This window comes from Zoogloea sp., assembly GCF_023150065.1.
Classification (GTDB): Bacteria; Pseudomonadota; Gammaproteobacteria; order Burkholderiales; family Rhodocyclaceae; genus Zoogloea.
This window is the reverse complement of the sequence record NZ_JAKLLN010000008.1, coordinates 1-110,463: the sequence shown is the minus strand read 5'-3', so window position 1 is coordinate 110,463 and position 110,463 is coordinate 1. Positions and strand designations below refer to the sequence as shown.

The 110,463-nt window shown below is 67.8% G+C and carries 107 protein-coding genes and 1 pseudogene; 51 read left to right on the top strand and 57 right to left on the bottom strand.

The window, feature by feature from the left end:
* Positions 1–53: 53 nt before the first annotated feature.
* From L6Q67_RS11790 to tkt, 3 genes are all read right to left on the bottom strand, one after another.
* Positions 54–1,238: a phosphoglycerate kinase gene (locus tag L6Q67_RS11790; protein WP_296569498.1), complete on the bottom strand. Its 1,185-nt coding sequence runs from the start codon at positions 1,236–1,238 to the stop codon at positions 54–56.
* Between the two features lie 67 nt (positions 1,239–1,305).
* The gene (gap, locus tag L6Q67_RS11785; RefSeq protein ID WP_296569497.1) at positions 1,306–2,334 is read right to left on the bottom strand and encodes a type I glyceraldehyde-3-phosphate dehydrogenase; all 1,029 of its coding nucleotides are present in this window, start codon (positions 2,332–2,334) and stop codon (positions 1,306–1,308) included.
* Between the two features lie 99 nt (positions 2,335–2,433).
* The gene (gene tkt, locus L6Q67_RS11780; protein WP_296569495.1) at positions 2,434–4,464 is read right to left on the bottom strand and encodes a transketolase; all 2,031 of its coding nucleotides are present in this window, start codon (positions 4,462–4,464) and stop codon (positions 2,434–2,436) included.
* 253 nt (positions 4,465–4,717) lie between these two features.
* On the opposite strand from tkt, the gene L6Q67_RS11775 reads away from it, so the two are divergent.
* Entirely contained in the window at positions 4,718–6,031 is a 1,314-nt protein-coding gene (locus L6Q67_RS11775; RefSeq protein ID WP_296569493.1) for a hypothetical protein, read from the top strand.
* Positions 6,031–7,830 (top strand): hypothetical protein, encoded by a 1,800-nt coding sequence (locus L6Q67_RS11770; RefSeq protein ID WP_296569492.1) that lies wholly within the window; start codon positions 6,031–6,033, stop codon positions 7,828–7,830. The genes L6Q67_RS11775 and L6Q67_RS11770 overlap by 1 nt, the downstream gene beginning before the upstream one ends.
* Positions 7,831–7,852: 22 nt before the next feature.
* Here L6Q67_RS11770 and L6Q67_RS11765 read toward each other — a convergent pair whose 3' ends face one another.
* Both L6Q67_RS11765 and L6Q67_RS11760 read right to left on the bottom strand, forming a co-directional pair.
* Positions 7,853–8,728: a phosphoribulokinase gene (locus tag L6Q67_RS11765; RefSeq protein ID WP_296569491.1), complete on the bottom strand. Its 876-nt coding sequence runs from the start codon at positions 8,726–8,728 to the stop codon at positions 7,853–7,855.
* Between the two features lie 135 nt (positions 8,729–8,863).
* A complete protein-coding gene (locus tag L6Q67_RS11760; RefSeq protein WP_296569489.1) occupies positions 8,864–9,694 on the bottom strand; it encodes an inositol monophosphatase in 831 nt (276 codons plus the stop codon).
* Positions 9,695–9,813: 119 nt separating this feature from the next.
* Between L6Q67_RS11760 and L6Q67_RS11755 the strand changes: the two genes are divergently transcribed.
* The 5 genes from L6Q67_RS11755 to L6Q67_RS11735 all read left to right on the top strand — a co-directional run bounded on the left by L6Q67_RS11755 (position 9,814) and on the right by L6Q67_RS11735 (position 15,433).
* Positions 9,814–10,554 carry a 16S rRNA (uracil(1498)-N(3))-methyltransferase gene (locus L6Q67_RS11755; protein ID WP_296569566.1) on the top strand — a complete coding sequence of 247 codons (741 nt, stop codon included), beginning with the start codon at positions 9,814–9,816 and terminating at the stop codon, positions 10,552–10,554.
* Positions 10,547–12,034 carry a polyphosphate:AMP phosphotransferase gene (pap, locus tag L6Q67_RS11750; RefSeq protein WP_296569488.1) on the top strand — a complete coding sequence of 496 codons (1,488 nt, stop codon included), beginning with the start codon at positions 10,547–10,549 and terminating at the stop codon, positions 12,032–12,034. Before L6Q67_RS11755 ends, pap begins: the two co-directional genes overlap by 8 nt.
* 57 nt (positions 12,035–12,091) lie before the next feature.
* Positions 12,092–13,444, top strand: a complete 1,353-nt coding sequence (gene argA, locus L6Q67_RS11745; protein ID WP_296569485.1) for an amino-acid N-acetyltransferase — start codon at positions 12,092–12,094, stop codon at positions 13,442–13,444.
* On the top strand, positions 13,441–15,084 hold the full coding sequence (locus L6Q67_RS11740; RefSeq protein ID WP_296569483.1) for a GGDEF domain-containing protein: 1,644 nt from the start codon (positions 13,441–13,443) through the stop codon (positions 15,082–15,084). The genes argA and L6Q67_RS11740 overlap by 4 nt, the downstream gene beginning before the upstream one ends.
* A 76-nt stretch (positions 15,085–15,160) precedes the next feature.
* Positions 15,161–15,433 (top strand): oxidative damage protection protein, encoded by a 273-nt coding sequence (locus tag L6Q67_RS11735; protein WP_296569482.1) that lies wholly within the window; start codon positions 15,161–15,163, stop codon positions 15,431–15,433.
* Here the strand turns inward: L6Q67_RS11735 and L6Q67_RS11730 are convergent.
* The 18 genes from L6Q67_RS11730 to L6Q67_RS11645 form a co-directional block, all read right to left on the bottom strand.
* Positions 15,412–15,780, bottom strand: coding sequence for an EscU/YscU/HrcU family type III secretion system export apparatus switch protein (locus L6Q67_RS11730; protein WP_296569479.1), 369 nt, complete (start codon positions 15,778–15,780; stop codon positions 15,412–15,414). The two genes, L6Q67_RS11735 and L6Q67_RS11730, sit on opposite strands and share 22 nt — an antisense overlap.
* The gene (locus L6Q67_RS11725) at positions 15,767–16,858 is read right to left on the bottom strand and encodes a flagellar hook-length control protein FliK (RefSeq protein WP_296569477.1); all 1,092 of its coding nucleotides are present in this window, start codon (positions 16,856–16,858) and stop codon (positions 15,767–15,769) included. The genes L6Q67_RS11730 and L6Q67_RS11725 overlap by 14 nt, the downstream gene beginning before the upstream one ends.
* 23 nt (positions 16,859–16,881) lie before the next feature.
* On the bottom strand, positions 16,882–17,226 hold the full coding sequence (locus tag L6Q67_RS11720) for a flagellar protein FliT (RefSeq protein WP_296569475.1): 345 nt from the start codon (positions 17,224–17,226) through the stop codon (positions 16,882–16,884).
* Positions 17,227–17,245: 19 nt separating this feature from the next.
* Positions 17,246–17,659, bottom strand: coding sequence for a flagellar export chaperone FliS (fliS, locus tag L6Q67_RS11715; RefSeq protein ID WP_296569473.1), 414 nt, complete (start codon positions 17,657–17,659; stop codon positions 17,246–17,248).
* An 18-nt stretch (positions 17,660–17,677) separates the two neighbouring features.
* Positions 17,678–19,063: a flagellar filament capping protein FliD gene (gene fliD / locus L6Q67_RS11710; protein ID WP_296569471.1), complete on the bottom strand. Its 1,386-nt coding sequence runs from the start codon at positions 19,061–19,063 to the stop codon at positions 17,678–17,680.
* Between the two features lie 252 nt (positions 19,064–19,315).
* Entirely contained in the window at positions 19,316–19,705 is a 390-nt protein-coding gene (locus L6Q67_RS11705; protein ID WP_296569469.1) for a flagellar protein FlaG, read from the bottom strand.
* Between the two features lie 77 nt (positions 19,706–19,782).
* Positions 19,783–20,607 (bottom strand): flagellin, encoded by an 825-nt coding sequence (locus L6Q67_RS11700; protein WP_296569467.1) that lies wholly within the window; start codon positions 20,605–20,607, stop codon positions 19,783–19,785.
* A gap of 288 nt (positions 20,608–20,895) precedes the next feature.
* A complete protein-coding gene (locus L6Q67_RS11695) occupies positions 20,896–24,528 on the bottom strand; it encodes a glycosyltransferase (RefSeq protein WP_296569465.1) in 3,633 nt (1,210 codons plus the stop codon).
* Positions 24,525–25,607, bottom strand: a complete 1,083-nt coding sequence (locus L6Q67_RS11690) for an NAD(P)-dependent oxidoreductase (protein WP_296569462.1) — start codon at positions 25,605–25,607, stop codon at positions 24,525–24,527. The genes L6Q67_RS11695 and L6Q67_RS11690 overlap by 4 nt, the downstream gene beginning before the upstream one ends.
* A 20-nt stretch (positions 25,608–25,627) precedes the next feature.
* Positions 25,628–26,719, bottom strand: coding sequence for an N-acetylneuraminate synthase family protein (locus L6Q67_RS11685; protein ID WP_296569460.1), 1,092 nt, complete (start codon positions 26,717–26,719; stop codon positions 25,628–25,630).
* An 11-nt stretch (positions 26,720–26,730) separates the two neighbouring features.
* The gene (locus tag L6Q67_RS11680) at positions 26,731–27,831 is read right to left on the bottom strand and encodes an FkbM family methyltransferase (protein WP_296569459.1); all 1,101 of its coding nucleotides are present in this window, start codon (positions 27,829–27,831) and stop codon (positions 26,731–26,733) included.
* Entirely contained in the window at positions 27,828–29,627 is a 1,800-nt protein-coding gene (locus tag L6Q67_RS11675) for a thiamine pyrophosphate-binding protein (RefSeq protein WP_296569457.1), read from the bottom strand. The genes L6Q67_RS11680 and L6Q67_RS11675 overlap by 4 nt, the downstream gene beginning before the upstream one ends.
* On the bottom strand, positions 29,624–30,823 hold the full coding sequence (locus tag L6Q67_RS11670; RefSeq protein WP_296569455.1) for a class I SAM-dependent methyltransferase: 1,200 nt from the start codon (positions 30,821–30,823) through the stop codon (positions 29,624–29,626). Before L6Q67_RS11670 ends, L6Q67_RS11675 begins: the two co-directional genes overlap by 4 nt.
* A 12-nt stretch (positions 30,824–30,835) precedes the next feature.
* Complete coding sequence (gene rfbH, locus L6Q67_RS11665) at positions 30,836–32,200, bottom strand: lipopolysaccharide biosynthesis protein RfbH (RefSeq protein ID WP_296569453.1); 1,365 nt, start codon at positions 32,198–32,200, stop codon at positions 30,836–30,838.
* The gene (rfbG, locus tag L6Q67_RS11660) at positions 32,197–33,264 is read right to left on the bottom strand and encodes a CDP-glucose 4,6-dehydratase (protein WP_296569451.1); all 1,068 of its coding nucleotides are present in this window, start codon (positions 33,262–33,264) and stop codon (positions 32,197–32,199) included. The genes rfbH and rfbG overlap by 4 nt, the downstream gene beginning before the upstream one ends.
* Positions 33,249–34,019, bottom strand: a complete 771-nt coding sequence (gene rfbF, locus L6Q67_RS11655) for a glucose-1-phosphate cytidylyltransferase (RefSeq protein WP_296569449.1) — start codon at positions 34,017–34,019, stop codon at positions 33,249–33,251. Before rfbF ends, rfbG begins: the two co-directional genes overlap by 16 nt.
* Before the next feature lie 102 nt (positions 34,020–34,121).
* The gene (locus L6Q67_RS11650) at positions 34,122–34,706 is read right to left on the bottom strand and encodes a hypothetical protein (RefSeq protein ID WP_296569447.1); all 585 of its coding nucleotides are present in this window, start codon (positions 34,704–34,706) and stop codon (positions 34,122–34,124) included.
* A 70-nt stretch (positions 34,707–34,776) separates the two neighbouring features.
* A complete protein-coding gene (locus L6Q67_RS11645; protein ID WP_296569445.1) occupies positions 34,777–35,433 on the bottom strand; it encodes an HAD family hydrolase in 657 nt (218 codons plus the stop codon).
* Between the two features lie 82 nt (positions 35,434–35,515).
* On the opposite strand from L6Q67_RS11645, the gene tcdA reads away from it, so the two are divergent.
* Positions 35,516–36,313, top strand: a complete 798-nt coding sequence (gene tcdA / locus L6Q67_RS11640) for a tRNA cyclic N6-threonylcarbamoyladenosine(37) synthase TcdA (RefSeq protein ID WP_296569564.1) — start codon at positions 35,516–35,518, stop codon at positions 36,311–36,313.
* On the opposite strand, the gene L6Q67_RS11635 is transcribed toward tcdA, so the two are convergent.
* Entirely contained in the window at positions 36,288–37,142 is an 855-nt protein-coding gene (locus L6Q67_RS11635; RefSeq protein ID WP_296569443.1) for a M23 family metallopeptidase, read from the bottom strand. The genes tcdA and L6Q67_RS11635 overlap by 26 nt on opposite strands.
* A gap of 174 nt (positions 37,143–37,316) precedes the next feature.
* Between L6Q67_RS11635 and L6Q67_RS11630 the strand changes: the two genes are divergently transcribed.
* The 8 genes from L6Q67_RS11630 (at position 37,317) to L6Q67_RS11595 (ending at position 49,153) form a co-directional block, all read left to right on the top strand.
* A complete protein-coding gene (locus L6Q67_RS11630; RefSeq protein WP_296569441.1) occupies positions 37,317–37,682 on the top strand; it encodes a CbiX/SirB N-terminal domain-containing protein in 366 nt (121 codons plus the stop codon).
* Between the two features lie 198 nt (positions 37,683–37,880).
* Positions 37,881–38,549, top strand: coding sequence for an ATP-binding protein (locus L6Q67_RS11625; protein WP_296569439.1), 669 nt, complete (start codon positions 37,881–37,883; stop codon positions 38,547–38,549).
* A 54-nt stretch (positions 38,550–38,603) separates the two neighbouring features.
* On the top strand, positions 38,604–39,665 hold the full coding sequence (locus L6Q67_RS11620) for an efflux RND transporter periplasmic adaptor subunit (protein WP_296569437.1): 1,062 nt from the start codon (positions 38,604–38,606) through the stop codon (positions 39,663–39,665).
* Positions 39,666–39,668: 3 nt separating this feature from the next.
* On the top strand, positions 39,669–42,929 hold the full coding sequence (locus L6Q67_RS11615) for an efflux RND transporter permease subunit (protein WP_296569435.1): 3,261 nt from the start codon (positions 39,669–39,671) through the stop codon (positions 42,927–42,929).
* Positions 42,926–43,150 carry a DUF2892 domain-containing protein gene (locus L6Q67_RS11610; protein ID WP_296569433.1) on the top strand — a complete coding sequence of 75 codons (225 nt, stop codon included), beginning with the start codon at positions 42,926–42,928 and terminating at the stop codon, positions 43,148–43,150. Before L6Q67_RS11615 ends, L6Q67_RS11610 begins: the two co-directional genes overlap by 4 nt.
* Before the next feature lie 87 nt (positions 43,151–43,237).
* The gene (locus tag L6Q67_RS11605; RefSeq protein WP_296569431.1) at positions 43,238–46,627 is read left to right on the top strand and encodes a PAS domain-containing protein; all 3,390 of its coding nucleotides are present in this window, start codon (positions 43,238–43,240) and stop codon (positions 46,625–46,627) included.
* Positions 46,628–47,533, top strand: coding sequence for a response regulator (locus L6Q67_RS11600; protein WP_296569429.1), 906 nt, complete (start codon positions 46,628–46,630; stop codon positions 47,531–47,533).
* Between the two features lie 69 nt (positions 47,534–47,602).
* On the top strand, positions 47,603–49,153 hold the full coding sequence (locus L6Q67_RS11595; protein WP_296569427.1) for a SpoIIE family protein phosphatase: 1,551 nt from the start codon (positions 47,603–47,605) through the stop codon (positions 49,151–49,153).
* On the opposite strand, the gene L6Q67_RS11590 is transcribed toward L6Q67_RS11595, so the two are convergent.
* Positions 49,150–50,571, bottom strand: coding sequence for a sensor histidine kinase (locus tag L6Q67_RS11590; RefSeq protein ID WP_296569426.1), 1,422 nt, complete (start codon positions 50,569–50,571; stop codon positions 49,150–49,152). The two genes, L6Q67_RS11595 and L6Q67_RS11590, sit on opposite strands and share 4 nt — an antisense overlap.
* Entirely contained in the window at positions 50,568–51,245 is a 678-nt protein-coding gene (locus L6Q67_RS11585; RefSeq protein WP_296569424.1) for a response regulator, read from the bottom strand. Before L6Q67_RS11585 ends, L6Q67_RS11590 begins: the two co-directional genes overlap by 4 nt.
* Positions 51,246–51,405: 160 nt before the next feature.
* On the opposite strand from L6Q67_RS11585, the gene L6Q67_RS11580 reads away from it, so the two are divergent.
* The 9 genes from L6Q67_RS11580 (at position 51,406) to L6Q67_RS11540 (ending at position 61,963) form a co-directional block, all read left to right on the top strand.
* Positions 51,406–52,788, top strand: coding sequence for a porin (locus tag L6Q67_RS11580; RefSeq protein WP_296569423.1), 1,383 nt, complete (start codon positions 51,406–51,408; stop codon positions 52,786–52,788).
* Positions 52,789–52,858: 70 nt separating this feature from the next.
* Complete coding sequence (locus L6Q67_RS11575; protein WP_296569421.1) at positions 52,859–53,959, top strand: ABC transporter substrate-binding protein; 1,101 nt, start codon at positions 52,859–52,861, stop codon at positions 53,957–53,959.
* Between the two features lie 92 nt (positions 53,960–54,051).
* Positions 54,052–55,722, top strand: coding sequence for an iron ABC transporter permease (locus tag L6Q67_RS11570; RefSeq protein ID WP_296569419.1), 1,671 nt, complete (start codon positions 54,052–54,054; stop codon positions 55,720–55,722).
* Positions 55,715–56,782: an ABC transporter ATP-binding protein gene (locus tag L6Q67_RS11565; RefSeq protein WP_296569418.1), complete on the top strand. Its 1,068-nt coding sequence runs from the start codon at positions 55,715–55,717 to the stop codon at positions 56,780–56,782. The genes L6Q67_RS11570 and L6Q67_RS11565 overlap by 8 nt, the downstream gene beginning before the upstream one ends.
* A gap of 8 nt (positions 56,783–56,790) precedes the next feature.
* Positions 56,791–57,849, top strand: coding sequence for an AbrB family transcriptional regulator (locus tag L6Q67_RS11560; RefSeq protein WP_296569416.1), 1,059 nt, complete (start codon positions 56,791–56,793; stop codon positions 57,847–57,849).
* 63 nt (positions 57,850–57,912) lie between these two features.
* On the top strand, positions 57,913–58,488 hold the full coding sequence (locus L6Q67_RS11555) for an ANTAR domain-containing response regulator (protein ID WP_296569414.1): 576 nt from the start codon (positions 57,913–57,915) through the stop codon (positions 58,486–58,488).
* Between the two features lie 388 nt (positions 58,489–58,876).
* Positions 58,877–60,133 carry an ABC transporter substrate-binding protein gene (locus L6Q67_RS11550; RefSeq protein WP_367171639.1) on the top strand — a complete coding sequence of 419 codons (1,257 nt, stop codon included), beginning with the start codon at positions 58,877–58,879 and terminating at the stop codon, positions 60,131–60,133.
* Between the two features lie 86 nt (positions 60,134–60,219).
* Positions 60,220–61,149, top strand: a complete 930-nt coding sequence (gene ntrB / locus L6Q67_RS11545; RefSeq protein WP_296569412.1) for a nitrate ABC transporter permease — start codon at positions 60,220–60,222, stop codon at positions 61,147–61,149.
* Between the two features lie 22 nt (positions 61,150–61,171).
* The gene (locus tag L6Q67_RS11540; protein WP_296569410.1) at positions 61,172–61,963 is read left to right on the top strand and encodes an ABC transporter ATP-binding protein; all 792 of its coding nucleotides are present in this window, start codon (positions 61,172–61,174) and stop codon (positions 61,961–61,963) included.
* A gap of 72 nt (positions 61,964–62,035) precedes the next feature.
* On the opposite strand, the gene L6Q67_RS11535 is transcribed toward L6Q67_RS11540, so the two are convergent.
* The 3 genes from L6Q67_RS11535 to L6Q67_RS11525 form a co-directional block, all read right to left on the bottom strand.
* Positions 62,036–63,010, bottom strand: a complete 975-nt coding sequence (locus tag L6Q67_RS11535) for an SGNH/GDSL hydrolase family protein (protein ID WP_296569408.1) — start codon at positions 63,008–63,010, stop codon at positions 62,036–62,038.
* A 121-nt stretch (positions 63,011–63,131) separates the two neighbouring features.
* Positions 63,132–63,953, bottom strand: a complete 822-nt coding sequence (locus L6Q67_RS11530; protein ID WP_296569406.1) for an NADPH-dependent oxidoreductase — start codon at positions 63,951–63,953, stop codon at positions 63,132–63,134.
* Between the two features lie 91 nt (positions 63,954–64,044).
* Positions 64,045–64,599, bottom strand: coding sequence for a hypothetical protein (locus L6Q67_RS11525; protein WP_296569405.1), 555 nt, complete (start codon positions 64,597–64,599; stop codon positions 64,045–64,047).
* Between the two features lie 138 nt (positions 64,600–64,737).
* Between L6Q67_RS11525 and L6Q67_RS11520 the strand changes: the two genes are divergently transcribed.
* Positions 64,738–65,070, top strand: a complete 333-nt coding sequence (locus L6Q67_RS11520) for a hypothetical protein (RefSeq protein ID WP_296569403.1) — start codon at positions 64,738–64,740, stop codon at positions 65,068–65,070.
* Here L6Q67_RS11520 and L6Q67_RS11515 read toward each other — a convergent pair.
* Positions 65,055–65,840, bottom strand: coding sequence for a PEP-CTERM/exosortase system-associated acyltransferase (locus L6Q67_RS11515; RefSeq protein WP_296569402.1), 786 nt, complete (start codon positions 65,838–65,840; stop codon positions 65,055–65,057). The genes L6Q67_RS11520 and L6Q67_RS11515 overlap by 16 nt on opposite strands.
* A gap of 263 nt (positions 65,841–66,103) precedes the next feature.
* On the opposite strand from L6Q67_RS11515, the gene L6Q67_RS11510 reads away from it, so the two are divergent.
* The gene (locus tag L6Q67_RS11510; RefSeq protein ID WP_296569400.1) at positions 66,104–66,985 is read left to right on the top strand and encodes a ThiF family adenylyltransferase; all 882 of its coding nucleotides are present in this window, start codon (positions 66,104–66,106) and stop codon (positions 66,983–66,985) included.
* Positions 66,986–66,992: 7 nt separating this feature from the next.
* Entirely contained in the window at positions 66,993–67,970 is a 978-nt protein-coding gene (locus tag L6Q67_RS11505) for a cation diffusion facilitator family transporter (RefSeq protein ID WP_296569398.1), read from the top strand.
* A 7-nt stretch (positions 67,971–67,977) separates the two neighbouring features.
* Here L6Q67_RS11505 and L6Q67_RS11500 read toward each other — a convergent pair whose 3' ends face one another.
* A complete protein-coding gene (locus tag L6Q67_RS11500) occupies positions 67,978–68,430 on the bottom strand; it encodes a YaiI/YqxD family protein (RefSeq protein ID WP_296569396.1) in 453 nt (150 codons plus the stop codon).
* Positions 68,431–68,727: 297 nt separating this feature from the next.
* Between L6Q67_RS11500 and L6Q67_RS11495 the strand changes: the two genes are divergently transcribed.
* Genes L6Q67_RS11495 through L6Q67_RS11485 form a run of 3 tightly spaced genes read left to right on the top strand, consistent with a single transcriptional unit; the run spans position 68,728 to position 72,304 of the window.
* Positions 68,728–69,591: a fumarate reductase cytochrome b subunit gene (locus L6Q67_RS11495; RefSeq protein ID WP_296569394.1), complete on the top strand. Its 864-nt coding sequence runs from the start codon at positions 68,728–68,730 to the stop codon at positions 69,589–69,591.
* 2 nt (positions 69,592–69,593) lie between these two features.
* The gene (locus L6Q67_RS11490) at positions 69,594–71,573 is read left to right on the top strand and encodes a fumarate reductase flavoprotein subunit (protein ID WP_296569393.1); all 1,980 of its coding nucleotides are present in this window, start codon (positions 69,594–69,596) and stop codon (positions 71,571–71,573) included.
* The gene (locus tag L6Q67_RS11485; RefSeq protein WP_296569391.1) at positions 71,570–72,304 is read left to right on the top strand and encodes a fumarate reductase iron-sulfur subunit; all 735 of its coding nucleotides are present in this window, start codon (positions 71,570–71,572) and stop codon (positions 72,302–72,304) included. The genes L6Q67_RS11490 and L6Q67_RS11485 overlap by 4 nt, the downstream gene beginning before the upstream one ends.
* 21 nt (positions 72,305–72,325) lie before the next feature.
* On the opposite strand, the gene L6Q67_RS11480 is transcribed toward L6Q67_RS11485, so the two are convergent.
* From L6Q67_RS11480 to hisI, 8 genes and pseudogenes are all read right to left on the bottom strand, one after another.
* The gene (locus tag L6Q67_RS11480; protein WP_296569389.1) at positions 72,326–72,928 is read right to left on the bottom strand and encodes a DUF3299 domain-containing protein; all 603 of its coding nucleotides are present in this window, start codon (positions 72,926–72,928) and stop codon (positions 72,326–72,328) included.
* 2 nt (positions 72,929–72,930) lie between these two features.
* On the bottom strand, positions 72,931–74,220 hold the full coding sequence (locus L6Q67_RS11475; protein ID WP_296569387.1) for an FtsX-like permease family protein: 1,290 nt from the start codon (positions 74,218–74,220) through the stop codon (positions 72,931–72,933).
* Positions 74,217–74,879 (bottom strand): ABC transporter ATP-binding protein, encoded by a 663-nt coding sequence (locus L6Q67_RS11470; protein WP_296569384.1) that lies wholly within the window; start codon positions 74,877–74,879, stop codon positions 74,217–74,219. The genes L6Q67_RS11475 and L6Q67_RS11470 overlap by 4 nt, the downstream gene beginning before the upstream one ends.
* Before the next feature lie 5 nt (positions 74,880–74,884).
* Positions 74,885–75,538, bottom strand: coding sequence for a DUF1826 domain-containing protein (locus tag L6Q67_RS11465; protein ID WP_296569381.1), 654 nt, complete (start codon positions 75,536–75,538; stop codon positions 74,885–74,887).
* 17 nt (positions 75,539–75,555) lie between these two features.
* A complete protein-coding gene (locus L6Q67_RS11460) occupies positions 75,556–76,296 on the bottom strand; it encodes a ZIP family metal transporter (RefSeq protein WP_296569377.1) in 741 nt (246 codons plus the stop codon).
* 139 nt (positions 76,297–76,435) lie between these two features.
* Positions 76,436–76,567: pseudogene (locus tag L6Q67_RS11455) on the bottom strand (GTP-binding protein); the annotation flags it as partial.
* Positions 76,560–77,789, bottom strand: coding sequence for a zinc metallochaperone GTPase ZigA (gene zigA / locus L6Q67_RS11450; protein WP_296569374.1), 1,230 nt, complete (start codon positions 77,787–77,789; stop codon positions 76,560–76,562). The pseudogene L6Q67_RS11455 and the gene zigA, both read right to left, overlap by 8 nt.
* Positions 77,786–78,226, bottom strand: a complete 441-nt coding sequence (gene hisI / locus L6Q67_RS11445) for a phosphoribosyl-AMP cyclohydrolase (RefSeq protein ID WP_296569372.1) — start codon at positions 78,224–78,226, stop codon at positions 77,786–77,788. Before hisI ends, zigA begins: the two co-directional genes overlap by 4 nt.
* 67 nt (positions 78,227–78,293) lie before the next feature.
* Between hisI and L6Q67_RS11440 the strand changes: the two genes are divergently transcribed.
* Both L6Q67_RS11440 and L6Q67_RS11435 read left to right on the top strand, forming a co-directional pair.
* The gene (locus tag L6Q67_RS11440; protein ID WP_296569370.1) at positions 78,294–78,767 is read left to right on the top strand and encodes a transcriptional repressor; all 474 of its coding nucleotides are present in this window, start codon (positions 78,294–78,296) and stop codon (positions 78,765–78,767) included.
* Positions 78,768–78,820: 53 nt separating this feature from the next.
* Positions 78,821–79,687, top strand: coding sequence for a spermidine synthase-like protein (locus L6Q67_RS11435; protein WP_296569366.1), 867 nt, complete (start codon positions 78,821–78,823; stop codon positions 79,685–79,687).
* Positions 79,688–79,709: 22 nt separating this feature from the next.
* Here the strand turns inward: L6Q67_RS11435 and L6Q67_RS11430 are convergent, their stop codons facing one another.
* On the bottom strand, positions 79,710–81,590 hold the full coding sequence (locus L6Q67_RS11430; protein ID WP_296569363.1) for a diguanylate cyclase: 1,881 nt from the start codon (positions 81,588–81,590) through the stop codon (positions 79,710–79,712).
* Positions 81,591–81,839: 249 nt separating this feature from the next.
* Here L6Q67_RS11430 and gluQRS point away from each other — a divergent pair, with 249 nt between their 5' ends.
* Positions 81,840–82,769, top strand: coding sequence for a tRNA glutamyl-Q(34) synthetase GluQRS (gene gluQRS, locus L6Q67_RS11425; protein ID WP_296569361.1), 930 nt, complete (start codon positions 81,840–81,842; stop codon positions 82,767–82,769).
* On the opposite strand, the gene L6Q67_RS11420 is transcribed toward gluQRS, so the two are convergent.
* Positions 82,760–83,695 (bottom strand): MerR family transcriptional regulator, encoded by a 936-nt coding sequence (locus L6Q67_RS11420; RefSeq protein ID WP_296569359.1) that lies wholly within the window; start codon positions 83,693–83,695, stop codon positions 82,760–82,762. The two genes, gluQRS and L6Q67_RS11420, sit on opposite strands and share 10 nt — an antisense overlap.
* A gap of 84 nt (positions 83,696–83,779) precedes the next feature.
* Here L6Q67_RS11420 and L6Q67_RS11415 point away from each other — a divergent pair, with 84 nt between their 5' ends.
* The 12 genes from L6Q67_RS11415 to L6Q67_RS11360 all read left to right on the top strand — a co-directional run bounded on the left by L6Q67_RS11415 (position 83,780) and on the right by L6Q67_RS11360 (position 92,725).
* On the top strand, positions 83,780–83,989 hold the full coding sequence (locus L6Q67_RS11415) for a hypothetical protein (protein WP_296569356.1): 210 nt from the start codon (positions 83,780–83,782) through the stop codon (positions 83,987–83,989).
* 13 nt (positions 83,990–84,002) lie between these two features.
* A complete protein-coding gene (locus tag L6Q67_RS11410) occupies positions 84,003–84,566 on the top strand; it encodes a glutathione peroxidase (protein WP_296569355.1) in 564 nt (187 codons plus the stop codon).
* Positions 84,567–84,604: 38 nt separating this feature from the next.
* Positions 84,605–85,405: a GTP cyclohydrolase FolE2 gene (gene folE2 / locus L6Q67_RS11405; protein ID WP_296569352.1), complete on the top strand. Its 801-nt coding sequence runs from the start codon at positions 84,605–84,607 to the stop codon at positions 85,403–85,405.
* Positions 85,406–85,441: 36 nt separating this feature from the next.
* Positions 85,442–86,782 carry an FAD-dependent oxidoreductase gene (locus tag L6Q67_RS11400; RefSeq protein WP_296569348.1) on the top strand — a complete coding sequence of 447 codons (1,341 nt, stop codon included), beginning with the start codon at positions 85,442–85,444 and terminating at the stop codon, positions 86,780–86,782.
* Positions 86,782–87,555, top strand: coding sequence for a DUF1365 domain-containing protein (locus L6Q67_RS11395; protein WP_296569345.1), 774 nt, complete (start codon positions 86,782–86,784; stop codon positions 87,553–87,555). The genes L6Q67_RS11400 and L6Q67_RS11395 overlap by 1 nt, the downstream gene beginning before the upstream one ends.
* Complete coding sequence (locus L6Q67_RS11390; RefSeq protein WP_296569341.1) at positions 87,552–88,781, top strand: cyclopropane-fatty-acyl-phospholipid synthase family protein; 1,230 nt, start codon at positions 87,552–87,554, stop codon at positions 88,779–88,781. The genes L6Q67_RS11395 and L6Q67_RS11390 overlap by 4 nt, the downstream gene beginning before the upstream one ends.
* A complete protein-coding gene (locus L6Q67_RS11385; protein ID WP_296569340.1) occupies positions 88,765–89,295 on the top strand; it encodes a chalcone isomerase family protein in 531 nt (176 codons plus the stop codon). Before L6Q67_RS11390 ends, L6Q67_RS11385 begins: the two co-directional genes overlap by 17 nt.
* Positions 89,292–90,545: an MFS transporter gene (locus tag L6Q67_RS11380; RefSeq protein ID WP_296569337.1), complete on the top strand. Its 1,254-nt coding sequence runs from the start codon at positions 89,292–89,294 to the stop codon at positions 90,543–90,545. The genes L6Q67_RS11385 and L6Q67_RS11380 overlap by 4 nt, the downstream gene beginning before the upstream one ends.
* Complete coding sequence (locus L6Q67_RS11375) at positions 90,542–91,069, top strand: DUF3833 domain-containing protein (protein ID WP_296569334.1); 528 nt, start codon at positions 90,542–90,544, stop codon at positions 91,067–91,069. Before L6Q67_RS11380 ends, L6Q67_RS11375 begins: the two co-directional genes overlap by 4 nt.
* 2 nt (positions 91,070–91,071) lie before the next feature.
* On the top strand, positions 91,072–91,863 hold the full coding sequence (locus L6Q67_RS11370; RefSeq protein ID WP_296569331.1) for an SDR family oxidoreductase: 792 nt from the start codon (positions 91,072–91,074) through the stop codon (positions 91,861–91,863).
* Complete coding sequence (locus tag L6Q67_RS11365; protein WP_296569329.1) at positions 91,860–92,300, top strand: nuclear transport factor 2 family protein; 441 nt, start codon at positions 91,860–91,862, stop codon at positions 92,298–92,300. The genes L6Q67_RS11370 and L6Q67_RS11365 overlap by 4 nt, the downstream gene beginning before the upstream one ends.
* A 176-nt stretch (positions 92,301–92,476) precedes the next feature.
* The gene (locus L6Q67_RS11360) at positions 92,477–92,725 is read left to right on the top strand and encodes a hypothetical protein (protein ID WP_296569326.1); all 249 of its coding nucleotides are present in this window, start codon (positions 92,477–92,479) and stop codon (positions 92,723–92,725) included.
* A 35-nt stretch (positions 92,726–92,760) separates the two neighbouring features.
* Here the strand turns inward: L6Q67_RS11360 and L6Q67_RS11355 are convergent, their stop codons facing one another.
* The gene (locus L6Q67_RS11355; RefSeq protein ID WP_296569324.1) at positions 92,761–93,147 is read right to left on the bottom strand and encodes a hypothetical protein; all 387 of its coding nucleotides are present in this window, start codon (positions 93,145–93,147) and stop codon (positions 92,761–92,763) included.
* Between the two features lie 172 nt (positions 93,148–93,319).
* Here L6Q67_RS11355 and L6Q67_RS11350 point away from each other — a divergent pair, with 172 nt between their 5' ends.
* The 4 genes from L6Q67_RS11350 to L6Q67_RS11335 all read left to right on the top strand — a co-directional run bounded on the left by L6Q67_RS11350 (position 93,320) and on the right by L6Q67_RS11335 (position 98,313).
* A complete protein-coding gene (locus L6Q67_RS11350) occupies positions 93,320–94,774 on the top strand; it encodes a PLP-dependent aminotransferase family protein (protein ID WP_296569321.1) in 1,455 nt (484 codons plus the stop codon).
* A gap of 201 nt (positions 94,775–94,975) precedes the next feature.
* Positions 94,976–95,848: a DUF3365 domain-containing protein gene (locus tag L6Q67_RS11345; RefSeq protein ID WP_296569318.1), complete on the top strand. Its 873-nt coding sequence runs from the start codon at positions 94,976–94,978 to the stop codon at positions 95,846–95,848.
* 13 nt (positions 95,849–95,861) lie between these two features.
* Positions 95,862–97,850, top strand: coding sequence for a protein kinase (locus L6Q67_RS11340; protein WP_296569316.1), 1,989 nt, complete (start codon positions 95,862–95,864; stop codon positions 97,848–97,850).
* A gap of 55 nt (positions 97,851–97,905) precedes the next feature.
* On the top strand, positions 97,906–98,313 hold the full coding sequence (locus tag L6Q67_RS11335; RefSeq protein WP_296569311.1) for a PPC domain-containing DNA-binding protein: 408 nt from the start codon (positions 97,906–97,908) through the stop codon (positions 98,311–98,313).
* Positions 98,314–98,334: 21 nt separating this feature from the next.
* Here the strand turns inward: L6Q67_RS11335 and L6Q67_RS11330 are convergent, their stop codons facing one another.
* From L6Q67_RS11330 to L6Q67_RS11310, 5 genes are all read right to left on the bottom strand, one after another.
* A complete protein-coding gene (locus tag L6Q67_RS11330) occupies positions 98,335–98,766 on the bottom strand; it encodes a four-helix bundle copper-binding protein (protein ID WP_296569308.1) in 432 nt (143 codons plus the stop codon).
* Between the two features lie 20 nt (positions 98,767–98,786).
* Complete coding sequence (locus L6Q67_RS11325; protein WP_296569305.1) at positions 98,787–99,416, bottom strand: BON domain-containing protein; 630 nt, start codon at positions 99,414–99,416, stop codon at positions 98,787–98,789.
* The gene (locus L6Q67_RS11320) at positions 99,413–100,006 is read right to left on the bottom strand and encodes a phosphoheptose isomerase (RefSeq protein ID WP_296569302.1); all 594 of its coding nucleotides are present in this window, start codon (positions 100,004–100,006) and stop codon (positions 99,413–99,415) included. The genes L6Q67_RS11325 and L6Q67_RS11320 overlap by 4 nt, the downstream gene beginning before the upstream one ends.
* A 72-nt stretch (positions 100,007–100,078) precedes the next feature.
* The gene (locus L6Q67_RS11315; protein WP_296569299.1) at positions 100,079–100,447 is read right to left on the bottom strand and encodes an HIRAN domain-containing protein; all 369 of its coding nucleotides are present in this window, start codon (positions 100,445–100,447) and stop codon (positions 100,079–100,081) included.
* Positions 100,437–100,844 carry a YraN family protein gene (locus L6Q67_RS11310; RefSeq protein WP_296569560.1) on the bottom strand — a complete coding sequence of 136 codons (408 nt, stop codon included), beginning with the start codon at positions 100,842–100,844 and terminating at the stop codon, positions 100,437–100,439. Before L6Q67_RS11310 ends, L6Q67_RS11315 begins: the two co-directional genes overlap by 11 nt.
* Positions 100,845–100,957: 113 nt before the next feature.
* Between L6Q67_RS11310 and rsmI the strand changes: the two genes are divergently transcribed.
* Complete coding sequence (gene rsmI, locus L6Q67_RS11305) at positions 100,958–101,743, top strand: 16S rRNA (cytidine(1402)-2'-O)-methyltransferase (RefSeq protein WP_296569296.1); 786 nt, start codon at positions 100,958–100,960, stop codon at positions 101,741–101,743.
* A 43-nt stretch (positions 101,744–101,786) separates the two neighbouring features.
* Here the strand turns inward: rsmI and L6Q67_RS11300 are convergent, their stop codons facing one another.
* From L6Q67_RS11300 to L6Q67_RS11255, 10 genes are all read right to left on the bottom strand, one after another.
* Positions 101,787–102,245 carry a hypothetical protein gene (locus tag L6Q67_RS11300; protein WP_296569293.1) on the bottom strand — a complete coding sequence of 153 codons (459 nt, stop codon included), beginning with the start codon at positions 102,243–102,245 and terminating at the stop codon, positions 101,787–101,789.
* A 61-nt stretch (positions 102,246–102,306) separates the two neighbouring features.
* On the bottom strand, positions 102,307–103,098 hold the full coding sequence (locus L6Q67_RS11295; RefSeq protein WP_296569289.1) for an enhanced serine sensitivity protein SseB C-terminal domain-containing protein: 792 nt from the start codon (positions 103,096–103,098) through the stop codon (positions 102,307–102,309).
* Between the two features lie 22 nt (positions 103,099–103,120).
* Positions 103,121–103,588: a PH domain-containing protein gene (locus tag L6Q67_RS11290; RefSeq protein ID WP_296569286.1), complete on the bottom strand. Its 468-nt coding sequence runs from the start codon at positions 103,586–103,588 to the stop codon at positions 103,121–103,123.
* 87 nt (positions 103,589–103,675) lie between these two features.
* Positions 103,676–104,134, bottom strand: a complete 459-nt coding sequence (locus L6Q67_RS11285) for a GNAT family N-acetyltransferase (protein ID WP_296569283.1) — start codon at positions 104,132–104,134, stop codon at positions 103,676–103,678.
* Between the two features lie 16 nt (positions 104,135–104,150).
* The gene (locus L6Q67_RS11280) at positions 104,151–104,504 is read right to left on the bottom strand and encodes a hypothetical protein (RefSeq protein WP_296569279.1); all 354 of its coding nucleotides are present in this window, start codon (positions 104,502–104,504) and stop codon (positions 104,151–104,153) included.
* Between the two features lie 246 nt (positions 104,505–104,750).
* Complete coding sequence (locus L6Q67_RS11275) at positions 104,751–105,872, bottom strand: ABC transporter substrate-binding protein (RefSeq protein ID WP_296569277.1); 1,122 nt, start codon at positions 105,870–105,872, stop codon at positions 104,751–104,753.
* A gap of 139 nt (positions 105,873–106,011) precedes the next feature.
* A complete protein-coding gene (locus L6Q67_RS11270) occupies positions 106,012–107,349 on the bottom strand; it encodes a sigma-54 dependent transcriptional regulator (RefSeq protein WP_296569274.1) in 1,338 nt (445 codons plus the stop codon).
* Positions 107,346–109,298 carry an ATP-binding protein gene (locus L6Q67_RS11265; RefSeq protein WP_296569272.1) on the bottom strand — a complete coding sequence of 651 codons (1,953 nt, stop codon included), beginning with the start codon at positions 109,296–109,298 and terminating at the stop codon, positions 107,346–107,348. Before L6Q67_RS11265 ends, L6Q67_RS11270 begins: the two co-directional genes overlap by 4 nt.
* 58 nt (positions 109,299–109,356) lie before the next feature.
* On the bottom strand, positions 109,357–110,085 hold the full coding sequence (locus L6Q67_RS11260) for an amino acid ABC transporter ATP-binding protein (RefSeq protein WP_296569269.1): 729 nt from the start codon (positions 110,083–110,085) through the stop codon (positions 109,357–109,359).
* A gap of 9 nt (positions 110,086–110,094) precedes the next feature.
* Positions 110,095–110,463 (bottom strand): ABC transporter permease subunit (locus L6Q67_RS11255; protein ID WP_296569266.1); only part of this gene is annotated, 369 nt, incomplete at its 5' end.

Sequence of the window (110,463 nt, the reverse complement as noted above, 5' to 3'; positions counted from 1 at the left end):
TGGGAAAGGCGGCCCGGAGGCCGCCTTTCGACGAGCTGAAGATGCCGGATGGATCAGTCCTTGAAGCGCTCTTCCAGGGCGGCGATGGCCGGCAGGGTCTTGCCTTCGAGGAACTCCAGGAAGGCGCCGCCGCCAGTGGAGATGTAGCCCACGTCGTCGGCGATGTGGAACTTGGCGATGGCGGCCAGGGTGTCACCACCACCGGCAATCGAGAAGGCCTCGGAGTGGGCGATGGCGGAGGCCATCATCTTGGTGCCGCCGGCAAACTGGGGCAGCTCGAACACGCCCACCGGGCCGTTCCAGACGATGGTGCCGGCATTGGCGATGATCTCGCCCAGGCGGGCGGCGCTCTTCGGGCCGATGTCGAGGATGCGGTCGTGGACGGCCACGTCATCGACGGAGATCTTGTTGGCGCGGGCCAGGGCGGAGACTTCGTCGGCCACCACCACGTCGGTGGGCAGGGGCACTTCGGCGCCACGTTCCTTCATCATGTCCATGATGGCGTGGGCTTCCTTGACCAGGTCGGGCTCGGCCAGGGAGTCGCCGATACGCTTGCCGGAAGCCAGCAGGAAGGTGTTGGCGATGCCGCCGCCGACGATCAGCTGGTCTACCTTGTCGGCCAGGGACTTGAGTATGGTCAGCTTGGACGACACCTTGGAGCCACCGACGATGGCCACCAGCGGGCGCTTGGGGGCATGCAGGGCCTTGCCCAGGGCGTCGATCTCGCCGCCCATCAGGATGCCGGCGCAGGCCACGGGGGCGAAGCGGGCGATGCCGTGGGTGGTGGCTTCGGCCCGGTGGGCGGTGCCGAAGGCGTCATTCACATAGATGTCGCACAGGGCGGCCATCTTCTTGGCGAGTTCTTCGTTGTCCTTCTTCTCGCCCTTGTTGCAGCGGCAGTTTTCCAGCAGCACGACTTCACCGGGGGCGACTTCGAAACCACCCTCCACCCAGTTCTGGATCAGGCGCACAGGCTTGTGCAGCAGCTGGCCCAAGCGCACGGCGACCGGCGCAAGGCTGTCCTCGGCGTTCAGTTCGCCCTCGGTGGGGCGGCCCAGGTGGGAGGTGACCATGACCGCCGCGCCGCCTTCGAGGGCGAACTTGATGGACGGGATGGAGGCGCGGATGCGGGTGTCTTCGGTGATGTTGCCGGCGTCGTCCTGGGGGACGTTGAGGTCGGCACGGATGAAGACCTTCTTGCCCTTGACGTCGAGATCGATGAGTTTCTTGACTTGCATGATGATGTTCTTCGAGGCTCTGGAATGAAAAACGCCCCGCACGGGGCGGGGCGTCGAAACAGCGGTGTTACTTGGCGTTCACGAAGGCACGGGCCGCGTCGAGCATGCGGCAGGAGTAGCCCCACTCGTTGTCGTACCAGGCCAGCACCTTGACCAGCACGGAGCCGTCTTCGCCCTTGATGACGCGGGTCTGGGTGGCGTCGAAGGTGGAGGAGACGGTGGTGTGGTTGAAGTCGGAGGAGACCAGCGGCTCGGTGTTGACGGCCAGGATGCCCTTGAGCGGGCCGTTGGCGGCGGCGGTCATCAACTCGTTGATCTCTTCCTTGGTGGTGGCGCGATCAGCGGTGAAGGTCAGGTCCACCAGCGACACGTTGATGGTCGGCACGCGCAGGGCGAAGCCGTCCACCTTGCCGACCAGCTGGGGCAGCACCAGGCCGACGGCCTTGGCGGCGCCGGTCTTGGTGGGGATGATGTTGGCGGCGGCGGCGCGGGCGCGGCGCAGGTCCTTGTGGCGGACGTCCACGGTCACCTGGTCGTTGGTGTAGGCGTGGATGGTGGTCATCAGGCCCTGCTTGATGCCGACGCTGTCGGAGAGGATCTTGGCGACCGGGGCCAGGCAGTTGGTGGTGCAGGAGGCATTGGATACGACGGTCATGCCGGCCTTGAGGGCTTCTTCATTGACGCCCATGACGATGGTGGTGTCCACGTCGTCGCCGCCGGGGGCGGAGATGAGGACGCGCCTGGCGCCCTGGTCGAGCAGCGCCTGGGCCTTGGCCTTGGTGGTGTAGGCACCGGTGCACTCGAGCAGCACGTCAACGCCGTGGCTGCCCCAGTTGACGCCCTTCGGGTCCTTGGTGGAGTAGAAGGGGATCTTCTTGCCGTCGATGATGATGACGTTGTCGCCTTCGGTTTCCACGGAGGTGGCGAAGCGGCCATGGGTGGTGTCGTACTTCAGCAGGTGGGCGTTGGTGGCCAGATCGCCGGAGGCGTTGATGGCGACCACTTCAAACTCGTTCTGCAGACCCTGCTCGTAGATGGCGCGAAGCGTACAGCGACCGATACGACCGAAACCATTGATGGCGACCTTGATGCTCATCGATTCTTCTCCCTAGTTCAGATACACGAAACCAAAATCACGTTGCATTCGGCACCCCGCAGGGAGCCGACCCTGTTGTTGTGTCCGGTTGTCACCCGCTCAGGCGAGAACCTTCTTCACGGCTGCCACCACCGCGTCGGTGGTGATGCCGAAATACTTGAACAGCTCGCCCGCCGGGGCCGACTCGCCGAAGCGGTCGAGGCCGATCACGGCGCCCTCGAGGCCCACGTATTTGTACCAGCCGTCGGTGACGCCGGCTTCCACCGCCACACGGGGCAGGCCGGCCGGCAGTACGGTGCTGCGGTAGGCGGCGTCCTGGCGGTCGAAGACGTTGGTGCTGGGCATGGACACCACGCGCACCGCGACGCCTTCGTCGGCCAGCTGCTTCTGGGCCGCCACGGCCAGGGCGACTTCCGATCCGGTCGCGATGATAACGGCTTGCGGCGCGGCCGGCTGTGCAGCAGTACCGGCTTCGGCGAGGATGTAGCCGCCGCGACGGATATCAGCCACCTGTTGGGCGCTGCGGGCCTGGAAGGGCAGGTTCTGGCGGGAGAACGCGAGGGACGAGGGCCCTTCGCGACGCTCGATGGAGGCCGCCCAGGCCACGGCGGATTCGGTGGTGTCGCAGGGGCGCCACACGTCCATGTTGGGAATCAGGCGCAGGGAGGCAGTCTGCTCGACGGGCTGGTGGGTGGGGCCGTCCTCGCCCAGACCGATGGAGTCGTGGGTGAACACGAACAGCTGGCGCACCTTCATCAGCGCCGCCATGCGCAGGGCATTGCGGGCGTATTCGCTGAACATCAGGAAGGTGGCGGTGTAGGGCACCAGGCCGCCGTGCAGGGCGATGCCGTTGGCGATGGCCGCCATGCCGAACTCGCGCACGCCGTAATACACGTAGTTGCCACCGGTGGTCTTGCTGACGCCCTTGGCGCCGGACCACAGGGTCAGGTTGGAGCCGGCCAGGTCGGCGGAGCCGCCGAGGAGCTCGGGCAGCCTGGGCGCAAAGGCTTCGATGCTGTTCTGGCTGGCCTTGCGGGTGGCGATGGTCTCGGCCTTGTCGGTGACCTTGGCGAGCACGGCTTCCACGTGGGCAGACCAGTCGGCGGGCAGGTCGCCGGCCATGCGGCGCTTGAACTCGGCGGCGAGCTCGGGGAACTCGGCGGCGTAGGCGGCGAAGCGGCCATTCCAGTCGGTTTCAAGCGCGGCGCCCTTGGCCTTGGCGTCCCAGGCGGCGTAGACGTCGGCGGGGATCTCGAAGGGGGCGTGGGTCCAGCCGATGTAAGCGCGGGCGGCCTCGATCTCGGCGTTGCCCAGGGGCGCGCCGTGGACGTCGTGGCTGTCCTGCTTGTTGGGAGCGCCGGCGCCGATGATGGTCTTGCAGCAGATCAGCGAGGGCTTGCCGGTTTCGGCCTGTGCGGCCTTGAGGGCAGCCTCGATCTCGACCGGGTCGTGGCCCTGGACGTCACGGATGACGTGCCAGCCGTAGGCTTCGAAGCGCTTCGGGGTGTCGTCGGTGAACCAGCCATCCACGTGGCCGTCGATGGAGATGTTGTTGTCGTCGTAGAAGGCGATCAGCTTGCCCAGGCCCCAGGTGCCGGCCAGGGAACAGGCCTCGTGGGAGATGCCTTCCATCAGGCAGCCGTCGCCCAGGAACACGTAGGTGTGGTGATCGACGATGGCGTGGCCGGGGCGGTTGAAGTCGGCGGCGAGGATCTTCTCGGCCAGTGCCATGCCCACGGCGTTGGTGATGCCCTGGCCCAGGGGGCCGGTGGTGGTCTCGACGCCGGGGGTGTAGCCGACTTCGGGGTGGCCCGGGGTCTTGCTGTGCAGCTGGCGGAAGTTCTTGAGGTCGTCGATGGACAGATCGTAGCCGGTGAGGTGCAGCAGGCTGTAGATCAGCATCGAGCCGTGGCCGTTGGACTGGACGAAGCGGTCGCGGTCGGCCCACTGGGGGTTGGCCGGGTTGTGGCGCAGATGGCGCCGCCACAGCACCTCGGCGATTTCGGCCATGCCCATGGGGGCGCCGGGGTGACCGGAATTGGCCTTCTGGACGGCGTCCATGGCCAGCGCGCGAATCGCGCCAGTCAGGGAGTTGAAGACGGGCGGCTTGACGTTACGCGAAGAAGACATCGAAGAACCTTGGGCCGGGGGAACGGCGCGCAAAGACCGCAATTATCTTTGATTTACTGGCACTTGGGTAGCCTTGACGGGGGATTTGTGGGCGCGCGGGCGCTTGCGGTCAGGGCGCCAAAACTCCGGCATAATCGCGGCTCGTCCCGGTGATTACATTTTCTTACAGCACGCTGTGCCGACCCTCGTCCCTTCCCGACTGGCTGTCCTGCTTGCCCTGCTGGCGACCTTGTTCATCAGCGGATGCAGCACGATGAAATACACCGTCGACGATGGCCGCAAGGTGAACGAGACGCTGCTCGCCAACCTGCGCCTGATGGGCCACGGCGAGCGTGCCCTGCGTCCGGCCATCGTCCGCTCCGCGGCCCTGAAGGATCCGGGATGCAGCCGCCAGTGGGAGCTGCCCTTCAGCGTGGCCACGAGCTACGAGTGGCCCGTCGACGATCGGGTGGCCTGGGTGCGGGCGCTGCAGGTGGATGAGCGCCTCACCGTGATCGCCGCCACCCCGGACAGCGGTCTGCAACTGGGCGACAAGCTCGTGGAGCTGAAGGGTTACCGCAAGGACGACACCAACAAGATGCTCCTGGAGCTCGCCGAGCTGCGCGATGACGGTGATCCCTTCCCGGTGAAGACCGCGGCCGGGCGCACGGTGATGGTCAGGCCCTTCGAGGTGTGCCGCGGCTACACCCGCCTGGCGCCACCCCTGACGCCGGCCTACCAGGACTTCCACTGGCTGATGAGCATCCATCCGCTGGATCTCTTCGTGCCCCAGATCACCCCGGATGAAGCCCTGTGGATGGTGCTGTGGACCCAGGGTCTGTCCGAAGAGGGCGGCGCCCGCATGAAGACCTATCACTACAGCAAGGAGATCGTCTCCACCCTGTTCGATATCGCTTCCCTGGCGGTGGGCGTCAACGCCGCAGCCCAGGCGGCCAAGGTGGCGGCCAACCAGGCGGCCCAGGCGGCCGCCACGGCGGCGGCCAAGTCGGCAAGTGAAGCCGCGGCCAAGCAGGCGCTCCAGGACGCGGCGCGCAGTATCGCCGAACAGGCGAGCCGGGAGTACGCCCAGCGGGTGGGGGAAGAGGTGGGCAAGGTGGTGGCGATGCAGGCCGGCAACGTGCTGCGGGAGTCCTTCATGATGCGCGTCGGCCTGTCGGTGTCGAGCCTGTCGTGGGTGGCGACCACGGTCTTCGATTACGCGGACCGCTGGGCCTACGACCGCATCGTGGCGGTGGGGGGCGACCCCCTGGCCGGGGCCACGCTGCACCAGAAGTTGCTGGACCGGGGGCTGGTCAATAATGCCTTCGTGTTCGATGAGGAGCGCCTGCAGGGCTTTGCGGCGCTGGCGCGTCAGACCCAGCGGGAGGAGATGCTGGCGGCCGTGCTGAAGGGGGCGTCCCTGGAGGTGTTCGCCCTCCGACTGACCGATCTGCCGAGTGCTTCGGAGGATGCTGGTCAGCACGCCATGAAGGCCGAGAGTGATGACACGATGCTGGCGTCCGGGCAGGGCGGTGGCGGCTTGATCGATGCAATGCTGAGGATGCCCCTGGAGTCGGGGGCCGAGTGATGATGAAAACGAGTGCCTTCTCCCTTGCTGTCCTGTGTGTTTCCGCCATCGCCAGCGCCGTCGGGGCCCAGCAGCCGGATGCTGCTGCAGCCATGCCGACCGAGTCTGCGGCGGCGCCTGTGGTGGTGGATTGTCCGGTGCTCCTGCAAGAGGCCGAGGTGCTCCTCGAGCGCGGGGCGCACGCCTCGGCTGCGCGGCGCTGGAAAGAGGCGGTGCCGGTGCTGCGCGAGGCGGGGAGTGCCTTCCTCAAGGTGGCGGCGGCCTGCCCCTCGGTGGCCATCCAGGCCAATCGTCAGGGCGACCGGGCGACGGCGGAGCTCAAGCTGGCAGAGGGCGCCATGTCCCATCAGTCCGAGTGCTTGCCGCGGCTCGACAAGGCACTCGATCTGGATCTGCGGGCTACCGCGGCGCGCAACGACAAGGGAGACCCGGCCGAGGTCGAGCGCCTCCTCGGTGAGGCCGAGGGAGTGTGGCGCGAGGCGGTGGGGCTGTGCCAGTCGCCCCATCGGGAGAAGGCCGAGAAGAGCCTCGCCGCCACGGTGCGGTTGCGGGCTGCGAATGCCGAACTGCTGAGCGCCGGGCCCGCCTGCGATGCGGCCTGGAAGAGCGCCGGCGCGCTGGTGGATTACGCCCGCGGTGCCTGGAAGGACAAACGCTGGGACGACGCGGCGATGCTCTACGACAAGGCCGCCATGGCCTGGGAGGGGGCGGCGGACAAATGCTCCGGCACCCGCCAGCAGCAGGCCCAGCGCAAGGCCGAGCAGACCCACGTGGATGCTCACAACGCCGAACATTGCGGTCCCCTGTGGGATGCCGCCACCGATCAGGCCCAGCGCCTCAAAACGAACGGTGCCGGCCTGTCGGCCAGCGAGCGGGATCAGCTGTCCATCCGCGCCGAGGTGGGGTGGCGGGATGCCGCCACCGCCTGTCGGGGCGCCCCCCAGACCCTTGCCCGCACGAATGCGGATGCCCTCGCCCGGGAGCGTGGTGCGCCGCTGCCCGCCCAGGCCATCGCAATGTACGGTAGCAAGAAGGTGGCCCCGCCGGGCCCCGCCGGAGCGAGTGGACAGCCTGCAGCGCCAGGCCCGGCGCCGGTGGTGACCGCCGCTGCCGGAGCTGCGACGACAGCAGCAACGCCGGGGAACGCTCTGGTGGCGGGCACGCGGACTGCAGCATCGACGGTGAATGCTCCGGCACCCTCCAAACCGGCGGTGGCGCAGCCCCGGCCAGCGGATGTGCCGGTCGTCGAACACCGGCCGGCGCCGGCCACCGATGGGGTGGTGGTCGCCGGTGACACCACCTACCGGGGGGCTTTTTCCATCGTCTCCGATACGGGCGAGGTCAGCGGTACCGGATCGGTCGAATGGGCCAACGGTGAGCGCTTCACCGGCACGCTGGTCAAGGGCCGACGCCAGGGCAAGGGGCGTTTCAACTGGGTGGGTGGCCAGTGGTACGAGGGTGACTGGGTGGATGATCGGGCCGTGGGCTACGGGGTGATCCAGTTTCCGGGTGGCAACCGCTACGAGGGGGCTGTCCAGGATGGTGAGCCCGGCGGGCGCGGCACCCTGGTGTTTGCTTCCGGCGATCGTTACACCGGTGAATTCTCACGGGGGCTCTTCCATGGCCAGGGCACCTACGCCTGGAAGAACGGCAACCGTTATGAAGGTGCCTGGGTGCTCGGCAAGAAGCACGGGCTCGGGCGCCTCTACTGGGCCAGCGGCGAAGGCTGGGAGGGCGAGTTCCGGGATGATCTGAAGACCGAGGTGGGCAAGGACATCGCTGCGGCCGCCCCGCGCTGAGCGGGGCCGGGTTTTCAGTCGCTCACACCCACTGCCGGCGGCGTTCCATGAGCTTCCAGATCAGCGGGGTGAGGATCAACTGCATGGCGAGATCAAGCTTGCCACCCGGCACGACTATGGTGTTGGCGCGGCTCATGAAGCTGTCGTGGATCATGCGCAGCAGGTAGGGGAAGTCCACCCCGCGGGGGTCGCGGAAGCGGATGATCACCATTGATTCGTCGGCGGTCGGGATGTCCCGGGCGATGAAGGGGTTGGAGGTGTCCACCATGGGCACCCGCTGGAAGTTGATGTGGGTGTGGGAGAACTGGGGCACGATGTAATGCACGTAGTCGTGCATGCGCCGCAGTATGGTCTCCTGCACTGCCTCCAGGGAATAGCCCCGGGTCTTGGTGTCCCGGTGGATCTTCTGGATCCATTCCAGGTTGGTGATGGGAACCACGCCGATCAGCAGGTCGGCGTGACGACAGGTGTTGACCTTGTCGGTGATCACCGCGCCGTGCAGGCCTTCGTAGAACAGGCAGTCCGTGTCCTGGGGGAGGTCCTCCCAGGGGGTGAAATCACCCTGACGCAGTCCGCGCCGGGCCGCTTCCTCGGCGTGGTGCAGATAGTAGCGACGCTTGCCGCCGCCGGATTCGCCGTAGGTACGGAAAAGCTGTTCGAGTTCTTCGAGCAGGTTGGCCTCGGGGCCGAAATGGCTGATGCCCCGCTGCCCCTTGCTCTCGGCTTCGATGATCAGACGGCGGATCTCTTCGCGGGTATAGCGGTGAAAGCTGTCTCCCTCGATGATTGCCGCGTTGACCTTCTCGCGCCAGAAAATGCCTTCGAATGTGTGTTTCACCGTGGTGGTGCCGGCGCCTGAGGAGCCGGTGACCACGATGATGGGGTGCTTCATGGACATGACTGCTTCCCGAAAGTGAGTAGTTTTGGAGCAGGGCACGGGGCATGGCCTGTTCCAAAAGCACTCGATCGCAGGATTTTGCGCCCCGGGCGGGCTGAACCAGCAAAAAACGGACCGCCGGCGTCGATCAAACCCTCAGGAGTGGGCGTGCAGCCAGGTGCGCCACTGCTCGAACAGGGCCGGGCTGGCTGCGGCGATGACCGAGCGCTTGATGGCAGGCCCGGCCGTGAGCGGTGTGCCGCCGAGGGTGCTGTAGCTGCCACCGGCTTCTTCGAGGATCAGGCGGCCGGCGGCGTAGTCCCACAGCATCTGGCCGCCATGGAGGTAAACGTCGAGACGTCCGGCGGCCACGTAGCACCATTCGAGGGCGCTGGAGCCGAAATTGCGCTGGGAGTAATAGGGCGGGCGGACCGCCAGCTCGTCGCCGAGGTGGTGGCTGATGCGCTTGAAGTCCACACCGGCGACGGCCTCCTTGAGGCGGCTGGCGGGCTGGCGCATGGGCAGCGGAATGTCGTTGAGCCAGGCGCCGGCCCCCCGGCCGGCGTAGAAGGCTTCGTCGGTGACCGGGTTATAGACCACCCCGATCTGCGTCTTGTGATTGACCAGGTAGGCCACCGCCACCCCGAAGAAGGGAATGCCGTTGGCGAAGTTGGTGGTGCCGTCGATGGGGTCGATGACCCACAGGCCGTTGGCCCCTTCGTGCCAGACGCGTCCCTGCTCCTCGGCGGTCATTTCCTCGCCCAGTACCGGTGCCATGATGAGCTCGGGCAGGCATTCCACGAGGGCGGCCTGGGAGGCCAGGTCGGCCTCGGTGAGCACGCTGCCGTCGGCCTTCTGTTCGCGTACGGCGCGCAGATAGCGGGGCAGGATGGTCTCACGGGCCATCCGGCGAACCGTTTCTGCCAGGGTGCGGGCGTATTCGAGGCGCTGGGCGCTGGTCATCGGGTGCTGGGAAGCCAAGGACATGAAGACCACGACCTTAACGGCCGGGCCCGGCTGGGCTGAAGCGTCGGGCACGCCAGCATGGCTGGCGCGGGCTGCGTTTCAGTCCCGTTGAGTAACGTGGTTTTGGCGATAATAGCATGATGAATCCGCGCTTCTTCTGCCCCGAGGGGCTTGCTCCCGATTGTGAAATTGCCCTGCCGGTGCCGGTGGCGCACCACGCCGAGCGTGTTCTGCGCCTTGCCGTGGGTGATCCGGTGGTCCTCTTCGATGGGCGTGGCGGTGAGTTCGCTGCCACCCTGACCGCCCTGGGCAAGCAGCCCCTGGCACGGCTCGGGCCGCGTCTGCCGATCGAGCAGGAGTCGCCCCTGGCGATCACCCTGGTGCAGGCCCTGGCCAGCGGTGACAAGATGGACTGGGTCGTGCAGAAGGCGGTGGAGCTGGGCGCGGTGGCCATCCAGCCGGTGGCGGCGGAGCGTTCGGTGCTGAAGCTGTCCGGTGACCGGGCTGAAAAGCGGGTGGCCCACTGGCAGCAGATCGCGGTGGCGGCCTGCGAGCAGTCCGGGCGCAACCGGGTGCCGGTGGTGGGAGAGATCCTCAGCCTGGCCCGCTACCTGGCGCAGCCGGCCGACGGCGCGCGCCTGATCCTGGCCCCCGGTGCGGCCGGGGCGCTGGCCCGCAAGGCTGCTCCGCATGGGCCGCTGGCCGTGCTGATCGGGCCGGAGGGGGGGTGGTCGGCGCCTGAACTGGCCCTGGCCGAGCGGGCTGGTTGCGCGCCCCTGGCCCTCGGGCCGCGGGTGCTGCGTACCGAAACCGCCGGTCTGGCGGCCCTGGCCGCGCTGCAAACCCTATGGGGCGATTTTTCGGGAGAGGCGCATGTTTGAGTCCGCGGAGCTGGGTCACCGGCTGTCGAAGGCCGAGTACGACGAAATCGAACCGCAACTGCGCACGGCGCTGCTCAACGCCCAGTTCGAGCTGCTCGAAAAAAAGGGCTTCGCCACGGTGATCCTGATCAACGGCATCGACGGCGCCGGGCGTGGCGAGACGGTGAATCTCCTCAACGAGTGGATGGATCCGCGGCACATCGAGGTGCATGCCTTCGACCGGCCCACCGAGGAGGAGCGTGAGCGCCCCTTCCTGTGGCGCTTCTGGCGTGCCCTGCCGCCCAAGGGAAAGATCGGCATCCTGTTCGGCAACTGGTATTCGGAGCCTATCGGTGACCGGACCTTCAAGAGAATCAAGAAGGCACGCCTGGACCAGCGTCTGTCCGAGTTCAACCGTTTCGAGGCCATGCTTGCCGCCGAGGGGGTGCTGCTCGTGAAGTTCTGGTTCCACCTCTCCCGGAGCGGGCAGAAGAAGCGTCTGAAGGCCCTCGAGGCGAATCCCGACACCCGCTGGCGGGTGCGCGAGGCGGACTGGCAGTTCTACGAGGAATACGACCACTACCGTGAGGTGGCCGAGCACGTGCTGCGCCGGACCAGCACCGGCATTGCCCCGTGGGTGATCGTGGATGGCTCAGACCCCGACTACCGGGCGGTGCACGTGGGGCGGACCCTGCTGGATGGCATGCAACGCAAGCTGGATGCCATCGGCAAGGGGTACCGGCCACGCCTTACCGCGCCCCTGCTGCCCGCTCCGGTCGATCAGCGCAATCTCCTCAATGCCCTGGTGCTGGATCAGCCCATGGACAAGAAGACCTACGAGCAGCAGCTCGAGAAGCTGCAGGGGCGCCTCGCGCTGGCGGTGCGCAGTGATGCCTTTGCCCGGCGCAGCCTGGTGCTGGTGTTCGAGGGCATGGACGCGGCTGGCAAGGGTGGCGCCATCCAGCGCGTCACCCAGGCCCTGGATACGCGCCAGTACTCGGTGATCCCGATCGCCGCGCCGAGTGACGAGGAGCGCGCCCAGCCCTACCTGTGGCGCTTCTGGCGGCGCCTGCCGCGGGAGGGCAAGGTGGCCATCTTCGATCGCTCCTGGTACGGGCGGGTGCTGGTGGAGCGGGTCGAGGGCTTCTGCTCGGAGGCCGACTGGATGCGGGCCTACGCGGAAATCAACGATTTCGAGGATCAGCTGGTGTCGGCGGGCGCCATCGTGGTCAAGTTCTGGCTGTCGGTGAGCGGCGACGAGCAGCTCCAGCGCTTCAAGGCCCGGGAGGCAGAGGCCTTCAAGCGCTACAAGATCACCGCCGAAGACTGGCGCAACCGGGAAAAGTGGCCGGCCTACGAGCCCGCCGTGTGCGACATGATCGACCGCACGAGCACCGAGAATGCCGGCTGGACCCTGGTCGAGGCCGACAACAAATACTTCGCGCGGGTCAAGATTCTGGCCACGCTTGTCGAAAAGCTTGAAACCGCCATCGGAAAATGAAGGACGACTGACCCTAAAATGCAGACCTCTGCCGATTCGGCCATTCCGGAAACCAGCGTGACGACCTCTGCCACTGCGCCAGCCCCCGGGCAGGCCGACCACCTCTCCCAGCGCTTTGTCGCCTGGGTGCGGGCGGCCGCTCCATACATCCATGCCTTTCGCGGCAAGACCTTCGTGCTCGGGTTCGGTGGCGAGGTGGCCGCCGGTGAACTGGCCCAGACCCTGGCCTACGACTGCAACCTGCTCGCCGCCCTGGGGGTGCGTCTGGTGCTGGTGCATGGTGCGCGTCCGCAGATCGAAGCCGAGCTGGCCCGTCGTGGGCTGACGCCGCGCTATCACAAGGGGCTGCGGGTGACGGACGCCGCGGCGCTGGAGTGCGTCAAGGCGGCCATGGCGGTGACCCGCATCGAGGTCGAAGCCCAGCTCTCCCAGGGCCTGCCCAACACGCCGATGGCCGGCAGCTTCATGCGGGTGACCGGTGGCAATTTCATCACCGCCAAGCCGGTGGGGGTGGTGGATGGGGTGGATTACGGGTTCACCGGGACCGTGCGCAAGGTGATTGCCGAAGAAATCGCCGCCGATCTGGATCAGCAGAATGTGGTGCTGATGTCGCCCCTCGGGGTGTCGCCGGCCGGCGAGATCTTCAACATGAGCATGGAAGCCGTGGCCGAGGCCGTGGCCATTGCCCTCAAGGCCGAGAAGCTCATCTACCTGTGCGACGCGCCGGGGCTGCTCGACAGTAAAGGCGGCCTGATCGAGGCCATCACCGCCGACGACGCCGAGGCCAAGCTGAAGGCTGGTGAAGGGATGACCGAAGATCTGGACCTCTACCTGCCCTGTGCGATCCGTGCGGTGCGCCAGGGCGTGGGGCGTGCCCACCTGATCGACCGGGACAAGGACGGCGGTCTGCTGCTGGAGTTCTTCACGCCCCAGGGCGTGGGCACCGTGCTGACCCGCGACCCCCTGTTCCGCCTGCGTGAGGCGACCATCGAGGACGTGGGCGCCCTGGGCAGCGTGATCGCCCCGATGGAGGCCGACGGCACGCTGGTGCGGCGCAGCCGGGAGCGCCTGGAGGAGGAGATCGAACGCTTCACCGTGGTCGAGTACGACGGCGTGCTGGTGGGCTGCGCGGCCCTGTACCCCTTCATCGACGAGCGGGCGGCGGAAATGGCCTGTGTGGCGGTGGTGCCCCAGCATCGCCGCGCCGGGCTGGGCGAGATGCTGTTGAGGCGCATGGAAAGGCGGGCCCGGGCGCTGGGGGTGGAGCGCCTGTTCGTGCTCACCACCCGCACCGCCGACTGGTTCCGGGAGCGAGGTTTCCGGGAGGCGCCGCCGGAGGATCTGCCGCGCCAGAAGCGGGAGATGTACGATGTGAGCAGGCGTTCAAAGGTCTTCATGAAGACACTGTGAAATCTCTAGCGAAAGTCATTCCTGTGCGCCTGCGGCTGGCCGCGTCGGGGCTGTTGTTCCCGGCAGGCCCGGCGCTGGCGGCGCTGCCTGAAAGCATGGCCTCGCCGGTGGTGACGGCGGTGGCTGGCGTCGCCGTGATGCTCGGGCTGGCGGGCGGTGGATACGTGTTGCACCTGCGTCAGCGCATCGCCCGACTGAGCGAGCGCTTGCCGATGTCGCCGGGCAGGGCAGCGTCGCTGGGCGGCGGATTGGCGGACGGGGGCGACAGCCAGAATCGCTATTTCCGGCTCGCGGCCGAATCCGGTGGCGGCATCGAGGGATGGATCAACCCAGCCGGAAAGCTGTATTGGGTCAATCGGGCCGTTGAAACCTGCACCGGCTACACCCCGGATGAGGTTCTGGCCGGTGATTTCATCGAGCTGCTGGTCTATGACAAGGACCGCCGGTATTGCCGGGACCAGGTCCGGCAGGTCCTGCAGACCGGGGTGGCAGCGGAGTCGGAGCTGAGGCTCACCACCAAATCGGGTATCCAGGTGTGGATGGTGTGCCGCTGGCAGCCGATCCGCAACGAGGCCGGCAGCCTGCTCGGCCTGCGCGCCTCGATGAGCGATGTGCAGGCCCGCAAGGAGGCCGAGTACAAACTCCTGGAGTCGGTCGCGGCCCTGCGCCGGGCCCAGGCCCTGTCCGAGCATTACCTGCGCCGCAGCAACGAGGAGCGCTCGCGCCTGTCGGCGCTGCTCGACGTGGTGCGGATGGGCATCCTGTTCATGGATACCGACCGTCGGGTGGTGTATTGCAACCGGGCGCTGTACGGCATCTGGGGCCTGCCTCCTGGGGACGGTTTTGTCGGGGTGCGCGATGTGGTGCTGCAGGAACACATCGTCCAGTTCATCGATGATCCCCAGGCTTACCAGCGCCATGTGGCCGACGTGCAGCAGCAGCAGGAGCCGAGCGAGCCCTTCGAGATCCATTTCAAGGACGGTCGGGTGGTGCGGGAGTTCTCGCGGGTGGTGCCGGGGCCCGACGACGTGGGCGAGATCGGGCGGATCTGGGTGTTCGAGGACGTGACCGAACAGCTCCGCGTGGCCGCCCAGCTGATGCGCCTGGCGGAGCGTGACCCGCTGACCAATCTCTTCAATCGTCGTCGTTTTCATGAGGAGCTCGAGCGCATGCTGGCCGACGGGCGCCGTCATGGGGAGTCGGTGGGCTTGCTGGCCATCGACCTGGATGGCTTCAAGCCGGTCAACGATCTGTACGGGCATCAGGCCGGCGACGAGGTGCTGGTTGGCCTGGCCAGTGCGGTGGGCGCGGTGGTCCGGCGCAACGAAATGTTCTTCCGCATGGGCGGCGATGAATTCGCCATCCTGGTGCCGACGGCTTCGGCCCAGGAGCTCTCCGAGCTGGCGCGCCGGGTGTGCGTGTGCATCGGCAGCCTGCGTTTTGCCTTCGCCGGGGAGTCGGTGGCGGTGACGGCGAGTATCGGCATTGCCCTGGGCCCACGCCATGAGAATGACGGCGAACGCCTGATCGGTGCGGCTGACCGGGCCATGTACGTCGCCAAGGCCCTGGGCGGAAATTGCTGGGAGTTTGCCCGTGAGTCCGCGGCCGGGCGGCTGGATCGTACCTCTCCGGCAGGCTAGAATCCGGTCGTGTCCCGGGCTGCCTTGAGGCTGCAGGCCCAAGGCGGTGCGGGGTTCCCAACTCTAGAGGTGAAAAATGGCACGGATGGTGAATTGTGTGAAGCTCGGTCGTGAGGCCGAAGGTCTGGATTTCCCGCCCCTTCCCGGCGAGCTCGGAAAGAAGGTCTTCGAGAACGTTTCGAAGGAAGGCTGGCAGCAGTGGGTCAAGCACCAGACCATGCTGATCAACGAGAACCGCCTCAACCTGATGGACGCCCGGGCTCGCAAGTATCTGGCCGAGCAGATGGATCGCTACTTCTTTGGTGGCGGAGCCGACCAGATCGGTGGCTACGTGCCCCCGGCGTCCTGATTCGACGCCTCTCCCTTGCCTGATGATGGCCCCGGAAATTTCGGGGCCATTTTTACGGGTATCCCCGTCTGCGTGCCCTGCTCCAGGCTGTAAAGCCAGGCCAGCAGCTCGGCCACGGCGACATAAAGCTCGGGCGGGATGCGGGCATCCAGGTCGACCTGCATCAGCAGGGCCACCAGCTCCGGTGACTCGTGCACATAGACGCCGGCCTCCCGGGCCCGGGAGATGATTTCGGCAGCGATCAGGCCGCGGCCCTTGGCGACCACCGTCGGGGCTGCGTTGCCCGCGTTGTAGGCCAGGGCAACGGCTTCGGCCCGGGGTTCGGCGGGGCGCTCAGGGCTGTTCATCGGGCACCGCCAGTTCGGCCACCATTCCGGTGAGCGGTACGTTGGCCGCCTCGAGGGCCTCGGCCAGGCGGGGCTGACCTGCGCTGAGGATGTCGCGGCTGCGGGTATCACCGGCGATCAGCCGCACTGCGACGCCGGCCGGAGTGAGGTGCAGGCGTGCCTCGATGCCACCCAGGCCGGGCAGAGTCAGGCGCAGGGTGGTGTTCCAGTAGGGCTCGGGGTCGCCGGTGTCGTCGCCGTTCTCACGGCCGCCCGGGTCTTCGATTTCCCATTCCATCTGCTGCCCGGGCCAGACCTGCCCCTGCCAGACCACCTGGTGGGTGGCCAGGGTGTCGAGCTGCTGGTGGACCAGGGGCAGCAGGCGTTCGGCGACCGGCGTTGCGTCAGCGGCCCGGGATGTGGCGGCGGCCAGCGTCGTCGTGCTCGTGCTGCCGACGTCGTCAGCGCCACCCGCCGTGCCGATGGCGGGGCCTGCGCTGGCCTCGTGGCGGACGGCCATCTGGCCCTGGGGCTCCTTCTGCAATGCTGCGGTGCTCATCTGCCCGGCGAGCCAGCGGGTCTGGTGGGATTCGTAGAAAAGCCCGCTTTCACTCACTGCCGTGCCCAGCCGGGCGGCCAGCTGGGCGGTGGCGGCGGCGCCTTGGGGGGCGGCCGGGGCAAGGGCTTCGCCGCCATTGAGGCGGGCGGTGCCGGCAGAGGGCTGGCCGGTGAGCAGAAAGCTGATCAGCTTGCCGGTCTGGCTGAGGGCGGGCCTGTCGGAAGGCAGCGGGGCGGGATTGGCCAGACTGGCAAAGACGGCCCGGGGGGTGACCTCGCTGACGATCAGCTCGAGGGTGTCACCCGCCTTGACCGACTGGGGCAGGGACAGCACCACGTCGCGACCATTGACCCGGCCCTGGAAGGTCTGGTCCTTGTTGATGTTCTGCAGCGTGGCGGTGATGCGTTCGCCGGGGGTGAAGGTAGGCAGGTCGGCGGGAATGGCCCGGGTGCGCGCCAAGGGGGTGACGTTCTGCTCACCCGAAAAAAAGCTGGCTTCGGTGAGCATCCGCAGGCGGGCGGCGAGATCCCCCGGAATCATGGATTGCCCGCCCGGGGCGGCACTCAGCCGATCTCGGGGTCGCCGTAGGCCGCGCGCACGTTGCGCTGGCGCACGCCGCCCGAGAGCAACTGGCGTACGTTGTCCATCCACGGCTCGGTGTGCACGCGGACTTCCTTGTCGTCGTCGAGGATGCGCCGGATAAGCGCAACTTTCTTCTTGCGCTCGTCTTCCGACATCTGCCGCGGACGGCCCGGGAAGCCCAGGGCTTCCTCCACGCCCAGGCGATCGCGCAGGGAGGCGACCTGGCGTTCGAGGCGGCTCAGCCGATCCCAGTCGTTGGCCCGTGCCGCATCCACCATTTCGGTGGAGTAGGCGCTCATCTGTTGCAGAAGGGCTAGGGAACTCATGCAATTTTCTCCGGCGGTCTTAGCGGTTGGCCTGGTCGTATGTGCCGATTTCTTCCCAGGCGCCTTTCAGTTCGTTGAGCAGTCGGGCCACCTCATCCAGGGCGGGCCGGCTGTTGTGCAGGTTCGCGTAAAGGAGGCGCTGCGTCATGTAGTCGTAGAGGGCGCCAAGGCGCTCGGCCAGTTCGCCTCCGGCTTCATAGTCGAGGCTGACCTTGAGTCCGTTGGTGATGATTTCGATGGCCTTGGAAGTGGCGGTGCCCTTGGTCGGGATGTCCTTGCTGTCCATGGCGATTGCCGCGGTGCCGATCTGCAGCAGGGCGCCTTCGAAGAGCATCAGGATGAGCTTGTGGGGGTCCGCGGTGGAGACGCCGCTTTCCACACCGATTTCGGCATAGACTGAGGCGGCACGACGGGCTGCTAGGCCAAACGACATCTTGTTCTCCGGTCGGGGTTACATGCTGGCGAGGATGGACAACTGCTGGGTCAGGTAGCTGCTGGTTGAGTTCATGCTCGTCATGGTCTTGTCCAGGGCGGTGAACTGAGCCCGATATGTTTTTTCGATCATCGTCAGGCGGTTGTTCAGGGCGTCGATCCGCTTGTCGAGGTTCTTGACGCTGGCGTTGAGTCCGTCGGTGCGACTGGTGATGACCCCGCTCGTGCTGAGCAGGTTGGTGGTGGTGGTCTTCATCGCGTCGCCGTAGGCACCGAGTGCCGTGGCCACTGCCGAGAAATTGGTGCTGGCGGCCTTGTCGAACTTGGTCGAATCAAGCTTCAGCGTGCCATCGCTCTGGAAGGACACGCCCATGTCGGCCAAGGTCTTCACTGCGTTGGTGGACAGGCTGGCCGGCGGGTTTGTGATCGCGCCCCGGACCTGGGACTGGATGGTACGCAGGGAGGCGTCGCCGTTTAGCACGGCACCCGTCTTGGTGCTGGCGTTGTAGGCGCCGAGGCTTTTCACCGATGCGTTCAGGCTGTTGTAGGCACTGATGAAGCTCTCGACCTTGGTTTTCAGTTCGGAGTTGTCACGGGTGACGGTCAGGCTGGTCGAGCCGGTCTTGGTTAGTTGCAGGGTGATCCCGTCCACCGCATCGGTGATCGTGTTGCCCTTGGTGGCGATCGAAACACCCTGGATCTTCACCGCCGCATCGGTGGCGGCCTGGGTCTGGGTGAAGGCGCTCGAGGCCGCAATGGGGCTGCCGGGTGCGTCGGGGTCGATGAAGGTGGCGGTGCCCGACAGGCTGACGGCCGCGGCCGTGCCGCCGGTGGTCGCGGTGAGCAGAAGGTTCTGCTTGCCGTTGGTGTCGGTCACGATGGTCGCGTTGACGCCGGCTTCCGCTTTGTTGATGGCGTCGCGGACACCGGCAAGGGTGTTCTGGCCGCTTTCCAGGGTGATGTTGACTGGCGTGCCGCCCTTGGTGACGGTCAGGGTACGGGTGCTGTCCGCGCCGAAATCAATCACCGGGTCGCCCGCCGAGTAGGTTTTTCCCAGGGCCAGGCGTTGGTTGGTGGCGAGGGCGGTGACTTCGACGGAGTAGGTTCCGGCAACGGCGGTGTTGCCGGCAGTGACGGTGCCGATGGTGGAATCGGCAAGGCTTGCCTTGTAAGCGGAAAAAGCTGCCGTCGCGCTCTGGCCGATTGCCGGTGTGAGGGCCTTGGCCGCCGTCTGCAGGGCAGAGATGCCGCTCTTCAGGGTGCCGAGGGCGGAAATCTTCGACTGGAAGCTGGTCTGCTGGCTCTGGAGTTTGGTAAGGGGTTGTTTTTCAATGGACATCAGGCCGCTGATGATCGACTCGACCTGAAGACCCGAACCAATGCCGGCTGAAGAAAGGCTTGCCATGATGTACCCCCGTGTTGCTTCGTCACTACTGGTTTCGATTACGGCGCCACCTGCACAAACTTGAGTGTTTTGCCGATCCTGCACTCGTACAGCATGGACTGTGCCAGGCTACGAAGGTTGCATTGGCATTGCCTCGTATTGGCAGTTTCTTGCGGTAATCGTCGTAAGCGTACGTTTCGTTCGGGAAAAGAAAATCCCACCGCCAGGGTGGGATAAGTGTTGCCAGGGGAGGGGCTGGCTACGGAAACGGGGTCAGACCTTCTGCTTGACGAGCAGACCCTGCAGCTTGTCGAGGGCTTTGGCGATATCCATGACTTCTTCCGATGGAATCTGCCGAATGACTTTCTTGGATTCGGTATCGATGACCTTCACGACGGTGACACCGATGTCTTCGTCGATGGAGAACTGAAGGCTGTTGGCGGTCTGCTTGATTACATCCTGAATCTGCTTGACGGCCTGGTTCAGTTGCTCGCTTGTCGGTGGTGTTCCGGGCGTGCTCTTGGAGGCGTTCGCTTCCTGGATGCGGCTTGCTTCGGGAGTGGCCTCCACCGTACGTACGGTTCCTGTGCCCAGGTTTTGCCCAGGGCTTTGCACGGGAGGCGCGTACTGCGTGCTGCTCGCGCCGACGGACTGGATGCTCATGATGATCTCCCACTATTGCGACAGGCGTCGCGCCGACGATCCGGCGGCGGCGCCTGTCACGTTCGCCGTGCGGCAGTTTATCTCAGCAGGGACAGCACGTTGTTGGGCATGCTGTTGGCCTGGGCGACCATCGCGGTGCCGGCCTGTTGCAGGATCTGGCCGCGGGTCATGTTGGCGGTTTCCTTCGCGAAGTCGGCATCCATGATGCGGCCGCGAGAGGCGTTGGCGTTTTCGGATGCAACCTGCAGGGTCTGCACGACGGAGCTGAAGCGGTTCTGGACGGCACCCCAAGTGGCACGGGCGGTGTTCAGGTTGGTCAGCTGCGCATCAATGTTCGCAATCGCTGCGGTCGAGGCTCCGACGCTGGACACGCTGCCGGTCACGGCGGCCGACACACCGGACAGGGACACTGCGCTGCCCTGAACGCTGATGGTGTCGGTGGTTGCAGTGCCCGCGCCGACCTGGAAGGTCACGGCGGAGGACAGGTTGAGCACGTTCTGGCCGTTGAAGGTGGTGCCGCCGACGACGCGCTGGATTTCCTGTTGCAGTTGCTGGAACTCGGTGTCGAGGTTGGCCTGGTCGCCGGAGGTGTAGGTGCCGTTGGCGGACTGCACGGCCAGCTCGCGCATCCGCTGGAGGTTGTCGGTCACGGCCTGCATTGCGCTTTCAGCGGTCTGCGCCATGGAGATACCGTCGTTGGCGTTGCGGATCGCCACGTCGAAGCCCTTGGCCTGCGAGTTCATGCGGTCGGCAATTGCCAGGCCTGCCGCGTCGTCCTTGGCGCTATTGACGCGAAGGCCGGAAGACAGGCGTTGCACGGAAGTCGCCAGGCTGGCCTGGGAGGTGGAAAGGTTCCGTTGCGCATTGAGCGACATCGGATTGGTGTTGATAGTGGCAGCCATTTTGGTTCTCCTTAAGTCCGTTCAAGATAAGCGTTTAGGCTTAACTTTGGTTCGCCTTGCCCGGTGTGTGTAAGGCAACCGCCGTTGAAATCATTAACGGGAGGCGCCGGACGGACTTTAGAAAATTGTTGACTTTTTTCATTTTTTTGTTTTTCGGAAAATCTCAACGGATTACCGCTTGGCCTTTGATAGCGGCCCCAAAAAACAAAGCTTTAGCCAAAAAAACGTAACACGGCCGTACAGCGCGGCCGGTTTCCGACATGCTTTCAGGCTGGAGCGCGACGGCCTTCATGGCCCGTAGGCGGCGAACCAGCTGGCGGCGTGGTTTTCGAGGATGAAGCCGTCGGCGACCCAGCGTTGCAGGATGAGACCCGCTTCGCGCAGGGCATCGGGCTCGGCGAGTTGCTCGCGGATCGTGGAAATCCACTTCTGCGGGTCGTTGGGCAGGCGGGTGACCGGGGCGTTCTGGTAGGGATAGATGTCGGTGCAGATCACCGGCCAGCCCATGGCGCCGTATTCGAGCAGACGCAGGTTGCTCTTGCACTCGTTGAAGGTGTGGATCTCCAGCGGGGCGATGGCCAGGTCCAGGTCGAGCCGCGCCAGGGCCTGGGGATACTGGCGGAAATCCTGCACGAAGCCGTGGGATTCCCGCACGAAAGGCTTCAGGGGTTCCGGGCACATGCCCATGAAGATCCAGTCCACTTCGTCGGCCAGGGCTTCGACCACGGTGTAGATGAGTTCCAGGTCGCCCAGGTGCTGCTGGGCGCCGGCCCAGCCGACCCGCGGCTTCTTGCGCGGCAGGCGTGGCGGTACCACGTCGCCCCACAGGCTGCTCTCCAGGCAGTTGGGCATGATCCGGATGTCGTCGATCATGTCGGCGCAGATGTCGGCCAGGGGGCGGGTGCTGACCACCAGCCGGTCGGCCATGCCCAGTGTGCGGCGCAGGCGCGGCCGGGCGTCCTTGAAGCCGGACTTGTAGAAGGAGTTCTTCTTGGGCAGGGCGGTGACGAGGTCATCGATGGTGATGATGCGCTTCACCTGGGGTGTGTAGCGGGCATAGGCCTCGAGGGCGTCGGTCTGCGGGTCGTCGAGGGGCTGGTGCAGGATGATCGAATCGGGCGCGGCGCGGGCCAGTTCGATGGGCGACAGGATGCGCACCGAGAAGGCCTTGGGTGGCTCGCAGATCATGGTCTGGGCGAGGCCGGCCTGGCCGATGGCGCGCAGGGGGGCGCGCAGGCGGTACTCGCCGGCGCCGCCGGTGAGGGGCACACCGAGGATGCGCGGCCGGTCGTGGAAGTGGGTGTCCCAGTCGATGGGGGTGACGTGTTCCGGCGTGAACGCGTCGGCGAGGCTCAGGTTGCGATTGTAGGCCGGGTCGTTGGCCAGGCGTGGCAGCCAGCGCTGGAGCAGCCGGTCGTTGGCGTCGAGGGCGGCGAGCAGGTCGGCCAGGGCGCCTTCGGGCTTGCGCTGGCGGGCCTTGAGGGAGATGGCGTCGTAGTGCACCAGCATGGAATAGGGCGTCCACACCACCTTGAGCCCGCTGTCGGCGGTGCGCAGGCACAGGTCCAGGGCGCTGTGGACGAGGGGGAAGCGCGCGACGTCCATGCCGCCCAGCTGCTTGAACAGGCTGCGCCGCACCAGCAGGGCCGAGCCGCACACGGCGCTGACGTTCTGGTCGCACAGGGCGCGGCCCATGTAGCCGGGGTCGGTGATCTCCGCGTCGTTGTTCCACACGCTGGCAGCGGTGCCGCGCAGGCCGAGGATCCAGCCCGCCTGCTGAACCTTGGCGGTTTCCGGGTAGGTCAGTCGCGGCCCGACGATGCCCACGTCGGGTCGGCAGGCCAGGGACATCATGCGGTCCAGCCATTCGTCCTGCACCACATGGGTGTCGTTGTCGAGGAAGAGCAGGTAGTCGCCCCGGGCGGCGGCGGCCCCGGTGTTGGCTCCCAGGGCGTAGCTGAAGGTGCCGGGGCAGGGGACGACCTGGGCACGGCCGATCCAGGGTTCGGTGCTGGGGAACTGGGCCAGGAACTGGAGGGCGTCCGGATCGGTGCTGTCGTTGTCCACCACCACCACCTCGTAATTGGGGTAGCGGGTGCGGGTGGCGATGCTCTCGAGCAGGGGGCGCAGGTACTCCTCCCGGTCGCGGGTCTGGATGACGATGCTGACCCGCGGCGCCTCGCTCCAGCGATATTCGACGCGGCGGGTGCCGAACAGGGCGCCATCGTGGATGAGGGCGTCGAGGCCGCGCCGCCCCAGGTGGTCGGCCAGGGCCGCCCGCTCGGCCTCGGGCTGCATGGCACGGCGGGACTGGCGGGGCAGATGGACGAGCATCTGGCTGATGTGGCCGATGGCGGCCTCGCCGGCGTGGTCGAGGGTGCGCAGGGCGAGATCGTAGTTCTCGGCGCCGCCATGCTGGCCGTAGCGGCCGGCGGCCAGGAAGCTCTGCTTGTCCACGAACACCAGGCTGCCAAAGTAGGCCTGGGCGCGCAGCAGGTCGAGATTGAGGTCGGGCTTGAACAGGGGCTGGTTGTAAGCGCCGTCGCTGTCACGGGTGTCCTCGTCGCAGTAGATGAGGCGCCACTCGGGGCGATGGTTGATGTAGTCGGCGATGACCTGCAGGGCGTGGGGCTCGAGGGTCAGGCCCGGCTCGATGCGGGCCAGCCAGGTGCCGGGCGACGCGGCGGCCATCTCGTCGATGACGTAGTCGATGTGGGTGGCGTCGCGCAGGGGGAGCCACTGCAGGTTGGGGATGTCGCCCAGTCCGTCCGGTGTGGGCAGCACCGTGACCACCGTCAGCATCCATTCGGGGTAGAGCTGGGCGGCCAGGCTGTCGAGGGTGTCGGCGAGGAGGCTCTCCTCACCCGGGTGCAGCGCCAGCAGCAGGTGCAGGCCGGGGCGCCGGGTCCATTTGAGGACCATGCGTTCGGCGAGGAGCTGGGCGTCGATCTCCTGCAGGCTCTGGCGCTTGCGCCACATTGCGTAGGTCTGGCGGGCTTCGGCGGCTGCGGGGTCTTCGGCGGGCTGGGCGGAAACGTCGCTGACCGGCATGGCCTGGGTGGTAGCGACAAAATGATCGAGCTGCGTCCAGAAGCGTGTCTCGGCCGCCTGGTAGGCGTCCCACATCTTTCCGACGCTGCTGCGGGCAAAGGCGACTTCTTCCTGCGAGTTGTTCAGGGCGATCCCGTTGCGTCCGATCTCGGCCTCGCTCAGGGCGACACCATTGAAGAAGGGCGACGGGAGGATCACGGCCGGGCAGCCGCACAGGGCCGCCTCGGCGGCGATGGCGGTGGACTCGAAGCAATACACCACGTCACTGCGGCGCAGCAGTTCGGCCAGGGCCTCGTGGCTTTCGGGCCAGCTGTAGGTGATCAGGGTGGCGTCGGCGGCCAGTTGGGGGTACTGGGACAGGGCGGCCTGATGGCGGCCCGGGTAGAGCAGGGCGCCGCTGCGTTGGTGGTCGTAGGGGTTGTCCCGGTTGTTGAAGATGGCGGTATCGATGGGCGGCAGGAACAGGATGTTCTGTGGGTCGGCTCCGTCCGGCAGCGCATTGAGACCGAAGCCGAAGATGAGCTCGGTGTCCGCATGCACCGCGTCGCCGCCCAGCAGCCCGGCCTTGTTGAGTACGTAGCGCACCACCGAGGCGGCCTTGCGCGGGTTGCCCGGCACGACTTCGGGGTAGACGACGATGGGTTCGCGGCCGGCGGTCTTGTGGCGTTCGATGATCTCCGGCGTGACCAGCGGGGTGTTGAGGGTCGGGCTGGTCTCGGTGGGGTAGACGTAGGCCTCTTCGCCGATGCCGTTGAGGGCGTGGCACAGGAGGTGGAGGACCCGGATGCCGGCCGAGGTGCGCCGGTAGGCCGGGGCGTCGATGTAGTACGGGCGGCGGGGGGCAGAGAAGAGGTGGCGCATGGCGGTCATCGACGGCTCGGGGTGGCGGTTCGGGTTTGCGGTTCGGAGGGGGCGCAGTCGGCGGTGAAGCGGATGGCCTGCTCCAGCGGCGTCCAGGCGTCCAGGGCCAGCTCCTGGCGGGCCCGGGCTATGGTGGGGACGTAGCGGTTGCGTTCGGCCTTGTCGTCCCTGCCGCAGGCAATGTGGACGGCGGCATCGGGGGCCAGGGTGTCGCGCACGCGGCTGGCGAGTTCGGCGATCGAGACAGCCTGATCGGCGCCGACGTTGTAGGCCCGGCCATGCTGCCCCTGCAGCAGCAGGGTCAGCAGCCAGATGGCCAGGTCGGCGCCATACAGGTAGCTGCGCAGGGGGCTGCCGTCGCCGCCGACATGGATGTCCTGCCCGGTGAGGGCGTCGCGGATGAAGTTGCCGATGGCGAAGTGGCCGTCGAGGGGCAGGGTGGCACCGACAAACGCGAAGCAGCGGGCCACGGGGATGTCGATGCCATGCTGCAGGCCGTACTGCAGGCACCACTGCTCGGCGGCGCGCTTGGCCTCGCCGTAGGCGCTGCCCGGATGCAGGGCGTCGCAGGCAAAGGCTGCGTCTTCGGGAATGCGCTCCACGTCGGCGGGCTGCCGACCATACACGGCGCCGGAGCTCACGTAGAGGGCGCGGCGCACGCCGGATTCCCGGGCCTGCCCGAGGGTGTGGCGGGTGCCGAGGAGGATGTCGTCCATGATCGCCAGCGGGTGGCGATGGGCGGCGGCGTCGGTGTCGGTGGCGGCGTGGATCAGCAGATCGGTGGGGGGGAGGGCGCCGAAATCCTTGACGTCGCCCTGCTGCCACTCCAGCCAGGGGGTGTCGGCGAAGAAGGGGGCGCGAGCCAGGAAGCGGGCGGGCTGGCGGGACAGCACGCAGACTTTCAGTGCCACGCCCTGGCGGTGCAGCAGGTCGAACAGGCTTAGCAGCCAGTAGCCGAAAAACCCTGTTCCCCCTGTTACGAAGATCCGCTGCCCGTGGAGGGGGCGGGTGTCCAGGTGATCCAGCAGGGCCCCGAGCCGGCCGTGGACGGCCGGGCAGGCGGGGGACGGGAGCAGGGGGCGCGACATGGCGTCAGGGCTGCGAAGGCTTACAGGCCGCGGCTGTAGATGAGCTTGCGCAGGGATTCGTTCTGGGAATACGGGCTGTCCACGTCGTCGATCTCCAGGGGCGAGTCCTTGCTGACGGGGCGGGTCAGCTTGAGGCCGTTCATGGTTTCGCGGCAGGACAGCTGGCCCTTCTGCAGGGGGATGGCCAGGTAGAAGTCGTCCTCCAGGTTCTGGTGGTGCAGCTCGTAGCCGGCGGGGAGGTCGCGCTTGGCGTAAACACCACGGACCAGCCCGTCCAGGTATTCGGTTTCCTTCTTCTTGGGCACGCGCTTGGCGGAGCCGGTGCCGCCGCACATCTCCACCGCCTTGTGGAAGGCCTTGAACCATTGGTCGATCTGGTGGGGCAGGGAGCAGTAGGGCGACACGGGGATGCCGTCCTCCTCCACATCGATGTGGCGTTCCCAGGTGCGGGCGCCCTTGGCATACGAAAGCAGCATCGACGAAGTCCAGTCGTGATACTCGTGGGTGGACAGGCCGATGACGTTCTTCGGATAGCGCTGGCGCAGGAAGTCGATCTGGTTGAGCTCCAGCTCGTCATCCTCGCTCGGGTAGATGGAGACGCAGTGGTTCACCGCCAGGGGAATGTTGCGGTTGGCGAAGAAGGTCACCATGTCGTCGATGTCCTTCTGGGTCGAGCCGCCGGTGGACACGATGACCGGCTTGCGGGTCTCGGCGATGCGCTCGATCAGGAACCAGTCGTTGATGTCGGAGCTGGCGATCTTGATGATGGGCAGGTCGAGCTCTTCGCAGAGGTCCACGGAGGCCTCGTCGAAGGCGGTGGCCATCGGGATGCAGTTGCGTTCCTTGATGGCCTTCACCAGGGTGCGGTACTCGGCCTTGCTGAGCCGGGTGGCCTCGGTCTTCTTGACGTAGCGAATGTCTTCGCGTCCCCGGAAGTCCTTGTGGATGAAGTGGTCCACCTCGCGAAACTGCAGCTTGATGGCTGCTCGCACGTTGTTGAAGCGCACCACCTGCGCAAAGTCGTTGACGATGCGCAGCCCGCGCTCGAGGCGCCCCCAATGGTTGTTGGCGAGTTCGAGGATGAACAGGTTTTCGAAGATGGCGTTGCTCATGATGTGGGACCTCAGTAAGCGTAAAAGACCGCGTCGAAGGAGTTGTGGGCGTGGATCCGGAAACGCAGCCGGTAGTCGAGATCGAGGCTGGAGATCCAGGCGGGGATGCGCCACAGGTCGTCACGGCGGTGATAGCCGGCGATGGCGAGGACGGGGCGGTTGCGACGGATGAGGGCTTCGGCACCTGCCAGGGCCTCCATCTCATGCCCCTCCACGTCAAGCTTCAGGTAGCCCACCTGGGCGTTGGGCAGGCAATCGTCCAGGCGCAGCACCTGGATGTGGCTGTTGCCCTCTCCGCCCAGGGTGCTGGCTTCGCCGTGACCGCCGGAAAACGCCAGGCTGGCATTCACCGAGGACACGCCGCAGGGCAGACAGGTGGTCGGTACGCCGAGGCCCCGGGCCCGCTCGGCGAGGAGCGGGAAGTTGGCCGGGTCGGGCTCGAAGGCCCAGGCTTCGCGCAAGGGCAGGTAACGCTGCGCCTCGGCCAGGGTGTCGCCGTTGTAGGCGCCCGCATCCACGAAGCCCAGCGGGGGGTGGGCGAGGCCGGTAAGAAAATCGGGGAAGTACTGGGGGCCGGAGACGGGGGCGGTGGGGATGCCCCGGGTCTGTCCCAGCCGATAACGCAGGATGGCGGCGAGGAAGGCGCGGCTGGGTTCATCCTCAAGCTGGGTGAAGCTGGTGTGAAGTTCGGACGCGTGGGCAGCGTAACCCTGCCGTTCGTCCAGCCAGTAACGCCAGCCCATGTTGCCGCCGAGGGCTTCGAAGTACTGCTGGGGCAGCAGGACACTGGAGAAGCCTGCGGCTTCGCAGGCAGAAGCCAGGGCCGCGTGATCGGCGGCGGGTTCCCGATTGAATACGCCGACCCACAGGGGCAGGGAAGTCCAGCCGCCGGGGAGGGCCATGAGGGGGGCCACCGGGCAGTCGGCAAACCGGGATGCCTCGCCCCGGGACACGACGAAGCCCCGCACGGTGATGCCCAGGCCGACGAGGGCGGCATGGAGGTCCCGGGCGAAGCTGCCGCAGCCGAAGATCAGCACCCCATCCCGGCGTGCTTCCGCCAGGGCGCCGCCGGCGTCCTCGAAGCTCAGGGACGGAAAGCCCGCGGTACTCACGCGCCGGCTCCACCCGTCCAGGCGCGGAGGCTGCGCGCCTCGGCACGCACCGCGGCGAGCTCGGTCGGGGGCAGGAAGGGGAACATGTCGTCCAGCTCGGGGGTGGCAAAGCCCCCCTCGGGCAGGGCGCGGGACTTGATGCGGGGTTCGAAGCCGGGGGCCGGGTCCACCCGGGCCGCGACGAGGGTTGGGCCGCGGCGGGCCAGGGCGGCGTCGAGGGCAGGCAGGTCCGCCGGAGTGGCGACACTGACGGCATCCAGGCCGTAGGCGGCGGCGACCCGGGCGAAATTCGGAAACTCGACACCGGAGGCCGGGGTGGCGCCGACGATGCGGCCGAAGAAGTTCTCGTGGGTCTGGCGGATGGACAGGTAGCCGCCGTTGTCGATCAGTACGATCAGTACGTCGAGGCCCAGGGTCTTGAGGGTCTGCAGCTCCTGGATGTTCATCTGCAGGCTGCCGTCACCGGCGAAGCACACCACCCGGCGGCTGCCGGCGGCCCGCGCGGCGCCGATGGCGGCGGGCAGGTCGTAGCCCATGGAGGCCGAGCCCGAGTTGCTGAACATGCGCTGGCCGGCTTTCAGGCGGCCCACCTGGAAGGGCAGGATGCAGGCCGAGGCGTTGCCGCAGACCACGATGTCGTCGTCGCGCAGCTGCTCGAAGATGCGCTCCACCAGGGCGTAGGGGTGGAGCTGGGGGCTGTCGGTGGGGGCGCCGCCCACCGGGTAGCGGGCGCGGATGTCGCGGCACCAGGCCGCCCAGGGGCGGACATCCGGCAGGCCGCCGGTGCACGCGGTGGCGAGGGCGTCGATGAATAGGCGCGCATCGCAGGCCAGGCGCAGGTGGGGCTGCACGAAGGGCTTGGCCAGTTCGGCCGGGTCCACGTCGATCTGGGCGATGAAGGCGTCCTTGGCGAAGCTGTCCCAGTTGTAGCTCACCTGGCGGATGTTGAGGCGCGAGCCGATGACGATCACGCAGTCGGCGTTCTGGGCGCAGAAGTTGCCGGCGCGGGTGCCGATGGTGCCGGGGCGGCCGGCGAACAGGGGGTGGTCGCTGGCGATGAGATCGTGGGTCCAGGCCGTGGCCACGGGGATGCCGTGGGCTTCGGCGAAGGCCAGCAGGGCTTCGCCGGCGCCAGCCAGACGCACGCCCGTGCCGGCGATGATCAGGGGGCGGTGGGCGTCGCGCAGCTTCGCGGCAATCTGCCGGCAGGCGTCGGCCAGCCCGGCGGGGGCCTGGGGGGCCGGGGCGTTGAAGGCCGGCAGGGGCGGGCATTCGGCCGACTGCACATCGAGGGGGATATCGAGCCATACCGGGCCGGGGCGCCCGCCGATGGCGGTGGCCAGGGCCCGGGGCAGGAGTTCGGCCAGGGCTTCGGGGCTGCCCACGCTTTCGGCCAGTTTGGTGACCGGGCGGGCCATGGCGAGCACCGGGCCTTCCTGGTCGCCGAGCTGGCGCAGGCCCGGCACGGGGGTGTAGTCGAGGCAGGTGGCACGCTTGACCTGCCCGCCGATGACGAGCATGGGGATCGAGTCGGTGTAGGCGCCGAACACGCCGTTGAGGGCGTTGATGCCGCCGGGGCCGGTGGTCACCATCACCACCGCCGGCTTGCCGGCGACCCGGGCGTAGCCCTCGGCGGCCATGGCGCAGGCCTGTTCGTGGTGCATGAAGGTGCACTTGAGGCGGGGGTGGCTGGCCAGGGCCTGGTTGAGGTACATGGCGCCGCCGCCGGTGACAGTGAACACCTGGTCGATGCCGTGATCGGCCAGCCAGTCGGCGATGCGTTCGGAGAGTTTCATGTCGGCTCGGTGATGAAGTGCAGGCTGCGTGGGTGCCCGGGTTCGATGCGCTGTATTTCTGCCTCGATCTGATGGGGGTTTACGGCGACGCAGACCAGAACTTGTGCCTTCGGGTGACGACATAGTCCATCGGCCGGGGCTACTACGGGCTTGCCGGCGAAAGTCTGGCCCTGCTTGTTCGGCGCCCCATCCAGAAAGGCGAGCACCCGGGCCAGGGGAATGGCGTCCTGGCCGAGGAGGCGTTGCGCCCACGAGCCGGCGCCCCACACCAGCAGGGGTGCGTCCCCGTCCAGGGGCGGCTGGATCAGGATGGCCTGGCGGGCACGTTCGGCGCTGGCCTCCAGGTAGCTGCGCAGTTGCGGGAGCACCGCCGGGGCAGGGGCCGGGAGGGGCGCGGCCTCGGCTCGGGCAATGCCGGCGAAGGCCGGGTAGGTCGAGCCGTCGGAGAGGCTCAGGGTGCAGTCGGGAAAGGCTTCGGGGGCGAGGCCGGCGGTGGCAAAGAGCCGGGCCAGCGCCCGTGGGCTGAAATGGTTGATGTGCTCGCTGTCGAAGTAGTAGTAGGGCGGGCGCGGGTCGCAGCGGTAGCCGCGGGGGTCGGGCACTTCGATGTAGAGGCGGCCGGCTGGGGCGAGCAGGCCGGCCAGCCGGGGCAGCCAGTCCAGGTCGCGCAGGTGTTCGGCCACGTGGGACAGCACGATCAGGTCGAAGCGGATACCGGCGTACAGGGCCGGCGATTCGCTGGCCAGCCCGGCCCGGACGGCGAGGCCATGGGCGCGGGCGGCGGCCACGGCGGCCGGGTCCGGGTCCAGGCCCTCGGCCTGGGTGTAGCCCCGGGCCGTGAGCACCTGCAGCAAACCGCCGGCACCGCAGCCGATGTCGAGGATCGCCGCGTCCTTGCCCGGTAGTTCGGCTTCCAGGCGGTCGGCGAGCTGTTCGAGGCGCCGCATGTCGGCGGCGTCGTGGCCGGCGCCGGTGCCGGTGGGGCCGCCGTACTTGGCGAGCTGCTGGTAGTAGCGGTCGTATTCGGCCTGGCTGGCGGGGGTGTCGGCGTAGGCGAAGTCACAGGCCGCGCAGGCCACCAGCCGGTAGCCGGATGGGAGCGGCGAGTGGCTGGGTTGGGGCAGGGAGAGCTGCGCCAGCACCTCTGGCTCGGTATTGCCGCAGAGGGGGCAGGGGCGCTGGAGAGCGTCGAGCATGGGGCGGGTGGCTCAGAAGCCTGCGCCGACAAACTGGCGGATCAGCCCGGCGCTGTAGTCGAGTTGCGCCTCGGAGAGCCCGGGCCACAGGCCGATCCAGAAGGTGTCGCGCATGATCCGGTCGGCCACGGGCAGCTCACCCACCACCCGGAAGTTGCGCCCGGCCATGGAGGGCTGGCGGGTCAGGTTGCCAGCAAACAGCAGGCGGGTGCCGACCTTGTGCTGGTCGAGGTATTCGAGCAGGTCGACGCGATTGACCCCGGCCTCGGGGCGCAGGGTGATGGGGTAGCCGAACCAGGACGGGTCACTGCCCGGGGTGGCTTCCGGCAGGATCAGGAAGTCGGTGGCATCGGCGAGCCGGGCCGTGAGGTGTTCGAAATTGTGTTTGCGGGCGGCAATGAAGCCGTCCAGCCGGTCGAGCTGGGCCAGGCCGCAGGCGGCCTGCATGTCGGTGATCTTGAGGTTGTAGCCGATGTGGCTGTAGGTGTACTTGTGGTCGTAGCCCGGCGGCAGGCTGCCCAGCTGCCAGCCGAAACGCTTGCCGCAGGTGTTGTCGCAGCCTGGCTTGCACCAGCAGTCGCGGCCCCAGTCGCGGAAGGATTCGGCGATCTGGCGCAGCTGCGGGTCATTGGTGAGCACCGCGCCGCCCTCGCCCATGGTGATGTGGTGGGCGGGGTAGAAGGACAGGGTGGCGAGGTGGCCGAAGGTGCCCACCTTGCGGCCCTTCCAGGTGGAGCCGAGGGCGTCGCAGCAGTCTTCGATCAGCCACAGGTTGTGGGCCTGGGCGAAGGCGCAGATGGCGTCCAGATCGAAGGGGTTGCCCAGGGTGTGGGCGATCATGATGGCCTTGGTGCGGGGCGACAGGGCCGCCTCCAGCAGGCTCACGTCGATGTTGTAGCCGGGCAGGGTGGCGTCCACGAAGACCGGTACGGCGCCGTTCTGCAGGATGGGATTGACGGTGGTGGGGAAGCCCGCCGCTACAGTGATGACCTCGTCACCGGGCTGGATGGCGCGGGCGCCGAGCTTGGGCGAGGTGAGGGTCGAGAAGGCCACCAGGTTGGCCGACGAGCCGGAGTTGACGGTGAGGGCGTGGGCGACGCCGACAAACGCCGCCAGGCGGGCCTCGAAGGCGTCGTTGAAGCGGCCGGTGGTGAGCCAGGCGTCCAGGGCGGCGTCGATCATGGCGTCTTTCTCCGGGTCGCCGACGACCTTGCCGGAGGGGGGCACGGCGTCGACGCCGGGGCGCCAGGCCTGGGGCGAGGTGGCGGCCCGGGCCGGGCGGACGATGATCTCCAGTTCCTGCCCGGCCAGCTCTGGCAGGTCGAGCTGGAGGCGGCCATCGGCGCCGGGGGTGAGGGTCTTGCGGATCAGGCTCATGGGGGGCTTCCGAAGGCGACGATTTCGTCGAGGGTGTAGCGCTGCATGTCGGCACCGCTGCGCCAGGCCCGGTGCCAGGCGAGGCTGCGGGCCACGGCCTCACCGGCGTGCCAGCGGGGCTGCCAGCCCAGCCGGTCGCGGGCCTTGCTGCAGTCGAGCCTGAGGGTATGGGCTTCGTGGACCTGGGGTGTATCGGCCACGGTCCAGCGGGCGTCGGAGCCCCAGCCTTCGGCCAGGCGTTCGACCACCCAGGCGACGGTCCTGGCGTCGCTGTCGTCGGGGCCGAAGTTCCAGCCTTCGGCACAGGCCGGGCCGCTTTCGACAAGCCGCTGGGCGAGCAGGAGGTAGCCGGACAAGGGCTCCAGCACGTGCTGCCAGGGGCGGATGGCGCCCGGGTTGCGCAGGGTGACTGGGTTGCCGGCAGCAAAGGCGGCGAGCACGTCGGGCACCAGCCGGCTCGGGGTCCAGTCGCCCCCGCCGATCACGTTGCCGGCGCGGGCGCTGGCCACGGGGATGCCGCTGGCGGCCAGGAAGGACCGGCGGTAGGAGGCGACGACCAGCTCGGTGCAGCCCTTGCTGGCGGAGTAGGGGTCGTGGCCGCCCATGGGGTCGGTTTCCCGGTAGCCCTGCGCCTGCTCGCGGTTTTCGTAGCACTTGTCGCTGCTCACCACCACCACGGCCCGGATGCCGGGCACCTGGCGGCAGGCTTCGAGCAGGTGCACCGTGCCCATGACGTTGGTGGCGAAGGTGTCCACCGGCGCTTCGTACGACAGCGGTACCAGGGGCTGGGCGGCCAGGTGGAGGACGATCTCCGGCCGGGCGGCGGCCATGGCGGTGCGCAGGGCGGCGGCGTCGCGCACGTCGCCCAGAGTGGAGTGCATGCCGCGGGCCACGTCGGCCACGTCAAACAGCGCCGGGGTGGTTTCCGGGGCGAGGGCGTAGCCGTGCACGTCGGCGCCCATCGATTGCAGCCACAGGCTGAGCCAGCTGCCCTTGAAGCCGGTGTGGCCGGTGAGAAAGACCCGCCGACCCCGCCAGAAGGCCGGATTCACCAGGTTTTCCATGGCGCGTTGCCGCTGGTCCACAGGTCTTCCAGCACGGTCTTGTCGCGCAGGGTGTCCATGGGGCGCCAGAAGCCGGTGTGCTGGAAGGCGGCAAGCTGGTCCCGGGCGATCAGCTCGCCGAGCACGGGGCCCTCGAAGATGGTCTGGTCGCTGTCGATGAGGTCGAGCACCTGGGGTGACAGCACGAAGAAGCCGCCGTTGATGAAGCCACCGTCGCCCAGGGGCTTTTCGACGAAGGCGCTGACGGTGTCACCCTTCAGCTCCAGGGAGCCGAAGCGCCCGGGGGGCTGCACGGCGGCGACGGTGGCCAGCTTGCCGTGGGCGCGATGGAAGGCCAGCTCGGCACCGATGTCGATGTCGGCCACCCCGTCGCCATAGGTGAAGCAGAAGGCCTCTTCGTCCTCCAGGTACTGGCGCACCCGCCCCAGGCGGCCGCCGGTCTGGGTGCTGTCGCCGGTATCCACCAGGGTCACGCGCCAGGGCTCGGCGTGGCGTTCGTGGATTTCCATGCGGTTGTGGGTCATGTCGAAGGTGACGTCCGACATGTGCAGGAAATAGTTGGCGAAGTACTCCTTGATCACGTAGCCCATGTAGCCGCAGCAGATCACGAAGTCGTGGATGCCGTGGCTGGAATAGATCTTCATGATGTGCCAGAGAATGGGACGGCCGCCGATGCCGATCATCGGCTTCGGGCGGTTGACGGTCTCTTCACTGATGCGGGTGCCCAGGCCACCCGCGAGGATCACGGCTTTCATCGACGCTCCAGGGGAATGTGGAGCCGATGTTATGCGTGGCAGGGGCCGGGCTTAGGGCGGAACAGGGGGGGGAAAGGGGGGTATTTCCGCCAGGGCAGCGCGTCAGCGGCCGGCGGGGAAGCTCGGCGGGTTGGCGCCGCAGACGATGTAGTCGTCGTCGCTCATCACGGGCTTGAACTCGCAGGGGCGGGACGGCGCCACGTTTTCGGTGATGCGGGCAAAACGCGGGTCGGCCACCCGCGGGGAGCGGGCGTTTTCCTGGCGCTGGGCCTCGCTGCGCCGGCTGGCTTCGATGATCCGCAGGGCCTCCTCGCTGGAGCCCGAATCGCCGGGCGGGTAGGCGGACGGGGCGGGCTGTTCGGATGCGCGGAGACGCCGGGCAATACCGAGGGACTCCGACCGTAGCACGGTATGGTTCACGTCCGAGCCGTAGTTGGTGCTGCGGAAGCGGGTCTCGGTGGGCGGCAGCGGCGCCTGGTAGCGGAGGGTGGGTGTGGGCGCGGTGACGTGGCTGTCGTAATGGGTTTCGTGGTGGGGTACGTGCACCGGCGTTGGCGTGCTGTGGCTCATGCCGATGCTACGGCCGCCACCGAAGCGCCGGGCTTCGGCGTCGGGTGCGTTGAGGGCGAGGGTGCCGGCCAGGGCAAGGAGGGCGAGCAGGCTACGGGTCGGTGCGGTGACGGTCATGACGGCAGGCACATGAAGATCGGGTGACGGAAGTCTAGTGGCTGGAGCAGGATCGGGGCAATGTTTCCGCTCAGCCTGCCAGCAAGGCCTGGCCCAGGGCCTCGGGCGACGCGGCGTGGTGCCAGTGGGCGGCCATCTCGGTGGGCTGGATGCTGCCGTAGCCCCAGGTGACGGCGATGAAGGGCAGGCCGTTGGCATCGGCGGATTCGCCGTCTTCGCTGCGGTCGCCGATGTAGATGGCTTCGTGCTTCGGGATGCTCTGGTCGGCGAGCAGGCGGCCGATCATGGCGGCCTTGTCGGGCAGGCGCGGGGAGAACAGGTCGAGGGCGTAGACGTGGGCGAAGTGGGTGCTCCAGCCCAGGTGCTCGAGGATCAGGCGGGTGGGGTGGATGCGTTTGTTGGTGGCGATGGACAGGGTCAGGCCGGCGCTGGCGAGGGCGGCGAGCAGGGCGCCGACGCCGGGGTAGTCGGCGGTGGCCTTGTAGCCTTCGGTGTCGTAGCTGGCCTTGAAGGCGTCGGCGAGGCGGCCGATCAGGGCGGCGTCCTGGCTGCCCGAGAGGAGTTGCAGCGTTTCCAGCAGCGGCGGGCCGATGATGCTTTCGTCGATGCTGCGCACCGGGGCGATGCCGCTGTGGGCAAAGGCCTCGCGGAAGCTGGCGAGGATGGCCGGGGCGGAGTCGATGAGGGTACCGTCGAGGTCGAAGAGGATGTGCGGGTAGCGGGCCATGGCAGGGGGCAGGAGGGATCGGATGGGGGCGATTATCGCCTGCTCGGTTATATTTGCGCGCCTCGACCGCCGCTGGATTGCCATGGACACCGCCGACCTGAACCTTGCCGATGATTCCCGCCGTTTTGGCGGCATTGCCCGCCTCTACGGGGAGGCGGGGCGGGCCCGCCTGGCTGCAGCCCATGTGTGCGTGGTGGGCATTGGAGGCGTGGGTTCCTGGGCGGCGGAGGCGCTGGCCCGGACCGGCGTGGGCCGGCTGACCCTGATCGATCTGGACCACGTGGCCGAATCCAACATCAACCGGCAGATCCATGCGGCCGACGCGACCCTCGGGCAGGCCAAGGTGGAGGCCATGCGCGAGCGCATCGCCGGCTACAACCCGGCCTGCCGGGTGGCGGTGGTGGATGACTTCGTGACCGTGGATAACGCCGCGCAGCTGCTGGCCGGGGGCTACGATTACGTGGTGGACGCCATCGACGCGGTGCGGGTGAAGGTGGCGATGATTGCCGTGGCCCGGGAGCAGGGCTTGCCCCTGGTGACCTGTGGCGCCGCCGGGGGGCAGATCGACCCGACGCAGCTCCGCGTCGATGACCTGGCCCGGACCCTCCAGGACCCCCTGCTCGCCAAGGTGCGCGGGCAATTGCGCAAGGCCCACGGTTTTACCCGTGATCCGAAGAAGAAGTTCGGGGTGGAGGCGGTGTTCTCCACCGAGCCCCTGCGCTACCCGGCGCCGGAGGCGGCCTGCGAGGTGACGGCAGGGGCGGCCCCGGGCCCGGCCGGCCTCAACTGCGCCGGCTTTGGCTCGGTGGTCACGGTGACCGCCTGCGTGGGGATGTTTGCGGCGGCCCGGGTGATCAACGGGCTGGCTGCGGCCCGATGAACAGGGCCGGGTCCACGGCCGCGCCATTCAGATAAACGCTCCAGTGCAGGTGCGGGCCGGTGGCCCGGCCGGTGTTGCCGACCAGCCCGAGGAGCTCGCCCCGGCGCACCGTCTGGCCCACTTCGACCCGGGCCTGGCTGAGGTGGCAGACCATGCTGACGAAGCCCTGGCCGTGGTCCACGAACACCGTCTTGCCGTTGAAGTAGAGATCGTCCACCAGGCTCACCACGCCGTCGGCCGGCGCGCGGATGGGGGCGCCGGCGGGGGCGGCGACGTCTAGGCCGGTATGGGGCGCACGGGGTTCGCCGTTGAATACCCGGCGCAGGCCGAAGCGGCTGGACAGGCGCCCGCTGCTGGGCAGGTCGAGATCGGTGCGGGGCACCGGCACCTCGCGGAACTGGCTGCGCACCTGGAGCTGGCGTTCCCGTTCGGCGGCGATGCGATCCAGGTCCTCCGGGTCGGGGCTGACCATCTTCGGGTTCTTCAGGGTCAGGCGCTGTTCGGGGTAGGCCTTGGGGCCGACCTGGAAAGGCACACGGCGGGCCTCGGGGCCGACTTCGATGGCCTGCTCGCCCAGGGAGGTGTCGAGGGGCAGGCCGATCAGAGCCTGCCAGCCTCCAGGGCCCTGCTGCAGGAGCACGGGTTTGCCGCCAAAGCGCACCAGCGGACGGGGGGTGTTGGCGGGGGCCACCGTGAGCGCGACGACGCCACCGGGCACCGCCGCGGGGCGGACCTGGGCGCTGGCGATGCGCGGGATGAGGGCTGTTGCGCACAGGAAGAGCAGGGCCGCACGAACTAATTGCGGTCTCGACGGGACTATTTCACACATGGTTGCAGGAGATAAGAGGGGGTGACGGATTTGGGCATGAGCCTTTGCCACCCCGGATTAAGATCCTGCGAAGCTTATTGCAAATTCGTCCGGGTGGCCTCTCCCTTCGTGGATTGCCTGCCGCAGTACGGGGTCTGATGCCCCGGCTCCCGGGCGCGAAACGGGGAGAGTTGAATGTCGCAGCAAGCCATTGTGCTGTTTGCTCACGGGGCGCGGGATCCGGAGTGGGCCAAGCCGGCCCGGCGGGTCGCAGCGGAGGTGCAGCGCCTGCTGCCGGAGGTGACGGTCAGCGTGGCCTTTCTGGAGTTGATGGAGCCGACCCTGGCAGCTGCGGTGGAGGCCGCCGCTGCGTCGGGGGCCCGGCAGCTGCGGGTGGTGCCCCTGTTTCTGGCCCAGGGGGGGCACCTGAAGCGGGATGTGCCCGCGTTGATCGAGGATGTCCGGGCCCGCCATCCGGGCTGTGAAATCACGCTGAGCGTTGCCGTGGGTGAGGATGAAGGTGTTGTCCGGGCCATGGCGGCGTTTGCCGCTGGCGTCTGAGTGTCCATGGTCAATGTGGGTCAGGGAAATGTCCTGCGGTCGATGAGCGGGCGGGTGTGGGTGGTCGGTGATGATCCCCGATCGATGGCGGACCTGGCGCGTGGCTTGCTGACCGCCGGCTTCGCGTGCGAGTGCCTGGGTACGGATGGGGCGCGTGCACGCCTTGCGTCCGGGCCACCGGGGGTGGAGCGGGTGGTGTTGGATGCCGTCCCCGGCGCAGTGGCGGGCGAACTCCTCGACGGTCTGCGCCGCAGCGGGGTGATCGTGACCATGCTGGTGGAGGCGGAGGATCTTTCGGCCATCGAGGTGGGCCTGGTGTCCGGGGTGGCAGGCTTTGCCGTAAAACCGGTCGAAACACGCACCCTGATGGCCGCGATGATGCTGCCGGGTGGTGAGGTGCTGACGCCGTCGGGGGGGTGTTTCCCGTTTCGCACCCTCGAAGATGTCTCCGGTTTGTCGCAGTTGGTGGCGGGGCTGTGCCCCGATCCGGCCAGCGTCCAGATTGCCCTGTCGGAGCTGATGAACAACGCCATCGAGCACGGCAACCTGGGCCTCGGTTTCGAGCGCAAGGGTGAGCTGATGGCCATGGGCGCCTGGCGCAACGAGGTCGAGCGCCTGCTCGGCATGCCCGAACATGCGGCACGCTTCGCTTACCTGCGGGTCGAGTGCCGGCCGCGGGAGGTCCGCTTCCTGATTCGCGACCAGGGCCAGGGCTTCGATCCGCAGCCTTACCTCAATCTCGACCCCGACAGATCGGTGGAGCCCCATGGCCGCGGCATCGCCATCGCCCGGATGCTGGCCTTCCCGGAGCTGGTTTTTCTCGACGGCGGTCGTTGCGTGGAAGGGGTGGTGCGGCGCGCTGGCTGAGCACGGGAGCCGCCCTCGCCTTGACGACGCATAATATAAGTGTATTCTTATATTATGCGTCGATACCCTTCTCCCCATGCTGGGGCGGTCCTTGCCGGAGCGCTCCTCTCCCTCTCCCTGGCTGTGTTTGCCGACGAGGCGCGCAGCCCTGCGCCCACCATCCAGCTCCGCCCCCAGGCCCAGGCCCGCACCTACACGGCCGAGGCCACCATCGAAGCCGTACGTCAGGCCACCGTGGCGGCCCAGGTTTCGGGGCGGGTGCTGGAAACCTGGGTCGATGCTGGTGCCCGGGTGCGCCAGGGCGATGTGCTGATGCGCATCGATACCCGTGAAGCCGACCAGGCGGTGGCCGCGGCCGGCGCCAACGTGGCGGCGGCGCGGGCCCGCATGGAGGACGCCCGCCTGGCCCTGGAGCGGGCCCGCAGCCTGAAGGCGCGCAACTTCGTCAGCGCCAGCGCGGTGGACCAGGCCCAGGCCGCCTTCGATACCGCCACTGCCCAGCACAAGGCTGCCGAGGCGGGGCGTGCCCAGGTGGAAACCACCCGGGGCTTCGCGACAGTCACGGCGCCCCTCACGGGCGTGGTGGCCCAGCGCCTGGCCGAGGTGGGCGAGATGGCCCAGCCGGGCCGCCCGCTGCTGATCATCCACGAGCCCGGCGGGCTGCGTGCTGTGGCCGATGTACCCCAGTCGCGCCTGGCGGAGCTGGGCAAGCCCGGCCTGCGGGCCCGAATCGAGTTTCCCGAAAGCGGGCGCGGCTTCGATGGGGGCGCAATCACCGTCCTGCCCTCGGCCGATCCACGCACCCACACTGCCCGGGTGCGTATCAATCTGCCGGTCGAGGCGGCCGGCGTGGTGCCGGGCATGGCTGCCCGGGTGCAGTTCCTCACCGGCGGCGAGGCTCCGTCCAGCGTGTCGGTGCCGGCGGCGGCGGTGCTGCGCCGGGGTGAACTCACCGGCGTTTACGTGGCGGATGGCAAGGGCGGCTTCAGCCTGCGCCAGCTGCGGGTCGGCAGCGTGCTGGCCGATGGCTCGGTCGAAGTGCTGGCCGGGCTGTCGGGGGGCGAGACCGTGGCTCTGGACCCGGTGCGTGCCGGCCTGCTGCGTCAGAAGCGCTGAACCATGGGGATCTCCGGACGCATCGCGGCGCTGTTCCAGCGCAACGCGCTCACCCCCCTGCTGGCCCTGGTGCTGATGCTGCTGGGTGTCTTCGCCACCCTGATCACCCCCAAGGAGGAGGAGCCCCAGATCGACGTCACCATGGCCGACGTGATGGTGGCCTTCCCCGGCGCCTCGGCCAAGGACGTGGAGGCCCTGGTGGCCCGGCCCGCCGAGCAGGTGCTGTCGCGCATCGCCGGCATGGACCACGTGTATTCCGTGTCCCGCCCGGGCATGGCCATCATCACTGTGCAGTTCAAGGTGGGGGTGAAGAACCAGGACGCCGTGGTGCGCCTGTACGACACCATCCACAGCCATCAGGACTGGATCTCGCCCCAGCTCGGGGTGGGCGAGCCCATCATCAAGCCCAAGGGCATCGACGATGTCCCCATCGTTGCCCTCACCCTGTGGACCCGCGACCCGCAGCGCTCGGCCTTCGAGCTGCAACAGGTTGGGCGGGCCGTGGAGGTGGAACTCAAGCGCGTGCGCGGCACCCGCGACGTGAGCACCATCGGCGGGCCGGGCCATGTGCTGCGGGTGCTGATGGACCCGGGCCGGATGAACGGCTTCGGCGTTACGCCCCAGGACCTGAAGGGCGCGCTGCTGCTGGCCAATGCGTCCCAGCCCAGCGGCACCCTGACCGCTTCGGGCCAGGAGGTGCTGGTGCAGACCGGCACCTACATCGCCAGCGCCGATGACGTGAAGCGCCTGGTGGTGGGCGTGTCCGGCGGCAAGCCGGTGCATGTGTCCGACGTGGCCCGGGTGGTGGATGGGCCGGATCAGCCCTCGCGCTTCGTGTGGCACGGCCTGGGCAAGGGCTCGGCGGGGGCCGATGGGGCCGGCGAGCGCTTTCCGGCGGTGACCCTGTCCATCTCCAAGAAGCCGGGTGAGAACGCCGCCGATGTGGCCGACGGCGTGATCCGCCGCATCGAGGCCCTGAAAGGCAGCGTGGTGCCCGAGGGCGTCGAGGTGAGCGTGACCCGCAACTACGGCGCCACTGCCACCGAGAAGGCCGACAAGCTGATCGGCAAGCTGGTGTTCGCCACCTCGGCGGTGGTGTTGCTGGTGCTGCTGGCCCTGGGCCGGCGCGAGGCGGTGATCGTCGGCGCGGCAGTCACCCTCACCCTCGCCGCCACCCTGTTCGCCTCGTGGGCCTGGGGCTTCACCCTCAACCGGGTCAGCCTGTTTGCCCTGATCTTCTCCATCGGCATCCTGGTGGACGACGCCATCGTGGTGGTGGAGAACATCCACCGCTGGCAGACCCTGGAGCCCGGCAAGCCCCTGTGGGAGCTGATCCCGAAGGCGGTGGACGAGGTGGGCGGGCCGACCATCCTGGCCACCTTCACGGTGATCGCGGCGCTGCTGCCGATGGCCTTCGTCAGCGGCCTGATGGGCCCCTACATGAGCCCCATCCCCATCAATTCATCGATGGGCATGTTCATCTCCCTGGCGGTGGCCTTCGTGGTCACGCCCTGGCTGGCGGGCAAGCTCATGAAGGGCGGGCATGACGGGGTTGCCGCCGCTTCGACCCACGCCCCCGACCGGATGACCGCCGGCCTCGAGCGCCTGTTCCGGCGCCTGATGACACCCCTGCTCGACCCGCGCACCGGCGGGCGGGCCCGGGCCGGGCTGTGGTTCGGCGTGGTGCTGGCCATCGGGCTGTCGGTGTCCCTGGCGGTGGTGCAGCTGGTGGTGCTCAAGATGCTGCCCTTCGACAACAAGAGCGAATTCCAGGTGGTGCTGGACATGCCCGTGGGCACGCCGGTGGAGACCACCGCCGAGGTGCTGCGGGAGATCGGCGACGCCCTCGCCCGGGTGGACGAGGTGACCGACTACCAGACCTATGCCGGCACCGCTGCGCCCATCAACTTCAATGGCCTGGTGCGCCAGTACTACCTGCGTGCGCTGCCCGAGATGGGCGACATCCAGGTGAACCTGGTGGACAAGCATCAGCGCAGCCGCAAGAGCCACGAGGTGGCGGTTTCCGTGCGCGATACGGTGGCGGCCATTGCCAGAAAGCATGGCGGCAACGCCAAGGTGGTGGAGGTGCCGCCGGGCCCGCCCGTGCTCTCGCCCATCGTCGCCGAGGTGTACGGGCCGGACTACGCCGGGCAGGTGGCGGTGGCCCGTCAGGTGCGCGCCGCCTTCGAGGCCACGCCGGACATCGTCGGCGTGGATGACACGGTGGATGAGGAAGCGCCCAAGCTGGTGCTGCGGGTCAATCAGGCCAAGGCCGCCCGCCTCGGCGTGGCCCAGGCCGACATCGTCGAGGTGGTGCGCCTGGGCCTGGGGGGCGAAAACGTGACCCCCGTGCATGGGGGCGACAACAAGTACGAGATCCCGGTACGCCTGAGCCTGCCGCCGGAGAGCCTGTCGACGGTGGGCGCCGTGCTGCAGATGAAGGTGAGGGCCCGCGCCCCAGAGGCGGCGGGCACCCTGGTGCCCGTGTCGGAGCTGGTGGAGGTGCTGCCTGCCACCCGGGAGCAGGTCATCTATCACAAGGATCTGCTGCCCGTGGTGTACGTGACCGGCGACATGGGCGGCAAGCTGGATTCGCCGCTCTACGGCATGTTCGACATCCGCAGCCGGCTTAAGGACCTGCCCCTGGTGGGCCCGCGCCTGGCCGGCACCCTGGACGAGTGGTTCATCCACCAGCCCGACGACCCCTACGCGGGCTACGCCATCAAATGGGACGGCGAATGGCAGATCACCTACGAGACCTTCCGCGACATGGGCGCCGCCTACGCCGTGGGCCTGGTGCTGATCTACGTGCTGGTGGTGGCCCAGTTCCGCAGCTATCTGGTGCCGCTGATCATCATGGCGCCGATTCCCCTGACGATCATCGGGGTGATGCCCGGCCACGCCCTGCTGGGCAGCCAGTACACCGCCACCAGCATGATCGGCATGATCGCCCTGGCCGGCATCATCGTGCGCAACTCCATCCTGCTGGTGGACTTCATCGATCAGCAGGTGCGGGCCGGTACAGCACTGGCGGAGGCGACCATCCACGCCGCCGCGGTGCGGGCCAAGCCCATCGGCCTGACCGGCCTGGCGGCCATGATCGGGGCGGTGTTCATCCTTGACGACCCCATCTTCAACGGCCTGGCCATCAGCCTGATCTTCGGCGTGCTGGTGTCCACTCTGCTGACCCTGGTGGTCATTCCGGTCCTTTACTTCGCGGCCATGCACAAGCGCGTCGCCGCCCTTCAGGGAGAATCCCCATGAGTCTCAGCATCAATCAGTGCGTCCGGGTCTTTGCCGGCTCCTTCGTGCTCATCTCCCTGGCCCTCGGCGTGGAGGGCAGCCCGCTTTTCGTGAGCAGCAAGTTCCTGTGGTTTACGGCCTTTGTGGGAGCCAACCTGCTGCAGAGCGGATTCACCCGTTTCTGCCCGCTGGAGAACATTCTGCGCAGGTTCGGCGTGAAGGACGGCCCGGCCTGCGGGTGAGCCATGTGCTTTGAGGGGCGGGGGCCCTTGTGCCCCCTTCAATAGCTTCCTCAAGCTTCCCCGGCGCGCGCCGTTCACCCCCGGGTGATGAGCACGCGCAAGTCCCTCTCCCAGAGATTCGACCTCTCGCTGTCCGGCAGTCTGCCGGGCGGGCGACGTCAGTGGTTTGCCGCGGTGCTGGTTGTTGGCGTGGTGATCACTACCCTCAGCTGGTACCGACTGCATGAGCACGAGGATGAGCTGGCCCGAGCCGTGCATCAGGCAGCGGCCGATCGCCTGGAGCAGCAACTCGCCGACCGCCTCAGCAAGATCGACCTGATCCTGCGGGGGCTGGCAGGGCTGTTCGATGCCCAGCACATGGTCGAGCGCCGCGAGTTTGAAGCCTACATCTCCGGCCTGCAGCCCGACGAGGCGGTGCCCGAGGTGGCCGGCATCGGTCTGGCCCGACGGGTCGAGGTGTCGCGGGCTGCGCCCATCGAGGCCCTGATGAGCGCGAGCTACGGCCGTCCCATCCGCATCCATCCCGCACCTGACCCGGCGCGGGGGCCCCATGTCTATCCCATCAGCTACTTCTGGCCCCTGAGTGCTCGCAGCGAGGGGGTGATCGGCTTCGACGGCTTCGCCGAGCCCCTGCGCCGCAGGACCATGGAGGCGGCAATCCACTCCCGCAAGATGGCCATGAGCCCGCCGGTGTCCCTGGTGGTGCTCGATCAGGACAAGCCGGTCAGCGGTGTGCTGGTCTATCGTGCGGCCCATCCGATGGATGAGCTGGCTCCTGAGCTGGGGCCCGAGGGGCTGTTGGTGATCGGAATCAACGTGATCCAGATGTTTGACGGGCTCCGCCAGTCGGCCATCTCGGGCTACGGCCTGCATGTTGCAGATGCCAGCTCGGCCCCTGCCCAGGTGCTTTATGCCTTTGATCTGCCTGCGGCGGGGGGGCTCCGTCTGGTCCGTCACCTGAATTTCGGTGATCGGGTGTGGGACGTGACCCTGACCGCACCCGTCCCCGTCGAGGTGGCCTCGTCCACCTTGGCCGGTCTCGGCGGGCTCGCCATCAGTGTGCTGCTGGCCTTCCTGGTGGCCAGCCTGGCCGACCAGCAGAAGCGTGCCCTGGCCATTGCCGAGCGCATGACCGGAGAGCTGCGGGCCAGCGAGAACCGCTTCGAGCTCGCCGTGTCGGCGACGGACGAGGGCATCTGGGAATGGCAGGCCGGGCGCCCGCAACTCTTCCTGTCACCGCGCTGCGACCGGCTCCTGGGCTACCCGGACGGGGGGCTGCCACGCCGGCTGCGGGGCATCCTGCGCTCCATGACCCGTCCGGCCCGCCATGAATTCCTGGCGGCCTATCGCCAGCACGCGACGGGTCAGGGCCCTTTGCATTGTGTGGTCCCCATCCGCCGGATCGACGGCAGCCAGGGCTGGTTCCAGCTGGCCGGCAAGACCGAGTTCGCGGCCGACGGGCGCCCGCTGCGCACCGCCGGGGCGGCATCGGACGTCACCCAGCTGCGCCGTGCCCAGCAAGAGGTCATCGACTCCCACGCCAAGCTCGACACCCTGTACCGGCATGCCTCCCTGGGCATGGCGCTGGTGGACACCTCCGGACGCTACCGTCAGGCCAACGCCGCCTTCTGCCGCATCACCGGCTACAGCGAGGAAGAGTTGTGCAGCGCTGACTGCCCGACCCTGCATCCGGCCGAGTTTGCCGGCCGGGACGCCCGGGCGGTGGTGGATGCCTGCCTCGGCGCACCCACGCGGGCCTACGAGACCGAGTTCATCCACAAGCTGGGGCACCGGATATCGGTGGTGGTGACGACGACCATGGTGGGAGGCTGCGATGCGGCCCGGTGGGTGATCGTTGAAGACGTATCGACCCGGAAGGCCGAGCAGCAGGCGATCCAGGAGGCCCACGCCACCAACGAATCCCTGATCGCGGCCATCCCCGACATGCTCTTCCAGCTCGACGGGGAAATGCACATCGTGCGCTACCACGCGCCGTCAGACGACGCCTTGTCCATGCCGCCGGAGAACTTCCTCGGGCGCCGCCTCGATGGCGCCCTGTCGCCGGACATGGCCCGGCGTTTCGGCATGGCGGCCCTTGCCGCTGCCCGCAGCGGCTGCCTGCAGCGCATTGAATACGCGTCGCGCCGGGGCGGAACCGAGAGGCACTTCGAAGCACGCTTCCAGGCGGTACGTACCGGCGGGAGCCTGGCGGTGATCCGCGATGTGACCGAAAGACGGGTGGCCGAGCTGGCCCTGCGGGAGAGCGAAGCGCGCTGGCAGTTTGCCCTCGATGGGGCCGGTGACGGGGTGTGGGACTGGAACATCCGCACCGGGCATGTCTATCGCTCGCCCCGCTGGGTCACCATGCTGGGCTACGAGGTGGGCGAAATCTCCGACACCATCGACGACTGGTCGTCTCGCCTGCATCCGGACGATCTGGCCCCCGCCCTGGCCGCCCAGGATGTCCACCTGAAGGGCGAGTCACCGCTGTTCACCCACGAAGTCCGGATGCGCTGCAAGGACGGCAGCTACAAATGGATCCGGGCCCGGGGCCTGGTGGTGGAGCGCGACCCGGACGGCCGCCCCCTGCGCATGATCGGCACCCATTCGGATATCGACGAGGCCAAGGCGCGGGAAAACCAGATCCTCGATCACAACCTCAATCTCTCGTCCCTGGTGGCCGGCCGTACCCACGACCTGCAACTCGCCAAGGAGGCGGCCGAGGCGGCCAACGAGGCCAAGTCGGTCTTCCTGGCCAACATGTCCCACGAGCTGCGCACCCCGATGCACGGCGTGCTCAGCTACGCCCGGCTCGGTGAAACCCGGGTGGCCCAGGTGGGGCACGAAAAGCTGCGCAGCTACTTTCATCGCATCCGGGTCAGCGGCGAACGGTTGCTGACCCTGCTCAACGATCTTCTCGACCTCTCCAAGCTGGAGGCCGGGCACATGGTCCTGAACCTGGCGCCGATGCGCCTCGAGCAGGTGATCGGCGATGCGCTCAGCGAGTTCGATGCACTCTTCCTGTCCCGGCGTCAGCAGCTTGCCCTGGAGGTGGAGGAAGGCCTCCCCGACCCGATGGGGGACGCCGCGCGCATCGGGCAGGTGGTGCGCAACCTGCTGTCGAATGCCTCCAAGTTCACCCCCGAGGGCAAGGGCATCCACATCCGGCTGGCACACGCCAGCCTGCCCAGCGGGCTGCAGGGGGTGGCCTTGAGCGTATCCGACGAAGGGGTCGGCATCCCGCCCGGCGAGCTGGATGCCGTCTTCGACAAGTTCGTGCAGAGCAGCCGCACCCGCACCGGGGCGGGAGGCACTGGCCTCGGGCTGGCCATCTGCCAGGAAATCGTTGCGGCCCACAAAGGCACTATCCGGGCCTGCGGCAATGCTGCCGGGGGGGCCGAGTTCACCGTTATCTTGCCGTTGGGGGAGGCGCAGCAGCGCGCTCTCCCGGCGGCTGTCGAACACAAGGAAAGCTAGATGAGCAAGGCACGCATACTGGTCGTCGATGACGAACCCTTCAACCTGGACATCGTCGCCGAATACCTGGACGAAATGGACTTCGACCTGGTGATGGTGGAGTCGGGGGAGGGGGCGTGGGCCGAGCTGAGCCAGCCTGACAGTGCCTTCGATCTGGTGCTCCTGGACCGCATGATGCCGGGCATGGACGGCATCATGCTGCTCCGCAAGATCAAGGCCGACGAGCGCCTTGGCTCCATCCCGGTGATCATGCAGACGGCGGCCACGTCCCCCGAACAGGTGCGCGAGGGCCTCGCTGCCGGCGCTTTCTATTACCTTACCAAGCCCTTCGAGGGTGAGGCCCTGCAGACCATCATCCGCTCCGCGCTCGATGACATGCGTGTGCGTCGGGAGCTCAGGGCCAGCCTGGTCGATCACGAACGCGCCCTGTCCTGTCTGGCCGAGGGCTCCTTCACCATCCGTACCCTGGAAGAGGCGCGCACCCTGGCGTCCTTCGTCGCGCTGCTCGGAGCCCAGCCGGAAACCCTGGCCATGGGCCTGTCGGAGCTGCTGGTGAACGGGGTCGAGCACGGCAACCTGGGCATCGATTTTGCCGAGAAGAGCCGCCTGCGGGAGGCCGATTGCTGGGAAGAGGAGGTGGCCCGCCGCCTGGCGCTGGAGGCCAACCGCGACAAGACGGTGCGGCTGCGGGTGTGGGGTGACGACACCCGCTGGGTCTTCGAGATTCGCGACGATGGGCCGGGCTTCGACTGGCGCCGCTTCCTGGATTTCGACCCGGAGCGGGCCTTCGCCCCCAATGGCCGCGGCATCGCGCTTTCCCGCCAGCTGTCCTTTGCCAGCCTCACCTACCTGCCGCCGGGCAACCAGGTGGTGGTGACGGTTCCCAAGCCGGAGCGGTGCTCATGATCCGCCGCGCGTCAGCCCTGAATCCATGGATGCCTGCAGCCGTCGGCGTCGCCCTGCGGGAGCCGCGTGATGGCTGAGAAGATCCTGCGGGTGCTCGTCGCCGACGACATCGCCTCCAACCGGACCATCGTCGGTGCCTTCCTGGCCCATCTTGACTGCGTCCCCCTGTTTGCCAGCGACGGGGTCGAGGCGGTGGACATCTTTCGCCGCGAATCCCCTGACGTCGTGCTGATGGACCTGATGATGCCGCGCATGGACGGCTTCGAGGCCATCCGCCAGATCCGCGCCATCGCCGGTGACCACTGGGTGCCCATCATCATCCTGTCGGCGCTCAGCGGTGAGGGTGACATCGTCCATGGCCTCGACATCGGGGCAGACGACTATCTCGCCAAGCCCCTGTCCTTCCCGGTGTTCTCGGCGCGCTTCAAGGCCCTGCGGCGCCTGCTCGACATGCAGCGGCGCCTGTCGGGCTCGCTCGAACAGGTGCGGGCGGTGGCCAATGGGGTGATCGACGGCATCATCTCCGCCGACGTGGAGGGCACCATCCTGTCGGTGAACCGGGCGGCCAGCCAGATTTTCGGCTACACGGCCTCCGAGATGGTCGGGCAGAACCTCCGCGTCCTCATGCCCAACGTCCACCGGGACGCCCACGACGGCTACATGCGGCGCTATGCCGAGACGGGGCAGAAGCGGGTCATCGGGCAGATCCGTGAGCTGGAGGCAGTGCGCAAGGATGGCACCGTCTTCTCCATCGAGCTGGGGGTGTCGGACCTGCAGCTGCCCAACCGGCGCATGTTCATCGGCGTCATCCGTGATGTCTCCGAGACCCGCCGCATCCAGCGTCAGCTGGCCGATGACGCGGCCCGGCTGCAGCGCTACCACGATGAGTCCGAGCGGGAGCAGGAGCTCGCCATGAACATCATGGAGCGGCAGATCCGCTCCGACTGGCTCCACGACAAGGCCGTGCAGTACGCGGTAATGCCGGCCCGCAATTTCTCGGGCGACGTGGTGGCGGTGGCCCGGGCACCGGATGGCGCCCTGTATGCCATGCTCGCCGACGCCACCGGCCACGGTCTGGCAGCGGCGGTCAGCGTGCTGCCGGCCCTCGGGGCCTTCTACCGGGGGGCGGCCCGCAACGTCGCCCTCGAGGTGCTGGTCACCGAACTCAACGACATGCTGTGCGGCCTGCTGCCGCCGGGCCACTTCGTTGCCTCGGCCCTAGTCCGTCTGGATGCCGGCAAACCCTCCGGGCGGCTGTGGGTGGGGGGGGTGCCGGACATCCTGTTCGTGGATGACGCGGGGCAGATCGTGCAGAGCTTTACGTCCCGACAGCTGCCTCTGGGCATCCTGCCGTCGGCGGAGGCCGGTGTGCACTGCGAGGACTTCCAGTGGTCCGTGGCGGGGCAGCTGGTGCTCTGCTCCGACGGCCTGACCGAAGCGGAGAATGGCATCCGCATACCTTTCGGCCGCGCCGAACTGACCAAGGTGCTGGCCGCCAGCCCCCGCGCCGAACGCCTGCGCAATCTGCGCCACGCCCTCACCCGGCACCTCGCCGGGCAGCCTGCCAGCGACGACGTGTCGGTGCTGATCCTCGACTGCGAGCTGAAGGCGGGGAGCTAGGGGCCGGCGCTGCCGGGCAGACGGATCTCCACCTCCAGCCCCCGCCCGCCCGGCCCGTCGCCGAGGGTGATCTCGCCCCCGTGGGCGAGCACGATCTCGCGCACGATGGCCAGGCCGAGCCCGCTGCCCTGGTGGTTGCGGGTGTCCAGCCGGAAGAAGCGCAGAAACACGTTGCCGCGCTGGGCCTCGGGGATGCCCGGGCCGTCGTCGGTGACCCGCAGGCTGACCTGCCCGGCCCCGTCGCCCGCGGCAGGGCGATGCCCCAGGGCCACGGTCACGGTGCCGCCTTCCGGGATGTAGCGCAGGGCGTTGTCCACGAGGTTGGCGATCATCTCCCGCAGCAGCAGCGGGTGGCCCTCCACCCGGGCACTGCCTTCCCCTTCAAAGCCCAGGTCGATCTGGCGCCGGGCCGCCAGGGGCAGCAGCTCGACCACCAGATCCCGCGCCACCGGTGACAGATCCACCGGCTGGTGGGCAAACAGCAGACCGTTGGCCGACTCGGCCCGGGACAGGGACAGGAGCTGGTTGGTGAGCCGGATGGCACTGCCCAGGCTCTGGTGGAAGGCCTCCACCGCCGGGCGCATGTCGGCCGCCTCGGTCTGGCGCAGGGCGTATTCCGCCTGGGTGTTGAGCACCGCCAGGGGCGTGCGCAGTTGGTGGGCGGCATCGGTGATGAAGCGCCGACGGGCCTCCACCATGCGGGCGATGCGGTCCATGTGCAGGTTGATGGCGTCCACCAGCGGCACCACCTCGCCGGGCACTTCGCCGGCCTCGATGGGGGTCAGGTCGTCCTCGGGGCGCTTGCGGATCGCCGTGCCCAGGCGCTCGATGGGCTTCACCGCCTGTCGGGTGGCCAGCAGCGCCACCCCCAGGGCCACCACCACCAGCACCGCCTTGCGGCCGATCTCCCCCAGGAACAGGGTCTGCACCACATCCTGGCGGGAGTGGGTGGTCTCCCCCAGGATCACCACCACCGGCTTGGGAAACTCGGTGCGGTAGAGGGGCTTGAGCATGGCCCCGAGGCGCAGGGCCTGGCCCTTGTAAACGCCGTCGTAGAACACCGCCTCGTTGGGGCGGAGGCGGCCCGGCGCCGGCAGGCCGTCGTAGCCGGTGATGACATCTTCGTCCGGATGGCCGACGCTGTAGAAGACCCGGTCGGAGCTGCCCGCCTCGAACAGTTCCAGGGCGGAGTAGGGAATGTCCACCACCACCTCCTGGTCGGTGGCGTAGATGCGCTCGGCGATGCCCTTGAGGGAGGCCGACAGGGAGCGGTCGTAGGCCTGGTTGGCGGCGGCCAGGGCGTCCCGGTAGCTGAACCAGGCGTCCATGCCGAGCAGGGCGGTGAGCACCCCCACCAGCCACAGGGCCAGGCCGCGCTTGAGGCTGCGGTGGGGCCCCGGTGAGGCGCCAGCGTTCATGCGGCGGCCTCGGGCGGGGCATCGATCAGGTAGCCCAGGCCCCGCACGGTGGTCACCACCACGCCGCTGCCTTCCAGCTTCTTGCGCAGGCGCGAGACGTAGATCTCGATGGCTTCCTGGCGGGCGTCCTGGTCCATGCTGAAGACCTTCTCGAACAGCACGTCCCGGGCCACCGGCCGGCCGATGCGGGCCAGCAGCGCCTCCAGTACGGCCAGCTCGCGGGGGGTGAGGGCCAGGGGCTGGCCCTTGACGCTGGGCTGGCGGCTCACCGTGTCGTAGCTCAGCGTACCCAGCTGGACCACCGGTGTGTGGCCCGCTGAACGGCGCAGCAGGGCCTTCAGGCGTGCCTCCAGCTCGCCCAGCTCGAAGGGCTTGGGCAGGTAGTCGTCGGCCCCCAGGTTGAGGCCGCGGATGCGGTCATCCACCGAGCCCCGGGCCGTGAAGATCAGCACCGGCACCCGTGAGCCCCGGGCCCGCAGGCCGCGCAGCACATCCAGACCGTCCTTGCCGGGCAGGGACAGGTCGAGCAGCACGCCGTCGTATTCACCGGTCAGCAGGAAGTGTTCGGCGTGGTCGCCCCGGTCGGCCACATCCACCGCGTAGCCGCCCTGGCGCAGGGCCCGGGCCACCCATTCGCACAGCTCCGGATGGTCTTCGACCAGCAGGATTCTCATCGTTGTCTCCTCGTCGCCGGCTTGGGCCGGACTCATTGGAACGGATTCTTGCGGCTCCGGGGACCGAAAGCAAATCGAAAGCCTCCGCGCCTTTAATGCGCTCCATACCGCTCCATGAGGGCGGAACAGACCAACAACACACCTCTGTCGGAGGAGACAAATGCATCACAAGACCCTGTACCGGGCAGTTCTCGCCTGCCTGGCCCCGATGGCCGTCGCCGGTGCCGCCCACGCGGCGCCCCTGGATGAACTGCGTGCAGAGATCGCCGCCCAGAAGGTGCGCCTGGAAAAACTGGAGGAGCAGCTCCAGGCCACCGCCGCCACCGCGGCCACGGCCACCCGCAAGGCCGAGGAGGCCAGCAAGTCGGCCCAGGCCGTTGCCGCACCGGCCAAAGCCAGCGGGCCGGGCATGCCGGCCGGCCTGTCCATCTACGGCATCATCGACGCCGGCGTGGAATATGGCGACTACGGCCAGGGCGCCAAGGCCCGGGTGCAGAGCGGCCTCGGCTCGGCCAGCCGGCTGGGCTTCAAGGGTGAGCGCAGCTTTGGCGACGACCTCACCGCCTACTTCCAGCTCGAAGCCGGCGTGTCGGTGGATAACGGCCAGAACACCGGCCACTCGTCCAACGTCAGCAACCCGGGGCAGGGCGCGGCGTCGTCGGCCTCGGTCAACAGCACCGGCGTGGCGATCTTCTCCCGCAACACCTTCATCGGCCTGGCCAGCAAGACCTACGGCGACCTGCGCGTGGGCCGCGACTACGCGCCGATCTACTCCATCACCAGCACCTCCGACCCCTTCACCATCGGTGGCGCCACCGCCTTCCGCCTGTGGTCCAGCGCCGCGGCCAGCCGCTTCGACAACGGCCTGTTCTATGCCACGCCGAAGTTCGGCGGCGTGCAGGCCCGCCTGGCCTACAGCGCCGGCATGGAGAACAACAGCGACTCCCAGGTGGGGATCTCGGGTGGCTCCGGCGGCGGCAACAGCAATACCGGCCCGCAGAATGAGGGCAAGGGCGTCTCCGGCAGCCTGACCTACGCCCAGGGGCCGCTCTTTGTGGGCGCGGGCTACCTGGCCTTCCAGCGCATGGGCAACGTCACCGCGCCCGCCACCGAGAACATCCGGCGCAGCGCCTGGAACCTGGCAGCCACCTACGATCTGGGCGTGGCCAAGTTCTACGCCCAGTACCTGAGTGGCCGCGACACCCAGGAAGGCGCCGCCATCCATACCAGCCTCGACCGCCGTATCTGGTGGCTGGGCACCGCCGTGCCCCTGGCCAAGCGCCACACCGTCCGCGCCGTGTATGCCCGCCTGGACGACCGCATGGCCACCAACCGGGACTCCGATCACTACGGCCTGGGCTACGAGTTCGCCCTCGACAAGCAGACCGACCTCTATGCCTATTACGCCCAGGTGAGCAACCAGAACGGGGGCCAGAACTCCCTGTGCGCCGGCGGCACCTGCCAGGGCTATGACAAGGACTCCGGTCTGCCCCCTAACTTCACCCCCAAGTCGCTGATGATGGGCGCCCGATACCGTTTCTGACCCGCACCGATGGGCTCCCCGCTCACCGGCGGGGGGCAACGAATGCCAGAATGACACCAAGGAGACAAGAATGAACATCACCCGTCGCCGCTTCCAGCGCGGCCTGCTCGCCGCCCTCACCTGCGCCGCCCTCGGCCTGGGCCTCGCCGCCCCGGCGGTCGCCCAATCCACCGCCGATCTGCTGGCCGCCGCCCAGAAAGAGGGCAAACTGGTGATCTACGGCGTCACCGACAACGAGCAGGCCAACCACCTGATCCGCGAGTTCCGGGTCCAGTACCCGGGCATCCAGGTGGAGTACAGCAACATGAGCACCACCGAGCTGTACAACCGCTTCATCTCCGAAACCGCCGCCGGCAGCTCCGCCGACGTGACCTGGTCGTCGGCCATGGACCTGCAGATCAAGCTGGTCAACGACGGCTACGCCCAGCCCCACAAGTCGGCCGAAACCGCCAAGCTGCCCGAGTGGGCCAACTGGAAGAACGAGGCCTTCGGCACCACCTACGAGCCCATCGGCTTCGTATACAACAAGCGCCTGATCCCGGCCGCCGACGTGCCCCAGACCCACGCCGATTTCATCAAGCTGCTGGCCACCCAGGCCGACAAGTTCAAGGGCAAGGTGAACACCTATGACCCGGAAAAGTCCGGTGTCGGCTTCATGCTGGTTACCCAGGACAAGCAGGTCAATGCCGCCGGCTTTGCCGATCTGCAAAAGGCCCTCGGGGCGGTGCAGGTCAAGGTGCAGGCCTCCACCGGGACGATGATGGAGCGCATCGCCTCCGGCGAGAATCTGATCGGCTATAACCTCAACACCGCCTATGCCCTGACCCGGGCCGCCAAGGACCCGTCCATCGGCATCGTCCTGCCCAAGGACTACACCCTGGTGCTGAGCCGCGTCATGTTCATCGCCAAAAAGGCCAAGAGCCCCAACGCGGCCAAGCTGTGGCTCGACTTCGTGCTCTCGAAGAAGGGCCAGGAGATCATCGCCAGCAAGGCCGATCTCTACGCCATCCGCCCGGACGTGGAAGGCGACACCACCGCCAGCGGTCTCAAGAAGCAGCTCGGCGACGCCCTGCGGCCGGTGGCCATCAACACCGGCCTGCTCACCTACCTCGATCAGGCCAAGCGGCTCGAGTTCCTCAAGCAGTGGAACAGCGCCGTCAAGGGCAAGTAAGCACCGCCTGAATCCCCCTGTGGCGTAGTCCGTCCGGCCCCTTCGCGGGGGCCGGCAGACCCCTCACGCCCCTCCGTCCAAGGAGCCTCTCCATGTTGCAAACATTGCCTAGACGGGCAGTGGTGGCCCTGCTCGCCCTCTCCGTCTTCTTTCCCATCGGTCTGGTGCTCTGGCAGAGCGTCCTGTCCGGCCCCTTCTTCATGCCGGCGGCGGTCCCCAGCCTCGAGTCCTACGCCTTCATCTTCAACGACCCCGACTTCTGGCAGGCGGGCAGGAACACCCTGGCCGTGGCCTTCGGCATGGGCGCCATCGCCATCCCCCTGGGGGCCATCCTGGCCTTCATCATGGTGCGCACCGACTTGCCCGGCCGGCGCTGGCTCGAGACCCCCATCCTGGTGCCGATCTTCGTCTCCCCGGTGGTGCTGGGCTTCGGCTACGTGGTGTCCCTGGGGCCGGTGGGCTTCTTCTCGGTGTGGTTCCAGGAGCTCTTCGGCAGCGTGCCCTGGAACATCTACTCGCTGGCGTCGATCATCGTCATCGCCGGCCTGACCCATGTGCCCCACGTGTATCTGTATTCGTCGTCGGCCCTGCGCAACCTGGGCTCCGACGTGGAGGAGGCGGCCCGCCTGAGCGGCGCCGGCCCCTTCCGGGTGGCCCGGGACGTGTCCCTGCCCATGGTCTCGCCGGCGCTGCTTTACGTGGGGGTGCTGGTGTTCTTCCTGGGCTTCGAGATCTTCGGGCTGCCCCTGATCCTGGGTGACCCCGAGGGCCACCTGGTGCTCACCACCTACCTCTACAAGCTCACCAACAAGCTCGGCACGCCCTCGTATCACCTGATGGCGGCGGTGGCCACCTGCATCATCGCCGTCACCTTTCCGCTGGTGCTGCTGCAGCGGGCCCTGCTCAAGTCGGCCCAGCGCTTCGTGGCCATGAAGGGCAAGTCGGCCCGCCAGCGCCCGCTCATGCTGGGGCCCTGGAAGTGGCTGGCCCTGGCGCTGATCCTGGCCTGGCTCTTCGTCACCGTGGTGGTGCCGGTGTCGGGCATTGCCCTGCGCTCGGTGGTGAGCAGCTGGGGCCAGGGGGTGAACCTGCTCGAGGTGCTGACCCTGGATCACTTCCGGGCGGTGTTCGAGGAGGACACGATGATCCGCTCGATCATCAACTCGGTGCTGATCGGCACCCTGGGCGGCGCCCTGGCCATTGGCTGCTATCTCGCCGTGGGCCTGGCCATCCACCGCAAGAACGACGGCCTGGCCCGTTTTGTGGACTACATCGTCCTCACCCCCCGTGCCGTGCCGGGCCTGATGGCCGGCCTGGCGGTGTTCTGGGTGTTCCTGTTCGTGCCCTTCCTGTCGCCCCTGCGCTCCACCCTGTTCTCGGTGTGGTTCGCCTACGCCGTGGTGTGGCTGGCCTACGGCATGCGTCTGATCCAGAGCGCCCTGATGCAGGTCGGCCCGGAGCTCGAAGAGGCCGGCCGCCTGGTGGGTGCCTCCCACAGCCGGGTGTCCCGGGACATCACCATCCCGCTGGTGCGCAACGGCCTGCTCGGCGCCTGGCTGCTGGTGTTCATGATCTTCGAGCGGGAGTACTCCACCGGCGTCTACCTGCTCTCCCCCGGCACCGAGGTGATCGGTGCGCAAATCGTCTCCCTGTGGGCCTCCGGCGCTGTCGACGTGGTGGCCGCCCTGTCCCTGATCAATATGGCGCTGGTGGGCATCGGCCTGGCCATCGCCCTGCGTTTCGGAGTGAAACTTCATGACTGACAAGACCATCCTCTCCGTCGATAACCTGGCCCTGTCCTACGGCAGCAACCCCATCCTCAAGGGTGTCTCCATGCAGCTGCGCCGGGGCGAGGTGGTCTCCCTGCTCGGGCCTTCGGGCAGCGGCAAGACCACCCTGCTGCGGGCCGTGGCCGGCCTCGAACAGCCCCACACCGGCAGCGTCACCATCGCCGGGCGGGCCATCTACGACGCCGCCGCCGGCATCGACATCCCGGCCGAAAAGCGGGACCTGGGGCTGGTCTTCCAGTCCTACGCCCTGTGGCCGCACAAGACGGTGTTCGACAACGTGGCCTACCCGCTCAAGCTGCGCAAGGTGGCCGCAGGCGAGATGGGCACCCGGGTCCATGCCGCCCTCAAGAACCTGGGCCTCGATCACCTGGCCGAGCGCTATCCCCACCAGCTCTCCGGCGGCCAGCAGCAGCGGGTGTCCATTGCCCGGGCGCTGGTCTACAACCCGCCGGTGATCCTGCTCGACGAGCCCCTCTCCAACCTGGACGCCAAGATGCGCGAGGAGGCCCGCGCCTGGCTGCGCAACCTGATCGTCGAGATGCAGCTGTCGGCCCTGGTGGTGACCCACGACCAGTCCGAGGCGATGGCCATGTCCGACCGCATCCTGCTGCTCAACGGCGGGGTGATCGAGCAGCAGGGCACCCCCCAGGAGATGTACGGCCAGCCCCAGACCCATTTCGTGGCCGACTTCATGGGCAGCAACAACGTCATGAAGGGGCGCATCGGCGACATCCGTGGCGGGGAGGCGCGCATCGACCTGGACAACGGCATGGCCGTGTGGGGCCTGCGCCGTACCAACGCCGCCATCGGCCACGAGGCCTGCGCCGTGGTCCGGGTGGAGCAGGCCCAGCTGTGTGAAGGGCCCGGCGACAACCGGGCGGAGATCGAGCTGGTCACCTCCATGTTCCTCGGCGACCGTTTCGAGTACGTCTTTCATGCCGGTGACGACCTGCTGCGGGTGTGGGGCAAGACCCACGAAGCCCCCGGGCGGCGCTGGGTGTCCCTGCCGGCCGGCGGGGTGTGGATCTTCTGATTCCGACCATGCCGTCGTGGCTGCGCCCCCTCGTCCTCATCGCCGCTGCCCTCGGCGTCGCCTGCCTGGCCGGGTGGCTGGCGGCAGGGCTGCATCTGCCCCTGCCGTGGATGCTGGGTCCGCTCTTTTCCGTTGCCCTGCTGCGGGTGGCCGGGGTGCCCCTGCAGGCGCCCCGGGGCGGGCGTCAGGCCGGCCAGTGGGCCATCGGCACGGCCCTCGGGCTGTATTTCACTCCGGCGGTGCTGGCCGAGCTGGGGCGCCACACCGGGGCTATCGTGGTGATGGCGGCCAGTGCCGTGGCCCTGGGGCTGGTGGCGGCGCGCATCATCGCGCGCTGGGGGCAGGTGGACGCCACCACGGCTTTCTTCTCGGGGCTCCCCGGTGGCGCGTCCGAGATGGTCGTGCTGGCGGAGGCCCACGGCGGCGCCACCGACCGGATCGCCGCGGCCCACGCCCTGCGGGTCATGATGGTGGTGAGCAGCATTCCCTTCGTCATCCACGCCGGCCCCTTCGAAGGGCATGAGACTTTCCGCGCCCTCAGCAGCCAGGTGGACTGGCCGCGCTTTCCGCTGTTGTTGGCGGCATCCCTGGGTGGGGTGGCAGTGTATCTGCGGCTCGGCATCGCCAACGCCTGGGTGCTCGGCCCCCTCAGCGTGGTGGGGGCCCTGACGGCCTTCAGTCTGCCCCTGTCCAGCCTGCCGGCCTGGCTGGTGAACGGCGGGCAGCTGCTCCTGGGCACGGCGCTGGGCATGCGCTTCTCGCCGGATTTCTTTCATGCCGCGCCGCGCTTCCTGGGGGTGGCGGGCCTCAGCACCAGCCTGGTCCTGGCCCTGGGCGCGGGTTTCGTCGGGCTGCTCGGGCTGGCGGTGCCCATCCCCTTCGCGTCCCTGCTGCTGGCGGCGTCCCCTGGCGGCATGGCCGAGATGAGCATCACCGCCCGGGAGATGCACCTGAGCGTGCCCCTGGTGACCGCCACCCATGTGCTGCGGGTGGTGCTGCTGACGGCCTGCGCGCCCTTGCTGTTCCGGGCCTGGCGGGCGTGGCGGCGGTTGCCTCCGGAAGGGTGAGGGCGCGAAGGGTGGCGCGCTTCCTGCTAAGCCCCTTCCATCTGTCTTTCCGGTTCTGCTGCCATGCTCCGAGTCCTTGTCGTCGAATCCTCCCGCGAGCGCGCCGCCGACGTCTGTGCGGCCCTCGCCCTGGCGGGTCATCAGGTGGCCGCCGTGCTCTCCAGCGCCATGGATCTGTCCGACCAGGTGCTGGCCACCAAGCCCGATGTGATCTTCATCCAGGCCGATTCTCCGAGCCGGGACACCCTGGAACACCTGGCGACCATGAACCGGGACTGTCCGCGCCCGGTGCTGCTGTTCTCCCAGGACTCCGATTCCGCGATGATCCGCCGCGCCGTGAAGGCGGGCGTGTCGTCCTATGTGGTTGATTCCGTGAGTGCCGAGCGGCTCGACTCCCTGGTCGAGGTGGCCATCGCCCAGTTCGAGGAGTTCCAGACCCTGCGCGCCGAACTGGACGACGCCAACCGCAAGCTGTCCGAGCGCATCGTGGTGGACAAGGCCAAGGGCCTGTTGATGAAGGCCCGCGGGCTGGACGAGGAGGCGGCCTACCACGCGCTGCGCAAGCTCGCCATGGAGCGCGGGCGCAAGCTGGCCGACGTGGCGCGGGACGTGGTGGACATGGCGAGCTTGCTACTCTGAAAGAGGTAGGTTTGCCCGTTGTGCGCCTTGAGTCGGGGCGGGAGTGCGACAGCGCTTCCGCCCCGATTTCCTTTCGCCATGCGGCTTGGTGGATGGTCTGGCGCTTTTGTGATCCAAAGCGGTGCGTATTGCACTGCAGCAGTGCGTGGAGCGGGGCGGATTTGTCTATCCATAAAGGGGTAGTAAATTTCCGGATTTTAGAAAATTGATTTAAATCATTGGCTTGCAGTTTCTGGCACGGAGCTCGCTAAGTCTGGACTGAAGTCGAACCAACGGCGGTTCGGCTTGATCAGGCGATCAGACTTGGACAAGGGCGTCCATCCTCCCGCGAACAAAGCGGGGTGATGTGACGCCCTCTTTTTTTGTAGTTACGGATCAGGGGCAAGCAATGAGCGAGCATTTCGACGACAAGATTCTTACCCGCCGCGGCTTTCTCAAAGCTGGGGCAACCCTTGGAGGTATGGCTGCTATGGGCACGATGCTCCCCTCTGCCGGCGCCTGGGCCGCTGGCTCGGACAAGCCGGAACTGGAAGAAGTGAAGATCGGTTTCATCCCCCTGACGGACTGTTCCTCGGTGGTGATGGCCTCGGTGATGGGCTTCGACAAGAAGTACGGCATCAGGATCACCCCCAGCAAGGAGGCCTCCTGGGCCGGCGTGCGGGACAAGCTGGCCAACGGCGAGCTGCATGCCGCCCACGTGCTGTACGGCCTGGTTTACGGCCTGCACCTGGGCATCGGCGGCCCCAAGAAGGACATGGCCGTGCTGATGACCCTCAACAACAATGGCCAGGCCATCACCCTGTCGAACGCCCTCAAGGACAAGGGCGCGGTGGATGGGGCCTCCCTGTCGAAGGTGATCGCCAAGAAAGACAAGGAGTACACCTTCGCCCAGACCTTCCCCACCGGCACCCACGCCATGTGGCTGTACTACTGGCTGGCGGCCCACGACATCGATCCCTTCAAGGACGTCAAGAACATCGTCGTGCCCCCTCCGCAGATGGTCGCCAACATGCGCGTCGGCAACATGGACGGCTACTGCGTGGGCGAGCCCTGGAACCAGCGCGCCATCGTGGACAAGATCGGCTTCACCGCGGTGACCACCCAGGACATCTGGACCGACCACCCGGAGAAGGTGCTGGGCTCCACTGCCGAGTTTGCGGCCAAGTACCCCAACACCGCCCGGGCCATGATCTGCGCCATCCTCGAGGCCTCCAAGTGGATCGACGCCAGCGCCGCCAACCGCGCCAAGACCGCCGAAACCGTGGCCGCCAAGAGCTATGTGAACACCGACGTCGAGGTGATCCGCAGCCGCATGATCGGCCAGTACGAAAACGGCCTGGGCAAGAGCTGGTCCGAAAAGAACTACATGAAGTTCTACAACGACGGCCTGGTGAACTACCCCTACCTGTCCGACGGCATGTGGTTCCTCACCCAGCACAAGCGCTGGGGCCTGCTCAAGCAGGACGTGGATTACCTGGCCGTGGCCAAGGCCATCAACAAGACCGAGCTGTACAAGCAGGCCGCCAGCATCGTCGGCGCGCCGGTGCCCAAGTCCGACTTCCGCACGTCCAAGCTGATCGACGGCGTGGTGTGGGACGGCAAGGACCCGAAGAAGTACGCCGCCAGCTTCAAGATCAAGGCCTGACCTGTAGGGGCGATCGAATCGCCCACCCCTGTTGATTCCCATCCGCGGGCGATTGAAATCGCCCCTACAGAATCCTGGAGATAACGATGAACACTGCGACCCTCTCTCCCGGCCTCATGGTCGTCCGCCCCGACGCCGACGCTGACGCCCCCCCTGCCAAGGAGACCGACATGGCTGCCGCCCCTCTCGCCAAGGCGCCCGCGCCCGTTGCCGCCGCCGAGCCGTCCGTCTCGTTCGGCGAGCGCTTCAGCAACTTCATCCGCGCCGTGCTGCCGCCGCTGCTGGGCTTTGCCTTCGTGATCGGCGTGTGGGCCCTGGTGGCCATGAAGTCCGCCGACTTCCCCAGCCCGGCCAAGACCCTGGATGCGGCCGTGGTGCTGTTCTCCGACCCCTTCTACTCCAACGGCCCGAACGATCAGGGCATCGGCTGGAACATCCTGTCGTCCCTCAAGCGCGTGGCCATCGGCTTCGGCGTGGCAGCCCTGGTGGGCATCCCCCTGGGCTTCATCATCGGCCGCTTCGCCTTCATGAACAGCATGCTCGAGCCGATCATCAGCATCCTGCGCCCGGTGTCGCCCCTGGCCTGGCTGCCCATCGGCCTGATGGTCTTCAAGGCCGCCGACCCGGCCTCCACCTGGACCATCTTCATCTGCTCCATCTGGCCGATGATCCTCAACACCGCCCAGGGCGTGCAGCGCGTGCCCCAGGACTACCTGAACGTGGCCCGGGTGCTCAACCTGTCCGAGTTCAAGATCATCACCAAGATCCTCTTTCCCTCCGTGCTGCCCTACATGCTCACCGGCATCCGCCTGTCCATCGGCACCGCCTGGCTGGTCATCGTGGCCGCCGAGATGCTCACCGGCGGCGTCGGCATCGGCTTCTGGGTGTGGGACGAATGGAACAACCTCAAGGTCGAGCACATCATCATCGCCATCTTCGTGATCGGCATCGTCGGCCTGCTGCTCGAACAATTCCTGCTGCTGATCGCCCGCCGCTTCAGCTACGGCAACACCTGATACCGGACCGAGGAGTGACACCATGAATGCAATCGTCAAAGTCGAGAACGTGGGCATGGCCTTCGACACCAAGAAGGGCCGCTTCATCGCCCTGCAGGACGTCAATCTGCAGATCCGCACCGGCGAGGTCGTGTCCCTGATCGGCCACTCGGGCTGCGGCAAATCGACCCTGCTCAACCTCATCGCCGGCCTCACCCTGCCCACCTCGGGGGTGATGCTGTGCAACGGCCGCGAGATCGCCGGCCCCGGCCCGGAGCGGGCGGTGGTGTTCCAGAACCACTCCCTGCTGCCCTGGCTGACCTGCTTCGATAACGTCTACCTGGCCGTGGAGCGGGTCTTCGGCACCAAGGAAGGCAAGCCGAAGCTCAGGGAACGCACCGCCGCCGCCCTGGAAATGGTGCACATGACCCACGCCGCCCAGAAGATGCCCCACGAGATCTCCGGTGGCATGAAGCAGCGTATCGGCATCGCCCGGGCCTTTGCCATGGAGCCCAAAATCCTGCTGATGGACGAGCCCTTCGGCGCCCTGGATGCCCTGACCCGGGCGTCCCTGCAGGATGAGCTGATCGGCGTGATGGAGAAGACCGGCGCCACCGTGGTGATGGTGACCCACGACGTGGATGAGGCCGTGCTGCTCTCCGACCGGGTGGTGATGATGACCAACGGCCCGGCGGCGACCATCGGCGAGATCCTGGAGGTGAAGCTCGACAAGCCCCGCGACCGCCTGGCGCTGGCCCACGACCCGCACTTTGCCGAGTGCCGGGGCGCCATCCTGGAGTTCTTGTACCAGAAGCAGATGAAGAAGGCGGCCTGACACGCCGCCGCCGACTGCGGGGCTCAGGCCCGCACTGCCCGCCGGGAGCGATCCCGGCGGGCAGTGTCTTTTTCAGCGCCGACGGCGCGGCACGGCCAGGGCCGACAGACCGAGCAGCGCCAGCGCCAGGCTGGCGGGTTCGGGGACGGTGCTGAACACCGCATTGGCGATGATCTGGTGGGCGGCGGTGGTGGGGTGCAGGCCGTCCCAGAAGAGCTGGGTATCCACGTTGCAGGCACCGGCAATGCAGGCATCGCTGACGTTCACCAGGCCATAGTCGGCGGGGTTGGCGGCCACGTTGGTGAGCAGGCCGTAGACGTCGAACAGGGTGACGCCGTCCAGGCCCGCCAGGCTGTTGAAAAGGGCCCCCCCGAGGGCGCTGGAGATGTTGGTCAGCAAGCCGGAGCCCGTCGGGCCAAGGCTCAGCCCAAGGGGCGTCAAACCCAGGTTCGGCGTGTTCCACACCACGAACTTGCGGGCACCTTCTGCCTGCAGCTGGCCGAGCATGGTGACCACGTCGTTCACGTAGTCAGCGGCACCCGCCGCGATGGTGGTGGCGATGTCGGCGCCACCCAGCACCTGGAGGGCAATGTCGCGCACATTGTTGCCGCCACCGGCGATCACGTAGAGCGCATCAGAGGGAGCGCCGCCGGGGCGGGCGATGAAGCTGTTCACCTGGTCGCGCAAGGTTGGCACATCGTCCACCCCGCCGGTATTGGCGCCCCCGTGGGCGAAACCGGTGCCGCCCGCCAGGGATGGCAGCAGCGTGCCGGTGCCCAGTTGCTGCGAAAACACCTCCGCCCAAACAGGGCCATTGCTGTAACGATCCGAGCTGTAGGCATACAGCGGCGTAAAGCTGTTGCTGCTTATGGCCGTGTCCGGTGTGACCCCCGGGCCGAGGACCAGGGGCAGGGCAATGGCGTTGTTGCCCACGTCGGAAAGGCTGTCCCCGAATACATAAAGCTGGGAGTAGGCCGCCGAAGCGGCCGTACTGGCCGCCAGGCCAAGGCCGAGCACCGCGTGTCTGAGAAGGCGGGTGATTTTCATCGTTGTCTCCTGCTGGGGTGGGAGGATGCATTCGCCGGGGGCGAGTATGCAGCCTAGCCGATCAGGGGACAAAAGCCGAGGATGGAAGCAGGGTGGGGCGCCGCGCAGCACGCGCTGCGCCTTACCGCAGCCCGAACCCCAGCGTGCGCAGGGCTTCCACCAGGCGGTCGCGGCCGCTGAGGGAGGCGGCGTCGCGGACGCGTTTGGCGGAGTGGTTGGACCAGTTGCCGCGCACCTTCATGCCCTGGCTGGCGTAGAAGGCGCCCATGGCGGTGTCGTACTCGGCGAGGCCGGGCTGCTGGGCGGGGAGGGAGTAGGTCTCCTGGTGCAGGACGACGGACTGCGGTGGGCGCGGCTTGACGGCGGCGGGCTGCTGCGGGTCGGGGGTGCCGACGCACAGGCCGAACATGGCGACGACCCGCGGTGGCAGTTGCAGCTCGGCGGCTACGTCTTCCGGGCGGTTGCGCATGGCGCCGATGTAGACGGTGCCCAGACCGAGGGATTCGGCGGCGGTGACGGCGTTCTGGGCGGCGAGGGCGGCGTCGATCACGCCGACTTCGAACATTTCCAGGTAGTCGAGGGCGGCGGATGTCTCGCCCACGCGGGTGGCTACGTCTTCCAGGCGGGCCAGATCGGCCAGCCACACCAGCAGCAGGGGGGCCTGGCGGATGTGCTCCTGGTCTCCGGCCAGTTCGGCCAGGCGGGCTTTGCGGGCTGGGTCGCGCACGGCCACCACGCTCCAGGCGTGGAGGTTGGAGGAACTGGCGGCGGACTGGGCGGCGGCCACGATGGCGCTCAGGGTGTCGTCGCTGACCGGGTCGGGGAGGTAGGCGCGGACGGAGCGGTGGGCGAGCAGGTGGTCGATGACCGGCGATCCGGCGGACGGGCTGGTCAGGTCGGGCGAGCCGTAGCGGGCCTGGTAGAGGGCGGTGCGGGCGTTCATGGGCTTCCTTGCAGGGGGCTGGCGGACGGCGCGGGCTGGCGCCGTCCGGGGAAGCCGCATTCTAGCGCTGTGGCCGTGGCCTGCGCCCTGCTCAGCTGCGCGTGCGGCGGCTGCGCGGTGCTGCGTCGGTTTCGGTGGCGATGGCTTCGGACACCTGGCGGAGCTGCTCCTCGACCATTTCGGCGCTGCGGCTGGCGGCGTCGGTCAACTCGTTGAAGCCGGCTTCGGCTTCGCGGATGGCGTGGCGCACATGGTCGATGGCGGCTTCGCCGGTGGCGTCGGCGCTGAGGGCGGCCCGGTCCATCTGGCGCATCAGCAGGGTGTCGAGGGCGGCCACCTGCTCGCGGGCCGTGGCGAGGATGCCCTGCTGGGCGTCGCCGATGATCTCGAAGGCTGCGCGGACCCACTCTGCGGAGTCGCCGCGCCAGGCCGTGAGGCGCTCGAGGGGCGGGAGCTCAAATTGAAGCGGGGCCTGGGTGACCAGCGCTTCGAGCTGATCACGACTCTCGTCGAGGGCCTGGCGCCCGGCGCGCAGGCCCAGCTCGGTGAATCTGCCCGAGGCATCGACCCAGATCTGGGAGGCGTTCAGGAACTGGTCCAGGGCGTTGATGCGGGTCTGCCGGATCTCGGCGGGGGAGAGGTACATGATGGGCTCCTTCGAGGTGGGTGAGGGCCGCTCAGCCTATGCCGCCGCGGTTGCAGGCCCGTGACAGCCCCGGGGGAGGGAACCCCTTTGCCCGCGCATTGCCCTAGCCTTGTGGGGAGGCCGATGGAGGAGACGGCGATGAACTGGTTCACGAGGCTGCCGGGCAGCCGGCGGGAGCTGCCGGGGATGGAGTGGCGGCTGTTGCGTCGCCTGCCGATGATCGCGCTGGTAGGAACCCTGCTGCCGGTGCTTTACGCGCTGGGCGCCCGTCTGTTCGACGGGGGCTTGCCCGAGGCGGAGGTGCTCAAGGCGGTGCAGCTGACGGACATTCTGGCGATTGCCACGGTGATGCTGCACTGGACGGTGGTGTTCACGCTGGCCATCGGCTGTTTCATCGTGGTGGTGATGAAGGGCCACGCCTACGTGGCCGACGCCTATCCGCTGGCGGACGAGGATTACCCCTCCGACTGATGAGGCGGGGCGAAGACGGGCCGGCCGGGGGCGGCGTAGCCCGCGTCCACCTGGGCTTCGATGGCGCGCCAGATGGGTTTCACGAAGAAGCGCAGGCCCTTGATGATGGCGTCCACGTCCATCATGGAGGGAATGCGGGTGCCCCGGTGTTCCACGGGCCCGCCGATCTGGGTGATCTTGACCCCCAGCTTGGAGAAGTGGTCGGCCAGGCGGGGCTCGGTGAGCACGAACAGGGTCTCGATGCCTTCGCGCTTGGCCATGGCGACGATGGCCAGGTAGAGGCCGATGGGGATGTAGGGAAAGCGCGGCTGGTTCTGGGTGCCGAAGTCTTCGTCGCTGAGAGCCACGGCGGCCTTGGTTTCGCCCTTCCGGCGCCGGTACTGGGCGCGTACGGCGAGGCGTGACACTTCGGCGATGGCCCCCCGGGGTTGGCGTGCCGGGTCGATGATGCTGCGGTCGATGGTGGCGGCGCAGGTGCGCTCGAAGGGCAGGGGGTAGTCCGGGTCTTCCGGGCGGGCCAGCACCAGGCGGTTGCAGCCGACCAGGGTTTGCGGTGCGCTGGCGGTGCGCAGCAGGCAGTGCAGGCTGTGGCGGTCGTATTCGTCGGTCTCGCGGCGGTCGGGGCGAACCGGCTCGAAACCCAGTTCTTCGCAATACACCTCGTGGCGGATGCCGAATACGGCATTGCGGGACGCCTCGTCGAACGCCGAGGAAATCTCGAAGTACTTCTTGAAGCCTTCGCCCAGACTGAAGCGGTCAAGTAACGACATGGCGGGCTAGTCCCCTTTGATCAAACGTTTCTGCATTGCACGTAAACGACCCGCAACGGGCAAACCTTGAAGGCCAGGGGCAGATTTACGGTGTGGACACTGGTTGCGGCCTGGCGGTGCCCCGCCTCGCCAAGCTTACCACCGCCATGAAGACGGGATGATGCCTTCATGGCGACGCCTGCCGGACCGCGGCCCGCGGTGGCCGGGCAGGCATGTCGAACTGTCGTATCATAGGCATTCCCTGGCTGACGGAAGTACATCCCATGTCTGAAGGTCTCTTTCGCTACGACGAGGCTTTTGCCCGCAATCTCGGCTGGGTGACCGAAGCCGAGCAGGCGGCCCTGCGGGGCAAGCGGATCGCCATCGCCGGCGTCGGCGGCGTGGGGGGCGTCCATCTCCTGAGCCTGGCCCGGCTGGGGATTGGTGCCTTTCATGTGGCCGAGATGGACACCTTCGACCTGGTCAATTTCAATCGCCAGGCCGGGGCCATGATGTCCACTCTAGGTCGTCCGAAGGTCGAGGTCATGGTCGAGATGGCCCGGCAGATCAATCCCGAGCTGGACATCAAGGTGTTTGGCGAAGGGGTCAATGCCGGCAACCTGGATGCCTTCCTCGACGGGGTGGATCTCTACGTTGATGGCCTGGATTTCTTCGCTTTCCAGGCCCGTCGCGACACCTTCAATGCCTGCCACGCCAAGGGCGTGCCGGCGGTGACGGCGGCGCCCCTGGGCATGGGGACGGCGGTGCTCAGTTTCCTGCCCGGTAAAATGTCCTTCGAAGAATATTTCCGCCTCGACGGTTGCGACGAAGACGAGATGGCCGTGCGCTTCCTGCTCGGGCTGTCGCCGGCCATGCTGCAGCGGAGCTACCTGGCCGATCCGTCGCGGGTGGATTTTGCGGCCCGCCGCGGGCCCAGCACCATCGCCGCCTGCCAGCTATGCGCGGGGGTGACGGCTACCGAGGCCCTCAAGATCCTGCTCGGGCGTGGCGAGGTGCTGTGCGCCCCATGGGGTTTCCAGTTTGACGCCTACCGCAACCGCTACATCAAGACCTGGCGACCCTGGGGCAACCGCAATCCGGTGCAGCAGATCGGCCTGTTCGTGGCCCGGCGTCAGCTGCGTGCCATGAAGGCGGCCAAGCGCTGAGCGCCCGGTGAGCCACGATCACAGCCATGCCTGTTCCCACGGTCACGAGCATGGCCAGGGGCACGGCCATGCCCACTCCCATCACGGGCATGCCCACCCCACGCCGGGGCCGGACGACTGGAACCGCGCCTTCGCCATCGGCATCGGGCTCAACATCGCCTTCGTGGTGGTCGAGGCCCTGTATGGGTGGAAGGCCGGCTCGCTGGCGCTGCTGGCCGATGCCGGGCACAACCTCTCCGATGTGGCTGGCCTGATCCTGGCCTGGGGGGCGGCGCTGGCCGGTCGCCTGGCGCCCACCCGGCATCGCACCTACGGCTGGCAGCGGGCATCCATCCTGGCGGCCCTGGCCAATGCGGTGCTGTTGCTGGTGGCCATGGGTGCGCTGGCCGTCGAGGCCTTCCAGCGTCTGCAGGCGCCGGAGCCCGTGGCCGGATGGACGGTGATCGTGGTGGCCGCCATCGGCGTGCTCATCAACGGTGTTACGGCAGCGCTCTTCATGGTGGGCAGCAAGGACGATCTGAACATCCGCGGCGCCTTCCTGCACATGGCGGCTGACGCCCTGGTGTCCCTGGGCGTGGTGGCCGCCGGCGTGCTCTACCTGCAGTTCGGCTGGGTCTGGCTCGACCCGGTGATGAGCCTGGTGATTGCGCTGGTGATCGTACTCGGCACCTGGGGCCTGCTGCGCCAGTCCCTGCACCTGGCCTTCGATGGCGTGCCCGAGGGCATCGACCTGCTGGAGGTGCATGACTGGCTGCGCAGCCAGCCCGGCGTTACGGGGGTCCATGACCTGCATGTGTGGGCCCTGGGCACCTCCGAGGTGGCGCTTACCGCCCATCTGGTGATGCCGGCCGGCCACCCCGGCGATGCCTTCTTCACCGAGCTGGCCCGGGTTCTGGCGCAGCGTTTCCGCATCCATCACCCCACCATCCAGATCGAGATCGACGGCATCGACGACGGCTGTCCGGCGCCCCACGTTCCCGGCTGAGGGCGGCTCAGGGGCGCGGCAGCCGGGCCAGAAAGCGGTCCAGGGCGGCACCGAAAGCCTGGCGGTCGGCCTGGCTGAAGGCGGCCGGTCCGCCGGTCTGCACGCCACTGCTGCGCAACTCCTCCAGAAAATTCCGCATCGACAGACGCTCGGCAATATTGGCGGCGGTGAACATCTCGCCCCGCGGGTTGAGGGCGTGGGCGCCCCGCTCGAGGACCGCCGCAGCGAGGGGGATGTCGGCGGTGATCACCAGGTCGCCGCTGGCCACCTGTTCGACGATGTGGGCGTCGGCCACATCGAAGCCGGCGGGCACCTGCACGGCGCGGATGAAGCGCGATGGCGGCGCGCGCAGCAGGCGGTTGGCCACCAGCGTGGTGTTGATGTGCAGACGTTCGGCGGCGCGGAAGAGGATTTCCTTGACGACGCCGGGGCAGGCGTCCGCATCGATCCAGATGTGCATGGGTGGCGCGTGAAGGCGGGCGGGGCCCCAGTGTAGCCCTGCCGGGGTGATCCGGGAGGCTGGCCGGGCGTGTTGCGTGTCGCGGACATGATCGGAAAATGCGGATATGCTGCAGTGCAGCAAGCTGTGCTACATTCAAACCACAACAGCCTCGCCAAATACAAGAAAACCTGAGGAGACAAGGGTTCCGGTGTGTCCGGGCCCGGCAGGGTGCCCGCCGTGGCGCCTGCCGGACTTGGCCGTCGGCCGGTTTCACCCCCTCCCTGCCGGGGAGGTGTCTTACAAGGTCTCCCCATCATGGACAGCTCCTTCGATTCTTCCGGCATTGCCCGGCCCCTCGCGCCGGTGCGCCCGTTGCCCGAGGCCGCAGCCAGGCAGGCCCAGGCCGTGCCGTTGCGTGTCCGCAAGAGCCGCTGGCCGGCCCGTCTCGACCTGCTGCAGAGCGCCTCCGGGCTGTTCCTGGCCCTGTTCCTGGTCGGCCACATGTTCTTCGTCTCGTCCATCCTGATCAGCAAGGACGCCTTTTACGCCGTGGCGCGGTTCTTCGAGGGCGCCTATTTTCTGGCCGAACCGCGGCCCTGGCTGGTGTCGGGGGTGGTCGGGCTGGTGCTGACGGTGTTCGTCGCCCATGCCTGGCTGGCCATGCGCAAGTTTCCGGCCAACTTCCGCCAGTACAAGGTGTTTGCCGAGCACAAGGCGCAGCTGCGCCATGGCGACACCGGCCTGTGGTGGATCCAGCTGTGGACCGGCTTTGCCCTGTTCTTCCTGGGTACGGTGCACCTCTACGGCATGCTCACCCAGCCCGAGCTGATCGGCCCCTACGAGTCGGCCGACCGCATCTGGACCGGCAACATGTGGCCCCTCTACCTGCTGCTGCTGTTTGCTGTGGAGGTCCATGGCAGCATCGGCCTGTATCGCCTGGCCCTCAAGTGGGGCTGGCTCGAAGGGCGTGACCCGGCCGCCACCCGGCGCCGCCTGCGGGTGGCCAAGACGGCGTTCAGCGTGTTCTTCCTGGGCCTCGGCCTGGCCAGCCTGCTGGCCTATGTGCAGCTGGGCATCGCCCACGCCGACAAGGCTGGCGAGCGCTACGTGCCGCAGCGGGCGGCGGCGGTGAAGCTCGGCGAGCTGGAGTTCGCCGTGTCCCGGCGTCCGGGGGGCTGAACATGCGCATCATCTACACCGATGTGCTGGTGGTCGGCGGCGGCCTGGCCGGCCTGCGCGCCGCCGTGGGCGCGCGTCGCCGCGGCCACGACGTGATCATCCTCAGTCTGGTGCCGCCCAAGCGTTCCCACTCGGCTGCCGCCCAGGGGGGCATGCAGGCCAGCCTGGGCAACACCGTCAAGGGCGAGGGTGACAACGAGGACGTGCATTTCGAAGACACCGTCCGCGGCTCCGACTGGGGCTGCGACCAGGACGTGGCGCGCCTGTTCGTGCATACGGCGCCGCAGGCCGTGCGCGAGCTGGCCGCCTGGGGCGTGCCCTGGAACCGGATCAAGGCCGGTGACCGGGAGGTGATCATGGACGGCAAGCGCGTGACCCTCACCGAGGGGCAGGCGGCCCACGGCCTGATCGCCGCCCGGGATTTCGGCGGCACCAAGAAATGGCGCACCTGCTATGTGTCCGACGGCACCGGCCACGCCATGCTGTACGCGGTCAGCGACCAGGCCGTGGCCGAGAGCATTCCGGTACATGAGCGCATGGAGGCCGTGGCCCTGATCCATGAAGGGGGGCGCTGCCACGGCGCGGTGGTGCGCAACCTGGTGACCGGCGAGCTGACGGCGTATGTGGCCAAGGCTACCTGTATCGCCACCGGCGGCTTCGGGCGCATCTACCGGGTCACCTCCAACGCGGTGATCAACGAGGGCATCGGCGCCGCCATCGCCCTGGAGACCGGCGCGGCCTGCCTGGGCAACATGGAGGCGGTGCAGTTTCACCCCACCACCATCTTCCCGGCGGGCATCCTGGTCACCGAAGGCTGTCGCGGTGACGGCGGGCTGCTGAAGGACGCCGCCGGCCACCGCTTCATGCCCGACTACGAGCCCGAGAAGAAGGAGCTGGCCTCCCGCGATGTGGTGTCGCGGCGGATGGAAGAGCACATCCGCGCCGGCCACGGGGTGAAGAGCCGCTTCGGCGAGCACCTGTGGCTGGACATCACCCTGCTCGGCGCGGCCCACATCGACGGCAAGCTGCGTGAGGTGAAGGAGATCTGCCAGCACTTCCTGGGCATCGATCCCTCCCGCGACCTCATTCCCGTACGCCCGGCCCAGCACTACTCCATGGGGGGCATCCGCACCGACGCCCGAGGCCATGCGCGGGGCCTGAAGGGGCTGTTCGCCTGTGGCGAAGCCGCCTGCTGGGATCTGCACGGCTTCAACCGCCTGGGCGGCAACTCGGTGGCCGAGACGGTGGTCGCCGGCATGCTGGTCGGCGAGAACATGGCTGATTTCGTCGAATCCGCCGCCGGCGAGCTGCGGGTGAGCACCGCCCTTGTGCGGGCATGCCTCGACGCCGAGCAGGCGAAGCTCGACACCCTGCTGCACGGCAACGGCACCGAGAGTGGTGCCGAGCTGATGCGCCGCATGCAGGACATCATGACCGACAAGGTGGGCATCTTTCGCACCGGCGAACTCCTCCACGCCGCCGTCGAGGAGCTGCAGGGCCTGCTGCTGCGCAGTCGGCGCATCGGCTTGCGCACCCGCCGGCCGGGGGGCAACCCGGAGCTGGTCACCGCCTACCGGGTGCAGAAGATGCTCAAGTTGGCCCTGTGCGTGGCCTATGGCGCCCTGCAGCGTACCGAGAGCCGTGGCGCCCATTTCCGCGAGGACTACCCCCGCCGCGACGATGCCAGCTGGCTCAAGCGCACCCTGGCCACCTGGCAGGATGATTTCCAGACCCTGCCGACCCTGGCCTACGAGGCCCTCGACGTGGCCAGCATGGAGCTCCCCCCCGGCTGGCGCGGTTATGGCGCCCGGAACGCCATCGAGCACCCCGCCACCGCCGGGCGCGCCGCCGAGATCGATGCCATCCGCAGTGCCTTCGGGCACGCCGACCGCTTTACCGTGCAGCAGGCCCTGATGCCCTTCGATCACCTGATCCCGGCACGCTTCCGCGGCCGCAATGCACGCCCTGGAGAGACGTCATGAATGCCGCGAGCAGCGGGCCCCGTGCCCTGACCCTGCGCATCCTGCGCAGCAGCCCGACCGAGGGCATCGCCCCCCACTGGCAGGATTTCCATGTCGAAGAGGCCGAGGGCATGACCCTGTTCATCGCCCTCAACGAGGTCCGTGAAACCCTCGACCCGGCCCTGCAGTTCGACTTCGTGTGCCGCGCCGGCATCTGTGGCAGCTGCGGCATGCTCATCAATGGCAAGCCCGGCCTGGCCTGCCGCAGCCTGACCCGAGACCTGGGTGCGCTGATCACCCTGGCGCCGCTGCCGGTGTTCGAGCTGATCGGCGACCTGTCGGTGAACACCGGCAAGTGGATGCGCGGCACCGCCGAACGCCTCGAAACCTGGATCCACAGCAGCCAGGAGGTCGACCTGACGGCCGTCGAGACGCCCATGGAGCCCGAGCTGGCCGAGGCCATCTACGAACTCGACCGCTGCATCGAGTGCGGCTGTTGCGTGGCCGGCTGCGGCACCCTGCGCATGCGCGAGGAGTTCGTCGGCGCCATCGGCCTGAACAAGATCGCCCGCTTCCGCCTCGACCCCCGCGACGAACGCAGTGACGACGACTTCTACCAGCTCATCGGCGACGACACCGGCGTGTTTGGCTGCATGAGCCTGCTGGCCTGCCACGATGTGTGCCCCAAGGGCCTGCCCCTGCAGACCCAGATCGCCTTCCTGCGCCGCAAGATGGCGGCCAGCGGCGCCTAACACACAGCGTGTCCGGCAGGATCAGGGCTTGCCGGCGGCGGTGTAGGGCAGGGTCGTGTCACCGGCAAGCCGGTAGCCGGCGATGCCCATGCCCGTTTCGGCGCGGTGGATGCTCAGGGTGCCACTGACCCATACCGGATCCATGGTGTTCAAACCGGCCACCGGCCTGCGGGCGATCACGTGGATCATCTGGTTGGCGGGTGGCGGTGGAACGTGGATGCAGGCGCCGAAGTAGGGAACCAGCAGGAACTCGCGGGTCAGCTTGCCCTGACGTTCCAGGGGGATCACGAAGCCCGGCAGCCGGACCCGCTGCCCCTGCAGCGCAGTGCTGACGGGGGCCTCGTCCCAGGCCCGCTTGATCTTCTCCAGCGCCTCGGTGGCCCGCGGGTCATTGTCCTTGAGGCGGGAAAAGTCGATGCCCTTGAAGGCGGCCATGGGGTTCCAGTCCCTGGGCAGGAGATCGTCCCAGGTGATGTCCCGGTAGCTGGCCTCGCGCTGGCCGCCGCCGGCCAGGCGTTCTCCGATCCGGAACTCACCGTCGCGCCGGGGCGTCTGGGCGTGGGCGCCGGCTAGCGAAACGGCCAGCAGGCAGGCAGCAAGGCGGAGGTGGCGCTTGAAGGGCATCGCTACAGCCGGGGCAGCAGGCCATCGGCCAGGGCCATCCGGCTGGCACGCCAGGCGGGGACCAGGCTCGCCGCGATGCCGGTGGCCAGCACGGCGCCAAGGATGCGGAGTGCCGCCATCGACAAGGCTGCGCCGGACAGCTCCAGCCCGAGGCGGGCCCTCAGCCAGGGGGCCAGCAGGTGGCCGGCGGCCTCCACCACCACCACGCCCAGGGCAATTCCCGCGACGGTCACCAGCGCGCCCTCGAGCACCAGCAGCCCGACGAGATGGCGCCGGCCCGCACCCACCGAGCGCAGGATGGCGAGCTCGCGCCGCCGCTCGCCCAGGCTGGCGACGATCACTGCCACCAGCCCGGCCAGCCCCGCCGCCATGACCAGCCAGGCCAGGCCGTGCAGGGTGCGCTCGACGCTGCCCATGAGCTGCCACAACTCGTCCATGGCCAGGCCCGGCAGGATGGCCATCAGGGGCTCGCCGCCAAAGGCGTTGATCTGGCGCTGTACGCGGAACACGTCGGTGCGTTGATGCAGGCCGATCAGCACGGCATTGAGGTGCTTAGGGGTGAGGTCGAACTTGCCCGCAGCCTCGGCCGGAATGCTCAGGCCCGGCATGGGCATCCCGCCCTGCCAGTCCAGGTGGATCGCTTCCAGCGCCTGCAGGCTCACGACGAGGGTCCGGTCCATCGGGGTGCCGGTGGGCGCCAGCACGCCGACGATCCGGAAGGGCTTGTCGGCGTGTTCGGGGTGGGTGGAGTCCTCGTCGTGGTGATGGGCGTCCAGGTGGCTGGCCCCATGCTGCAGGGTGATCTGCTGGCCCGTCCGGTAGCCAAGGCGTGCCGCCACCTCGGCGCCGATGACGGCTTCGAAGAGACCGGAGAAGGGCTCGCCGTCGGCAAAGGGCAGGCTGTTCTGCTCGCTGTTCCCGAGGTGGCGGAAGAACTCGGGTGTGCTGCCCAGCACCGGGAAGCCCCGGTGGGAGTCACCCAGGGCGAGAGGCAGGCTCCAGGCGATCAGCGGGTCTGCCGCGAGGGTCTGGTAGCTCTTCCACGCCAGGGTATGGCTGGCGTCTCCCAGGTGGAAGACGGCGTGCAGGAGCAGCTGTACCGGGCTGCCACGGGGCCCCATCACCAGGTCCACCCCGGCCACCGACTGGGCAAAGTGTGTCTGGGCGGCTTCACGGGCCCGGGTCACGGAGAGCAGCAGGGCGACGGCCAGGGCGATGGACAGGGCGGCGAGGGTGAGGCTCAGGCGCCGGTTCCAGGCGCTGGCCCAGGCCAGGGGCAGCAGGGTCTTCACAGGGTGATGCACCGATCAAAACGGGATGCCAGGCGGGGGTCGTGGCTGACCAGGACGAGGCTGCTGCCATGGACCGCCACCTCCTTGCCCAGCAAGGCGAGGAAGGCGTCCTGGCGGCGGGGGTCGAGGGCCGAGGTCGGCTCGTCGGCGAGGATCAGCTCCGGCCGCCCGATCAGCGCCCGGGCGGCAGCCACCCGCTGCTGTTGCCCGACGGACAGGGTGCTCGCCGGCCGGGCTGCGTCGCCGGCATCCACCTCCAGGGCATCCAGGAGCCGTTGCGCCGCCTCCACGGGCCGGGCGCCGGCTCGCCGGGCCCGGGTAGTGGAGAAGCGGCAGGGCAGGAGGACGTTGTCGAGGGCCGACAGATAGGGCAGCAGATTGAACTGCTGGAAGATGAAGCCGATGTGATCGACCCGGAAGCGGTCCCGGGCGGGGGCCGACAGGGCGTCCAGGGGCTGGCCGAGGATCTGGATACGGCCTTCCCGGGGCATTACCACGCCGCCGATGAGGTTGAGCAGGGTGCTCTTGCCGGCGCCGCTTTCGCCCTGGATGAACACCTGCTCACCCTGGCCCACATCCAGGGCGGACAGGGTGAGACACGGTGCAACCTGGCCTGGCCAGGCGAAGCGCAGGTCGCGGATATGAATGCTCGGGGCCATGGGGCTCACCACACCCCGTCGGCGGCCAGCACCACGCGGGGAAGGGCGTCCGCCGGAACCGCCGGAGAGCGATGGATGATCCCGCGGCCGCCATTGCCCTGCCACAGGCTGCCCTTCAGCAGGGCCACGGTGAAGCCGGGAATGCGCTGGATCTGCGCTCCGGCGCCGAGCAGGCCCGAGTGTTCGTCGGGCAGCCCGCCCGCGCCACTGCCCAGCTTGCTGCGATCAGCGCCGGCATCGTCCAGCCATTCCGTGCCCGGCCCCCGGTAGGTGCACAGCAGGCGGATGCCGACCCGGTCCACGTGCAGGCGCGGGCACATGGCTTTGTCGATCACCTCCAGGCGCAGGCCGACATGGGGGCAGTCCAGCAGATCGCCCAGCAGTTCGGCGAGCTGGCTGATGTCCCTGGCCAGGGACTCGCGCCCGGGGTGGTCGGGGAGTTCCCCCAGCTCAGGGCATTGCCCGGCCTCAAGGGTGGTGCGCAGCCCGCGTCCGAGGCCATGCCTCGATGCCTCCAGGTAGCTGGCGATGAGCGGATCCGCCGGGCGTTGCCAGATGGCGAGCTGGACATCCGGCTCGAAGATGCCGACCAGCGCGGCCGGAGAGTGGGTGACGAGGGTATGAGAGGCGTGGGTGGAGAGGTGGTGGCGTGCGTTCATGGAGGGCTCCGTGGTGATCAGTGGAGAAAGACCATGCCGGCCGAGAGGAGGGCGATGCCTGCCGCCATGAAACCCCCGTGCCAGGCAAGGTCGCCCTTTTCCTGGCGCAGCCAGGGCATCAGGTCGGAGACGGCGAGATAGATGAAGCTGGCGGCGGCGATGACGAGCACATGGGGGAGCCAGCGCCCGGCGTCGCTCAGCCAGAAGTGCCCGATGAGGCCACCCAGCACGGCGGCCAGGCTGGACAGGCCGTTCCACAGCAAGGCGCGGCTCCGGCGCCAGCCGGCGGCAAGAAGCAGGATGAAGTCGCCGGCCTCCTGGGGGATTTCGTGGGCGGCGATGGCCAGCGCCGTCGCCCAGCCCAGCTGCGGATCCACCAGGAAGGCCGCCGCCAGCATCAGGCCGTCGGTGAAGTTATGCACCGTATCACCCAGCAGGATGATCGGTACCGTCCGGGCCAGCTCATGGCCGTGCGCGGCATCGTCATGACTGTGGCGCCACAGGGCGGCTTTTTCCAGAAAGAAGAAGGCGAGCAGCCCGGCCAGCAGCAGGGCAAAGAGGGTGTGGGTCTCGAGGCCGGCCTCGGCGGCTTCCGGCAGCAGGTCCAGGAAGGCTGTGGCCAGCAGCGCGCCGGTGGAGAAACTGACCATGCGCGTCAGCCAGCGGCGGGGGAGCCCGAAGGTCAGCAGCGCGGCGGCGCCCATGCTGAGGAGGCCTCCGGCGATGCAGGCCAACAGGGTGTGGGTGAGGGGAGGCATCAGCAGGCGGCCTTCCCGACGAGGCTGCCATCCAGGAGGCGGTGGTCGAGGGCGTCGCGGGTGTCGGCGAGGAGGGTGCCCAGGTGGTTGATGTCGATCGTCATGCCGGTGACGGGGTCGGCATCCACGGCGCGATCTTGATCAGCACCGCGGCCCGGGCCATCTCCGGCTGGCGCAGGAGATGGTTCAGCAGGGGCGTCTTGCCGGCACCGAGAAAGCCGGTGAGCAGGGTGATGGGTACCCGGGCGTCGTGCACCTCGTGCTCATCCATGGGTGGGCTCCTGGGCAGCGAAGGCCCAACGGGGAAAGGGGTCGGCCAGCTGTGTCCATGCCGCGGGGCTGCTTGCGTACTCGGCGTCGTTCAGCAGGCAGGCGTCCAGGCGGGCACGGAGGGCGGCTTCGTCCATGTCGATGCCGATCAGCACCAGCTCCTGCTGGGCGTCGCCGACGGCGGCGTCCCAGCGGGCACGGATGGCGGCCAGGCCTTCCTCGTCCTGGGGCCAGCGCTCCCGCGGCACGGCGGCCCACCACAGGCCGGCCAGCTCGTGACGGACCACCGCCCCGGCCTGGGACCAGCTGCCTACCATGGTGGGGCGACTGGCCAGCCAGAAGTAGCCCTTGGAACGCACTACGCCGGGCCACTCCTGGTTGATCCATTCGTGGAAGCGCTGGGGATGGAAGGGGCGCCGGGCCCGGTACACGAAGCTGGTGATGCCGTACTCCTCGGTTTCCGGCACGTGCTCGCCGCGCAGTTCGGCCAGCCAGCCGGGCGCTTCGGCTGCGGCGGCGAAGTCGAAGCGCCCGGTGTCGAGAATGCGTTCCAGGGGCACCTGGCCGAAGCGGGCGTGGACGATGTCGGCGCGGGGATTGAGGTTCTTCAGCAGGCCGTCCAGGCGCTCCAGTCCGGCCGCGTCCAGCAGGTCGGTCTTGTTGAGGACGATGACATCGCAGAATTCCACCTGATCCACCAGCAGGTTCACGACGGTGCGCTGGTCTTCTTCGCCCAGGCTCTCGCCCCGGTCGGCCAGGTAGTCGGTGGAGCCGTAGTCGCGCAGGAAGTTGAAGGCGTCAACGACGGTGACCAGGGTGTCGAGGCGGGCGATGTCGGACAGGCTGACGCCGTTCTCGTCCCGGAAGGTGAAGGTTTCTGCCACCGGCAGCGGCTCCGAGATGCCGGTGGATTCGATCAGCAGGTAGTCGAAACGGCCTTCCGCTGCCAGGTGGCGGATCTCCACCAGCAGGTCTTCGCGCAGGGTGCAGCAGATGCAGCCATTGCTCATTTCGACCAGTTTTTCCTCGGACCGGGACAGCCCGGCGCCGCCTTCGGCCACCAGGCGGGCGTCGATGTTGACCTCGGACATGTCATTGACGATGACCGCCACCTTGAGGCCCTGCCGGTTGTGCAGGACGTGGTTGAGGAGGGTGGTCTTGCCGGCACCGAGGAAGCCGGACAGGACGGTGACGGGCAGTCTGGCCCGGGGGGACGGGGTCATGGGGCCTCCTGGGTGGAAATCGGGGCGGGCAGGGCAGGGAGTGGGGCGTCGAGGACCTCGACCCGGTCACCTCGCACGCCGTTGTAGAAGCAGCTGCGCCGCCCGGTGTGGCAGGCACCCCCGAGCTGGTCCACCTGCAGCAGCACGGCGTCGCCGTCGCAGTCGAAGCGGACATCGATGACATGTTGCCGGCAGCCCGAGGTCTCGCCCTTGCGCCACAGGTTGCGCCGGGAGCGGGACCAATAGCAGGCCTGGCCCGTGCTCAGGGTCTCTACAAGCGCCGCCCGGTTCATCCAGGCCAGCATCAACACCTCGCCCGAGTTGTGTTGCTGGGCGATCGCGGTGATCAGGCCATCCTGGTTCCAGGGCAGGGTGTCGAGCACGGCCTCCAGGGGGAGCTGACTGCCGGGAGGGGCAGACTCAAGTCGGGTTAACATGGCAGCCTGATAATGTGTTGGAAGTGCAATGTTATAACATTGCATTGTTGCCCGTGTGAACTCCCCCATGAATACTGCCGCCCCTTCCCCAGACGCTGTCGAAACGGGCTTCCTCGATCAGGCCGAGGCGAGCTGCCGCAGCCGTGGCGCCAGCCTGACGCCGATCCGGCGCCTGGTGCTGGCGCTGCTGCTGCGTCACCCCAGGGGCTTGAAGGCCTACGACCTGCTTGAGCGGATCAAGGCCGACAAGCCGGGGGCGTCACCGCCCACCGTCTATCGGGCCCTGGATTTCCTCATCGAGCAGGGGCTGGCCCACAAGGTCGGGCGCATGAACCTCTTCGTGGCCTGCAGCCAGCACTGCCACCAGGCGCAGATGCCGGGCTTGTTCCTGGTGTGTCCGCGCTGCAACGGGGTGACGGAGTTGCAGGATGATGCGGTGATGGGGGCCCTGGCGGCCAGTCTGGCGGCGGCAGGGCATCAGCTGGAGAGCCCCGAGGTGGAGATCGGCGCGGTCTGCCCGGCCTGTCGGGTGACACCCTGAACGTCTCGGCTGCGGGTTTACAATACAGCCCCGCCTTCGTTCCTTCTGCCGCCGTGCCTCCCGCTGAAACGCCTTCCGTACTGGTACTGCCCAGCCCCTTCTTTTCCGACAGCGACACCATCCGCCTGCTCGAACCAGCCGACTGCGACACCCGTGCGGTGCTCGGCCAGGTGGTGTCGGGGGCCTATGACAAGCCCTTCGTGATCGACGACGGCACCACCCGCAGCCTGCATTTCTCCCTGTCCCTGATCCAGAGCACCATGAGCCTGAAGGACCCCTTCGCGCTGGAACTGGACTACACCCAGGCGATGATGAGCTTCCTGCTCTTCCTGCCCAAGCCGCGCCACATGCTCATGCTGGGCCTGGGGGGCGGGTCGCTGGCCAAGTTCTGCTACCGGCATGTGGGGTCGGCGCGCATCACGGTGGTGGAGATCGACCCCCGGGTGATCGCCTTCCGTGACGAGTTCGAGCTGCCGCCCGACGACGCCCGCCTGCAGGTGAGGGAGGGGGACGGGGCCGATGCGGTGATCGACAGCGCCGGCTGGGACGAGCGCCCCGACGTGATCATGATGGATGCCTTCGACCGGCATGGCCTGTCGGGTTCGGTGAGCTCAAGCCACTTTTACCAGACGGTGCATGACGCCCTGGCCGGGCGCGGGCTGATGGTGGCCAACCTGGCCGGCGAGCGGGCCGACCGGGAGGCCCATCTGGACATGATCGCCGGTGTCTTCGATGACCGGGTGTTGAGCATTTCGCTGCCGGATGGCAACGACATCGTGCTGGCCATCCGGGCGCCGGGCTTTGCCCCCCGCTGGCGCGAGATCGGCAATCAGGCCAAGGCCCTGCGGCAGCGCACCGGGCTGGACTTTCCGCGCTTTGCCGAGCGCCTGGAACGCAGCCGGCGCCTGCGTTACGTGTGAGGTCCGCGCCGCTGCCGGCGGGTCAGCTGTGTTCGATGCGCTGCCCGCCGCGGCGCTTGGCGCGCAGCATGCGCCCGTCGGCGATGCGCAGCAGGCCTTCGGCATTGGTGGCATCGTCGGGGAAGGTGGCCACGCCCAGGCTGGCGCCCAGCGCGTTGCGGGGCGAGGGCTGCGCCAGCGGCTGCAGCAGCATCGACAGGATCTTGGCGGCCACCGGCTGGGCCGCGCCGGCGTTTTCGAGTTCGGGCAGCAGGACCACGAAGGCGTCGCCCTCCAGGCGGGCCACCGTGTCGCAGGAGCGCACGCTGTGGCGCAGCCGGTCGGCCATCTCCACCAGGATGCGGTCGCCGGTGCCATGGCCGGCCAGGTCGTTGATGCGCTTGAAGTCGTCCACATCCACCAGGATGACGCCGATGTGCTCCTGGTAACGCTGGGCGCGGGCGATCGACTGCCCCAGCCTGTCCATCAGCAGGCGGCGGTTGGGCAGGCTGGTGAGGGCATCGTGATAGGCCAGGAAGTGAATGCGCTCCCGGTCGCGGATCCGTTCGGTCACGTCGGTGGCGAGGCCGTGGTAGCCGATGAAGCTGCCGTGCTCGTCATGCCGCGGTGTGCCGCTGAGCTGCAGGCGGCGGGGGGTATGGCTGCCGTCGGGTACGTCCACCGGCAGGTCGCGGAAGCCCTCCCGCTGCTCGAAGGTCTTGCGCAGCATGCCGTGGGCCGGGCGGGCGCTCTGGCCGCTGCGCTGGAATTGCCACCACTTGCGGCCGATGTGACGCTGCAGGCTGTCGTCGGCCGCCATCGCCAGCGGGGTGATCTGCATCAGGCGGTGCTGGCCGTCGGTTTCCCAGTACCAGTCGGCGCTCTGGTGCAGCAGCGCCACCAGCTGGGTGTGGGCCAGGTCGTCCCGGGCCTCGGCGCTGATGCGCTCGGTGATATCGGCGGCGGTCCAGACGATGTGCGCCGGCAGGTCGCTGCCGCCTACCCTCCGCCCGGAGACCTCGGCCCAGAAATCGCAGCCGTCCTGGCGGCGCAGGCGGGTGACGCCCCGGTAGGTTTCGCCCCGGCCGAGGGTGTCGATGGCGGCGCGGGCGTGCCGGCGCCATTCCTGGCGGCTGCCGAAGCAGGCGTCCAGGCGCCGTCCGGCGATGTCGGCCGGCGTCCAGCGCATGAACTCGGGGAAGTGCCGGTTCCAGCGCTGGATGCGGTGCCCGCGCGACAGCACGATGGCCTCGCCGGTGTTGTCGAGCATGGCCTGCTGGAGACCGGCCAGTTCGGCCGGCTCGGCGCCGATCAGGGGACGGCCGTCGCGGGAGGCGGCGAGCAGGTCGTTGAGGGTCAGGGCGAAGAGCACGAACACGCCGAGGAAGATGCTGGCGTGGGGCAGGGTGGCCGGCGGGGTGACCACGGTCTGGATGAACAGGGGCAGCTGCGCGGCGGTGACGAACACCGCGCAGGCGCTGCGGCTGGCGAACAGGATGCCGGCGCCGGCCAGGGTGACGCCGCCGAGGGCCATGAACAGGATGGCCTGGGCCTGGGGGCCGGCCTCGTAGGGGCCGACCAGGGCCAGGGTCCCCCATGCGCCGCCGCCCACCACCGCGATGGCGGAGAGAAGGTAATGGCGCAGCAGGGGGTCATGGATGGGCGTGCCGGAGCGGGCCAGCCGCGCCGGGTGGGTCATGCGTGCGAGGAGCGCCTGGGCGGTGCTCACCCCCAGCCACCACAGCAGGAGCTGCCAGGGGCTGGAGAGGTGGGGCCACAGGCCGGCCACCGTGACGACGCAGGCCAGCTGACCGAGCAGGTGTACGCGGCGCAGGCTGCGCAGGGCATCCGTATGCCTGCCCTGACCGGTGGGTGCCGCCTGCGGCACATCCGGACGGAGAAGGGAGAGGCTGCCAGGTTTCATGCGGAAGGAGTCGGGTGTGTCGGCCTGGGGGGCGGAAATTTGTTGGCTGGCTCAGGCAGGCCTGGCAGGGATCTACGGTGCCTGCCGGATCGCTGCCACAATGCCCCCGGGCAGTGTTTCTGAAATGCCGGGCTGATTATCCGGGGGCATGTGGAGAAGCGGAATATGCCAAAAGTCATAGGGGTATCGCCCAAATCGGGTAAGCGCCTGATTTGTTTAAAGTTGTGTCTTTGGGGTGGGTAAAAATGCATGAAGAATAAGTCGCTGGGCATGCCCGCGATGCCGCTGGTGGGGCGCTTCGCGCCGTCTCCCACCGGCCCGCTGCACTTCGGTTCGATGGTCGCCGCCCTGGGCAGCTGCCTGTCGGTGCGCACCCGGGGTGGGCGCTGGCTGCTGCGCATCGAGGATGTGGACACCCCGCGCAGCGTGCCCGGTGCCGCCGACGGCATCCTGCGTACCCTGGAGGCCTATGGCTTTGCCTGGGATGGCGAGGTGGTGTGGCAGAGCCGGCGCACGACGGCCTATCAGGCGGCTTTCGCGCGACTGGAGGCTGCCGGTGCGCTGTTCGGCTGCGCGTGTACCCGCAAGGAAATGGCAGATTCCGCTCTCGCCAGGGATGGCACCCGGCGCTATCCCGGCACCTGCCGGGCCGGGCTGGCGCCGGGGCGGGAGGCCCGTGCCTGGCGTCTGCGGGTACCGCCGGGGCGGATCTGTTTCGACGACGGGGTGCAGGGCCTCATCGAGGAGGACGTGGCCGCCGACGTGGGGGACTTCGTGCTGCTGCGGGCCGATGGCCTGTTTGCCTACCAGCTTGCGGTGGTGGTGGATGACGCCGAGGCCGGGGTGACAGAGGTGTTGCGGGGCGCCGACCTGCTCGATTCGACCGCCCGCCAGATCGTGCTGCAGCGCCTGCTCGGCTATCCGACGCCGGTCTACGCCCACCTCCCGGTGGCCACCAACGCAGCAGGCGAGAAGCTGTCCAAGCAGACCCTGGCGCGCAGTGTAGAGGGGCAGGACCCGGCACGGGTGCTGGTGGATGCCCTGGACTTCCTGGGCCAGGGCCCGCCCGCCGATCTGGCGGAGTCCGGTCTGGCCACCGTGTGGCAGTGGGCCATGGATCACTGGTCCCTGGCCCGGGTGCCCCGGCGCCGCCTCGCCCCGACGCCGGCTTACGGCTGAGTCACGCCGGCCGCGGCGCGCCATGCGTCGAGGGCGGCCGGCAGGCTGGCAATGGACTCAAACACGGTGATGCCCGGGAGCTTGCGCGCCGCGCCGTGCACGGCCGAACCCCCGGCCCACAGGCTCACCTGTTCGGGCAGGCTGGCGCGCAGGCTGCGCAGGCCCTCGATGGCCTGGCGGGTCGGGTAGGCCGAGCTGAAGGACAGGGCGACGATGTCGAAGCGCCCGCCGGAGGCTGCGCTGCGGATGTCTTCCAGAGGGGTCTGGGTGCCCAGGGAGATGCAACAGGCGCCCTCCGGCGTGATCGCCGCCTCGACCATCAACAGGCCAAGGGCATGCTGCTCCTCGGGGAAAGTGGTCAGCATCACCACCGGCCGGCCGCTGTGGGGAGCCGGGTGGGCGCCGATGGCGGCCCGCAGGATGTTCTGGATCTGCTCGGTGTAGAGGTGTTCTTCCGGCACCTCCAGCTCGCCGCGCAGCCAGGCGTCGCCAACCAGTTGGTTGAGCGGGGCCACCACCTCGCAGACGAAGCGCTGCAGCCCGAGTTTCATCAATAGCTGCTGCAGGCTGCGGCGCAAGTCCTCGTGGAGGTGCAGGCGGACGAACTTGAGGATGGCGGTGAACTGGGCGCTGCGCTCGGGGTCGCCTCCGTCCCGGGGCCTGCCAATCTCGTCGAGCAGCGCCGTCAGGGCCTGCAGCTCCAGCGGAATGATCTTTGCCGGGCGCAGCCCCTGGTCGATCAGGCGTCGCAGCAGGCGCAGCTTGTCCACCTGCGCCAGGGGATAGACCCGCTCCCCGTTGGCGTCGCGCTCGGGTTGCGGAAAGCCGTAACGGCGTTCCCAGACACGCAGGGTGTCCTTGGCCAGGCCTGTGTCACGTTCAACCGCGGCAATGGGAAGGCCTGCAGGTTGGAGCGAGGTGTTCATATTTTGTCCTGGACAAAATGTTGACATGGCGATGATTTGATCCTAGTGTAGGGACGTGATCCCTAATTGTCCAGGACAAACATCATGAACACTCATCGCTTTGAAACCCCCGCAGGGATGCTCTTCTCCCTCCTGATGATGGGTGCCGTGGCCTTTGGCGTTCAGCGTATGGCAGCCCAGCCCCATGTCTTCGAAGGGCCGCTTGCCATTGCCGAAGCCCCGGGCGCCTCGGTTTTTGTCCAGGACGACGATGTGACGATCAAGATCTTCCTCCACCAGAACAGCGGCCTCTGATCCGGAGACGATGATGCCCACCCTGCGCCACTACCTCATCGTTGCCGCCGCCATCTTCGCCGCCGGCGCCGCCCATGCCGCCACCGAGTCCTGCCCGGCCCTGCTGGACCACAACTTCCCGCGGCTCCAGGACGACGCGCCCCAGTCCCTGTGCCAGTACGGGGGCAAGGTCGTACTGGTGGTCAATACCGCCAGCTACTGCGGCTTCACCGGCCAGTACGACGGTCTGGAGAAGATGTATGCCAAGTATCGGGATCAGGGCCTGGTGGTGGTGGGCTTTCCGTCCAATGACTTTGGCAGCCAGGAGCCCGGCAGCAACAAGGAAATCGCCGATTTCTGCCGCCTGACCTACGGGGTCAAGTTTCCGATGTTCGCCAAGAGCGACGTCACGGGGGCCGCCACCAACCCCCTTTACCGCCAGCTCGCCTCCGCCACGGGCGAGCGGCCGAAGTGGAACTTCCACAAATACCTGATCGATCGCAGTGGCCAGAAGGTGCTGAGCTTTCCCAGCACCACCTCCCCCGACAGCCGCACCCTGGTGAACGCCGTCGAAAAAGCCCTCGCCGACCGCCCCTGAGCGCTCCCGGCCCAGCCCCCACAACAGGAGAGATCTCCGTGAATGCACCCGAAAAGCTGCACCTTCCCGATGTCCAGGCCTCCCCGGACCAGCGTCAGCTGGCCATCCAGCGGGTGGGCGTACGTGGTCTGCGCTACCCCCTGCGCATCGTCGACGGGGAGGGGCAGGTACAGCATACGGTGGCGACCCTCGAGATGACGGTCTTCCTCCCGCCCGAGGTCAAGGGCACCCACATGTCGCGCTTCGTCGAGATCCTGGAGGCCGACCGGGCCGCCCTGGACATGGCTGGAGTACGCAGCCTCATCAGCGACACCCTCATTCATCTGGGCGCTCCGGCCGGGCGTATCGAGATGCGCTTTCCCTTCTTCATGCGCAAGCGCGCCCCGGTGAGCGGCGTCGAGAGCCTGCTCGATCTGGATGCGACGGTCAGTGTGGACAAGGCCTTTGGCCGTGAGGTGGAACTCGGCATCAAGGTGGTGGTGCCGGTGACCAGCCTGTGCCCCTGCTCCAAGAAGATCTCCGACTACGGCGCCCACAACCAGCGCTCCCACCTGACCCTCAGCGCGCAGCTGCGGGACGACATGAGCCTGGAAGAGCTAGTGCGGATTGCCGAGGAGGAGGCGTCCTGCGAGATCTTCGGCCTGCTCAAGCGCCCGGACGAGAAGTGGGTGACCGAGCGCGCCTATGACAACCCCAAGTTTGTCGAGGACCTGGTTCGCGACGTGGCCCTGCGCCTGGGCGCGGAGCCGCGTATCGCCGCGTGGACGGTGGAGTCGGAGAACTTCGAGTCGATCCACAACCACTCGGCTTACGCCTTCATGGAAGGCCGCAACGGCTGATCGCCGCTGCCCCACACACAGCAACAGGAGCTCACGATGGACCGTGGACAGGAAGACAGGCTCAAGCCCCAACCCCAGGGGGGAAAGCGCATTGCCGTGATCGGTGCCGGCATTGCCGGCCTGGCCAGCGCCTGGCTGCTCAGCCGTGAGCATGAGGTGGTGCTGTTTGAAGGGGGTGACTACCTGGGGGGGCACACCCACACGGTGGACATCGAGGTGGAAGGGCAGCGCTTTCCGGTGGATACAGGCTTCCTGGTCTTCAACCGGCGCACCTACCCCAACCTGTGCGCCCTGTTCGTCCTGCTGGGGGTGGATGCGGTGGAGAGCGAGATGTCCTTCGGCGTGAGCCTGACGGCAACCGACCTGGAGTGGGCCGGCAGCGATCTGGGCAGCCTTTTCGCCCAGCGCAGCAATCTGCTGCGGCCGGATTTCTGGCGCATGCTCCAGGACATCCGGCGCTTCAACCGGGAAACCACCCGCATGGCGCAGGACGGCAGCACCCCGGACATGGCCCTCGGCGACTACCTGGTTACCCACGGCTACAGCCACGCCTTCCGCGACTGGTATCTGATCCCCATGGCGGCAGCCATCTGGAGCTGTCCGACCCGCAGCATGATGGCCTATCCCCTGGCCACCTTCGTGCGCTTCTGCCACAACCACGGCCTGCTGCAGATCTTTGACCGGCCGCGCTGGTACACCGTCCGCAACGGCGCCCGCAGCTATGTGGAAAAGCTGCTGAGCGGCATCCATGAAGTGCGCGTCGCCACCCCGGTGCTGGCGGTGCGCCGGGAAGCGGGTTTCGGCGTCAGCCTGCATACCCGCAGCGGGGTCGAGCGTTTCGACGAGGTGGTGTTCGCCTGCCACTCCGACCAGACCCTGGCGCTGCTTGGCAGCGACGCCAGCGAGGCCGAGCGTGCGGTGCTGGGGGCGGTGAAATATCAGCACAACGATGCCTGGCTGCATACCGACACACGCCTGCTGCCCCGTCGCCCGGGTGTGTGGTCGGCCTGGAACTACCTGTCCGGCCACGGTGCGCCGGGAGAGCGGCCGGTGTCGGTGTCCTACCTCCTCAATCGCCTGCAGCCCCTCCCGGTGAGCACGCCGGTGGTCCTGTCCCTCAACCCCCTCGTCGAGCCGGCCGCCGACACCGTGTTGGGGCGCTACGGCTATGCCCACCCGGTTTTCGACCAGGGTGCCATCGACGCCCAGGCCCGTCTGCCGGACCTGCAAGGGCAGCGCAACAGCTGGTTTGCCGGCGCCTGGACGGGCTACGGCTTCCATGAGGACGGGCTCAAGTCGGCCCTCGCAGTGGCTTCGGCGCTGGGCGCCGAGGCGCCCTGGCAGGGCAGCGGGCTGCGCAGCGGAGCCCTCGCCTGATGAGCGCCGATCTCTTCGCGCCGGCGGTGTGCATGGGCGCGGTGATGCACGAGCGCACCCGCCCGGTGCACAACCGCTTCATCTACCCCCTGGCCACCCTGCGCATCCCCCTCAGCCGCCTGGACGGTTTGCGCGTGCCGCTGCTGGGGGTGGATCGCCCCGGCCTGTTCTCCCTGCAGAGCCGGGATCACGGCGCCCGCAACGGCGCGCCCCTGTTGCCATGGATCCGCGATCTGCTGGCTCGCCATGGGCTGGTCGACGCCGATGGCGAGGTGGTGTTGCAGACCATGCCGCGCATGTTCGGCTTTCTCTTCAACCCGGTGAGCTTCTGGTTCTGCCATGACCGGCAGGGCGGCCTGCGGGCCGTGCTGGCCGAAGTCAGCAACACCTTTGGCGAGCACTACAACTACCTGGTGGCCCACCCGGACCATCGCCCCATCACTGCCGGCGACGAGCTGACGGCGTGCAAGGTCTTCCATGTGTCGCCCTTCTTCCCGGTGCGTGGCGAGTACCGCTTCCGCTTCGCCCGCCAGGGCGGGGTGGTGAGCACGGCCATCGACTACTGGGAGGGTGGGCACTGCCAGCTCGCCACCCGTCTGTCCGGGCGCGAGCAGCCCCTCAGCGGCCGCGCCCTGCTGGCCTGGCTCGGGCGCCTGCCGCTGATGAGCTTCGGGGTGGTGGCCCGCATCCACTGGCAGGCCCTGCGGCTTGCCGTCCGTCGCGTTCCTTTCTTCCGCAAACCCCAACCGCCCACAGAGGAGCTATCGTCATGAACCGGCTGGAACACCCCTTTGTCGGCGCTGTTGCCGATCAGGCCGCGCACCTGCGCCGCGGCACCCGTCTCGTGCTGGCCCTCCTCGACAGCATCGAGGGCGGCGCCATCGACGTCCACCTGGGCGACGGTCTGACCCGACGCGTCGGCCGTGGCCCTTGCGTGGCCCACATGCGCGTGGAGGACGAACGTGTCTTCGACGACATCCTGGCGAAAGGCGACATCGGCTTTGCCGAGGCGTGGATGGCGGGCGACTGGCATACGCCCGATCTGGCGGCCCTGCTGACCCTGCTGGCCCGCAACCGGGACACCTTGCAGCGCGCCATCCACGGCAAGGCCTGGCGCCTGATCGGCCACCGCCTAACCCATATGCTGCGGGCCAACACCCGGGCGGGCTCCCAGCGCAACATCCAGGCCCACTACGACCTGGGCAACGATTTCTACCGCCTGTGGCTGGACCCGGGCATGACCTACTCCAGCGCCCTCGGCCTGGGGGCCGGCGAGACGCTGGAGGCCGCCCAGCGCCGGAAGTACCGGCGCATCCTCGATACGCTCGAGTTGCAGCCCGGGCAGACCATCCTCGAGATCGGCTGCGGCTGGGGTGGCTTTGCCGAGATCGCCGTGCAGGAATACGGCTGCCGGGTGCTCGGCTTGACCCTGTCGAAGGAGCAGCTGGCGTGGGCGCGGCAGCGGGCGGAGCAGGGCGGCTGGGCCGACCGCGCGGACTTCGAACTGTGCGACTACCGGGATGTGCGTGGCAGCTATGACCACATCGTCTCCATCGAGATGATGGAGGCGGTGGGTGAGCGCTTCTGGCCGGGCTACTTCGCCCAGATCCGCGACCGCCTCAAGCCCGGCGGCAGCGCCGTGGTGCAGACCATCACCATCGCCGATGCGCTGTTCGCCAGCTACCGCAAGGGCACCGACTTCATCCAGCGCTACGTCTTCCCGGGCGGCATGCTGCCCAGCCCCGAGGTGGTGCGGCGCCAGGCCGCCAAGGCCGGGCTGGTGGTGAGCGGTGACCTGGCCTTCGGCCTGGACTACGCCGAGACCCTGGTGCATTGGCACCGGCGCTTCGAAGCGGCGCTGCCGGCGGTGCGCGAGCTGCGCTACGACGAGCGCTTCGTTCGCCTGTGGCGCTTCTACCTGGCCTACTGCGAGGCCGGCTTCCGCGCCGGCAGCGTGGATGTGCATCAGTTTGCCTTCCGCCATGCGCCGGCTGGCTGAGCTCCTGCTGCTGGCGGCCATGGCCCTTGCCGCGCTGCCGGTGCAGGCCAGCCTGCCCGAGCCGGTGAAGGCCCTGGCGCCGGCCTGGCGCAATCTGGGCAGCGGCGATGCCAGCTTCCTCGGCTTGCGCCTCTACGGCGCCAGCCTGTGGGTGAGCGGCCAGAGTTATCGGGACGATGCCCCCTTTGCCCTGGCCCTGACTTACGCACGCGCCTTCTCCCGGGACACCCTGGTGTCCACCAGCCTGGACGAGATGCGCCGCCTCGGGGGCGCCGACGATGCCCGCCTGGCCCGCTGGAAGACCGAGCTGGAGCGGGTCTTTCCGGATGTGGCTGCGGGCGAGACCATCGTCGGCGTGCATCTGCCCGGCCGTGGTGCCGCCTTTTATCACCAGGGCCGCCTGTCCGGTGAGGTGATGGACCCGGCCTTCTCCCGGGCCTTTTTTGCCATCTGGCTGGACAGCCGCACCCGGGTGCCGGCCCTGCGCAGCCGCCTGCTCGGACCGCCATCTTGAGCACCGCCTCCGTCCGCCTGCTGAGCCTGCGCTACGGCCTGCTGGGCCTGCCCCTGGCCTTTGCGGCGCTGCCCATCTACGTGCATGTGCCCAAGCTGTACGCCGATCAGGCCGGACTGAGCCTGGCACTGGTGGGGACGATCCTGCTCCTGACGCGGGTTGTGGATGCCCTCAGCGATCCGCTGATCGGCTGGGCTTCCGACCGCTTCCTCAGCCGGCGGCGGCTCATCGCCCTGGCTCTGCCCTTGCTGGCGGTTGGGGTGGGGGGCCTGCTGGCACCGCCCGCCGGAGCGGGAGGGCTGTGGCTGGCGGGGCTGCTGGTGATGGTGACCTTCGGCTACTCGCTGGCCAGCATCAACCACGGTGCCTGGGGCGCCGAGCTCGGGGAAGGCAGTGACATGCGTACCCGCCTGGTGGCCGCGAGGGAAGGCTTCGGGCTGTTCGGCGTGCTGCTTGCCGCGGCTCTGCCGGGCCTGTTGGCGCAAGGCACCGAGGCGGGGCTGGCCCGCACGGGGACGGTGTTCATCGTAGTGCTGGCCGTGGTGGCGCTGGTCAGCCTGCCCGGCATGCCAGCCGGACAACGCCCCGCGGCCCCGCTGGAGAGCCCCTGGGCAGCCCTGCGGGGCGCCCTCCAGGACAGAGCCTTTGCGGCCCTGCTGGGGGTGTTTGCCCTCAACGGGATCGCTGCCGCGGTGCCGGCATCGACGGTGCTGTTCTTCGTGGCCGATGTGGTGCGGCGGGAGGATCTGTCGGGGCTCTTCCTGGCCCTTTATTTTCTGGCAGGTGCTGCCGGCCTTCCCGTGTGGGTGAGCCTGGCCCGGCGGGTGGGCAAGCCCCGGGCCTGGCTGATCGGCATGGGGCTGGCGATGGCGGTGTTTGCCTGGGCGGCGTTGATCGGCCCTGACGACACGCTGGCCTTCGGGGCCATCTGTGTGCTTTCCGGCCTGGCCCTGGGCGCCGACCTGGCCCTGCCGCCGGCCCTGCTCGCCGACCAGCTGGCGGGTCGCCCGGAGGGGCGCGCCGGGGCCTGTTTCGGCTGGTGGGCCTTCGTCACCAAGGCCAACCTGGCCCTTGCCGCCGGGCTGGCCCTGCCGCTGCTGGGCTGGCTCGGCTACGAGCCGGGAGCCCGGGAGGAGGGCGCCGTGGCTGCGCTGTCGGCCGTGTATGCCGTGCTCCCCCTGGTACTCAAGTCAATGGCGGCAGTGGCCCTGTGGCGCTGGCGCCGGATCATGGAAGGAGAAACGCAATGAGCAAACAGGCCATCCTGCTGGCAGGCTTCGTCGGCCTGGGCGGCTGTGCCTCGGTGGAGGTGGCGGATTACGCCACCGAGAAACCCGAGCTCGATCTGACCCGCTATTTCAACGGCACCCTCGACGCCGACGGCATCTTCCAGGACCGCTCCGGCAAGGTGGTGAAGCGCTTCCATGTGCGCATCGATGCCCGCTGGGCGGGCAACACCGGCACCCTGGACGAGCGCTTCACCTACTCCGACGGCAGCACCCAGCGCCGGGTATGGACCCTGACCCGGCTGGATGCCCACCGCTACACCGGCACCGCCGATGACGTGGTCGGCGAGGCAAGCGGCGAAGCCCGCGGCAATGCACTACGCTGGAAGTACGTGATGGCCCTGCCGGTAGACGGCAAGGTCTACAACGTGGATTTCGACGACTGGATGTTCCTGATGGATGACCGGGTGATGCTCAACCGTTCCGTGATGAGCAAGTTCGGCTTCCGGCTCGGCGAAGTGACCCTGAGTTTCCGCAAGCGCGAGTAAGCATGGGCATGGGCTGGTTCGATCCGCTTAACACACCGATCACCGACTGGCAGGGGCGGAGGGTGTGGATCGTCGGTGCCTCGTCGGGCATCGGTGCGGCCCTGGCCACCGAGCTGGGGGCCCGTGGCGCCCGCCTGGCCCTGTCGGCGCGGAGTGCCGAACGCCTGCAGCAGGTGGCCGCCGTCCTGGGCGATGCCCTGGTGCTACCCCTGGACGTGACCGATGCGGGGGCCTTCACCCCGGCCGTGATGCAGCTGCTGGATGCCTGGGGCGGGGTGGATCTGGTGATCCTCAACGCCGGCACCTACTCGCCCCTGCGGGCCTGGGATCTGACCACCGACAACGCCCGCCATACCGTGCACACCAATCTGCTCGGGGTGATGGACGGCGTGGCGGCGGTGCTGCCGCAACTGCTCCGCCAGGGGCACGGGGCGGTGGCCATCGTCGGCAGTGTGGCGGGCTACCGGGGCCTGCCCAAGGCCCTGGCCTACGGGCCGAGCAAGGCGGCGCTGATCAACTTTGCCGAAACCCTGTATCTCGACCTGGCCCCGAAGGGCGTGTCGGTGTTCCTGATCAACCCCGGTTTCGTCGCCACACCGCTGACGGCTCAGAATGATTTCGAGATGCCCGCGCTGATCTCTGCCCCCGACGCGGCCGCGCGCATCGTCAGGGGCTTCGCCAGCGGTGCCTTCGAGATCCATTTTCCCCGCCGCTTCACCGGCGCCCTGAAGCTGCTCGGCCTGCTGCCCGACCGGCTCTACTTTCGTCTGATTGCCCGGAGCACCGGCCTGTGATCGACTCGCAGCAGGCGCTGGCGCGGGTCGTGGTGTTCTACGAAACCCTCTCTCCGGCGAGCCTGGCCCGCATCGCCGAGGTGTATGCCGACGACGCCCGCTTCAAGGACCCCTTCAACGATGTGTGCGGGCTGGCCGCCATCGAACGGGTCTTCCGCCATATGTACACCCAGGTGCAGGACCCGCGCTTCCGCGTGACCCGCTGCATGGCCGAAGGGGATGAGGCCTGGCTGGCCTGGGAGTTCGAGTTCCGTTTCCGGGGCTGGCAGGCGAGGCAGGTGCAGTGCATCCGCGGCGCCACCCACTTGCATTTTGGTGCCGACGGCCGGGTGGCCACCCACCGGGATTACTGGGACACCGGGGAAGAATTGTTTGCCCGGCTGCCCCTGCTCGGCACCCTGATGCGCTGGCTGCGGGGGCGCCTGGCGGCCCGTTGAGTGGGGGGGGCGCGAGTCCTCTCCGAAGCCGGTCGGGGTGCTTTGTGAATGATTGATTCATGCCGGGCCGCTGTGATGATGTTTAACCCCTTGCTGCAGTGCGATCTCTAAAATCCGGACCTGATTCTTTGCGTGGCGATGTGCCCGCATGTCCATGGATCGAAGGGAGCAGCAAAATGACTCTGCAGATGCACGGTGACTTTTCCTATCAGCCCTACGCTGTCCTGCGTCGTGACGACGATGGCAAGTGGGATGGTTGGTACGACCTCTTTGCCAAGAACGGGCGCCTGCTGCGCAGCTTCGTCCGCGTACCGTCCCGGGAAGGCTTCGCCGACCCCGAACTGGCCCGGCAGGCCGCCGAGATCCTGGCCGAGTGGGATATCGAGGCCGGCTACGGCATGAAGTGTTCCGGCGCGGCCCGCTGAGCGCCGGTTTGCCGCGGGCCGCCCGACGGCCCGTTTCAGTTTTCCCGTCTTTCCAGGCTTGAGCGCAGGGCCTCCGCGCCAGCTGCGAGCAGACGGTTCTCCAGGGTGCGCAGCCAGCGCACCCGCGCCAGCAGCAAGGTCAGCAGGCTCTCATCCGGGGCATGCGCGGTAACCAGGCGCAGGCTGGCGCCCCGGGGGGCGGTCAGCGTGATCCAGCCACCTTCCTCCAGCACATGACAGCAGCCCGCTTCGATCCGCTGGCGCGGGTGGAGCATCTGTCCGTCGAGCCAGCGGGGCGGCGCCTCCAGTATCACCAGGCCTTCTTCCACCACCACCAGGCTGCCGGCCGCTGCCGGGTACAGGTGGCGCTGGGCGGGCCCGATGCGCAGTGTTTCGTCCGGCTGTCGGGGTGTCGGGTCCATGGCGGGCTCCGGGAGTGGGAATGGCTGCAGATTACGGATTCACGGCGCGCCCCGTCAGGCACAGCGCCCGCCTTTCTGTATCGGTTCAGCAGGTTCTTTTTCGCCCTGTTATGGTGTGCTTCGTCCCCATCTGTGCCTGTGGCCTGTGCCCGGCTTCGGAGATCATCGCGCCATGGAAACCGAGCGTCCCGACACCCTGCTGTACACCCGGGTGGCTGCCCATTACCGGCGGGCCATCCAGTCCGGCGTGCTGCCGCCCGGGCAGCGCCTGCCCTCCCTGCGCAGCCTGGTGCGTCAGCACGGGGTCAGCCTGTCCACGGTGCTGCAGGCCTGCCGTACCCTGGAGGATGAAGGTCTGCTCGAGGCACGGCCGCGCTCGGGCTACTTCGTGCAGCGCCCGCGGCGGGCCAGCCTGCAGCCAGTCAGTGAGCCCGACCCGCGGGCGGCGGCGGTGGTGCCTGATCCGGCGGCGTTCGCCGGTATCCACGACCGGATTTCCGACTTTGTCACCAAATGCGAGCGCCACCCGGTGCACACCAACCTGGCCCTGGCCTTCGGCGCGCCTGAAGCCTACCCCCAGGAGGCCCTCAAGACGGCGGCCCTGCGCGCCCTGCGCCGGCATCCGGAAGTGCTGGTGAGCCCGGTGCCGCCCCAGGGCGATCCGGGCTTCCGGGCGGTGCTGGCGCGCCGTGCCCTGGCCGCCGGCATGAACCTGACGGCGGACGAGATCCTGGTGACCCATGGCTGCACCGAGGCCATCAACCTGGCCCTGCGTGCGGTGAGCCGCCCCGGCGACGTGATCGCGGTGGAGTCGCCCACCTATTTCGGGCTTCTGCAGGTCATCGAGAGTCTCGGCCTGCGGGCCCTGGAGATCCCCACCAGCCCCAGCCGCGGCCTCTCCGTGGAGGCCCTGGAGCTGGCCTTCCAGACCCACGAGCGGATCGCCGCCGTGGTGGTGGTGCCGAATTTCCAGAACCCCCTGGGCTGCGTGATGCCCGACGACGAGAAGGCGCGCCTGGTCGCCCTGTGCGAGGCGCATCAGGTGCCCCTGGTGGAGGACGACATCTACGGTGCCCTGAGCGACAGCGATCAGCCCCTGGCATGCTGCAAGGCCTGGGACCGCAGCGGCAACGTGATCCACTGCGGCTCCTTCCACAAGACCCTGGCCCCGGGCATGCGGGTGGGCTGGATGACCGGCGGGCGCTGGCAGGACCGTATCCGCATGCTCAAACATGCCCAGAGCCGGCCCAACGATGCGCTGGCCCAGCTCACCATCGGCGAGTTCATGGCCGGCCATGCCTTCGATCGCCACCTGGTGCGCCTGCGCCGTCAGCTCAAGGAACAGCGTGAGCGCACGGCCGAGACGGTGGCCGCCCGCTTTCCGCCCGGCACCCGCCTCAACATGCCAGGGGGCGGCATGCTGCTGTGGGTGGAGATGCCCGCTGGCTGCTCGTCGCGGTGGGTCTTCGAGGCTGCCCTGCGTGAGGGCATCCGGGTGGCACCGGGCCTGCTCTTCTCCAATTCCGAGCGTTTCGACCGCTTTCTGCGCATCAGCTGCGGCTATCCCTTCTCGACACAGATCGAGGCCGCCCTGGCCCGGCTGGGGGCGATCGCGGCCTCCGCCTGAGGGGCCGAAGCCCGCTCCGCCGCATGACAGGGTGTTGGAAGGCGGGGCTGGCCCGGAGCGGCCATCAGCGCGGTTCCCGCGGTAACAAAGGGGGGGGCGGAAAACTCGTCGTGAGTGTGCAAGAGTCCCTTGTTTTCTTGCCGATGTGACAAAATGTTGCTTTGCAACCGGGCCACTTGGCCGTACCTGGGGACTACAGCCATGGGCTTGCGACTCAAATTCAATCTGGTCTTGCTGGCGGTTTTTCTCGCCGGCTTTGGGGTGGCGGGCTACATCTCCCACGATCTGCTGCACCGGCATGCCCGTGAGCAGGTGCTGGGCGAAGCCCGGCTGGTGATGGAAGCGGCGATGGCGGTACGCGGCTACACCGTGGCCCAGGTCCGTCCCCATCTCAACCCCTTGATGGACAAGCAGTTCCTGCCCCAGACGGTGCCGGCCTATGCGGCCACCGAAACCCTCGCCCAGCTGCGCAAGAAGTACCCCAACTACGATTACAAGGAAGCCACCCTCAACCCCACCAACCCCCGCGACCGGGCCGCCGACTGGGAGGCCGACCTGGTGAACAGCTTCCGCAACCGCCCCGAGAGCAAGGAGATCTCCGGCCAGCGCGAAACCCCCACCGGCCCGACCCTCTACATCGCCCACCCCATCCGCATCGAGACGGCGGCCTGTCTGCCCTGTCACAGCACGCCGGACGTGGCGCCGGCGAGCATGATCAAGGTCTATGGCACGGCCAACGGCTTCGGCTGGAAGCTCAACGAGGTGGTGGGCGCCCAGGTGGTGTCGGTGCCCATGTCGGTGCCCCTGGAAAATGCCGATCAGGCCTTCCGTACTTTCATGGGTTCCCTGGCGGCGGTGTTCGCGGCGGTCTTCGTGGTGCTCAACCTGATGCTGACCTGGCTGATCATCCAGCCGGTGTCGCGCATGTCGGCGGCGGCGGACAAGGTCAGCACCGGGGACTTCGACCAGCCGGAATTTCCCGAAGGGGGCAAGGACGAGGTGGCGGTGCTGGCCAGTTCCTTCAACCGCATGCGCCGCAGTCTCGAGAAGGCCATGCAGATGATCGATTCCTGATCCTGCCCGTCCCATGAGCGACACGACCCAGGCTCCCGACGACGGGCAGGACGAGCAGCTCGCGCTGCCGGGAGGCTACGTCCTCAACGAGTACCGCCTGGAGCGCGTGCTCGGCGGCGGCGGTTTCGGCATCACCTACCTGGCCCACGACACCCACCTGGACTGCCGGGTGGCGATCAAGGAATACGTCCCCAAGGATCTCGCCCTGCGGGACGGCGATTGTGCCGTGCGGCCCCGCTCAGCCAAGGCCGTCAAGGGCTTCGAGTGGGGGCTCAAGCGCTTCCTGCTGGAAAGCCGGGCCCTGGCGAGCTTCCATCACCCGGGCATCGTCCGCGTGCTGCGTTACTTCCAGGCCAATGAAACCGCCTATATGGTGATGGAGTACGAGACCGGCGAGCCCCTGCACCACTGGCTGGTCGGCCGTCTGCCCCTCGACCGGGCGACCCTGCTCAACATCGTGCGCCCCCTGCTCGACGGCCTCGAGGCCATCCACCGGGCCGGCTTCCTGCACCGGGACATCAAGCCGGGCAACATCTACATGCGTGCCGACGGCAGCCCGGTGTTGCTGGATTTCGGCTCGGCACGGCGGGTGGAGACCGACGAGGGCCAGGAGCAGGCCCTCACCGCGGTGGTCACGCCCGGTTTTGCGCCTGCCGAGCAGTATCACCGCCACGGCAAGCAGGGGCCATGGACCGACCTGTACGCCTTTGCCGGGGTGATGTACTGGATGGTCACCGGCAAGCTGCCCATTGAGGCCTTCGCCCGCCTGCGCGAGGACGGCATGCCCCCGGCGGCCAGCATCGGCAACGTGGACGTGTTTGGCCTGGGCCTGCTCAACGCCATCGACTGGGCCCTCAACCCCGACGAGAACAAGCGCCCCCGCCAGGTGGCCGATTTTCGGCGGGCCTGTCTGGCGCCCCCCACGGGGGGCGAAGGGGCGGTGGACCCACCCGTCGAGGCGCCGCTGCCCCTCGGGCTGTCGGCGTCCGAGGCCCGCACCTTCATCGGTGCCGTGCTGTTTGCCGATGTGGTGTCGCCGGTGGATGACCTGGCGGCCCAGGCCGAACGACGCACCCGGCTGGTGCGCATGCTCAGCCAGGCCATTGCGCCGGTGCCGCCCACCACCCGCCTGGCGGTGAATACCAAGGAAGGCTGTGCGGTGTGCTACGTGGGCGACCCCGAAGATGCCCTGCGCACGGCGGTGCAACTGGGTGACGCCGCAGCCAGCGAGGGCCTGGGCGTGCATCTGGGCATCAACCTGGGCCCGGTGCGCATCGCCCCCGACCCCAACGGCCGCTCACGCATCCTCGGCGACGGCATCACCACCGCCTTCCGGGTGATGCGCTTTTCCGAGCCCGGCCAGGTGCTGGTGGCGCGGGCCTACTACGAGGTCATCCAGCACCTCAAGCGCAACGCCGGCGAGTGTTTCCGCCACATGGGCCTGCGCCGCGATCCCCTGGCCCGGGACCACGACCTGTATCTCTGGAACGGCGAGCACCTGGCTGCGGCCGGCAGCGAGCCGTCCCTCAGCCGCCCGGCGGCAGGTGCCGACATCACCCCGGCCGCCATCGACAGTGCCGAGCGCATCCTGGCCCAGCACATCGGCCCGATGGCCCGCATCCTGGTTCGTCGCACGGTGCCCAGGGCCGCCAGCCTGCCCGAACTGCTTCAGAGCCTGGCCGATCTGATCCCCGATCCGGCGCCGCGCTCGGCCTTTCTGTCCAGCGCCATGGCCGGCTCCGGCCTGCCGTCCCTGTCAGCGTCACCGCGCAGCAGTGCTGGCCTCGGCACCGGTGCTGCCAGTGGCTCCGGGGTCATTCCCGAGGCGGATCTGGCCCGTATCGAAAAGCTCTTTGCCCGCCACATGGGCCCCATGGCAAAGGTGCTGGTGCGGCGCGAGTCGCGCACCGCCAACAGCCTCGACACCCTGTGCCGGGCCCTGGCCAGCCATCTGGACAAGGATGGGGAGCGCCTGCGTTTCCTGAGCGATGCCGGGTTCTGAGGCGGGCCTGAAGCGGCGGTCCCAAGGAGACTTCGCGGAGAAGGGGAGGAACGGAATGGAAATGCGACCCTTGCGTCTGACCCCCGGGCAGGATCTACGTCGGGCCCTCGAGTGCATCGTCTTTGCAGAGGGCTTCTCGGCGGCCTTTGTGGTGGCAGGGATCGGCAGCCTCGAGAGGGTCCACCTGCGCCGCGCCGGTGCCGAGGAGGTGGATGTGCTCGAGGGCAAGCTCGAACTGCTGACGCTCTCCGGCAGCATCGCGGCCAATGGCGCCCACCTGCATGCCGCCTTGGCGACAGCCTCCGGGGCGGTGGTGGGTGGGCATCTGGCTTACGGGTGTACGGTGCGTACGACGGCCGAGGTGCTGCTGGGCCTGCTGCCCGACTGGAGCTTCATGCGTGAAGCGGATCTGGGTACCGGCTACCCCGAACTGAGCGTGCGCCCGCGCCAGCCGGGCGGCTGACGACGGGGCGCTGGCGGATCCTCAGGCGATCTTGGCCTTGCAGGCCTTGGCGCACTCGGCGCAGCTTTCCATGCACTCCTTGCAGGCCTTGTGCTTGTCGGCGTGCTTCTTGCACTCGGCCTCACAGGCCTTGCACACGTCCACGCACAGGGCGGCCAGCTTGGGGGCGAACTTCGATTCGGCGCCGGCCAGGGTGATCAGGGCGCGGCAGGATGCGAGCATCTCGCGCACGCTGCTGGCACAGGCGGCCATGCTCTTGTCGCCTTCGCCCATGAGCATGATGCAGTGGGTCAGGCATACCTCGCCCTTCTCGATGCAGATGCCGGCGGTGTCGAGTACCGCCTGCCAGGGGTGGGCGCCCTCGTGATGGTGGTGGCTGTGGTCGGTGGCAGCAGAGGCCGCGCCGGCGGCAAGCAGGGCGCCGGTGGCAAAGAGGGCGTCACGACGGTTCATGGTGGAGTCTCCGGATGAACTTACTTGGTGGGTGAGCCGGTGATGTTGTCGAGTCGCCGGGCTTCGTCTTCGGAGATGTACTCGAAAACACGCACCACTTTCTGTACCCCGTTGGTGGTACGGGCCACTTCGGTGGCGGCGTTACCTTCCTTCTCGGTGACCAGACCCATCAGATAAACGGTGCCGGCCTCGGTGGTCACCTTGACCTGCTGGACGCGGAAATCCTTCTGGTCCACGAAGCGCGCCTTGACCTTGGAGCTGATGTAGCTGTCGGTGCTGCGGGCCGAGAAGGTGCTGGTGGGGGCGACGCGCAGCTCATTGACCACCTCACGCACGTTCTCGACCACGGCGGCGATGCGCCCGGCTTCCTCGCGGCTGGCCTCGTTGAAGGCCTCGCCGGTGAGCAGCAGCTTGCGGTTGAAGGACGTGGCGTTGACATGCACCTTGTCGCCGAGGCGATCGTTGATGCGGTTGCCGGTCTTCCACTCGATGCCTTCGTCTTCCACGTAGGCGCCGGAGCTGCGCCGGTCGGTGGCCATGGCCACGGCGGCGCCGGTGCCACCGACGATGACGGGGATGCAGCCCTGGGCTGCAGCCAGGGTGCCGATGGCGAGGGCCGTCCAGGCGAGGGTCTTGCGGATGGATTTCATTCTTCGATTCCGAGAAAGAGACAGTCGATGCCGTCGCACAGGCAGTGCAGGGTGATCAGGTGGACTTCCTGGATGCGGGCGGTGCGATCAGCGGGAACACACAGGTGGATGTCATCGGGGCCGAGGAGTTCCGCCATGACGCCACCGCCTTTGCCGGTCAGGGCCACCACGCGCATCTCGCGCTCGTGGGCGGCGTGGATGGCCTCGATCACGTTGGGCGAATTACCGCTGGTGGAGATGGCCAGCAGCACGTCGCCGGGCTGGCCCAGGGCCCGCACCTGCTTGGAGAAGATCTGGGTGAAGTCGTAGTCGTTGGCGATGGAGGTGAGCGTGGAGCTGTCGGTGGTCAGGGCAATGCCGGCCAGGGGCGGGCGCTCCATCTCGAAACGGTTGAGCAGCTCGGCGGCAAAGTGCTGGGCGTCCGCGGCGGAACCCCCGTTGCCGCAGGCCAGGATCTTGCCGTTGGCCATCAGGCTGTGGGTCATGGCCTCGATGGCGGCGGCAATGGGCTCGGCCATGAATTCCAGGGCGGCCAGCTTGGTCTGGGCACTGTCGGTAAACTGCTGGGCAATGCGGGCAACAAGATCCATCACGAACTCCGGGGAAAGTGCCCCCGATTCTAGCATTCAGCCTGCCGCGCCCGCCGGGTGCGAGAGATCCGCTTACAAACCCACCAGCACGTCCACCCGCAGGCGTTTCCAGGGGTTGGGGTGCTGCACCAGCCGGCCGATGCGCCCGCTCACCGGGGTGCCCCGGTCCATGGCCTGCGCCACCTCCCGGTTCTCGGCGCGGGGCAGGTAGCCGAGCTTCTCGCCGCGCCACTCGACCCGTATCGCGCTGGCGTCATGGGGGTTGTCCGGCTCGCGGATCAGCGCCAGGCGGTCGCCCTCGCGCATCTCGTCCCACAGGATCTTGCCACCGTAATACTGGAAGCCGGCCAGGGGCGAGCTCTGCACCAGCACCCGGACCGTCTGGGCCGGGGCCGGCAGGCTGACCAGCAGGGCAACGGCCAGGATCAGTCTAGCCCGCATCGAAGGCACCCTGCAGCCACTCGATGCGGCTGGCGTCCAGGCCGTCGAGCAGGATGGCGTCGAAACGGCAGGGCGCGCTGGCATAGGCCCGCCCGGGGCCGGCCAGCCAGTAGCGGGCCGCCAGGATCACCCGCCGTTGCTTGCTGGGGGTGATGCTGGCCGCGGCACCGCCAAAGCGGCTGTTGCTGCGCAAACGCACCTCCACGAAAACCACGCTGCGCCGGTCGTGGGCGATGAGATCCACCTCGCCGCCCCGGCAGCGCAGGTTGCGCGCCAGAATGCGCAGGCCGTGGCGCTCCAGGTGCGCGGCAGCCAGCGCTTCGGCAGCTTCGCCCCGGCGCAGGTGTTCGGCTTGCGTCGGCGCCCCCCGGCCCCCACAATCGGGCTCCCCCGCCATCCCCTCCCAGGCCTGCCATGCTTCCCGATCCGTCCGACGCATCTTCCGTGTCTCCGCTCAATAAGACATCGTCATTGTATGTGGTGGCCACGCCTCTGGGAAATCTGCAGGACATGAGCCTGCGCGCCCTGGCCGTGCTGCGCGCCGTGGACGCGGTGGCCTGCGAAGACACCCGCCACAGCGAGCGCCTCCTCGACGCCTTCGGCATCAAGACCCGCCTGGTGGCCCTGCACGAACACAATGAACAAGCCGCCGCCGGGCTGGTGATCCGCATGCTGGAGGAGGGCAAGCAGGTGGCCCTGATCACCGATGCCGGCACCCCGGCCGTATCCGACCCCGGCGCCCGCGCCGTGGCCCGGGTGCAGGATGCCGGCTTCCCGGTGGTCCCCGTACCCGGCGCCAGCGCGGTGATCACCGCCCTGTCCGCCTCCGGGCTGGCCGACGGGCATTTCCACTTCCACGGCTTCCTGCCCACCAAGACCGCCGCCCGCCGCGCCACCCTGGAGAGCCTGCGCAGCGTACCCGGCACCCTGGCCTTCTACGAAGCGCCCCACCGCATCGCCGAAACCCTCGACGATCTGGCCGCCGTCTTCGAGCCGGGCCGCGAACTGGTGGTGGCCCGCGAGCTGACCAAGCTGTTCGAGCAGATCGTGCGCATGCCCATCACCGAAGGCCCCGCCTGGCTCGCCGCCGATGCCAACCGGGCGCGGGGGGAGTTCGTGTTGCTGGTGTCCGCCGCGCCGGTGGCTGAAGGGCTGTCGCCCGAGGCGGAGCGGGTGCTGGGTTTGTTGCTGGCCGAGCTACCGGTGAAGCAGGCGGCCAAGCTGGCGGCGGGGATTACGGGGGCGTCGAAGAATGCGCTGTATGAGAGGGCGCTGGAGATGAGGGGCGAGGGGTGAAGCCCTGACACGGCCATTGGCGAAGGCTGGATCGTGTGCGGGTCTACTTTCGGCGTAAATGAGCGATCTGCGCGAGCCTGAGTTGTTCATAGGCCCGAAATACAGGCCAGAATTTCTCATCAGGGATAAAAGGAAACTGCACGTAATAGTGCTTGCCGTTAGTGCCGTTCAAGTGCAGGGTGTCTTTGCCGAAGATAGGCGTCTCCTCGCACCAAGTGCCGGTGTCATCACGGAGTGTGGCTTTGTAGAGCGACAAAGTCTGATGGCCCAGTGAAAGAACGAAGGTGAAGAACACGCCCTCAACAATCAGGTAATCTCCGCAGCGGGAATGCACCACTCGGTCGTTCCAGTTGGCGCTTCCTACCAGAACCGAATGGTTTGAGAGAGCAGAAAACGCCGTCTGTTTTCCGGCAATCGAAAGGCCCCAGGCTTCGCAGCCCATGCGAATTTCTCCAAGTGGCATCGCCGTGATGGAAAGGCTCTTGCTGTGCAAGAGATTCATAAAAGGTCTCCAACCCAAGATAAGCAGCAAGTGTGGCTAGCAGGGGGTCTGGCATGACTGCTCATGCATGACCAATGCCGAGGAGCGACTTGAGCTTGCTCCCCCAGCGGCGCTCGTAGAACGGCTTGACTTCGTGAACGAAATACTCACTCAAACCGAGGTCTCCGCGTTCAATTTGTATTAGATCAACGGGACCTCCATTCGGAGCGGAGTCACTGGCTACTACGCCTGCCTCACGCATGACATTTTCAATTTCCCCGTCGACTTCAATGCCAACGACCAAGTGAGGCTTGGTGTCTTTGGATGGGTCGTGCATCAATGCGAGGTAGGCAGCCTTTACATTGCTGTGCTTGGAGAGGAGCGTAGTCAATGAGTCAACCATCTTCGATGGATAGTCTGCTGGCTGCCCTAAGAGAACCTTGGTGGCTTTATATGCCACTCGCTGCTTAGGCAGTTGGTTTACTCCCTCTGCTAGCAGTGCCTCAATCTCGTTTGGAAAGAACTCTTTTCCGTAACTGGATTTCGGGTTCAGTACGAGAGGTGACCCCTTTGTTATTTCAAATAGAGATCGAGCCGGTAAGGCCATGTAGGTGACTTCTTGCTCAATGGATCGGTGGAGCGCCGTAAGCGACGTGAAGAACGGGATGACCGGTGATCCGTCGTCTCTGACCCAATTCTGGATTGAAATCGTCTCTCCAGCCTCTAGGGTCTGAGTTCCATGGCTTGTGTTCGAGTGGCCGAGAATGAGAACAGATGATTCAAGCAGGAGCCTGTAGAACTCGGGGCGGTGGCCCGGTTCCTCGGCCGCCCGTCGAAGCGCTGCCTCAAGAGGACACTCTTTTTCGTTGGTCATAAAGGGGGGATGACGTTTGAACTCACTTGCTCGCGGCAGACGGCGTACCTGGCTGGCGAGCATCCGGTTGAGCGAGCGATTGGGCCGTGCTCGCATTCTTGGCGCTCTCTATCGCACGCAGGAAGCCCTGCTGGTCGGCAGGCGAAACGAGGATGGACTGTCCAGTGCCATACTCGATACGCAAACGTACGAGGGAGAGGGCGGGCCCTGAAAGGACGGAGTTGCTTGGCTCAATACGCCTGATGGACGACACGGGAATACGCCAGCGGAAGGGGCCGCTGCGTATAAGCAGCGTTTTGCCTTCGACCATGTAGATCGTGAATGCGAGAGTCCAGATTGGTAGAACGGTACTGATGGCGATGCTGATGGCCAGCAGGAGCGCTACGCCAGAAGCGCGCTGCAGGGTTGCTACTGCTGCAGCGAGTGTGATGATCACCGTGCCGATGAGGACGATTGCCAACCAAGGGTCGATCTTCGAGCGGAACAGCATGGGCAGGTCCCTTGTATGACTCACTGGTGAGTGTTCAAGAGGCTGTTTTGCACAGATCGGAACTTGGCACATCACAGCCCGAAATGCTCACAGTTGATTGATTGGTCGAGTGTAGGCGACGAAAACTTCATCGCGTATCCAGCCCAGTGACTCGTAAAGAGACTGTGCTGCCCTGTTCGTGTGAGCCGTGGTGAGGTCCATGCGTGCCTTGCCCTCGGCCGTTGCCTTTGCCTCCGCTGCAAGCAAAAGAAGGCGACCGACCCCTGCCTTTCGGGCGGATGGCAATACGAAGAGATCGTAGAGCACGTAGATTGGTTTGGCCTCTACGGAGCAAAGGGAAGGATAAAGCTGGCTGAAGCCAAGCAAGCCGGAGGAAGCGGACTCGGCTACGAGAATGACCGAATCCTGGTTGCTCAGCCGATCAACGATGAACTGCTGTGCCAGCGGCAGATTGGATGCCTGTTCATAGAACTGGCGATACAAATCAAACAACTCTGCGACCGCAGAAACGTCGGTGGGGTTTGCTTCCCTGATGGCGATGCTCATCGTATTTCGGTAGAGATTAGGGGGAAAGACGGCAAGGCTTTGACGAGACACGGTCTCCGACGAGCCGTCCGGTGAAGAGCGCGATGGCCACAACGGCGATTGCAGGAAGTCCAATCAACGCCATTCCGTAGGTCAGCAAGACGGTCCAGAGGTACCACACCGCTATTGATGCGAATACGCTGCGTACCAGCACTGTGCTGGTGGGCCGCTCAAAGGAGAGTCCGAACGCGAAGCCAACGAATCCGGACAGTAGGACCGAAAAGCTGGCAAACAGCCACATTTCATGCCTGCCAAACTCTCGCAGTGCCGTCAATAAAAGCGTATGGCCAAACCCAAACCCTACAAAAACCAAAAGAATCTTGCGAAACATCGTCCTTCTTTCATGAGGCTTTTATCCTTCGATGAAGATAGCATGTTCTGCGGGGGCTTCCTTTGTTGTCTGTGTGTTTCTCGTTTTTATATGGTGTGAAACACCTGTTTCGGGTAAGGCGGCAAGCCGGCATGGTGCTGGCTGCAGCAAGACACAGTCAGGTTCGGCGAGAGTTTTGTCATGAATAATTCGGTGATCGGAGGTCCGTGGTCGAGTCAATTCGACCCCACAGAAGCGCACCACCCCTCACCGCACATGATTCCCATCCCTCCCCAGCAACGTCACCTCCACATACCTTGACCCCACCCTGTCACCCGGGCCGAAGCGCACCTTGAACCCTCCCAGGTCCAGATCCAGGTTCTCCAGTGATTGCATCACCGCCGTCGGGGTGGGGGTGCCCTTGGTGCGGCGGATGGCTTCGATCAGGACGCGGGCGCCGACGTATTCCTCGAAGCTGGTGTAGGACGGGGTGTCTTCGGGGGCGAAGCGTTTGAGGGCCTGGTGGTAGTCGCGGGTGATGCGGCTGACGCCGCTGAAGGGGGAGGGCATGACCTGGGTGATGCCGACGCCCCGGGCGGCGTCGCCGCCGGCCAGCTGGTGCAGCTCGCGGCCGTTGACCACCGAGATGCTGAACAGCTGGGTGCCGGGATGGGCGGTCTGGTAGGCCTTGACGAAGGCGGCGGCGGGGCGGACCACGCCGATCATGATCACGGCCTGGGGGACGCCGCGGGCGATGTCTTCGACCGCCCGGGCCACGTCTTCGGTGTTTTTCTCGTAGCTGCCCTTGCTGACGATCTTCATGTTGTGGCGGGCCAGGGCCTTTTCGACGCCGGCAAGGCCGGCCTGGCCGAAGGGGTCGTTCTGGTGGAACACGGCGATGCGGCTGAGGCCGGTGCCGACAAACTGGCGCACCATTGCTTCGGTCTCGTCGCCGTAGCTGGCGCGGATGTGGAAGATCCAGGGGTTGTAGGGGCTGCGCAGGGGTTCGCCGCCGGTGTAGGGGGCGACGAGGGCGATGCTGCCCGATGACAGCACGCCCTGCTTGAGCAGCTCGGCGATGTTGCCGGTGCCGGCGTAGCCGATGAGGGCGGCGGCCTTGTCCTTGCGGATGAGGTCCTGGGTTTGGCGTAGGGTTTCGGCGGTCTGGTAGCCGTCGTCCTTGAGTACGTGCTTGAGGGTGTGGCCATTGACGCCGCCGGCGGCGTTGGCGGCATCGATGGCGATGCGCACGCCCAGGGCCATGGCCTGGCCGGTGGTGGCCAGGCTGCCGGAGAGGGGCGCGCACTGGCCGATGACCACCGTTTCAGCCTGCGCCGTGCCCCATCCCAGCGCGGCGCTTGCCAGCAGGCCGCCAAGCAGCTGCCACATCTCCCGTTTCATTTCTTATGCCCCCATCGCATTTATTGATGGGGGCAGTATGAAGTATGGGAAGGTTAATTTCTGTGATCGGATGTTGCAGTGCAATGTGCGCTATGTCTCATTGCCTATGCCTTTGTGCTTATCCGGCTCAGCTTTCGCCCCCCTGCAGGCCGTACTTGCGGATCTTGTCGTGGAGGGTGGTCTTGGGGATGCGCAGGGCTTCGGCGCTGCGGGCCAGGCTGCCGCCCTGGCGGCGCAGCTCGGCGGCGATGAGGCTGCGCTCGAAGCTCTCGACCGACTCGGCCAGGGAGGCGGGGGGCGTTTCGCCGTCGGCCGTCCCCAGCAGATCCTTGCCCACGCCGAGCACGATGCAGTCGGCCACGTTACGCAGCTCCCGCACGTTGCCGGGCCAGGTGTGGGCCATGAGCTTGCGCATCTGCTCGGGGGGCACGGTGGGCAGGGGGCGGTCGTGGCGGCGGGCGGCCTGCAGCAGGAAGTGCTCCAGCAGCAGGGGGATGTCCTCGCGGCGCTCCCGCAGGGGGGGCAGGTCGATGGTCACCACGTTGAGGCGGTAGTACAGGTCGGCGCGAAAGGTCTGGCGCTCGGCCCGCTCCTTCAGGTCGTCCTTGGTGGCGGCGACCACCCGGCAGTCCACCGGCTGGGGCTGGTTGGAGCCCAGGCGTTCCACCACCCTTTCCTGCAGCACCCGCAGCAGCTTGATCTGCACGCCCATGGGCATGCTCTCCAGCTCGTCCAGAAAGAGGGTGCCCTTATTGGCATATTCGATCTTGCCGATGCGGCGCTTCTGGGCGCCGGTGAAGGCGCCGGCCTCGTGGCCGAAGAGCTCGCTGTCGAGCAGGGTGTCAGGCAGGCCGCCGCAGTTGAGGGCCACCAGGGGGCCGTCCTTGCGCCGGGAGAGCTCGTGCAGGCACTGGGCGATGAGCTCCTTGCCGGTGCCGGTCTCGCCGCGCACCAGCACGTCCACGCTGGTGCCGGCCACGTCGGTGACCAGCTGGCGCACCCGGGCCATCTGGGGGGAGCGGCCGATGAGCTTGGCCTCGGCGCCTTCGCGCTGTTCAAGGCGGCGGCGCAGGTCCAGCACCTCCAGGGTCAGGGCGCGCTTTTCGAGGGCGCGGCGCACCACGTCCACCAGCAGCTCCGGCGAGAAGGGCTTCTGGATGAAGTCGTAGGCGCCGCTGCGCATGGCCTCCACGGCCAGGGTCACGTCGCCGTGGCCGGTGATGATGATGACGGGGAGGTCGGCCTCCATGGCCTGGCAGCGCCGCAGCACCTCCATGCCGTCGGCCTTGGGCAGGCGCATGTCGGTGACCACCACGCCGGGAAAGCCCGGCTGAAGACGCTGGAAGCCCTCCTCGGCGGAGCTGACGCCCTCCACCGGAATGTCGGCCAGCATCATGGCCTGTTCGCAGCCCAGGCGCACGTCGGGGTCGTCCTCGATGATGAGGGCACGGAGTTGGGGGGTCATGGCTGTTCTTCTTTCGTTGCGGCGGGCAGGGTGAGGATGAAGCGGGCGCCGCCTTCCGGGCGGTTCTCGGCGTGCAGGTCGCCGCCAAATTCGCGGACGATGTCCCGGGAGATGGCCAGGCCCAGGCCCAGGCCTTCGCCGGCGGGCTTGGTGGTGAAAAAAGGCTCGAACAGGGCGCCGTCGGCGGGCAGGCCGCAGCCGCTGTCGGCGATGCTCAGGGTCAGCTGGCCGTCGGTGGCCGGGGTGACGTCGATCAGCAGCTCCTTGCGCGGGCTCTCGCTCATGGCGTCGCCGGCGTTGCGGATCAGGTTGATGAGCACCTGCTCCAGGCGGTTCTGGTCGCACAGGGCAATCGCCTGCCCCGGCTCGCAGTGGTTGAGTACCGTGATGCCGGCCTTGCCCAGGCGTTGGTCGAGCAGGAACAGGGCGGCGCCGACCGCGTGGGCCACATCGGTGGGCACCGGGATGGCCGGCGACTTGCGGGCAAAGGTCTTGAGCGGGGTGATGATGCGGCCCATCTGGTCGGCCAGGCGGGCGATGATGCCCAGGTTCTGCTCCACGGTGGCCAGGTTGCCGCGCTTCATGAACTCCACGGCATTGCCCGACAGGGTGCGCATGGCGCCCAGGGGCTGGGCCAGCTCGTGGGTGATGCCGGCGGCGAGCTGGCCCAGCACGGCGAGCTTGGCGGCCTGCACCAGTTCGTCCTGGGCAGCGCGCAGGGTCTGCTCCGCCAACTGGCGTTCGGCCACCTCCTTGCGCAGGCGGACGTTGGTGTCGGTGAGGGCCTTTGTGCGGCGGGCCACCTTGCTCTCCAGCTGGGCGTTGGCCTGCTCCAGCAGCGCCTTGGCCTCCAGTTTCTGGCGGATGATGCGCCGACGCTGGGCCACCACCAGCAACAGCAGCAGCACAAAGCCGGTGGCTACCGCCGCCAGGGCGCCGTGGCCGAAGGCCTGGGCCCGTACCGGGCGCAGGTCGGAGAAGATCAGCAAGCGCCAGCCCACATCCTTGAGCCCGCGGCCATGCACCAGGTAGCTGCCGGCCACGTCCGCATGGCTGCGGGTGCGCGGGCTGGTGGCGGTCGGGGTGCGCAGGTTCATGTGCACGATCTGGCCGTCGTGGCCGGGGTCGGGATCGACGCTGACCGGAAAATCGCCGATGGGGCCGTCGTTGTAGAGGCGGCTCATCTTGATCTCGACCCGGGTGTCGATGGGCAACGGGCTGAGCGCGGTGTAGCGCCATTCGGGCACCGACGACAGGATCACCACATCGTTGCCGTCGGCGATCAGGGCCGGGGCGCCCAGCAGGTCCCAGGCGGACTCTAGCTGGGCCAGGCTGATCTTGATCACCGCCACGCCCACCACCTGCTTGCCCTGGCGGATGGGGTGGGACACGAAGTAGCCCGGCTCACCCCGGGTGATACCGATGGCGAAGTGCCGGCCGACCCGCCCGGCCAGCCCGTCGAGGAAATAGCTGCGGAAGGACAGGTCCTCGCCGACGAAGCTGTTGTCCGGGTCGTTCCAGTTGCTCGCCGCGATGACGATGCCGCGCTCGTCCACCACGAAGATGGCGATGCTGCCGATGTGCCCGTTGAGGCGCTGCAGGAAGCGGTTGGCCGCCAGCACGCTGGCATCGCCCCGGGGTTTGTGCATCACCCCCAGTACTTCTTCACTGAGCTGGATGGTGGCGGGGATGTGGGCGTAGCGGTTGACGATGCCGTCCACCGCCGCGGCGAACAGGTCGAGCCGGTGGCCTGCGTCGGTGCGCAGGGTCTGCATGCCCTGGTATTCGCTGGCCCGGTAGCCGCCAAAGCCGATCAGCCCGATCACCAGCAGGATGGCCGCGACGATGAAGGGGTTGGGCGACAGGGACCGGGACGGCGGCAGCCCCGGGCCGCCGGCGGGGGCCGGGGCGGCGCTGGGGGTTGAAGGGGCTGCGGCGGGCTCGGACATGGTGCTCGGGATGATCACACGGCGGTGGGGCACATCAAAAGGGGTGGGGTCGGACTTTTCAGTGCTGCAGGATCTTGGCCAGGAACTGGCGGGCGCGCTCGGAGCGGGGGGCGCCGAAGAAGGCGTCCTTGCTGTCATCCTCGACGATCTGCCCCCGGTCCATGAAGATCACCCGGTTGGCCACCTTGCGGGCGAAGCCCATTTCGTGGGTCACGCACATCATGGTCATGCCCTCCTGGGCGAGCTCCACCATCACGTCCAGCACCTCGTTGATCATTTCCGGGTCGAGGGCCGAGGTGGGCTCGTCGAAGAGCATGCAGATGGGGTCCATGGCCAGGGCGCGGGCAATGGCGACGCGCTGCTGCTGGCCGCCGGAGAGCTGCCCGGGGAACTTGGCGGCGTGGGCCTTGAGGCCGACCCGGTCGAGGAGCTTGAGGCCCTTGTCGCGGGCTTCGTCCTTGTTGCGGCCGAGCACCTTCTCCTGGGCGATGGTCAGGTTGTCGGTGATGCTCATGTGGGGGAAGAGCTCGAAGTGCTGGAACACCATGCCAACCCGGCTGCGCAGTTTCGACAGATTGGTTTTCGGATCGCCGACGGAAACGCCGTCCACCGTGATGGTGCCGGCCTGGAAGGGCTCCAGCCCGTTGACGCATTTGATGAGGGTGGACTTGCCGCTGCCCGAGGGGCCGCACACCACCACCACCTCGCCCTTGGCCACCCGGGTGCTGCAGTCGGTGAGTACCTGAAAGCTGCCGTAGTGCTTGGAAACCTTGTCGATCGTGATCATCCTGAATCCTTAAACCGTCGCCATGCGCTTCTGCAGCCGGCGCACCACCTGGGAAAGACTGAAACACAGCACGAAATACACCGCGCCGGCAAAGAGCAGCAGCTCCACCAGGCGGCCGTCCCGGTCGCCCACCTTGTAGGCGGCGCCGAAGAAGTCGGCGAGGGCCGAGACATAGACCAGGGAGGTGTCCTGGAAGAGCACGATGGCCTGGGTGAGGAGCAGCGGGACCATGTTGCGGAAGGCCTGGGGCAGCACAACGAGCCGCATGGCCTGGGCGTAGGTCATGCCGAGGGCGGAGGCGGCGGCTACCTGACCCTTGGGCACCGACTGGATGCCGGCGCGGATGATCTCGGAGTAGTAGGCTGACTCGAACAGGGC

Coding starts and splice junctions, on each gene's coding strand:
- L6Q67_RS11790 (WP_296569498.1), bottom strand. CDS start 1,238: ATGCAAGTCAAGAAACTCATCGATCTCGACGTCAAGGGCAAGAAGGTC.
- gap (WP_296569497.1), bottom strand. CDS start 2,334: ATGAGCATCAAGGTCGCCATCAATGGTTTCGGTCGTATCGGTCGCTGT.
- tkt (WP_296569495.1), bottom strand. CDS start 4,464: ATGTCTTCTTCGCGTAACGTCAAGCCGCCCGTCTTCAACTCCCTGACT.
- L6Q67_RS11775 (WP_296569493.1), top strand. CDS start 4,718: ATGAAATACACCGTCGACGATGGCCGCAAGGTGAACGAGACGCTGCTC.
- L6Q67_RS11770 (WP_296569492.1), top strand. CDS start 6,031: ATGATGAAAACGAGTGCCTTCTCCCTTGCTGTCCTGTGTGTTTCCGCC.
- L6Q67_RS11765 (WP_296569491.1), bottom strand. CDS start 8,728: ATGTCCATGAAGCACCCCATCATCGTGGTCACCGGCTCCTCAGGCGCC.
- L6Q67_RS11760 (WP_296569489.1), bottom strand. CDS start 9,694: ATGTCCTTGGCTTCCCAGCACCCGATGACCAGCGCCCAGCGCCTCGAA.
- L6Q67_RS11755 (WP_296569566.1), top strand. CDS start 9,814: ATGAATCCGCGCTTCTTCTGCCCCGAGGGGCTTGCTCCCGATTGTGAA.
- pap (WP_296569488.1), top strand. CDS start 10,547: ATGTTTGAGTCCGCGGAGCTGGGTCACCGGCTGTCGAAGGCCGAGTAC.
- L6Q67_RS11735 (WP_296569482.1), top strand. CDS start 15,161: ATGGCACGGATGGTGAATTGTGTGAAGCTCGGTCGTGAGGCCGAAGGT.
- L6Q67_RS11730 (WP_296569479.1), bottom strand. CDS start 15,780: ATGAACAGCCCTGAGCGCCCCGCCGAACCCCGGGCCGAAGCCGTTGCC.
- L6Q67_RS11725 (WP_296569477.1), bottom strand. CDS start 16,858: ATGATTCCGGGGGATCTCGCCGCCCGCCTGCGGATGCTCACCGAAGCC.
- L6Q67_RS11720 (WP_296569475.1), bottom strand. CDS start 17,226: ATGAGTTCCCTAGCCCTTCTGCAACAGATGAGCGCCTACTCCACCGAA.
- fliS (WP_296569473.1), bottom strand. CDS start 17,659: ATGTCGTTTGGCCTAGCAGCCCGTCGTGCCGCCTCAGTCTATGCCGAA.
- fliD (WP_296569471.1), bottom strand. CDS start 19,063: ATGGCAAGCCTTTCTTCAGCCGGCATTGGTTCGGGTCTTCAGGTCGAG.
- L6Q67_RS11705 (WP_296569469.1), bottom strand. CDS start 19,705: ATGAGCATCCAGTCCGTCGGCGCGAGCAGCACGCAGTACGCGCCTCCC.
- L6Q67_RS11700 (WP_296569467.1), bottom strand. CDS start 20,607: ATGGCTGCCACTATCAACACCAATCCGATGTCGCTCAATGCGCAACGG.
- L6Q67_RS11695 (WP_296569465.1), bottom strand. CDS start 24,528: ATGACCGCCATGCGCCACCTCTTCTCTGCCCCCCGCCGCCCGTACTAC.
- L6Q67_RS11690 (WP_296569462.1), bottom strand. CDS start 25,607: ATGTCGCGCCCCCTGCTCCCGTCCCCCGCCTGCCCGGCCGTCCACGGC.
- L6Q67_RS11685 (WP_296569460.1), bottom strand. CDS start 26,719: ATGAGCAACGCCATCTTCGAAAACCTGTTCATCCTCGAACTCGCCAAC.
- L6Q67_RS11675 (WP_296569457.1), bottom strand. CDS start 29,627: ATGAAACTCTCCGAACGCATCGCCGACTGGCTGGCCGATCACGGCATC.
- L6Q67_RS11670 (WP_296569455.1), bottom strand. CDS start 30,823: ATGCTCGACGCTCTCCAGCGCCCCTGCCCCCTCTGCGGCAATACCGAG.
- rfbH (WP_296569453.1), bottom strand. CDS start 32,200: ATGAGCCTGATCCGCAAGACCCTCACCCCCGGCGCCGATGGCCGCCTC.
- rfbG (WP_296569451.1), bottom strand. CDS start 33,264: ATGGAAAACCTGGTGAATCCGGCCTTCTGGCGGGGTCGGCGGGTCTTT.
- rfbF (WP_296569449.1), bottom strand. CDS start 34,019: ATGAAAGCCGTGATCCTCGCGGGTGGCCTGGGCACCCGCATCAGTGAA.
- L6Q67_RS11650 (WP_296569447.1), bottom strand. CDS start 34,706: ATGACCGTCACCGCACCGACCCGTAGCCTGCTCGCCCTCCTTGCCCTG.
- L6Q67_RS11645 (WP_296569445.1), bottom strand. CDS start 35,433: ATGGCCCGCTACCCGCACATCCTCTTCGACCTCGACGGTACCCTCATC.
- tcdA (WP_296569564.1), top strand. CDS start 35,516: ATGGACACCGCCGACCTGAACCTTGCCGATGATTCCCGCCGTTTTGGC.
- L6Q67_RS11635 (WP_296569443.1), bottom strand. CDS start 37,142: ATGTGTGAAATAGTCCCGTCGAGACCGCAATTAGTTCGTGCGGCCCTG.
- L6Q67_RS11630 (WP_296569441.1), top strand. CDS start 37,317: ATGTCGCAGCAAGCCATTGTGCTGTTTGCTCACGGGGCGCGGGATCCG.
- L6Q67_RS11620 (WP_296569437.1), top strand. CDS start 38,604: ATGCGTCGATACCCTTCTCCCCATGCTGGGGCGGTCCTTGCCGGAGCG.
- L6Q67_RS11615 (WP_296569435.1), top strand. CDS start 39,669: ATGGGGATCTCCGGACGCATCGCGGCGCTGTTCCAGCGCAACGCGCTC.
- L6Q67_RS11610 (WP_296569433.1), top strand. CDS start 42,926: ATGAGTCTCAGCATCAATCAGTGCGTCCGGGTCTTTGCCGGCTCCTTC.
- L6Q67_RS11605 (WP_296569431.1), top strand. CDS start 43,238: ATGAGCACGCGCAAGTCCCTCTCCCAGAGATTCGACCTCTCGCTGTCC.
- L6Q67_RS11600 (WP_296569429.1), top strand. CDS start 46,628: ATGAGCAAGGCACGCATACTGGTCGTCGATGACGAACCCTTCAACCTG.
- L6Q67_RS11595 (WP_296569427.1), top strand. CDS start 47,603: ATGGCTGAGAAGATCCTGCGGGTGCTCGTCGCCGACGACATCGCCTCC.
- L6Q67_RS11590 (WP_296569426.1), bottom strand. CDS start 50,571: ATGAACGCTGGCGCCTCACCGGGGCCCCACCGCAGCCTCAAGCGCGGC.
- L6Q67_RS11585 (WP_296569424.1), bottom strand. CDS start 51,245: ATGAGAATCCTGCTGGTCGAAGACCATCCGGAGCTGTGCGAATGGGTG.
- L6Q67_RS11580 (WP_296569423.1), top strand. CDS start 51,406: ATGCATCACAAGACCCTGTACCGGGCAGTTCTCGCCTGCCTGGCCCCG.
- L6Q67_RS11575 (WP_296569421.1), top strand. CDS start 52,859: ATGAACATCACCCGTCGCCGCTTCCAGCGCGGCCTGCTCGCCGCCCTC.
- L6Q67_RS11570 (WP_296569419.1), top strand. CDS start 54,052: ATGTTGCAAACATTGCCTAGACGGGCAGTGGTGGCCCTGCTCGCCCTC.
- L6Q67_RS11565 (WP_296569418.1), top strand. CDS start 55,715: ATGACTGACAAGACCATCCTCTCCGTCGATAACCTGGCCCTGTCCTAC.
- L6Q67_RS11560 (WP_296569416.1), top strand. CDS start 56,791: ATGCCGTCGTGGCTGCGCCCCCTCGTCCTCATCGCCGCTGCCCTCGGC.
- L6Q67_RS11555 (WP_296569414.1), top strand. CDS start 57,913: ATGCTCCGAGTCCTTGTCGTCGAATCCTCCCGCGAGCGCGCCGCCGAC.
- L6Q67_RS11550 (WP_367171639.1), top strand. CDS start 58,877: ATGAGCGAGCATTTCGACGACAAGATTCTTACCCGCCGCGGCTTTCTC.
- ntrB (WP_296569412.1), top strand. CDS start 60,220: ATGAACACTGCGACCCTCTCTCCCGGCCTCATGGTCGTCCGCCCCGAC.
- L6Q67_RS11540 (WP_296569410.1), top strand. CDS start 61,172: ATGAATGCAATCGTCAAAGTCGAGAACGTGGGCATGGCCTTCGACACC.
- L6Q67_RS11535 (WP_296569408.1), bottom strand. CDS start 63,010: ATGAAAATCACCCGCCTTCTCAGACACGCGGTGCTCGGCCTTGGCCTG.
- L6Q67_RS11530 (WP_296569406.1), bottom strand. CDS start 63,953: ATGAACGCCCGCACCGCCCTCTACCAGGCCCGCTACGGCTCGCCCGAC.
- L6Q67_RS11525 (WP_296569405.1), bottom strand. CDS start 64,599: ATGTACCTCTCCCCCGCCGAGATCCGGCAGACCCGCATCAACGCCCTG.
- L6Q67_RS11520 (WP_296569403.1), top strand. CDS start 64,738: ATGAACTGGTTCACGAGGCTGCCGGGCAGCCGGCGGGAGCTGCCGGGG.
- L6Q67_RS11515 (WP_296569402.1), bottom strand. CDS start 65,840: ATGTCGTTACTTGACCGCTTCAGTCTGGGCGAAGGCTTCAAGAAGTAC.
- L6Q67_RS11510 (WP_296569400.1), top strand. CDS start 66,104: ATGTCTGAAGGTCTCTTTCGCTACGACGAGGCTTTTGCCCGCAATCTC.
- L6Q67_RS11500 (WP_296569396.1), bottom strand. CDS start 68,430: ATGCACATCTGGATCGATGCGGACGCCTGCCCCGGCGTCGTCAAGGAA.
- L6Q67_RS11495 (WP_296569394.1), top strand. CDS start 68,728: ATGGACAGCTCCTTCGATTCTTCCGGCATTGCCCGGCCCCTCGCGCCG.
- L6Q67_RS11490 (WP_296569393.1), top strand. CDS start 69,594: ATGCGCATCATCTACACCGATGTGCTGGTGGTCGGCGGCGGCCTGGCC.
- L6Q67_RS11485 (WP_296569391.1), top strand. CDS start 71,570: ATGAATGCCGCGAGCAGCGGGCCCCGTGCCCTGACCCTGCGCATCCTG.
- L6Q67_RS11480 (WP_296569389.1), bottom strand. CDS start 72,928: ATGCCCTTCAAGCGCCACCTCCGCCTTGCTGCCTGCCTGCTGGCCGTT.
- L6Q67_RS11470 (WP_296569384.1), bottom strand. CDS start 74,879: ATGGCCCCGAGCATTCATATCCGCGACCTGCGCTTCGCCTGGCCAGGC.
- L6Q67_RS11465 (WP_296569381.1), bottom strand. CDS start 75,538: ATGAACGCACGCCACCACCTCTCCACCCACGCCTCTCATACCCTCGTC.
- L6Q67_RS11460 (WP_296569377.1), bottom strand. CDS start 76,296: ATGCCTCCCCTCACCCACACCCTGTTGGCCTGCATCGCCGGAGGCCTC.
- zigA (WP_296569374.1), bottom strand. CDS start 77,789: ATGACCCCGTCCCCCCGGGCCAGACTGCCCGTCACCGTCCTGTCCGGC.
- hisI (WP_296569372.1), bottom strand. CDS start 78,226: ATGTTAACCCGACTTGAGTCTGCCCCTCCCGGCAGTCAGCTCCCCCTG.
- L6Q67_RS11440 (WP_296569370.1), top strand. CDS start 78,294: ATGAATACTGCCGCCCCTTCCCCAGACGCTGTCGAAACGGGCTTCCTC.
- L6Q67_RS11430 (WP_296569363.1), bottom strand. CDS start 81,590: ATGAAACCTGGCAGCCTCTCCCTTCTCCGTCCGGATGTGCCGCAGGCG.
- gluQRS (WP_296569361.1), top strand. CDS start 81,840: ATGAAGAATAAGTCGCTGGGCATGCCCGCGATGCCGCTGGTGGGGCGC.
- L6Q67_RS11420 (WP_296569359.1), bottom strand. CDS start 83,695: ATGAACACCTCGCTCCAACCTGCAGGCCTTCCCATTGCCGCGGTTGAA.
- L6Q67_RS11415 (WP_296569356.1), top strand. CDS start 83,780: ATGAACACTCATCGCTTTGAAACCCCCGCAGGGATGCTCTTCTCCCTC.
- L6Q67_RS11410 (WP_296569355.1), top strand. CDS start 84,003: ATGCCCACCCTGCGCCACTACCTCATCGTTGCCGCCGCCATCTTCGCC.
- L6Q67_RS11400 (WP_296569348.1), top strand. CDS start 85,442: ATGGACCGTGGACAGGAAGACAGGCTCAAGCCCCAACCCCAGGGGGGA.
- L6Q67_RS11395 (WP_296569345.1), top strand. CDS start 86,782: ATGAGCGCCGATCTCTTCGCGCCGGCGGTGTGCATGGGCGCGGTGATG.
- L6Q67_RS11390 (WP_296569341.1), top strand. CDS start 87,552: ATGAACCGGCTGGAACACCCCTTTGTCGGCGCTGTTGCCGATCAGGCC.
- L6Q67_RS11385 (WP_296569340.1), top strand. CDS start 88,765: ATGCGCCGGCTGGCTGAGCTCCTGCTGCTGGCGGCCATGGCCCTTGCC.
- L6Q67_RS11375 (WP_296569334.1), top strand. CDS start 90,542: ATGAGCAAACAGGCCATCCTGCTGGCAGGCTTCGTCGGCCTGGGCGGC.
- L6Q67_RS11370 (WP_296569331.1), top strand. CDS start 91,072: ATGGGCATGGGCTGGTTCGATCCGCTTAACACACCGATCACCGACTGG.
- L6Q67_RS11360 (WP_296569326.1), top strand. CDS start 92,477: ATGACTCTGCAGATGCACGGTGACTTTTCCTATCAGCCCTACGCTGTC.
- L6Q67_RS11355 (WP_296569324.1), bottom strand. CDS start 93,147: ATGGACCCGACACCCCGACAGCCGGACGAAACACTGCGCATCGGGCCC.
- L6Q67_RS11350 (WP_296569321.1), top strand. CDS start 93,320: ATGGAAACCGAGCGTCCCGACACCCTGCTGTACACCCGGGTGGCTGCC.
- L6Q67_RS11345 (WP_296569318.1), top strand. CDS start 94,976: ATGGGCTTGCGACTCAAATTCAATCTGGTCTTGCTGGCGGTTTTTCTC.
- L6Q67_RS11340 (WP_296569316.1), top strand. CDS start 95,862: ATGAGCGACACGACCCAGGCTCCCGACGACGGGCAGGACGAGCAGCTC.
- L6Q67_RS11335 (WP_296569311.1), top strand. CDS start 97,906: ATGGAAATGCGACCCTTGCGTCTGACCCCCGGGCAGGATCTACGTCGG.
- L6Q67_RS11330 (WP_296569308.1), bottom strand. CDS start 98,766: ATGAACCGTCGTGACGCCCTCTTTGCCACCGGCGCCCTGCTTGCCGCC.
- L6Q67_RS11325 (WP_296569305.1), bottom strand. CDS start 99,416: ATGAAATCCATCCGCAAGACCCTCGCCTGGACGGCCCTCGCCATCGGC.
- L6Q67_RS11320 (WP_296569302.1), bottom strand. CDS start 100,006: ATGGATCTTGTTGCCCGCATTGCCCAGCAGTTTACCGACAGTGCCCAG.
- L6Q67_RS11315 (WP_296569299.1), bottom strand. CDS start 100,447: ATGCGGGCTAGACTGATCCTGGCCGTTGCCCTGCTGGTCAGCCTGCCG.
- L6Q67_RS11310 (WP_296569560.1), bottom strand. CDS start 100,844: ATGGCGGGGGAGCCCGATTGTGGGGGCCGGGGGGCGCCGACGCAAGCC.
- rsmI (WP_296569296.1), top strand. CDS start 100,958: ATGAGCCTGCGCGCCCTGGCCGTGCTGCGCGCCGTGGACGCGGTGGCC.
- L6Q67_RS11300 (WP_296569293.1), bottom strand. CDS start 102,245: ATGAATCTCTTGCACAGCAAGAGCCTTTCCATCACGGCGATGCCACTT.
- L6Q67_RS11295 (WP_296569289.1), bottom strand. CDS start 103,098: ATGACCAACGAAAAAGAGTGTCCTCTTGAGGCAGCGCTTCGACGGGCG.
- L6Q67_RS11290 (WP_296569286.1), bottom strand. CDS start 103,588: ATGCTGTTCCGCTCGAAGATCGACCCTTGGTTGGCAATCGTCCTCATC.
- L6Q67_RS11285 (WP_296569283.1), bottom strand. CDS start 104,134: ATGAGCATCGCCATCAGGGAAGCAAACCCCACCGACGTTTCTGCGGTC.
- L6Q67_RS11280 (WP_296569279.1), bottom strand. CDS start 104,504: ATGTTTCGCAAGATTCTTTTGGTTTTTGTAGGGTTTGGGTTTGGCCAT.
- L6Q67_RS11275 (WP_296569277.1), bottom strand. CDS start 105,872: ATGTGGCAGCTGCTTGGCGGCCTGCTGGCAAGCGCCGCGCTGGGATGG.
- L6Q67_RS11270 (WP_296569274.1), bottom strand. CDS start 107,349: ATGACCCCCCAACTCCGTGCCCTCATCATCGAGGACGACCCCGACGTG.
- L6Q67_RS11265 (WP_296569272.1), bottom strand. CDS start 109,298: ATGTCCGAGCCCGCCGCAGCCCCTTCAACCCCCAGCGCCGCCCCGGCC.
- L6Q67_RS11260 (WP_296569269.1), bottom strand. CDS start 110,085: ATGATCACGATCGACAAGGTTTCCAAGCACTACGGCAGCTTTCAGGTA.